Annotated in this window: 98 protein-coding genes (2 of these 98 cut by a window edge); 70 read left to right on the forward strand and 28 right to left on the reverse strand. The window is 50.4% G+C overall.

What is annotated here, in order from left to right:
- The 5 genes from AC0LWF_RS03205 to AC0LWF_RS03225 form a co-directional block, all read left to right on the forward strand.
- A protein-coding gene (locus AC0LWF_RS03205; RefSeq protein ID WP_090573086.1) for an Asp23/Gls24 family envelope stress response protein crosses the window boundary here: on the forward strand, window positions 1-305 show its 3' portion. The gene continues 55 nt to the left of window position 1, outside the view; only the last 305 of its 360 coding nucleotides appear in the window; the start codon falls outside the window, past its left edge; its stop codon occupies window positions 303-305.
- 16 nt (window positions 306-321) lie between these two features.
- Window positions 322-2,166 carry a DAK2 domain-containing protein gene (locus tag AC0LWF_RS03210; RefSeq protein WP_474650101.1) on the forward strand — a complete coding sequence of 615 codons (1,845 nt, stop codon included), beginning with the start codon at window positions 322-324 and terminating at the stop codon, window positions 2,164-2,166.
- A gap of 12 nt (window positions 2,167-2,178) precedes the next feature.
- A complete protein-coding gene (locus tag AC0LWF_RS03215; RefSeq protein ID WP_474650102.1) occupies window positions 2,179-3,039 on the forward strand; it encodes a DegV family protein in 861 nt (286 codons plus the stop codon).
- A 10-nt stretch (window positions 3,040-3,049) separates the two neighbouring features.
- Entirely contained in the window at window positions 3,050-5,098 is a 2,049-nt protein-coding gene (recG, locus tag AC0LWF_RS03220; RefSeq protein WP_474650103.1) for an ATP-dependent DNA helicase RecG, read from the forward strand.
- Window positions 5,099-5,173: 75 nt separating this feature from the next.
- Complete coding sequence (locus AC0LWF_RS03225; protein ID WP_090573090.1) at window positions 5,174-5,461, forward strand: stage VI sporulation protein F; 288 nt, start codon at window positions 5,174-5,176, stop codon at window positions 5,459-5,461.
- 41 nt (window positions 5,462-5,502) lie between these two features.
- Here the strand turns inward: AC0LWF_RS03225 and AC0LWF_RS03230 are convergent, their stop codons facing one another.
- Window positions 5,503-6,180, reverse strand: coding sequence for an SOS response-associated peptidase (locus AC0LWF_RS03230; protein WP_474650104.1), 678 nt, complete (start codon window positions 6,178-6,180; stop codon window positions 5,503-5,505).
- 123 nt (window positions 6,181-6,303) lie between these two features.
- Between AC0LWF_RS03230 and AC0LWF_RS03235 the strand changes: the two genes are divergently transcribed.
- Window positions 6,304-7,596, forward strand: a complete 1,293-nt coding sequence (locus AC0LWF_RS03235; protein WP_474650105.1) for a DUF2515 family protein — start codon at window positions 6,304-6,306, stop codon at window positions 7,594-7,596.
- A 54-nt stretch (window positions 7,597-7,650) separates the two neighbouring features.
- Here the strand turns inward: AC0LWF_RS03235 and mtnB are convergent, their stop codons facing one another.
- From mtnB to AC0LWF_RS03275, 8 genes are all read right to left on the reverse strand, one after another.
- Entirely contained in the window at window positions 7,651-8,301 is a 651-nt protein-coding gene (gene mtnB / locus AC0LWF_RS03240) for a methylthioribulose 1-phosphate dehydratase (protein ID WP_474650106.1), read from the reverse strand.
- Window positions 8,302-8,303: 2 nt separating this feature from the next.
- A complete protein-coding gene (locus AC0LWF_RS03245) occupies window positions 8,304-8,963 on the reverse strand; it encodes a 2-hydroxy-3-keto-5-methylthiopentenyl-1-phosphate phosphatase (RefSeq protein ID WP_474650107.1) in 660 nt (219 codons plus the stop codon).
- Entirely contained in the window at window positions 8,963-10,198 is a 1,236-nt protein-coding gene (locus tag AC0LWF_RS03250) for a 2,3-diketo-5-methylthiopentyl-1-phosphate enolase (RefSeq protein WP_474650108.1), read from the reverse strand. The genes AC0LWF_RS03245 and AC0LWF_RS03250 overlap by 1 nt, the downstream gene beginning before the upstream one ends.
- Entirely contained in the window at window positions 10,195-11,076 is an 882-nt protein-coding gene (proC, locus tag AC0LWF_RS03255; protein WP_474650109.1) for a pyrroline-5-carboxylate reductase, read from the reverse strand. Before proC ends, AC0LWF_RS03250 begins: the two co-directional genes overlap by 4 nt.
- 21 nt (window positions 11,077-11,097) lie before the next feature.
- Entirely contained in the window at window positions 11,098-12,345 is a 1,248-nt protein-coding gene (locus AC0LWF_RS03260; RefSeq protein WP_474650110.1) for a glutamate-5-semialdehyde dehydrogenase, read from the reverse strand.
- Window positions 12,346-12,386: 41 nt separating this feature from the next.
- Entirely contained in the window at window positions 12,387-13,502 is a 1,116-nt protein-coding gene (gene proB, locus AC0LWF_RS03265; protein WP_474650462.1) for a glutamate 5-kinase, read from the reverse strand.
- 397 nt (window positions 13,503-13,899) lie between these two features.
- On the reverse strand, window positions 13,900-15,087 hold the full coding sequence (locus tag AC0LWF_RS03270; protein ID WP_474650111.1) for a pyridoxal phosphate-dependent aminotransferase: 1,188 nt from the start codon (window positions 15,085-15,087) through the stop codon (window positions 13,900-13,902).
- A 400-nt stretch (window positions 15,088-15,487) separates the two neighbouring features.
- A complete protein-coding gene (locus AC0LWF_RS03275; protein WP_474650112.1) occupies window positions 15,488-15,943 on the reverse strand; it encodes a hypothetical protein in 456 nt (151 codons plus the stop codon).
- A 138-nt stretch (window positions 15,944-16,081) separates the two neighbouring features.
- On the opposite strand from AC0LWF_RS03275, the gene AC0LWF_RS03280 reads away from it, so the two are divergent.
- Window positions 16,082-16,879, forward strand: a complete 798-nt coding sequence (locus AC0LWF_RS03280; protein WP_474650113.1) for a carbon-nitrogen family hydrolase — start codon at window positions 16,082-16,084, stop codon at window positions 16,877-16,879.
- Window positions 16,880-16,902: 23 nt separating this feature from the next.
- On the opposite strand, the gene AC0LWF_RS03285 is transcribed toward AC0LWF_RS03280, so the two are convergent.
- Complete coding sequence (locus AC0LWF_RS03285) at window positions 16,903-17,805, reverse strand: LysR family transcriptional regulator (protein ID WP_474650114.1); 903 nt, start codon at window positions 17,803-17,805, stop codon at window positions 16,903-16,905.
- 217 nt (window positions 17,806-18,022) lie between these two features.
- On the opposite strand from AC0LWF_RS03285, the gene leuC reads away from it, so the two are divergent.
- From leuC to gyrA, 16 genes are all read left to right on the forward strand, one after another.
- Window positions 18,023-19,444, forward strand: coding sequence for a 3-isopropylmalate dehydratase large subunit (gene leuC, locus AC0LWF_RS03290; protein WP_474650115.1), 1,422 nt, complete (start codon window positions 18,023-18,025; stop codon window positions 19,442-19,444).
- A gap of 33 nt (window positions 19,445-19,477) precedes the next feature.
- Window positions 19,478-20,071: a 3-isopropylmalate dehydratase small subunit gene (leuD, locus tag AC0LWF_RS03295; RefSeq protein WP_474650116.1), complete on the forward strand. Its 594-nt coding sequence runs from the start codon at window positions 19,478-19,480 to the stop codon at window positions 20,069-20,071.
- A 154-nt stretch (window positions 20,072-20,225) separates the two neighbouring features.
- Window positions 20,226-21,752: an N-acetylmuramoyl-L-alanine amidase gene (locus tag AC0LWF_RS03300; protein ID WP_474650117.1), complete on the forward strand. Its 1,527-nt coding sequence runs from the start codon at window positions 20,226-20,228 to the stop codon at window positions 21,750-21,752.
- 11 nt (window positions 21,753-21,763) lie between these two features.
- Window positions 21,764-22,375, forward strand: a complete 612-nt coding sequence (locus AC0LWF_RS03305; protein ID WP_474650118.1) for a GerMN domain-containing protein — start codon at window positions 21,764-21,766, stop codon at window positions 22,373-22,375.
- 15 nt (window positions 22,376-22,390) lie between these two features.
- Window positions 22,391-25,096: an S-layer homology domain-containing protein gene (locus AC0LWF_RS03310; protein WP_474650119.1), complete on the forward strand. Its 2,706-nt coding sequence runs from the start codon at window positions 22,391-22,393 to the stop codon at window positions 25,094-25,096.
- Between the two features lie 188 nt (window positions 25,097-25,284).
- On the forward strand, window positions 25,285-25,932 hold the full coding sequence (nth, locus tag AC0LWF_RS03315) for an endonuclease III (RefSeq protein ID WP_474650463.1): 648 nt from the start codon (window positions 25,285-25,287) through the stop codon (window positions 25,930-25,932).
- Window positions 25,933-25,984: 52 nt separating this feature from the next.
- The gene (locus AC0LWF_RS03320; RefSeq protein ID WP_474650120.1) at window positions 25,985-26,251 is read left to right on the forward strand and encodes an NAD/NADP transhydrogenase alpha subunit; all 267 of its coding nucleotides are present in this window, start codon (window positions 25,985-25,987) and stop codon (window positions 26,249-26,251) included.
- A gap of 126 nt (window positions 26,252-26,377) precedes the next feature.
- Window positions 26,378-30,073, forward strand: a complete 3,696-nt coding sequence (locus AC0LWF_RS03325) for a dynamin family protein (RefSeq protein WP_474650121.1) — start codon at window positions 26,378-26,380, stop codon at window positions 30,071-30,073.
- 485 nt (window positions 30,074-30,558) lie between these two features.
- Complete coding sequence (locus AC0LWF_RS03330; protein WP_474650122.1) at window positions 30,559-32,337, forward strand: ABC transporter ATP-binding protein; 1,779 nt, start codon at window positions 30,559-30,561, stop codon at window positions 32,335-32,337.
- The gene (locus tag AC0LWF_RS03335; RefSeq protein WP_474650123.1) at window positions 32,334-34,169 is read left to right on the forward strand and encodes an ABC transporter ATP-binding protein; all 1,836 of its coding nucleotides are present in this window, start codon (window positions 32,334-32,336) and stop codon (window positions 34,167-34,169) included. The genes AC0LWF_RS03330 and AC0LWF_RS03335 overlap by 4 nt, the downstream gene beginning before the upstream one ends.
- A 69-nt stretch (window positions 34,170-34,238) precedes the next feature.
- Window positions 34,239-35,417 carry a formate-dependent phosphoribosylglycinamide formyltransferase gene (gene purT, locus AC0LWF_RS03340; RefSeq protein ID WP_474650124.1) on the forward strand — a complete coding sequence of 393 codons (1,179 nt, stop codon included), beginning with the start codon at window positions 34,239-34,241 and terminating at the stop codon, window positions 35,415-35,417.
- A gap of 164 nt (window positions 35,418-35,581) precedes the next feature.
- Window positions 35,582-36,412 (forward strand): GDSL-type esterase/lipase family protein, encoded by an 831-nt coding sequence (locus AC0LWF_RS03345; RefSeq protein WP_474650125.1) that lies wholly within the window; start codon window positions 35,582-35,584, stop codon window positions 36,410-36,412.
- Window positions 36,413-36,424: 12 nt separating this feature from the next.
- Window positions 36,425-37,399: an ABC transporter ATP-binding protein gene (locus tag AC0LWF_RS03350; RefSeq protein ID WP_474650126.1), complete on the forward strand. Its 975-nt coding sequence runs from the start codon at window positions 36,425-36,427 to the stop codon at window positions 37,397-37,399.
- Window positions 37,392-38,378: an ABC transporter permease gene (locus tag AC0LWF_RS03355; protein ID WP_474650127.1), complete on the forward strand. Its 987-nt coding sequence runs from the start codon at window positions 37,392-37,394 to the stop codon at window positions 38,376-38,378. Before AC0LWF_RS03350 ends, AC0LWF_RS03355 begins: the two co-directional genes overlap by 8 nt.
- A 72-nt stretch (window positions 38,379-38,450) precedes the next feature.
- The gene (gene parE, locus AC0LWF_RS03360; RefSeq protein WP_474650128.1) at window positions 38,451-40,424 is read left to right on the forward strand and encodes a DNA topoisomerase IV subunit B; all 1,974 of its coding nucleotides are present in this window, start codon (window positions 38,451-38,453) and stop codon (window positions 40,422-40,424) included.
- A 31-nt stretch (window positions 40,425-40,455) separates the two neighbouring features.
- Window positions 40,456-42,909, forward strand: coding sequence for a DNA gyrase subunit A (gene gyrA, locus AC0LWF_RS03365; protein ID WP_474650129.1), 2,454 nt, complete (start codon window positions 40,456-40,458; stop codon window positions 42,907-42,909).
- A 42-nt stretch (window positions 42,910-42,951) separates the two neighbouring features.
- On the opposite strand, the gene AC0LWF_RS03370 is transcribed toward gyrA, so the two are convergent.
- The gene (locus tag AC0LWF_RS03370; protein WP_177182478.1) at window positions 42,952-43,119 is read right to left on the reverse strand and encodes a hypothetical protein; all 168 of its coding nucleotides are present in this window, start codon (window positions 43,117-43,119) and stop codon (window positions 42,952-42,954) included.
- Window positions 43,120-43,362: 243 nt separating this feature from the next.
- Here AC0LWF_RS03370 and AC0LWF_RS03375 point away from each other — a divergent pair, with 243 nt between their 5' ends.
- Window positions 43,363-43,770 carry a MarR family winged helix-turn-helix transcriptional regulator gene (locus tag AC0LWF_RS03375; protein ID WP_474650464.1) on the forward strand — a complete coding sequence of 136 codons (408 nt, stop codon included), beginning with the start codon at window positions 43,363-43,365 and terminating at the stop codon, window positions 43,768-43,770.
- 491 nt (window positions 43,771-44,261) lie between these two features.
- Here AC0LWF_RS03375 and AC0LWF_RS03380 read toward each other — a convergent pair whose 3' ends face one another.
- The 4 genes from AC0LWF_RS03380 to AC0LWF_RS03395 are packed head-to-tail and all read right to left on the reverse strand — an operon-like array spanning window position 44,262 to window position 48,048.
- Window positions 44,262-45,692, reverse strand: coding sequence for a CapA family protein (locus tag AC0LWF_RS03380; protein WP_474650130.1), 1,431 nt, complete (start codon window positions 45,690-45,692; stop codon window positions 44,262-44,264).
- The gene (locus tag AC0LWF_RS03385) at window positions 45,689-46,465 is read right to left on the reverse strand and encodes an RluA family pseudouridine synthase (protein ID WP_474650131.1); all 777 of its coding nucleotides are present in this window, start codon (window positions 46,463-46,465) and stop codon (window positions 45,689-45,691) included. The genes AC0LWF_RS03380 and AC0LWF_RS03385 overlap by 4 nt, the downstream gene beginning before the upstream one ends.
- Before the next feature lies 1 nt (window position 46,466).
- Window positions 46,467-47,333 (reverse strand): class I SAM-dependent methyltransferase, encoded by an 867-nt coding sequence (locus AC0LWF_RS03390; protein ID WP_474650132.1) that lies wholly within the window; start codon window positions 47,331-47,333, stop codon window positions 46,467-46,469.
- Window positions 47,320-48,048, reverse strand: coding sequence for a response regulator (locus tag AC0LWF_RS03395; protein ID WP_474650133.1), 729 nt, complete (start codon window positions 48,046-48,048; stop codon window positions 47,320-47,322). The genes AC0LWF_RS03390 and AC0LWF_RS03395 overlap by 14 nt, the downstream gene beginning before the upstream one ends.
- Before the next feature lie 50 nt (window positions 48,049-48,098).
- Here AC0LWF_RS03395 and AC0LWF_RS03400 point away from each other — a divergent pair, with 50 nt between their 5' ends.
- The gene (locus AC0LWF_RS03400) at window positions 48,099-50,234 is read left to right on the forward strand and encodes a sensor histidine kinase (RefSeq protein ID WP_474650134.1); all 2,136 of its coding nucleotides are present in this window, start codon (window positions 48,099-48,101) and stop codon (window positions 50,232-50,234) included.
- On the opposite strand, the gene AC0LWF_RS03405 is transcribed toward AC0LWF_RS03400, so the two are convergent.
- Both AC0LWF_RS03405 and AC0LWF_RS03410 read right to left on the reverse strand, forming a co-directional pair.
- Window positions 50,231-50,560, reverse strand: coding sequence for a helix-turn-helix domain-containing protein (locus AC0LWF_RS03405; RefSeq protein WP_474650135.1), 330 nt, complete (start codon window positions 50,558-50,560; stop codon window positions 50,231-50,233). The genes AC0LWF_RS03400 and AC0LWF_RS03405 overlap by 4 nt on opposite strands.
- A gap of 212 nt (window positions 50,561-50,772) precedes the next feature.
- Entirely contained in the window at window positions 50,773-51,477 is a 705-nt protein-coding gene (locus AC0LWF_RS03410) for a protein-glutamine gamma-glutamyltransferase (protein ID WP_474650136.1), read from the reverse strand.
- Window positions 51,478-51,650: 173 nt separating this feature from the next.
- Here AC0LWF_RS03410 and AC0LWF_RS03415 point away from each other — a divergent pair, with 173 nt between their 5' ends.
- The 7 genes from AC0LWF_RS03415 (at window position 51,651) to AC0LWF_RS03445 (ending at window position 60,807) form a co-directional block, all read left to right on the forward strand.
- Window positions 51,651-53,198: an FAD-dependent oxidoreductase gene (locus AC0LWF_RS03415; RefSeq protein ID WP_474650137.1), complete on the forward strand. Its 1,548-nt coding sequence runs from the start codon at window positions 51,651-51,653 to the stop codon at window positions 53,196-53,198.
- Between the two features lie 158 nt (window positions 53,199-53,356).
- Entirely contained in the window at window positions 53,357-54,508 is a 1,152-nt protein-coding gene (locus tag AC0LWF_RS03420; RefSeq protein WP_474650138.1) for a type III polyketide synthase, read from the forward strand.
- Window positions 54,495-55,214 carry a methyltransferase domain-containing protein gene (locus AC0LWF_RS03425; RefSeq protein WP_474650465.1) on the forward strand — a complete coding sequence of 240 codons (720 nt, stop codon included), beginning with the start codon at window positions 54,495-54,497 and terminating at the stop codon, window positions 55,212-55,214. Before AC0LWF_RS03420 ends, AC0LWF_RS03425 begins: the two co-directional genes overlap by 14 nt.
- Window positions 55,215-55,238: 24 nt before the next feature.
- Window positions 55,239-56,384, forward strand: coding sequence for an NAD(P)/FAD-dependent oxidoreductase (locus AC0LWF_RS03430; RefSeq protein WP_474650139.1), 1,146 nt, complete (start codon window positions 55,239-55,241; stop codon window positions 56,382-56,384).
- A 31-nt stretch (window positions 56,385-56,415) separates the two neighbouring features.
- A complete protein-coding gene (locus AC0LWF_RS03435) occupies window positions 56,416-58,557 on the forward strand; it encodes an MMPL family transporter (protein WP_474650140.1) in 2,142 nt (713 codons plus the stop codon).
- A gap of 418 nt (window positions 58,558-58,975) precedes the next feature.
- The gene (locus AC0LWF_RS03440; protein ID WP_474650141.1) at window positions 58,976-59,413 is read left to right on the forward strand and encodes a hypothetical protein; all 438 of its coding nucleotides are present in this window, start codon (window positions 58,976-58,978) and stop codon (window positions 59,411-59,413) included.
- Window positions 59,414-59,655: 242 nt separating this feature from the next.
- Window positions 59,656-60,807 (forward strand): hypothetical protein, encoded by a 1,152-nt coding sequence (locus tag AC0LWF_RS03445; RefSeq protein ID WP_474650142.1) that lies wholly within the window; start codon window positions 59,656-59,658, stop codon window positions 60,805-60,807.
- 92 nt (window positions 60,808-60,899) lie between these two features.
- Here AC0LWF_RS03445 and AC0LWF_RS03450 read toward each other — a convergent pair whose 3' ends face one another.
- Entirely contained in the window at window positions 60,900-62,795 is a 1,896-nt protein-coding gene (locus tag AC0LWF_RS03450) for a terpene cyclase/mutase family protein (RefSeq protein WP_474650143.1), read from the reverse strand.
- A gap of 270 nt (window positions 62,796-63,065) precedes the next feature.
- Here AC0LWF_RS03450 and AC0LWF_RS03455 point away from each other — a divergent pair, with 270 nt between their 5' ends.
- The 3 genes from AC0LWF_RS03455 (at window position 63,066) to AC0LWF_RS03465 (ending at window position 66,455) form a co-directional block, all read left to right on the forward strand.
- Window positions 63,066-64,115, forward strand: coding sequence for a FecCD family ABC transporter permease (locus tag AC0LWF_RS03455; protein WP_474650466.1), 1,050 nt, complete (start codon window positions 63,066-63,068; stop codon window positions 64,113-64,115).
- 3 nt (window positions 64,116-64,118) lie between these two features.
- The gene (locus AC0LWF_RS03460) at window positions 64,119-65,141 is read left to right on the forward strand and encodes a FecCD family ABC transporter permease (protein ID WP_474650467.1); all 1,023 of its coding nucleotides are present in this window, start codon (window positions 64,119-64,121) and stop codon (window positions 65,139-65,141) included.
- Between the two features lie 72 nt (window positions 65,142-65,213).
- Complete coding sequence (locus tag AC0LWF_RS03465) at window positions 65,214-66,455, forward strand: aminopeptidase (RefSeq protein ID WP_474650144.1); 1,242 nt, start codon at window positions 65,214-65,216, stop codon at window positions 66,453-66,455.
- 39 nt (window positions 66,456-66,494) lie between these two features.
- On the opposite strand, the gene AC0LWF_RS03470 is transcribed toward AC0LWF_RS03465, so the two are convergent.
- The 6 genes from AC0LWF_RS03470 to asnB all read right to left on the reverse strand — a co-directional run bounded on the left by AC0LWF_RS03470 (window position 66,495) and on the right by asnB (window position 72,060).
- Window positions 66,495-67,031 (reverse strand): GNAT family N-acetyltransferase, encoded by a 537-nt coding sequence (locus tag AC0LWF_RS03470; protein ID WP_474650145.1) that lies wholly within the window; start codon window positions 67,029-67,031, stop codon window positions 66,495-66,497.
- Window positions 67,032-67,099: 68 nt separating this feature from the next.
- On the reverse strand, window positions 67,100-67,732 hold the full coding sequence (locus AC0LWF_RS03475) for a hypothetical protein (RefSeq protein WP_474650146.1): 633 nt from the start codon (window positions 67,730-67,732) through the stop codon (window positions 67,100-67,102).
- Window positions 67,733-67,748: 16 nt separating this feature from the next.
- The gene (locus tag AC0LWF_RS03480) at window positions 67,749-68,156 is read right to left on the reverse strand and encodes a permease prefix domain 1-containing protein (protein WP_474650147.1); all 408 of its coding nucleotides are present in this window, start codon (window positions 68,154-68,156) and stop codon (window positions 67,749-67,751) included.
- Between the two features lies 1 nt (window position 68,157).
- Window positions 68,158-68,484, reverse strand: a complete 327-nt coding sequence (locus AC0LWF_RS03485; protein WP_474650148.1) for a PadR family transcriptional regulator — start codon at window positions 68,482-68,484, stop codon at window positions 68,158-68,160.
- Window positions 68,485-69,114: 630 nt separating this feature from the next.
- Entirely contained in the window at window positions 69,115-70,125 is a 1,011-nt protein-coding gene (locus AC0LWF_RS03490; RefSeq protein ID WP_474650149.1) for a C39 family peptidase, read from the reverse strand.
- Between the two features lie 84 nt (window positions 70,126-70,209).
- On the reverse strand, window positions 70,210-72,060 hold the full coding sequence (gene asnB, locus AC0LWF_RS03495) for an asparagine synthase (glutamine-hydrolyzing) (RefSeq protein ID WP_474650150.1): 1,851 nt from the start codon (window positions 72,058-72,060) through the stop codon (window positions 70,210-70,212).
- A 274-nt stretch (window positions 72,061-72,334) separates the two neighbouring features.
- On the opposite strand from asnB, the gene AC0LWF_RS03500 reads away from it, so the two are divergent.
- Both AC0LWF_RS03500 and AC0LWF_RS03505 read left to right on the forward strand, forming a co-directional pair.
- A complete protein-coding gene (locus AC0LWF_RS03500) occupies window positions 72,335-72,460 on the forward strand; it encodes a hypothetical protein (protein ID WP_474650151.1) in 126 nt (41 codons plus the stop codon).
- Between the two features lie 14 nt (window positions 72,461-72,474).
- Window positions 72,475-72,720, forward strand: a complete 246-nt coding sequence (locus AC0LWF_RS03505) for a hypothetical protein (protein ID WP_474650152.1) — start codon at window positions 72,475-72,477, stop codon at window positions 72,718-72,720.
- Window positions 72,721-73,066: 346 nt separating this feature from the next.
- Here the strand turns inward: AC0LWF_RS03505 and AC0LWF_RS03510 are convergent, their stop codons facing one another.
- Window positions 73,067-73,282, reverse strand: a complete 216-nt coding sequence (locus AC0LWF_RS03510) for a hypothetical protein (RefSeq protein WP_474650479.1) — start codon at window positions 73,280-73,282, stop codon at window positions 73,067-73,069.
- Here AC0LWF_RS03510 and AC0LWF_RS03515 point away from each other — a divergent pair.
- The 24 genes from AC0LWF_RS03515 (at window position 73,230) to AC0LWF_RS03630 (ending at window position 103,250) form a co-directional block, all read left to right on the forward strand.
- On the forward strand, window positions 73,230-73,610 hold the full coding sequence (locus AC0LWF_RS03515; RefSeq protein WP_474650153.1) for an FN3 associated domain-containing protein: 381 nt from the start codon (window positions 73,230-73,232) through the stop codon (window positions 73,608-73,610). The genes AC0LWF_RS03510 and AC0LWF_RS03515 overlap by 53 nt on opposite strands.
- Window positions 73,493-73,834 (forward strand): chitobiase/beta-hexosaminidase C-terminal domain-containing protein, encoded by a 342-nt coding sequence (locus AC0LWF_RS03520; RefSeq protein ID WP_474650154.1) that lies wholly within the window; start codon window positions 73,493-73,495, stop codon window positions 73,832-73,834. Before AC0LWF_RS03515 ends, AC0LWF_RS03520 begins: the two co-directional genes overlap by 118 nt.
- A gap of 901 nt (window positions 73,835-74,735) precedes the next feature.
- Window positions 74,736-75,476 carry an ABC transporter ATP-binding protein gene (locus AC0LWF_RS03525; RefSeq protein WP_474650468.1) on the forward strand — a complete coding sequence of 247 codons (741 nt, stop codon included), beginning with the start codon at window positions 74,736-74,738 and terminating at the stop codon, window positions 75,474-75,476.
- Window positions 75,448-76,482 carry an efflux RND transporter periplasmic adaptor subunit gene (locus AC0LWF_RS03530; RefSeq protein WP_474650155.1) on the forward strand — a complete coding sequence of 345 codons (1,035 nt, stop codon included), beginning with the start codon at window positions 75,448-75,450 and terminating at the stop codon, window positions 76,480-76,482. Before AC0LWF_RS03525 ends, AC0LWF_RS03530 begins: the two co-directional genes overlap by 29 nt.
- Before the next feature lie 26 nt (window positions 76,483-76,508).
- Window positions 76,509-79,391, forward strand: coding sequence for an ABC transporter permease (locus AC0LWF_RS03535; RefSeq protein ID WP_474650156.1), 2,883 nt, complete (start codon window positions 76,509-76,511; stop codon window positions 79,389-79,391).
- Between the two features lie 3 nt (window positions 79,392-79,394).
- Complete coding sequence (locus AC0LWF_RS03540) at window positions 79,395-80,288, forward strand: ATP-binding cassette domain-containing protein (RefSeq protein ID WP_474650157.1); 894 nt, start codon at window positions 79,395-79,397, stop codon at window positions 80,286-80,288.
- Between the two features lie 57 nt (window positions 80,289-80,345).
- Complete coding sequence (locus AC0LWF_RS03545) at window positions 80,346-81,416, forward strand: LacI family DNA-binding transcriptional regulator (RefSeq protein ID WP_474650158.1); 1,071 nt, start codon at window positions 80,346-80,348, stop codon at window positions 81,414-81,416.
- Window positions 81,417-82,056: 640 nt separating this feature from the next.
- Complete coding sequence (locus tag AC0LWF_RS03550) at window positions 82,057-83,466, forward strand: ABC transporter substrate-binding protein (RefSeq protein ID WP_474650159.1); 1,410 nt, start codon at window positions 82,057-82,059, stop codon at window positions 83,464-83,466.
- Window positions 83,467-83,742: 276 nt separating this feature from the next.
- Window positions 83,743-86,646: an extracellular solute-binding protein gene (locus AC0LWF_RS03555; protein WP_474650469.1), complete on the forward strand. Its 2,904-nt coding sequence runs from the start codon at window positions 83,743-83,745 to the stop codon at window positions 86,644-86,646.
- A 96-nt stretch (window positions 86,647-86,742) separates the two neighbouring features.
- Window positions 86,743-87,630, forward strand: a complete 888-nt coding sequence (locus tag AC0LWF_RS03560) for a carbohydrate ABC transporter permease (RefSeq protein WP_474650470.1) — start codon at window positions 86,743-86,745, stop codon at window positions 87,628-87,630.
- A 3-nt stretch (window positions 87,631-87,633) separates the two neighbouring features.
- The gene (locus tag AC0LWF_RS03565; RefSeq protein WP_090573139.1) at window positions 87,634-88,500 is read left to right on the forward strand and encodes a carbohydrate ABC transporter permease; all 867 of its coding nucleotides are present in this window, start codon (window positions 87,634-87,636) and stop codon (window positions 88,498-88,500) included.
- Between the two features lie 14 nt (window positions 88,501-88,514).
- Window positions 88,515-89,984: a gluconolactonase gene (locus tag AC0LWF_RS03570; RefSeq protein WP_474650160.1), complete on the forward strand. Its 1,470-nt coding sequence runs from the start codon at window positions 88,515-88,517 to the stop codon at window positions 89,982-89,984.
- Window positions 89,965-90,585 (forward strand): Yip1 family protein, encoded by a 621-nt coding sequence (locus AC0LWF_RS03575; protein ID WP_090573141.1) that lies wholly within the window; start codon window positions 89,965-89,967, stop codon window positions 90,583-90,585. The genes AC0LWF_RS03570 and AC0LWF_RS03575 overlap by 20 nt, the downstream gene beginning before the upstream one ends.
- Before the next feature lie 14 nt (window positions 90,586-90,599).
- On the forward strand, window positions 90,600-93,179 hold the full coding sequence (locus AC0LWF_RS03580; protein WP_474650161.1) for a DUF5696 domain-containing protein: 2,580 nt from the start codon (window positions 90,600-90,602) through the stop codon (window positions 93,177-93,179).
- On the forward strand, window positions 93,176-94,081 hold the full coding sequence (locus tag AC0LWF_RS03585) for a carbohydrate ABC transporter permease (protein ID WP_474650162.1): 906 nt from the start codon (window positions 93,176-93,178) through the stop codon (window positions 94,079-94,081). Before AC0LWF_RS03580 ends, AC0LWF_RS03585 begins: the two co-directional genes overlap by 4 nt.
- A gap of 63 nt (window positions 94,082-94,144) precedes the next feature.
- Complete coding sequence (locus tag AC0LWF_RS03590; RefSeq protein WP_474650471.1) at window positions 94,145-95,101, forward strand: carbohydrate ABC transporter permease; 957 nt, start codon at window positions 94,145-94,147, stop codon at window positions 95,099-95,101.
- Between the two features lie 28 nt (window positions 95,102-95,129).
- Window positions 95,130-96,845: a DUF5060 domain-containing protein gene (locus tag AC0LWF_RS03595; protein WP_474650163.1), complete on the forward strand. Its 1,716-nt coding sequence runs from the start codon at window positions 95,130-95,132 to the stop codon at window positions 96,843-96,845.
- Window positions 96,846-96,871: 26 nt separating this feature from the next.
- Complete coding sequence (locus tag AC0LWF_RS03600; RefSeq protein WP_474650164.1) at window positions 96,872-97,906, forward strand: glycosyl hydrolase; 1,035 nt, start codon at window positions 96,872-96,874, stop codon at window positions 97,904-97,906.
- Window positions 97,907-97,986: 80 nt separating this feature from the next.
- Entirely contained in the window at window positions 97,987-98,904 is a 918-nt protein-coding gene (locus AC0LWF_RS03605; RefSeq protein WP_474650165.1) for a phytanoyl-CoA dioxygenase family protein, read from the forward strand.
- Window positions 98,905-98,949: 45 nt separating this feature from the next.
- Complete coding sequence (locus tag AC0LWF_RS03610) at window positions 98,950-99,486, forward strand: GNAT family N-acetyltransferase (protein WP_474650166.1); 537 nt, start codon at window positions 98,950-98,952, stop codon at window positions 99,484-99,486.
- Between the two features lie 25 nt (window positions 99,487-99,511).
- On the forward strand, window positions 99,512-100,783 hold the full coding sequence (locus tag AC0LWF_RS03615) for a glycoside hydrolase family 5 protein (protein ID WP_474650167.1): 1,272 nt from the start codon (window positions 99,512-99,514) through the stop codon (window positions 100,781-100,783).
- A 38-nt stretch (window positions 100,784-100,821) separates the two neighbouring features.
- The gene (locus AC0LWF_RS03620; protein ID WP_474650168.1) at window positions 100,822-101,403 is read left to right on the forward strand and encodes a hypothetical protein; all 582 of its coding nucleotides are present in this window, start codon (window positions 100,822-100,824) and stop codon (window positions 101,401-101,403) included.
- A 438-nt stretch (window positions 101,404-101,841) separates the two neighbouring features.
- Window positions 101,842-102,081: a hypothetical protein gene (locus tag AC0LWF_RS03625; protein WP_474650169.1), complete on the forward strand. Its 240-nt coding sequence runs from the start codon at window positions 101,842-101,844 to the stop codon at window positions 102,079-102,081.
- Between the two features lie 878 nt (window positions 102,082-102,959).
- The gene (locus tag AC0LWF_RS03630) at window positions 102,960-103,250 is read left to right on the forward strand and encodes a hypothetical protein (RefSeq protein ID WP_474650170.1); all 291 of its coding nucleotides are present in this window, start codon (window positions 102,960-102,962) and stop codon (window positions 103,248-103,250) included.
- Between the two features lie 151 nt (window positions 103,251-103,401).
- Here the strand turns inward: AC0LWF_RS03630 and AC0LWF_RS03635 are convergent, their stop codons facing one another.
- From AC0LWF_RS03635 to AC0LWF_RS03645, 3 genes are all read right to left on the reverse strand, one after another.
- A complete protein-coding gene (locus AC0LWF_RS03635; protein WP_474650171.1) occupies window positions 103,402-104,796 on the reverse strand; it encodes a sensor histidine kinase in 1,395 nt (464 codons plus the stop codon).
- Between the two features lie 9 nt (window positions 104,797-104,805).
- The gene (locus AC0LWF_RS03640; RefSeq protein WP_474650172.1) at window positions 104,806-105,480 is read right to left on the reverse strand and encodes a response regulator transcription factor; all 675 of its coding nucleotides are present in this window, start codon (window positions 105,478-105,480) and stop codon (window positions 104,806-104,808) included.
- Between the two features lie 85 nt (window positions 105,481-105,565).
- Window positions 105,566-105,874, reverse strand: a complete 309-nt coding sequence (locus tag AC0LWF_RS03645; RefSeq protein WP_474650173.1) for a hypothetical protein — start codon at window positions 105,872-105,874, stop codon at window positions 105,566-105,568.
- 241 nt (window positions 105,875-106,115) lie between these two features.
- Between AC0LWF_RS03645 and AC0LWF_RS03650 the strand changes: the two genes are divergently transcribed.
- From AC0LWF_RS03650 to AC0LWF_RS03690, 9 genes are all read left to right on the forward strand, one after another.
- On the forward strand, window positions 106,116-106,856 hold the full coding sequence (locus AC0LWF_RS03650) for an ABC transporter ATP-binding protein (protein WP_474650174.1): 741 nt from the start codon (window positions 106,116-106,118) through the stop codon (window positions 106,854-106,856).
- 2 nt (window positions 106,857-106,858) lie between these two features.
- Window positions 106,859-107,617, forward strand: a complete 759-nt coding sequence (locus AC0LWF_RS03655) for an ABC transporter permease (protein WP_474650175.1) — start codon at window positions 106,859-106,861, stop codon at window positions 107,615-107,617.
- 390 nt (window positions 107,618-108,007) lie between these two features.
- The gene (locus AC0LWF_RS03660; protein WP_474650176.1) at window positions 108,008-109,486 is read left to right on the forward strand and encodes a sensor histidine kinase; all 1,479 of its coding nucleotides are present in this window, start codon (window positions 108,008-108,010) and stop codon (window positions 109,484-109,486) included.
- Entirely contained in the window at window positions 109,483-110,169 is a 687-nt protein-coding gene (locus tag AC0LWF_RS03665) for a response regulator transcription factor (RefSeq protein ID WP_474650177.1), read from the forward strand. The genes AC0LWF_RS03660 and AC0LWF_RS03665 overlap by 4 nt, the downstream gene beginning before the upstream one ends.
- A gap of 574 nt (window positions 110,170-110,743) precedes the next feature.
- Window positions 110,744-111,355 (forward strand): DedA family protein, encoded by a 612-nt coding sequence (locus AC0LWF_RS03670; RefSeq protein ID WP_474650178.1) that lies wholly within the window; start codon window positions 110,744-110,746, stop codon window positions 111,353-111,355.
- Window positions 111,355-111,948, forward strand: coding sequence for a hypothetical protein (locus AC0LWF_RS03675; protein WP_474650179.1), 594 nt, complete (start codon window positions 111,355-111,357; stop codon window positions 111,946-111,948). The genes AC0LWF_RS03670 and AC0LWF_RS03675 overlap by 1 nt, the downstream gene beginning before the upstream one ends.
- Before the next feature lie 566 nt (window positions 111,949-112,514).
- Window positions 112,515-113,198 carry a response regulator transcription factor gene (locus tag AC0LWF_RS03680; protein ID WP_474650180.1) on the forward strand — a complete coding sequence of 228 codons (684 nt, stop codon included), beginning with the start codon at window positions 112,515-112,517 and terminating at the stop codon, window positions 113,196-113,198.
- Between the two features lie 5 nt (window positions 113,199-113,203).
- Window positions 113,204-114,562, forward strand: coding sequence for a sensor histidine kinase (locus AC0LWF_RS03685; RefSeq protein WP_474650181.1), 1,359 nt, complete (start codon window positions 113,204-113,206; stop codon window positions 114,560-114,562).
- A 58-nt stretch (window positions 114,563-114,620) separates the two neighbouring features.
- Window positions 114,621-115,343 carry the 5' portion of a hypothetical protein gene (locus tag AC0LWF_RS03690; RefSeq protein ID WP_474650182.1) on the forward strand. It continues 690 nt past the right edge of the window, so only the first 723 of its 1,413 coding nucleotides appear in the window; its start codon is at window positions 114,621-114,623; its stop codon lies beyond the right edge, outside the window.

The raw sequence follows: 115,343 nt of genomic DNA on the forward strand, positions 1-115,343 counted from the left end.
TCTCCGTCCTGGCCGGTTCGGCGGCTATGGATTGTTATGGACTGGTAGGTATGGCTTCAAGAAAGCAGTTGAAAGACGGCATCGCCGAGCTGCTTGGTCGAGATAACTTGTCGCGCGGTGTGGAAGTCCACCGAGAGAACGATTACTTACACATTGATTTGTACATCATCGTGAGCTACGGCACAAAAATATCCGAGGTCGCACATAACATTCAATCAAAAGTGAAATATGTGATGAATGAGGTTCTCGGCGTCAAAGTAGACGTCGTCAATATTTTTGTCCAAGGCGTACGGGTATCTCGGTAGGAAGGGGTAATTTCGTTTGACTAAACGCTTTATTAACGGCTCGGACTTTATGGGAATGGTACTGAGCGGAGCGGAAAACTTACAGAACAATGTAGAGCGCATTAACGCGCTAAATGTGTTCCCGGTTCCTGATGGCGATACCGGAACGAATATGAATTTAACGATGACCTCTGGCAAACGGGAGCTGCAAAGCAAGCCTTCTCCAGCAGTAGGCAAAGTTGCGGAAGCGCTTTCTAAAGGGTTGTTGATGGGTGCTCGGGGCAACTCGGGTGTTATTTTGTCACAGCTGTTCCGAGGCTTCTCGAAGAGCGTAGGCCAGTTGGAGCAGATTGATACGAATCAGTTTGCCGCTGCTTTGCAGAACGGTGTAGATATGGCGTACAAGGCAGTCGTGAAACCTGTTGAAGGTACGATTCTTACTGTAGCCAAAGATGCAGCGAAGCATGCAGTCTTCTACGCGAAGCGTACGAGTGACATGACAGAGCTGATGACGGAAGTGCTGGAGAAAGCGAATGAGTCGCTTGCCCGCACGCCCGACTTGCTGCCCGTGCTGAAGCAGGTAGGCGTCGTTGACTCCGGCGGTCAAGGTCTTGTGTGCATCTACGAAGGCTTCCTTCGTGCCATGAATGAGGAGCAAGGAATTAATGCCGATTATTCGATTGGAACGGAAGCGGCGTCTCCAGAGCTGTTCAAAGCAGAGAACCCGCTAGCGCCAACTGCAGCTGCACCGACGCCAAAACGTCCGGGTCATGCCAATGCTAGCGCGCAAGCGCGCCTTGAGACCGAAGATATTGAATTCCTGTACGATATGGAGTTCTTCATTAATCGCAAGCTGGGAGAACGCAGTAAACTTCGTTTCGATGAAGCGTTGTTCAAAGGTATGCTCAGCAGAGACGGCGATTCCATTCTCGTTATTGCCGATGATGATATCATTAAAGTTCATGTTCATTCCCGTAAGCCGGGAGATGTACTTAACTACGCACTTCCGTACGGCGAGCTGACGGACATTCACATCTTGAACATGCGTGAGCAGCACCGTGATCTGCTTCACGAAGAGATGGCTGAGCCCAGCAATACAGCAGCTTCCAGCGACACGCTACCTGAGACGGCGATCGTAGAGGAAGCAGCGCTTGGGTTAGCAGTATCCGAAGTGCTGACCGGGACTCAGGCAACTTCTCTCTCCGCAGAGCAAGCGCATGAGTGGGCTCCGTTCGGCATCATCGCAGTGGCGATGGGCGAGGGCATAGGCTCGATCTTCCTCGATAACAATGTTGACGTTGTGCTGTCTGGTGGACAATCCATGAACCCGTCGACAGAAGATTTCGTTAATGCGATTGATTCGCTCGCTGCAGAACATATCTTCTTGCTGCCGAACAATGGCAACATCGTTCTAGCTGCTCAGCAAGCTGCTGAATTGTCTGGTCGTAACGTGACGGTCATCGGGACGAAGACGATTCCTCAAGGTCTTGCCGCTGTGCTGGCGTTCAAGGAAGAAGATACAGCCGAGGAGAATACGGAAGCGATGAATACTGCATCCAAGCATGTCCGTTCCGGACAGGTGACAAATGCGGTTCGCAACACGGAGATTGACGACATAACGATCCAAGAAGGCGATTACATCGGCATCATGGAGAAGTCGATCGTAGCCTCTTCTGCAAGCTTGCAAGAGACATGCCAAGCGCTGCTGACTCGAATGCTTGAGGATGGCGGCGAGCTCGTCACGATTCTGACGGGCGAGCAGGCAAACGCTGCGGAGACGGCGGATTTCATCGCATGGGCGAAGGAAACGTTTGATGATGCTGAGTTTGAAGTGCATGCTGGCGGTCAACCGCTTTATCCATATCTTATTGCAGTGGAATAGGGGGCATGTAGGATGAGCGCAGTCAAAGTCAAAATCATTACGGACAGCACGGCCGATGTGCCAAAACGTGTTCGTGAGCAACTTGGTATCGAGATGGTACCTTTGAAAGTATTGTTTGGAGAAGAGTCGTTTCTTGATACGGTGACGATTACGAACAATGAATTTTATGAGCGTCTGGCAAAGTCAGAAATGCTGCCGAAGACGTCGCAGCCGTCTCCGACGGAATTTATGGAAATGTACGATCGGCAGCTTGCCCAGAAACCGGATCAATCCATTATCTCGATTCATCTATCTTCAGCGCTTAGCGGCACTTATCAGTCCGCGCTTCTGGGCTCGACGCTGCTTGAAACGGCTAATGACATCACTGTGATCGATTCCAAGTCGGCATCTTATGGCTGCGGTATGCTTGTCGTGACGGCTGCCGAGATGGCTGCTGCCGGCGAGTCGAAAGAGCGGATTCTCGCGAAGATTGATGAAATGATCAAGAATCGCAAAATATACTTCTTGCTCGATACGCTAGATTACTTGCAGAAGGGCGGCCGCATTGGCAAAGCTGCTGCATTGTTCGGCTCGATTCTGAACATTAAGCCGATTCTGACGATCGATCAGGAAGGCGAAGTGTCTGCGGTCGATAAAGTGCGAGGCACGAAGAAAGCGATGCAGCGCATTGTGGATCTGTTCAAGCAGGAATACGGCGATGATCCCGTTGAAATGACGGTTGGCTGGACGCACAAGAGCGAGCTAGCGAAGGAGCTTGCAGCTCTTGCGCAGACGCAGCTCAAAGTCGTTACGATAAGACAGACGGAGATCGGCTCCGTTATCGGAACGCATGCTGGCCCTGGCGCAGCTGCGTTATTCATTACGCGAGTGTGAGGTTTGGGAGATGAAGCTGGATGAACTTACAGTCCGGCAAATAAAAGGCGTGAGTGCTCAGAAGGAACAAGAGCTCCACGCCTTTGGCGTTCATACGATCGCTGATTTGCTGGATTACTTTCCGTTTCGGTATGAAGATTACCGCATTCGGAACATTGGGGAAACGAAAGACGGAGAAAAAGCGACGTTCGAAGGCAAGATCATGGGAAATCCGCTGCTTCAGCGCTATGGGAAGGCGAAGACGAGGCTCACTTGCAAAATTGCCATCGAGAACGTGCTTATTACGGCAGTTTGGTTTAATCGGCATTTTCTTCAGGAGCAGCTCATTCCTGGTCGTGATATCATCATAACCGGCAAATGGGAGCAGCACCGGCTGCAGATGACAGTGTCAGATTCGGAGTTTCCCGATAAAGGGAAAGCCAAGTCGGGGACGCTTCAATCGGTCTATTCGGTTGGAGGGAGCATCACGCAGCCATGGATGCGCAAAATGATTAATCAGGCGCTCTTGCAATACGGTGCGATGATTGAAGAGATGCTGCCGGTTGAGCTAATAGATAAGCATGGGCTCATGCCTCGCGTCGACGCAATAATGCACATCCACAACCCTGAGGATATCGCAATGGGGCAAGCGGCAAGGCGCAGGCTCGTGTTCGAAGAACTGTTCTTGTTCCAGCTGAAGCTGCAGGCGTACCGCACGATTAATCGTAAACGGCAGGACGGCGTCGCGCATGTCGTTGACGGAGAGTCGATTCGCGTCTTCGTGCGTACGCTGCCTTTTGAACTGACGGATTCGCAGAAGAAGGTGGTCAATGAGATTCTCATTGATATGCGCAACCCATCTTGCATGAATCGGCTGCTGCAAGGCGACGTCGGCTCGGGTAAGACGGTAGTGGCGGCGATAGCGCTGTTTGCCGCGGTGAAAGCGGGCCATCAAGGCGCTCTCATGGTGCCGACGGAGATATTAGCGGAGCAGCATTTCCGCTCGTTACAGAAGCTCCTGGGCGGCGTAGGGCTGCAGGTAGGCTTATTAACGGGCAGCCTGACAGAGAAGCGGCGGCGAGATGTGCTAGCTGGACTGCAAATGGGGCTAATTGATGTCATTGTCGGTACACAGGCCATAATTCAAGAGGGCGTTAATTTCCGCAGCCTTGGTCTCGTCGTTACCGATGAGCAGCACCGATTCGGCGTCAACCAGCGAAGCGTGCTGCGCCGCAAAGGAATGAACCCGGACGTGCTTACGATGACAGCGACGCCGATTCCGAGAACGCTCGCGATTACGGCATTCGGCGATCTGGATGTATCGACGCTGCGCGAGCGCCCGCAAGGACGCAAGGCCATCCAAACGAATTGGGTCAAGCACAATATGCTGGACCGTGTACTTGGCTTTATTCGGCGGGAGGTAGGGGCGGGGCGTCAATGCTACTTCATCTGTCCGCTCATCGAAGAGTCGGACAAGCTCGATGTCCAGAATGCGATTGACCTGCACATTCAAATTCAACAGGCGTTCCCTGATCTGCGTATCGGCTTATTGCATGGCCGACTTACAACGGCGGAGAAAGACGAGGTCATGCGAGCATTCAGCGAGAATGAAGTGCATGTGCTCGTGGCGACGACGGTGGTAGAGGTCGGCGTAGACGTGCCGAATGCGACGCTGATGGTCATTATGGATGCGGAGCGGTTCGGACTCTCGCAGCTGCACCAGCTGCGCGGGCGAGTTGGCCGCGGCTCTCATCAATCGTATTGCGTGCTCATTGCTGATCCGAAGTCGGAGAATGGCCGCGAACGGATGAAGATTATGACCGAGACCGACGATGGCTTCGAAGTATCCAGGAGGGATCTGGAGCTGCGCGGACCCGGCGATTTCTTCGGTACGAAGCAGAGCGGCGTGCCAGACTTTAAGCTGGCCGATATGGCGGCTGACTTCGGGGTGCTTGAGGACGCGCGGGATGATGCGGCAGAGCTGACCGCACGGCCGGATTTTTGGAGTGCGGCGGCATACGCGAGACTGCGCGAGGTGCTTAGGCGCGAGCAACTTTTTCAGGGAGAGCTGTTGGACTAGTTTCTTAAAAGAGCTGGGGCGGCATATAGTACATCGTATGGCTTTTAGAAGCCGGACGGAGGTGCTATATCGAAGATGAGTTACACGAAATACGGCATACGGCCGGATCTGGTCGAGCGTGTGAAAGTAAAGATGAAGAATCCTGTCATCAAGGATCGCGTGAAGATGCTGATCGATGGTGTGACCAAATACGATTTGCAAGACCGGCTCAAGGTACGCAAGCTCGTACGAGCAGCAGCCGGAGTATTGCAGGAGCCGCTCACGGAGCTTCAAGAGGAGCAGCTCATCTCGTTCGTGCTCGGTCAGAAGATCGACCCGAAAAATACGCTGCACTTAATCAAATTATGGGCAATGTTCCGCTAATCTTCGGATTGGCGGTTTTTTTTATTGTCAGGGAGTGTGTATTAGCTCGATAACGGTTCGATGCAGGAGGGGTCGTCATAGCTGACGCTGCCAACGGTCTTCGCGACGGGATAGGCATCCATCAGCTCCGAAGGGAAAGGAATGAGCAGCTTATCAAGCTCCGCACGGGTCTGAATGCGCCGATTCAGCCAGAGGGGCTCGTCCTCTTCTTGAAGGATGACAGGCATCCGATCGTGGATCGGTTCCATTAGCTCGTTCGGCGTTGTCGTCAGGATGGTGCACGTACTTAGCTTGACGCCTTCCGGTGAAACCCACGTATCATACAGCCCTGCCATGCTGAATAGTTTGCGGTCACTTCGCACAATCCGCATCGGCTGTTTACCAGCGAGCGAATCCTGCCGCCAGTCGTAGAATCCGTCTGCTGGAATGATGCAGCGCTTACGACGGATCAACTCACGGAATGCTGGCTTCTCCCAAGCCGTTTCCGCACGTGCGTTGAGCATCTTAGGACCTTTCTTCGGACTGTCTGCCCAAGAAGGGACAAGCCCCCATTTGAGCTCGCCAAGACGGTTCTGTTCCCCATCATTGATAATCGCCATGACCATCTGGCCCGGAGCTACATTGTATTTAGGCTTATGAAAAGGCACATTTGTCTGAGATATGAAATAACGTAGCATAAGCTCTTCCATCGTTATCGTTATCGTATACCGTCCGCACATACGGCTGCACCACTTTCCTCGTTATGTTCGCTTCTTTTCTTCAAGTATACTACGTGCGGCTAATTGAAGGTAGCCAAGCAGATACTACCTTTTAGGCAGATAAAAAGAAGGAGGGAGAGGGAAATGAACCGCCTGCTCAAGATGTTCAAGCTGCTCGCGCAGCTGCCTGCAAAACTGCTAGCGTATGTCGCGATGAAGCAGCGAGCCCGAATGAAGTCCAAGCAGCAATTGCTTCATGCGGAGGCACCGAAATTGCGTCACGAGCTCGTGCGCGAGCTGCGGCATTCGTGGGAATCGCAGTCTAATGAGCAAGTCAATCGCGTGCAAGAATATACGAAGGACGAAAGAGCGCTCATCCATCGAATCCTTCACGAGACGGAGAAGGCCAACCGGAACAACGTAACTCGTACGGAAGCGTACCGGGAAGTTTATTTTCGCTGTCAGGAACTCCATTGGGCGCTGCTCGCACATGTGGTTTCCCGCAATGGCGGCTGGAATATGACGGATTTGCAAGGGGATCTGCTGCCGAGGCTGCTCGATGACGGTCATCGGAAGGATACTTTTCTTCTGCTCGAGCGCGCGAATTCGCTTATTTTTCAAGATGCCTACCCGCAGCTGCTGCTCTATGAAGCGTCATGCAAGGCAGGAAGGGAGCTATTCGATCTGCTGCCTGCTTTTCAAGTATCAGCGTTCATGAAGCCGGTATGGTCGCAATTCTGGCGGCGCAAAAACTCGGCGCTCCTTACGACAGCGCTTATCGTCAATGAACAGCATGTGATAGAGGAGCCGATCATTCAAAGTCCATACTTCAAACAGCATGTGCTTGGTCAGCCTTCCTTTCTGTTTCAATCCCCTTTGCAGACGAATGCGGTGTTCATGCCTTATTGCACGCCTGGCGGTTTAGATAAGAAGCTGGCTGGTCTTATTCTGGAGGACTTCAGCAGCTTGCGTGAGCGCATTGAATTCGGTAAAGGATTGTATGCCATATTATTTGGCGTACCCGAGGTATCGGAGGGGGTTCATGCCTTCGTTCGCGCCGTACCGCACACGGGATCGCGAGCGGATTACGCGCCGCAGATGTTCACGAAGGAGCAGAATACGGCTGTATCATCAGCACCATATACGGAGAAGCTGGAGGGCTGTGGGCTGCGTGCAGGTGCATCGAAGCTAACTAGCCTGGAGCTTGCAGCAGCGTGGGAGGATGTCCCGCTCGCGGTAGCGGATCGGGAAGATTGGTTCGATCAGGTGAAGGATCGTGTGAATCCATATTTCGCCGCCGAGCTGCAATTGCCGGATGTCTTCGAGATGACCGAGGAGCATTGCTATGCGCTGAACAAAATCGAGCTTGCGGTACTAGCTGCTGAGCGGCTGCGGATCGCATTCCAAGAGAGAAGAAAAGGCGATAAAACCAGCTGACGAATGAACGTGCAGCCGGTTTTATCGCCTTTTGTGTTGTTCATTTGCTACTTGCTACGCTCTGCGTTGGAGCAGCTCCCAGCGGTAAACATACTCGAACAGGAATTCGAACGCTTCCAGATGGCGCTTCGCTTCGAATGCGTTCGCGCCCCAAGCGTAGATGCCATGCTTGCGCAGCATAATGCCAGGAATACGAGGATCAAGTCGCTCCGTTACTTCTGGCACGATACTTGGGATATGCGTGAAATTCGAAACGATCGGAATGTCGATATGCGCTTCCTCGTCCCAAATGTTGAATGCTTTGATCAGCTCCACGCCGTCAACAGGGATTGATTTGCGCTCCCAGAACAGCTCTGACACGATGCTATTGAACACGGAATGAATGTGGAAAATTGCACCGGCGCCTGTTTGCCGATAAATCTCACAGTGGATAAGCGTCTCCGCGGAAGGCTTTAACCGTGTTGTCTCGCAAGGCTTGCCCGCTTGGTCAACGAACAGGAAGTCCTCCGGTGTCGAGAGCGACTTGTCCTTACCGCTCGCCGTAATGGCGAAGTGGAATTCGTCTTGTGTGTAATCGCCGACACGAATGGAAAGATTGCCGCTCGTGCCAGGGAACCAGCCGCGGGAAGCGAAGAGGCTCTTCACTTCAGTAAGCTCTGCAAGCGCGCGCTGTTTATCTTCTGTAGCAATTCGTTCAAATGACATCGTTAAGTTGTCGCCTCCTGCAGTTTCAGTACCTGTATAACATCATGGAATGTCTCGAACGGATGGAAAGGAAGTCCGAGCTCCTTGCATTTCAGGATGAGATGAGATCGTGCGAATACAGTATCAACAAGCTTCGCGCCTTCAAAGTCCGTTACGCTGTCGCCGATAATGATGCGCTCATATCGCTCGTCCGGGAAACGGCGGATGATCGTGGGTTTGCACATGCCGCAATCGGTCTTGCATTCGCCTTTGCAAGGATGCGGCCAAGTGATCTCAATCTGTTCGCCAGAGAAATCGCTGCCGTTGCAATAGATATGCTCCTCCGGAATGCCGAATGGCGCAAGCAGTGGATAGACGAAGAAGTCGATTCCCCCGCTCGTGACGTAGAATTCGATGTCGGCAGCTTTGCAGAATTGCAGCAGCTCGGCGAAACCGGAACGAATCTTCGCATTCGAGATTGCGTAGTCCACAACTTCACGCTTCATCGAAGTAGGAAGCAGGCGGAACATTTCGCCAACCCCTTCTCGGATTGTCTTGCGCTGCGCGACGATATCGTTCACAATCGTCTCCCAGCCGGGAGGGTTGAAATGGCGGATAATCGCGACAATGTTATCGTTCTCGGTAATCGTACCGTCGAAATCACAAAAAATAACACGTTTCATTACTCTTTATACCCCCACAATTCAATCGCAGCCTTGAGCGCTTCATTGCCAGGCTGTGCTGCCGCTTCAGGCAGCGTTACGCCTGCGCTTGCCGCTTCAATGGCTTGACGGAACGCATGACCGCCGGCTGCCGTACCCATTGGATGTCCGTGGATGCCGCCGCCTGCGTTCACGACAACCTCTGTGCCGAAGTCGCGCAGGATGAGCGGGACGAGTCCGGGGTGAATCCCAGCCGAAGGGACCGGGAAGCTTGTGCGTACAGGCAATACTGCATCGATGAGCGCGGCTTGAACTGCAAGATTCTCTTCTCTTGGCATGACGACCGAGCCGTATGGTGAAGGGAAGAGGGCGAGATCCGCGCCAGCAAGGCGCATCAGCTTGCCAAGCAAGAGCGGAGCTGCAATGCCATAATGCGGCGATGGATAGAGAGCGCCAGCCATCGCAGGGTGCGCGGCAATCGGCACTGAAATTTCCGGATCGCTGCTTAGCTCATGAAGCACGTCGTAGCCGTAAGCTAAGACGTTGAAGAGCAAGGCGTTGGCGCCTGCTGCAATTGCTCGTTTCGCCTGCGAAGCCAGCTTCGATGTCGGTCCAGTCAAATTCACCGCATAGAGCAGCTTCTGGCCGGTTTCGGCTTCCGCTTGACGTGCTGCTTCCATGCAAGCTTCCACACGTTTCTCAAGCGGTGTCAGCGGGTTCTCGAATAGAATCTCGTCATCCTTGATCAGATCGACGCCGCCGAGCGCTTGCTTGTAGAACTGGTCGCGCAGGTTATGCAGGTCATGACCGATAACGGATTTGAAGATACTCATGAGCAATGGACGCTCATAAACACCAAGCAGATCGCGAATGCCGGAGATGCCGAACTTCGGTCCTGGGAAGGCGGATACGAACTCATTCGAGAAATCTAGATCAAGCAGCTTGATCTTGCCGTCCATGGACAGCTTGCCGAACACCGTTACGAGCAGGGCAGGGAGATCGCGGCTGAAGTTGACGTCAGGGTAAGCGATGCGGATATCCGCATAACGCTCGCCTGGCGCAGCATCGGCTGGTTCATGTGCTTCAACGGAAACGACTCGGCCGAGATGCTTCTCCATCTCTGCTTTGCGTGCTTCGGGAAGCTCCGTCCAACTACCGACTGTAAGTCCTACGGCAATACCAAGCGCTTTTTTCTGAAAATCTGCTTTATCGTCGTGTAGACGATAGGTTGCTATACAAACTGCACCACTACTCATGATGTCGCATTCCTTTCGATTTCTGCGCCCATTTCTGCAGCACGTTCCGCAGCGCGGGCTATTGCGCTGATTACGCCGCCGGAGAAATTGTTCGCATCCAATTTTTCAATTGCCGCATGAGTCGTTCCGTTCGGAGACGTTACTTTGCGGCGCAGTTCTGCCGGATTCTCACCTGTAGCTTTTACCATATGGGCAGCTCCTAGTACGGTTTGAATCGTCAGCTCACGAGCTGCATCCTCCGATAAGCCAAGCTCAGTTCCGGCAGCAATCATTGCTTCCATCAAATAATAGACATACGCAGGGCCGCTGCCCGAAAGTCCAGTGACTACATCTAGCTTTGGCTCCTCAACGACAGCAGTTAAGCCGACAGATTGGAACATCAGCTCCGCGAGCTCACGTTGTGATGCCGTAACAGACGAGGAGAAGCTGACGCCTGTTGCGCCAAGCCCAATCGTGCTTGAAGTGTTCGGCATGGTACGCACGATCGGCATCGGTTTGCCGACCAGAGTCTCGAGCGTCTTTATCGTCATCCCTGCAATGATCGACACGATCATTTGTCCAGGATGAAGCAGCTCGCGGATATTTGAGATCGCTTCTGCTGCGTCCTTAGGCTTCATCGCGAGGAAGACAATATCGGCTTCCCGCAGCATGTCGGCTTTCGCCTCATCATGTGCAGCCGTATGCACGCCATATCGGGAGGAGAGCTCATGAAGCCGGTCAATGTTCGAGCGATTCATCATGCTAACCTGCTGCGGCTCTGTTAAACCGCGGTCCAGCAAGCCTCTTACCATGGCTTCGGCCATTGAGCCTGCGCCGTAGAAACACATTTTGAGCGAGCTGATTTCCTGCACTGCTTCTGCATTCGAAAGTGTTGTCATTGCTTTATGCTCCTCCTATCCTTATCCGCGAATTTGTCCGTTGCCGTAAACTCGAAACTTCGTCGAAGTGAGCGCAGGCAGACCCATCGGTCCGCGTGCATGCAGCTTCTGAGTGCTGATGCCGATTTCGGCGCCATAGCCGAATTCGAATCCGTCTGTGAACCTTGTGGAAGCATTATGGTAAACGGCCGCAGCATCAACCTGCTGCAAGAATGCTGCAGCATTGTTGTCATTGTCCGTCACAATACATTCGGAGTGCATCGTGCCATATTTGCTGATATGCTGGATCGCTTCGTCCACGCTTGCAACGATTCGAATGTTCATGATGTAGTCATTGTATTCTGTGGCGTAATCGGCTTCCGTTACCGATTTGGCTTGTGGGATAAGCGCCAGTGTCCGGTCACAACCGCGAAGCTCTACGTTTGCCGAGAGGAAGCGGTTAGCCAGCTCGCTCAGATGGCGATCAGCCCATGCTTCGTGGACGAGCAGCGTTTCCATGGAGTTGCAGACGGAAGGGCGCTGCACTTTGGCATTGAAGGCGATGTCTACTGCCATTGCTGTCTGTGCGCTTTCATCCAAATAAGTATGACAAATGCCTGCACCGGTTTCAATGACAGGGACGGTCGCATTTTCAACAACATTGCGAATTAATGATGCTCCGCCGCGAGGAATGACAACATCGAGCAGGCCGTTCAGTTTCAGCATCTCATCGACCGAGGTGCGGGATGGATCTTCGATGAGCTGTAATGCATCAGGCGGTAGGGCAGTGGTTGAGAGCGCTTCGCGCAGAACCTCGACGATGCGGCGATTCGAATCAAGCGCTGCGGAGCCGCCGCGAAGCACGACTGCGTTGCCTGTCTTGAGGCATAGTCCAGCGGCGTCAACGGTCACGTTCGGACGCGCTTCGTAGATCATCCCGATGACGCCAAGCGGCACCGATATTTTCTCGACGCGAAGGCCGTTCGGACGCTCGAACGATTCGAGTGTCTTTCCAACGGGATCGGGAAGCTCCGCTACCTGGCGCAGGCCATCCGCAATATCTGCGATACGACTCTGCGTTAAAGTGAGGCGATCGAGCAGAGACTCGCTCGTGCCGTTTGCACGGCCGCGATCAATATCGATATGATTGGCTTCAATGATGGAATTCTGCTGTACGATGAGCTGGTCAGCCATCACTTGCAAAGCTTTGTTCTTCTCATTCGTTGTCAATCGGTTCATGACTGCCGCAGCTTGTTTCGCTAACGCTGCTTTTTTCCTCACTTCGCTCATAAGGCTCTCCCTTTCCATATCCGTTATCTGTTATCTGTTATCTAAGCTCTAAGTGTGACCCATTCATCGCGGTGGATAACTTCAATCCGTGATACCTCGACACGTCTGCGCACTTCTTCCGTGCTGAGGCCAGCGACTGCTTGGACCTGCCATGCCGCATAGTTGACGACGCCGCGTCCGAGCGATTGCTGATGCGCATTGAACACTTCTACGACATCGCCAGGGTGAAAGTCGCCATCGATTGCTTGAATGCCTGCCGGGAGTAAGCTCTTCCCGCCGAGCACAAGTGCCTTTTCAGCACCTTCATCCACAATAATGCGGCCTTGCGGCATCGAGTGGAAGCCGAGCCATTGCTTCTTGGTCGTCAAGTTATGTTCATTGGTGTCGAAATAAGTGCCTTTGCCGTCATCCTTCACTGCGAGCATCAGATCACCCGGTTCCATAACGCGACCGATAAAGACCGGAACGCCGCCGCGCATCGCGATTCGCGCCGCTTCGATCTTCGAGCGCATGCCGCCGGTTCCAACGGATGAGCCTGCGCCGCCCGCGATGCGAAGAATGTCATCCGTAATGTGATCGACGCGGTCGATCTTCACGGCATTCGGGTTTTTGCGCGGATCTTCTGTATACAAGCCGTCCATGTCGGTGAGAATAATAAGCCTCTTCGCTTTCACGAGATTGCCGACGAGCGCGGACAAAGTGTCATTCTCGCTGAATTTCAGCTCGTCAGTTGCGACGGTATCATTCTCGTTGACAATCGGCAGCATCCGCCGATGGAGGAGCTCTTCAATGGTCATGAGCGCATTGTTGATCCGTTTACGGTTGGAGAAGTCTGCGCGCGTCAGCAGAATCTGAGCAACGCCGATGCCTCCGTCAGTCCCATAGGAAGCGAACGCTTCTTGGTACGCTTGCATGAGCAGCGCTTGACCGACAGCCGCCGCAGCTTGCTTCTCATGAACGAGCTTGGGCCGCGAAGCGTAACCGATCTTCTTGAAGCCTGCGGCAATAGCGCCGGAAGTGACTAGAAGCACTCGATATCCGGCTTCATGCAGGGAAGCGAGCTCATTCGCGAAGAAGGCAATACGTTCCTTGTTAATGCCGCCTTCCTCGGAGGTTAAGGAGCTGCTGCCGATTTTGACTACGATGGTATCTGTCATCATTCACCTCAAGCCCTTTCTATGTAAATAAAATAAAAAAAACTTCCATCCCTTGTAGTTATACAAAGGACGAAAGTTTATGACTTCCGCGGTACCACCTTTATTAACGGCGATGTAGCTCCAATCGGTTGGAGGCATGCCGTTCCGCTTAAAGACCTGTTAACAGCAGGCCGCTGTCCGACTCATCGCCGGCCGTTCCGGGGTAGGTTTCTGCAGCAAATGCTGTAAATTCTCTCAGCTAATGAATTTACTCTCTGATCGCACCTGCGGGCTTGCATACTGAGCCCCATCAATACGTTCTCGTTATTTAATTAACGCTAAGCATACCATGCTGAGGCTTGGGCTGTAAAGCATGCAAAAACCCGTAAAGCTGAGCTCTACGGGCGGGAGTTGCCTATTAAAAAAGATTCAATTTGCCTATGCGGTGAATCGCTTCCTGAAGCCGTTCTTCCGGTGCAAGCAAGCCAAGGCGTACATACGATTCGCCATGCGTTCCGAAGCCGATGCCAGGCGCGAGTACGACATCCGCATGCTCAAGCACGTGATCGGAGAACGATGCAGATGTGTGGCCTTTCGGCACAGGCAGCCAGCAGAAGAAGGAACCGCTTGGCTTCGCGGCTTGCCAGCCGATCCCATTCATCGCTTCGAAGAGGGCATTACGGCGGCTCTCGTATGCATTGGTGAGATCTGTGACGCATTGCTGCGGGCCGGTTAAAGCTTCCGCTGCTGCGGCTTGAATGCCGCCAAACAGACTGCAATAGTAATGATCTTGAATGAGATTGATGAGCGAAATAATTTCTGGGTTCCCAAGTGCAAAGCCGACACGCCATCCAGCCATGTTATAGGTTTTGGACAACGTATAGAACTCGACGCCGACTTCCTTCGCGCCTTGTGTCTGCAAGAAACTGACCGGCTGCTTGCCGTCGAATCCAATTGCGCCGTAAGCGAAATCGCTTGCCACGACAATGCCATGCTTCGCAGCAAATTCAACCGTACGCGAGTAAAATGCAGGATCAGCCGTTGCGCCGGTCGGGTTGTTCGGATAGTTAATGAACATGAGCTTTGCCTTGTCCGCAATGTCCGGTTTTACGCGATCATAATCGGGCAGGAAAGCATTGTCTGCTGTGAGCGGCATATATTCCATGCGGCCGCCTGCAAGCGCCACTCCGGACCAGTAATCGGGGTAGCCGGGATCGGGTACGAGGCAGATGTCTCCAGGATTGAGCAGGCATTGCGAAATTTCAATTAGGCCGGTTTTGCCGCCGAACAATATGGCAACTTCCTTCTCCGGGTCAAGCTCAACACCGTAATCTTCTTTGTACCGCTGCGCGACGGCTTGCTTCAGAAACGGATAGCCGCTGAACGGAGGGTAGCGATGATACAGCGGATTCGGCGCTGCTTCTTGAAGTGCTGCGACAATATGCTCGGGAGTAGGCCGGTCTGGATTGCCTTGTCCCAAGTTGATGACATCGCGGCCTTTTGCCGTTTGGGCATTCGCTTTACGAACGAGTCCTGCAAAAAATTGTGTAGGCAAACCGGTCATCCGGTTTGCCGGGTTGATTTGAAATGTTTTTGTTACATCCATAGTCATCACTCCACCGTTAATCTAAGCCTAAATGTAGCATAGGAGAGCTCGCTGCATCAATGCGTGGGTTTCGCAACCTTTTCAGCTTCGCTTCGAAAAGGGATCCTGTTCCTACTGTCCACTACCGGCTCCGCCTCGAAATTGCGATGATTGCTAACGTTGTGCAGATCTGCTTCGCCTCGAAATTGCGATGGTTACTCCCGTGGTGCTTTGCACCAAAGTCGAAGCCATTCGCAATTTCGATTGCTGCTCCTCCTTGCACAAAAGTCGCTTTCATTCGCAATTTCGATTGCTGTGCCTCCGTGCACCTAGTCACTTTCTCCTTTTTCAAACCATCGCCTCAACTCAAATCACGCTTGATTCGCTCGTTGGTGGGAGAAAGAAAAAAGAAAAGGGAAGACTATAAATCGATTGTTTTTAGGAACGGTTTAATATTGCCTTTGAAATTGAGCAAATACGGCTTGCGGTTCTCATCGAACACGAGAAGGAGCTGCGGCTTCTTCGGGCAATAGAACAGGAATACATCTTGTGTCATCACTTGCGTGCCGCCGGCATTGACCGCTGTTGGCTCATCTAACGGGATACGGAACACATAGCCGCATTTGTCGTCGGCGGTGAGTTTGGGTGACAGGCCTGTTACGCCTTTCAGCCATGACTTGGCGTAGCCTTGATACTCGGCGCTGTTCGGAACGGACTTGACGACTTTGCCTTGTACGACGTCGAATGCTTGGACAGGACGTTGTGCTGCGCCGCCGTCATCTTGCTTTGCTGCGCCTGCTGCATTCGGAATCATTAAACATAAGAATAACGCGATAATGGCAATGAAGTGCCTGTGGTACTTTTTCATCATGTTCATCAGAATGGTCTCCTTTAAGTCGGTCATGGTGGTTTCTCAGTTACGATACCCATCTTGACAGCGAAGCATGAGACGTTATGATAAGGTAAAACTGAGCAGATAAGGTCGGTTCAGCTAGTGCTTGAGGAGGCAAAACTTATGACAGATACGAAGCTGCGCATCGCGCTTGTTCAGATGCATGTTGATGCAGGAAATCCAGATGCCAATTATGAACGGCTTAAGGTAAAGCTGGAAGAGGCGGTTCAAGGTACCGACAAACCGGATTTGATTATGCTGCCGGAGATGTGGAATACCGGCTATGCGCTGGAGCAAATCGACCAGCTTGCAGATCCGAACGGAGAACGCACGAAAGAGATGCTGTCTGCTTTCGCGCTCGAGCATCACGTTCAAATTATTGGCGGATCAATCGCGGAGAAGCGGGATAACGGCGTATACAATACGATCTACGCATTCAATGAGCAGGGGGAAGTAATCGCGGATTACTCGAAAATCCACTTGTTCCGTCTCATGGACGAGGAGAAGCATCTGCTCGCTGGCGAGAAGCTTGGGCAGCTCCAAGTGGCTGGTGCGGACGCCGGTATGATGATCTGTTACGATATCCGGTTCCCGGAGCTTGCGCGCAAGCTGGCGCTTGGCGGAGCAAAGGCGATGTTCGTGCCGGCACAGTGGCCGAATCCGAGATTGCATCACTGGCGTACGCTGCTGCTTGCAAGAGCGATTGAGAATCAAATGTTCGTCATCGCTTGCAACCGCTGCGGTACTAGCGGCACGAGCACGTTCTTCGGCCACTCGCTTATCATCGATCCGTGGGGCGAAATTATTGCGGAAGCTGGCGAGGAAGAGACAATTCTGCGTGCTGATATCGACCTCACCATGGTGGACGCGGTTCGGGCAAAGATCCCCGTATTTGAAGATCGCCGTCCATCGCTGTATTAACAGCAAACGGCTAACCGATAGCTCTAGCCGCCAAAATGCTGCTCCGTCGTCTGCTTCATCGTTTCAATGAACGCTTCGGCTGCTCTCGACAGATAGCGGCCTTTGCGGCTCGCAATGACGAGCGTACGAATCGGTGAAGGAGAGGCGAGCGGTAAGTAGACAGGGGTGAGCGCATTTACGCTTGATCTCGTAATCATCTTTGGAATGAAGGTGATGCCCATCCCGGCGGCTACGAGCGACTGAATGGTCTCGATGTTCGTGCTCTCGAAGACGATGTTCGGCTCGAAACCAGCTTTTTCGCATATTTCCAATGCATTTTGACGGAAGCCTTGTCCTTTCTTCAGAACAATGAATGGTTCGTTCCGTAAGCTTTCGATCCGAATCGGCCCAGACTGCTTCGCCAAGTGATGCTCCGGCGGTACGGCAAGTACAATTTCTTCTTCTATAATAGGGACCCATTCAAGCGATGGCTCGAACAGCGGCAGCGCGAGCAAACTGAGATCCGTTTGGCCGCTTGCAGTAAGCTGCTCAAGCTTGGAAGGAGTATCCTCGACGAGGACAATTTCAATCTCAGGATACTGCTCGGCGAAGATCGGCAGCACGATTGGAAGCACATGTGAGCCCGTTATCGAGAGGCTTCCGACAACAAGCTTCCCTTTGCGCATATGGGCGAGGTCATCAAGCTCTTGCTTCAGCTGCTCGATGTTATCGAGGATGCCTTGTGCTTTCTTAACGAAGACAGAGCCTGCATGCGTGAGTTCGACCGAGTTCGTTGTTCGGCGAAACAGAAGGACGCCAATTTCCTTCTCTAGCTTGGATAGCTGCTGGCTGAGTGATGGCTGCGCGATGTGAAGCTTCTCGGCGGCACGGGAAAAATTCTTCTCTTTGGCAATTTGTATGACATATTGGAGCTGGCGGAATTCCATATTTTCTCACTCCATAATTTATGATGAATGGTCAGGTATGCTCATTTATGCTTTAGTCGAAAGGACGGCTACAGCCGTTTTAACTTGATAGGTTAAACCTATTGCTGTTATAGATATTATATCTTAGATCAATGAAGAATGAAATGTTATGATTGCATCAACGAACACAATGAATTGATTATCGAACGAAACAAATGAACTTATGAGGTGAATTCATATGACAAAAAGAACGATGTTTGAGAAAATTTGGGATAATCATGTCATTCATTCAGAGGCTGACAAGCCAAGCGTCATTTATATCGACTTGCACCTAGTGCACGAAGTAACTTCTCCGCAAGCGTTTGAAGGTCTTCGCATGACTGGCCGTAAAGTTCGCCGTCCGGAGCTGACTTTCGCTACGATGGATCACAACGTTCCGACGAAGGATCGTTACAACATTACGGATCCAATCTCCAAGCAACAGATTGATACGCTGACGCAGAACTGTAAAGACTTCGGCGTAACTTTGTATGATCTGGACAGCCTTGATCAAGGCGTTGTTCACGTAATGGGTCCTGAGCTCGGCCTTACGCACCCAGGCAAAACTATCGTATGTGGTGACAGCCACACTTCAACACACGGCGCATTCGGTGCACTTGCATTCGGTATCGGAACTTCCGAGGTTGAACACGTAATGGCTACTCAATGCTTGCAGCAATCCAAAGCGAAGACGATGGAAATTCGTTTCATCGGCAGCCGTAAGCCAGGCGTAACGGCGAAGGATTTGATTCTTGGCGTTATCGCAAAATACGGAACAGACTTCGGTACTGGTTATGTTATGGAGTACACAGGCGAAGCAATCCGTACTTTGTCGATGGAAGAGCGTATGACCGTATGCAACATGTCCATCGAAGCCGGCGCTCGTGCTGGGCTAATCGCTCCAGACGAAACAACGTTCGAATACCTCCGCGGCCGCGAATATGCTCCGCAAGGCGAAGCGTTCGATCGTGCAGTTGCAGTTTGGAAAGATCTTCAAACGGACGAAGGCGCTGCATTCGACACTGTACTTGAATTCGATGTAGACTCCTTGATTCCACAAGTAACTTGGGGCACAAGCCCAGGCATGGGAACTGACATCACTTCAAATGTACCTGTACCAGCTGAGCTTCCAACTGAGAATGAACGTAAAGCTGCTGAGAAAGCACTTGAATACATGGGTCTTACACCAGGTACACCGATGAACGAAATCGACATCGACTATGTGTTTATCGGTTCCTGCACAAACGGTCGTATCGAAGACCTTCGCGCTGCTGCCGAAGTTGCACGCGGCTACCAAGTAAGCGATCGCGTAACGGCAATCGTCGTTCCAGGATCAGGCCGCGTTAAGATTCAAGCTGAGAAAGAAGGTCTAGATAAAATCTTCACAGAAGCAGGCTTCGAATGGCGTGACGCTGGCTGCTCCATGTGCCTTGCGATGAACCCTGACGTGCTTGAGCCAGGTCAACGCTGCGCATCGACATCCAACCGTAACTTCGAAGGCCGTCAAGGCCGCGGCGGACGCACGCATCTCGTATCTCCGGCAATGGCTGCAGCTGCTGCAATTATGGGTAAATTCACAGACGTTCGCGATTGGAAGATCAAATCCGAAGTTCTGAACTAGTATATATTTGAGATTCGAGAGGAGTTCATCAACATGGAAGCTTTCAAACAACTAACGGGTCTAGTTGCCCCGGTAGACCGTGTAAACGTAGATACAGACGCTATCATCCCGAAACAATTTCTTAAGCGCATCGAGCGCAGCGGATTCGGCCAATTCCTGTTCTTCGAATGGCGCTGGGACGAGAAGGGCAATGTCATTGACAGCTTCAGCCTGAATCAACCGCGTTATCAAGGCTCGGAAGTGCTGATCTCCCGCGCAAACTTCGGTTGCGGTTCATCGCGTGAACACGCACCATGGGCGATTTTGGACTACGGCTTCAAAGTTGTCATCGCACCTTCGTTCGCTGATATTTTCTACAATAACTGCTTCAAGAACGGTATCTTGCCGATTCGCCTGAGCGAAGAGCAAGTTGAAGACTTGTTCCAGCGCACGACGAAGACAGAAGGCTACAAGCTGAACATCGACTTGGAGAACAATACGATTACTGATGATGCGGGCCTTAACATCGCATTCGATCTCGATGAGCACCGCCGTCAATTCCTGCTGCAAGGTCTAGACGATATCGGTCTTACGCTTCAGCACGAAGACAAGATCTCTGCTTATGAAGCAAGCCGCATCGCATTCTAAATCAACGAATTTATGTGAATATCGAGAGAAACTCCGGTACCGGTGTACCGGGGTTTCTTTTTTTTTGTCTATTTCATGCTACAAATTTCCTCAAAACGCAACTTTTTCTGTCAAAATGCGTCTAATAAGCGATAAAAAGTCATCGAGGTGAAAGATGAAGAAGTTTGTAACCGCTGTACTATTGTTGTCGTTCCTCATCTCTATGTTTCCGGCTCTTGTAGGAGCAGCAGAAGCAGCGCCAAAGCTCTATCTGAATGGCAAGCAGCTGCAAAGCGGCGCAGAACCGCAAATTGTCGGCGATACCACTTTTGTGCCTATTCGCACGGTAACCGAAGGTCTTGGATTTGATGTATCCTGGACGTCGCCCGTAGTCACGATCTCGAATGGCAATACGAGCATGCTTCTAACGATTGGCGATAAAACGGCAATCGTGAATGGTCAAGAAGCGTCGCTCGAGAAGCCTGCAATCATTAACACGGGTTCGACATTAGTACCGCTTCGATTCGTAGGTGAACAGTTTGGGTTACAAGTTTATTGGGACAAGCTGTCACGTTCCGTGCACTTGTACACCGAATCCGCTCCGCCGGATGCTCCTGTTGATCAAGGTACCGGTAATGGAAGCGATAACGGCACTGAAACAGGCGAATCTGGTACTCCAGGCAGTGATCCATCAACCAATGAGCCAAATTCGACTACGGTCTTGAAAGCAATCGAGTATAATGGACTTGGCAGTATTTCACTCCCGTATGACGGAAGCTTCGGCGACGTGCGCACTGAAGTGCTGCACAGCCCTGAACGGATCGTCATTGATTTGCCGAATATGAACTTCGCACCCGATTTCACGCCTGGATTCACGAGCATTGCGGCGAAGCTCGGAGAAATTCTCGTCGATTCGCATCCGACTCTGAAGAAGATTCGCTTCTCTTATTACTCGGACAAGCCTTCGACCGTTCGTGTTGTGCTGGACTTGTCCGCGCCAACCATTTACAGCGTCGTGAAGGAAGAGCAAGCCATCCGCATTGATGTGCTGGAGCAGACGGGACCGCCACCTGTTGACACGCCGCCTGTGACCGATCCGACTCTGCCGGTAACACCTCCGGTAGTCAAGCCGGAAACACCGACGGACTCGCCATCTGGGCCGACCATTTATAAAGTCGTGCTGGATGCCGGACACGGAGGGAAGGATCCAGGTGCCTCTAGCGTTAACGGGCATAAGGAGAAAGAGTATAATCTAGCGATTACTTTGAAAGTAAAAGCGCTCCTTGACAAAGAAACAAGAATTAAGCCGTATCTGACAAGATCGAATGATACATTTATTGAGCTTGATGATCGTGCTTCTTTCGCAAACAATCTAAAAGCGAACTTATTTATTTCTTTCCATGCGAATAAAGCAGAATCTGCATCCGTTACCGGTTCAGAGACGTATTACTATCATGCGAATAGCAAAGCTTTCGCGGACATCATTCACAAGCATCTGATAGCTGGTACCACACTAAAGAATCGCAGCGTTAGAACGGCTGCATTCCGTGTCGTGAAAGCTACGACGATGCCAGCCGTCTTACTTGAAGCGGGATATCTGTCGAATAGTAACGACAGCTCGGTATTGTTTAGTGATCAGAAGCAGAACAAAATCGCAGCTGAAATCGTCAAAGGAATTAAAGAGTATTTGAAGCTTAGCTAGGAGGATGCAAGATGAAACGTCATGTCACGACTTCTTTATTTTCAGTTCTCATAGCCGCAACGATGATTGTCCCTCTTAGCGCCTGCGGAAGCCGAGCCTTGCAGGACGAGCAGCAGCAGACAACGCAAGCGGGCTCCGTGAAACAGCAGAACACGAACCAACCGATCTCTAGCGGTACGAATTCAGATCAGGCTGCCGCGAATGAAGAGAAGGATCCGCCGAAGCCGGAGGTAAAGAAGGAGCAAATATCGCTCTACTATACCGATGACGAAATGTTGGACTTGCATGAGCAGAAAGTCGAGATTGAATACACCGACAATAAACAGAAGCTGGAAGCGGCTTTCGCTGCCATGAAGAAAGATGATGCCAAGGGTGAGCCTTCTCTCTGGAAACATGCCGAGCTTCGGAGCGTGAAGCAGGAAGGCGCTGCAATTACACTTGATCTACATCTGCCTGATGAAGCGAAGCTCGGAGCTCCGGGTGAAATGCTTGCGCTAGAAGCGATCGAGAAGACGTACTTCCAATTTAATGACGTCACTTCCATTGATCTGCTTGTCGACGGTGCTTCTGTGGACAGCCTCATGGGTCATATGGATTTGGATCATCCAATTACTAAACAATAGAAGGAGCTTACAGACATGCCGCAACAGAAGAAATGGGTCAAAGCAGTATCGTCGATTATGGTGTTCTCACTGCTCACAGGTTTCACAGCAGTAGGCAGCACGCTTGCACATGCAGAAGCTTCTTCAGTCGTTACTAAATTCAGCGATGTACCATCCGGCCACTGGGCTGAGAAGCATATCGCGAAGCTCGCCATGCAAGGGATCATCAAAGGAACGAACGGCGCGTTCAAGCCAGCTGATAATGTATCGCAGCAGGAAGCAGTCGCACTTGCGATCCGATTCATCGGTAAAGAGCAAGAGGTAAAGACAGATGATGCTATCGTCTTTCCGGAAAATTTTGAAGTCAGCACTTATTTCAAACCTTATATTATTCTCGCGTTCCAGCTTGGATTACTCGACCAGACCGAAGAATTCAAGCAAGCGGCAACAGATTCTAATTCACAGTGGGGCATCAAGAAAGCGTCACGTGAATGGATTACGAAGCTGATCGTAAAAGCAATTGAGAAGCAGAAGACAGCGGATGAGCTAGCTTCATCGCCAGTTTCCTTCAAAGATGCGAGTAAAATTGACGATGGCTATGCGGGATATATCAATGCAGCCGTATCACTGGGACTCATTAAAGGAATGACGGCAGATACGTTTGATCCACAGGGCTTCATTACACGCGCATCTATCGCAACGATCTTCAGCAGAGCGGAAGTGCAATTCCCTGTGAGCTACAGTGGTCAATACACAGCGATTCTGACTAGCGCTGACGCAAGCGCTCTCCATCTGTTCGCAAACGACAAGGACTCGACGCTTGATTTGACGCCGGATACCTATGTTTATCGCTTTGATTCCGAGAAGCTGGCGACAGTTAGTCAATTAACTCCGAATACGAAGCTGCTCGTCATCGCAGACGGCACGAAGCCGCTTTACGTAGAGCAGCTGGATGATAAGGCGCAAGTGGCAACAGTGTCAGGCACTGTAGACCGTCTACTGCCGAATGATAACAAGATTTGGATTTGGTCTAACGATGAGCCGATTCCGATTACATACAATAGTGCAACGAAAGTGACAGACGGATCGGGCAATGCCATTGCGGTATCAAGCTTAACTGCTGACAGTCAGGTTGAAGTTACGCAAGATACGTACCGGGCGAAGCCAATTGCAATTGCAATTAAAGTAAAATCTGCACCAATTAATAAATCAGGACAAGGCACAATCGGCGCTATTTCGTCGTCGCAGCTTACGATTCAAGACAATGATTCTAATACGGCTTCCATGTATCAAGCAGCACCGCAAGTCGATGTCATCTGGCAAGGTCAAATTTTGGATGGCGGCCTATCGGCTCTGCGTGTTGGAGATGTCGTCACGTATGAAGTGAAGAACTCGCTTATTACGAAAGTGACTATTCTTAAAACATCTGCGAAGCTCGTTCGCGGTGAATTCTATACCGTGAGCAGCGATGGCAAAATCATTTCTTATATCAGCACAAACGGTTCTAGCAAGCCGGAAGCGAAGTTTGTTTCCGCGAGCGTTGACGTGACAATTGACGGGCTATCAGACACTACTCTTTCGGATCTCGTAAAAGGCGATGTGCTCGACATTACGCTCAATGATCAGGACGAGGTCGTTGCGATTAAAGTTGTAAACCGTAAAGTCGAAGTGCTTGGCGGAGCTACCGTAGTTAGTTATGATGCCGATTTGAAAGCTCTGTTGTTAAAATCTTCTACAGGCGCACTCGTTTCCGTGTATCTGTCAGACGAAACAAAGTTCGAAACGAACGGCACGCCGCTTACATTAAGCGCAGCCAGCACGCTGTTTGTTAAGAATAAGAAGCTGACCATTGGATACACAAACGATAAAGCGATATTTATCCAGTTCGTATACAAATACAGCGGTACAGCTACAAGCATTAATACTAGCTTGAAGCAAGTTACGCTTGCCCAGTCGAACGGTCTTACCGTGACGCTGCCAATGGATACGGTAAGCTCCGTAGAAATTAACGGCAAAGCAGCAGCTAGCTTAACGGATGTCACGGCAGGCGATACGGTTACTGCTGTCTTGAATGCGAACCAAGACAAAATCATTTTGCTGCAAGTGCATACGACGAAGCAAGCTCAGGTAACTGCTGTCGATACAGCCGGCAAGAAGCTCATATTGAAGTCAACCGACGGTACTGTATATAACATCGGTACAGCTGCGCTCGATATGACCAATGAGGCTGGAGATAAGCTGACGCTGGCAAGCTTCAAGGCCGGACAGACTGTGAACCTTAATTACGTAGGTGCTTCCATTGCTTCAGTGAAGATTGTCAATGTGACGACTGGCCGCGTTACTGCAGTTACGTCCGATCTTGTATCAGTGATTGACTACAGCGGCAATGCTGCAGACGTTCAGCTTGGCACAGGCTTCTCCGTTCTGAAGAACGGTTCGACAAACAGCAGTACATCTGTACTTGCTGTCGGTGACCGCGTTGAAGTGAAGAAGAATGTGAAGGGTAATGTAGTCGTTACCGCTTACAGCGGAGTAAGCAAAACGTTCTGGAAGTATAACGCGACAAACGGAGAATTGTCTGTTAAACGAGCGACATTGGATGATTCATACACGTATACGGTTACGGCTGCGACGAAGGTGATGCAGGCTGGTTCTGCAATCCCGATCTCGCAATTGGCGGACGGCGATTCGGTTATGCTCTATGTTTATCAGAACACAATCATTGAGATTGAGAAGCTATAATTTCGTTCAACCTTGTCCTGGCTGAGAGGCCAGGACTTCTTTTTTTCAATTCTGTGAAAACAGCCGCAAAATAGAGCTTCTTTGGCTAGTTGACGCGGGTTAGCGGTTGATTAATGCGACATTATTCGCTACACTTTAGGGCAATGGTCTAAATAGGAGTGAGTAATCGGTTGAAGGCGAAAGAGAAGATGGATCATTTTTTGCGTGTCATTGGCGAGATGTTTCCGGATGCCCATTGTGAACTCAATCACCGCAATCCGTTCGAGCTTACGATCGCTGTCCTATTGTCCGCTCAGTGTACGGATGAAACAGTCAACAAAGTAACGGTAGATCTGTTTCAGAAATATCAAACGCCGGCGGATTATTTGTCCGTGCCGCTCGAAGAGCTGCAGCATGACATAAGGCGAATAGGTCTATTCCGCAATAAAGCACTGTTTATTCAGAAGTTATGCCGGATTCTAATTGATGAGCATGACGGAGAAGTGCCAGAGAAGCATGAGCAGCTGACAAAGCTGCCTGGTGTTGGGCGCAAAACGGCTAATGTCGTTGTTTCCAATGCGTTTGGCGTACCAGCGATTGCAGTAGATACACATGTCGAGCGTGTTTCCAAGCGACTTGGATTCGCCAAGAGCGATGATAGCGTGCTTGAAGTCGAGAAGAAATTGATGAAGCTTATTCCTCGCGCACTGTGGACGGAGACGCATCATCGGCTTATTTTCTTCGGACGATATCACTGCAAAGCTCAGAATCCGCAATGCGAGGTCTGCCCAGTGGCAGAACATTGCAAAGAAGGCAAAGGACGTATGAAACTTGCCGTAAACCGAAAAGCTAAGTAGTAGCTTGCGGATCACCACAACTAACTAATTAAATGAGAAGGATGATTGAACAATGAAATGCATCTCCGTATACACGAAAGATTTTGCTCTATTCTCTGACATTTATGAGCAAATTATGGAATCACCTCCAGAAGAAAATGAAGAAATTATTGTGGAAGGCGTTACAGTAAGCGGCGCAGGCGACGTGCCTGATCAATATATTGAACGTATGAGATTGAAACCGGAATGTGTCGTCATGAAGGAGAAAGAGCGCAACATTACAATTCTCCAGCACGGTGAAGTGTTTGAAATTTGCGTGCCAGCCGTTCAATTGGTGTAAGAATAGAAGTGTAATTTAATAGGACAAAGCGAAAGGGTCACAGGGGGTTGTTCTTCTTGTGGTCCTTTTGTTCAATAATGCTGTATAATGACATGATGAATGGGAAGCAGATAGGGAGAGAGAGAAATGAGCCAAACGATTGAGAAAGCCGCTCATTCGCTAGACAGTTCACTTGCTGAGATAGCGCCGATTATGGCAGGGCAAGGGGATAAAGCGGATGCGGCAAGACTGCTGGAGCTGCGAGAAAAGCTAGGGAACGGTCAACTGACTGTCGCTTTCTGCGGACATTTCTCAGCAGGGAAATCAACACTCGTGAATCGGCTGTGCGGTACTCAGTTGCTGCCATCGAGTCCGATACCAACGAGCGCGAACGTCGTCAGCATCGTCAATGGTGATGCGAAAGCGACGATTAAGAAGCTGGTCGCGGGCGAAGAACAAACGATAGAAGTTCCGGTTGATCAAGTGAATGCTTATTGCAAGGACGGAGAAACGGTGCTATCCGTCAGCTTGTCCTATCCGATCCCGCGTCTTGGCACACATACGGTGCTGCTGGACACGCCGGGAATTGACTCAACTGACGACGCGCACCGGATGGCGACCGAATCGGCGCTCCATTTGGCAGACGTCGTTTTTTATGTGATGGATTATAATCATGTCCAATCGGAAATTAATTTCACGTTCGCGAAGCAATTGAAAGAGTGGGGAAAGCCGCTTTATTTGATCGTGAATCAAATTGACAAACATCGGGAGCGAGAGCTTTCGTTTGAAGCATACAAGCAAAGCGTTGACGAAGCGTTCAGCAATTGGCACTTGGAGCCGAGCGGCATTATTTATTTGTCCCTGCGCGAGCCAAATCATCCGCATTCGGAATTGCCCGCGCTTGAAGGCTTGTTCGAGTCGCTTGCCGCGATTCGCGGGCCACTTGCGGTTGGCAGTGTTGACGCATCAGCTCGTTATGTCGTTCGGATGCATGGAAAGTATATGGAAGAAGCCTCGGAAGCGGAGCGTGAGCGTCTGCTAGCAGAAGCAGGCGGTGAAGGCGAAGCAGATCGCCTTCGCGATGAAATTGCGGGGCTTGAAGAGGAGCTGCGCGTATTTGCTGCGGAGAGCGAAGGGCTGAAGACGAAGCTGCGGCTTGAAGTCCAGAGCATTCTTGATAATGCGAATATAACACCAGCCCCGACAAGGGACTTGGCGCACACTTTCCTGGAGAGTCGTAAGCCAGGCTTTAAAGCAGGGCTGCTATTCGCAGGCGCGAAGACAGCGGCAGAGCAGGAGCGTCGATTGAATGCGTTCTTCGAGGACATCGATGATCGCGTTCGCGCCGGGATTGAGTGGCATGTCCTTGACGTGCTTCGCAAAGCAGCAGATGCGATCGGCTGGCGTGATGAGTCGCTTGAGCAGGAGCTGAAGAGCCAGTTCAGCGGTTTGCTTACGCCAGAGGTGCTTGTGAAGCTTGTGAATACCGGAGCCGTGTTCGGCAATGAATATACGATGACTTACAGCCGCGATTTAGCCGCGGAAGTGAAAGGGCTCTTCCGCAAGCGCGCGCTCGAATGGATCGACGCGTTTGGCAAACGTGCTGCAGAGGTTGGCGAAGCTGCCGCTGCACCGCTGCGCGCGCGGCTTGCTGAGCTTGCGCAGCAAGCCGGCGCGCTCGCGCAGCTGGCCGCGCTCGAACAGCGCGCGGCTGCGCATCTCGCGCGGCTGGCGGCGCTGCTGCCTCCGGCGCCGCCACGCCCTGAGCTGCCGAAGCCGCAGACAGCGGCTCTCGGCAGCGGGGCGCTTCGCGCCCCTGGCGCCGCGCCAGCGGCGGACGGCGAAGCCGCCGCTGGCACTGGCGCAGCCGCGCTCGCGGGCGGCGATGCGCTCGCCCGCGAAGCGGCAGTGGCGCCAGCGGCGGCGAACCTCGCCGCCGGCGCTGGCGCTGAGGCGCCGCACGCGCTAGCGCCGCAGCGGCAAGCCGCGGAACGGCTAACGCGCGCCGCCGAGCTGCTGGCGGCGCAGCCATCGCTTGCCTCGACAGTTGCCGGCATGCGCGAAAAAGCTGAGCGGCTGCGCAGCAGCCGCTTCACGATCGCGCTGTTCGGCGCGTTCAGCGCGGGCAAATCGTCGCTCGCGAATGCGCTGCTTGGCGATTCCGTGCTGCCCGTGTCGCCGAACCCGACGACGGCGGCGGTTAACCGAATTGTGCCGCCTACAGAGGCACATCCGCATGGCACGGCAACCGTTCTTATGAAATCGCGCCAAGCGATGCTCGATGATCTGCGTTATTCGCTCGAGCTGCTTGGCGAAGATGCACAATCCCTTAGCGATGCTGCTCTGCTGCAAGCAATTGTCAAGCTGACGCCGGATGGCGTGCACGCTGGCGGCAGACCCCATTACAGCTTCCTGAAGGCGGCTGCCAAGGGCTGGGCTGCTCATGAAGCGCTCCTCGGTCAGCAGCTAGCGGTTAGCGGAGAAGAGTATCGCAGCTATGTAGCCGATGAGTCGCGCTCCTGCTACGTCAGCGAGATTGAGCTTCATCACCGCAATCCGCTCACCGCGCAAGGCATTGTCCTTGTTGATACGCCGGGGGCGGATTCGGTCAATGCCCGGCATACAGGCGTTGCGTTCAACTACATTAAGAATGCGGACGCGATTCTGTTCGTGACTTACTATAACCATGCGTTCTCCCAAGCGGACCGCCAGTTCCTTATGCAGCTGGGCCGTGTGAAGGACCAATTCGAGCTTGATAAAATGTTCTTTATCGTCAATGCGGCTGACCTCGCAGCAAGCGAGCAGGAGCGCGACGATGTGCTTGCGCACGTAGAGCGCAACCTGCAGCAGCATGGCATTCGCTTCCCGCGGATGTTCCCCGTTTCCAGCCTGGAGGCGCTGGATGGCAAGCAGAGCGGCAATGCCGCGCTCGTTGCAACATCGGGCATTAGCGCATTTGAAGAATCATTCCTCAGCTTCACGCAGAATGATCTCGGTGCGCTTGCGGTTAGCTCAGCCGAGCAGGAGCTTGAGCGCGCTCGCCGTACAATTGCGAACTGGCTTGAAGCTGCTTCCGGCGATGCTCTCTCCCGTGAGCAGGCGCGTGCAGCGCTGCAAGCAAGCGCAGACGAAGCCCGCGCATTGGCAGTGGCAATTACGGAATCGCCGAACAACCAGCAGCTGCAGCAGGAGCTGAAAGAACTTCTCTTCTACGTGCTGCAGCGTGTGCAGCTTCGCTTCGGCGATCATTACAACTTTGCCTTCAACCCATCCGTCCTGCAAGACGATGGCCGGGATTTGAAGAAAGCGATGCTCACTTGCTGGCTTGAGCTTCAGCGTCTGCTGCAAATTGAGCTTGCGCAGGAGCTTGAAGCGACTTCGCTTCGTCTCGATAATGCGCTGAATAAGCTTGCTGCTAAGAAAGCTGCGGATACGGCGGAAGAATCGGCAAAGCTGCTTCCTGGCTTCTCGTCTTCCGGCTACAAGCCGCTTGAGATTGCGACGCCTGAGGAGCGCACGGCTTGGCAGGCAAAGAACATCGACATGAAGCTGCTCTGGAGCAAGTTCAAGTCGCCGCGCCATTTCTTCGAAGGGGAAGGCAAGGCAGCGCTCCGTTCCTTGCTAGAGAACGAGCTTGCGGCGCCACTGCAAAGCTGGATTAGCGAAGCAGAAGCTGACTGGAGCGAACGATATGCGCAGCTGTGGCAGCAGGCAATGAATAACTCTGGGTCTGCGCTGCAGCAAGACATTAGCTCCTTTAGCGAAGGCAAGCTGAGCTCGATGTCAGACAATGCGAACCTGGAAGAGCTGCGCAGCGTCTATGCTGAATTGCTTGCAATATAATGTTTTTAATTCTTTGCAGCATTTAGCCAGAGCGGCTTGCGATATAAATTCTCAATTGTTCGTTACTGTTCGTTACTGTTCTTTACTGTTTTTACTTGTTCTTAACAGTTCTTAACTGTTCTTAACAGCTATTAACATTTATTAACTGTTTTTAGCTCTTCACAACTGTTCTCAATTGTATAAATAAACAAAAAGAAGCTTATACGCGAAGATGCATCTTTCGTGTATAAGCTTCTTTATTTTTATACGATGAGATCGTGCAAAAAAAGCGGGTAAATGTGCAAAAACGGAGCATTACGGACCTTTGTAGGGTGATTTCAGACGATTTAGGAGAATACCCCCTTCCTTTTGATCGAGATGGAAGAGAAAGCGAAAATTGTCAACTATATGCCCCTGCACTCTGTTTGCCGTACCGGACTCATGCTGTTAATATTCACTCATATTCATAAAAAAAGACAAAAACGCTGTAGGGAGTGGGTTACCCATTGGACGTCTTTAGGCAACTAAAAGAGTTTTATTGGGTCGAGCGGAAGAACCTGTTTGCTTCAATCTTCTGTTTGATCTGTGCCACCGCGCTGGGGCTTGTGTATCCGAACTTGCTCAGAATTCTGATCGACGACGTCATCAAGCCAAGAGATTTTGATCTCGTACCAGCACTTTCACTAACCGTAGTAGGGGTCGTAACACTGAAAGGAAGTCTACAATTTTTGAGCGGTCTCTTCGGAGGACGGCTCGGCAACCGGGTCGCGTTCCGTCTGCGCAACGCATGTTACACGAAGTTGCAATCGCTATCTTTCCAGTACTATGACACGGCGAAGACCGGTGACCTGATGTCCCGTCTTACAGCTGATCTGGAAGCAGTCCGCAACTTCATCGGCTTCGGCTTTGCGCAAATTTTCAACATGGTACTCATGGTTGTCTTCGGAGCATCAATGATGTTCTCGATTCATTGGCAGCTAACGCTCATCACGCTAGTCACGATGCCGGCTCTCGTGCTTGTCGCATTGAAGTTCGAGAAGCTCATTCACCCGGCATTCCGCGAAATGCGTCAAGCGATGAGCCATCTGACGACGGCTGTGCAGGAGAACATTACTGGCGTTCGTACCGTAAAGTCTTTCGCCCGTGAATCGTTCGAGATGGATAAGTTTTCGTCTCGCAGCGACTCGTACAAACAGAATCAGATCGCTGCTTCGGGACTATGGGGCAAATATTTTCCGGTCATGGAGCTGCTCTCGTCGCTGTGTGCGGTCATCCTGCTCGTAGCAGGCGGTACGCTCGTTATTCGGGAATCCATTACGCTTGGGCAAATGGTCGCGTTTTTCAGCATGTTGTGGTACATCATCGGTCCGATGTGGTCCATGGGCTTCCTCATCAACAACTTTACGCAATCCAAAGCATCCGGCGAACGTCTTGTTGAGCTGTTGAACGAGTATGTACATGTGAAAGATGTCGAATCGGCTATCGTGCTTGACGACAAGAACGTGAGAGGACATGTCGAATTTCGTGACGTTACATTCAACTTCGCGGATAAAGCGCCAGCAATTACGAACGTCAACCTGGATGCGAAGCCGGGCATGGTTATCGGTCTGCTTGGAGCTACAGGCTCAGGCAAATCGACCATTATTCAGCTGCTTATGCGCGCTTATAATGTGAAGACTGGCTCGATTACGCTGGATGGCACGGATATCCGCGATATCTCAATTGAAAGCTTGCGTTCACAGATCGCGACTGTTTTTCAAGAGACATTCTTGTTCTCTTGCTCCATCAGGGACAACATCGCATATGCGATGAAGAGTGTCAGCATGGACGACATCATCAAAGCATCGAAGCTTGCGAAAGCGCATGACTTTATTATGGAATTGCCTGAAGGCTACGACACGATTGTCGGCGAACGGGGAATGGGACTCTCAGGCGGTCAGAAGCAGCGGATCGCGATTGCCCGCGCTCTGATCAAAAACCCGCGCATCCTCATTCTCGATGATGCGACAAGCGCTGTTGATATGGAGACGGAGCATGAGATTCAAGCCGGCTTTAGTGAGCTTATGGCGGGACGCACAACGTTCATTATTGCGCATCGGATCTCATCGCTGCGTCATGCAGACGAAATTATCGTCCTTGATAAAGGAAATGTTGTTCAGCGAGGCCAGCATGAGCAGCTAATCGCTCAAGAAGGACCGTATCTGGATACGTACAACATTCAATATGCAGATCGTCCCAGCACGGCTAATTCGAATTTGCAAGCAGAAAGAAGGGTCGCACAGTGAGTGAGCAGCAGAAAGGGCAGCCGCGCGCGAGCCATGAACGGTTCATCTACAAGGATGACGATGCGATTGAGAAACCGTTTAACTGGGCTCAAGTAGCAAGGCTGTTCACCTATATGAAGCCATACCGCAAGCAATTGCTGCCGGTCATCATCATTACGATGGTGCTCGGCACGCTAACGCGGCTCGCAATTCCAGCCATTATTATTATGGCGATCGATCATGCGATTCAGCCGAAGAACGGCGCGGATGCAAGTCTTTCGAAGCTGTATCTGTACGCTGGATTGATGCTTGCTCTCTATGTTATTCAATGGGCAGCTAACACGTACCGGATTAAGTATACGAATATTATCGGACAGCAGGTCATCTATGATCTGCGGGCAGATTTGTTCAAACATATTCAGAAGCTTTCGTTCCGTTTCTTCGATAAACGTCCGGCAGGCTCCGTTCTCGTACGTGTAACCAACGATGTCAACGCGCTGCAGGATCTGTTCACGAACGGTGTCGTCAACTTGCTGATGGATTGTATTCAACTAGTCGGTATCGTCATCATTCTGCTTCTTTGGAACTGGAAGCTTGGCCTTGCGATTATGGTTACCGTTCCACTCATGTTCGTCATCTCGACTAAACTGCGCAAACGGATTCGTTTCGCTTGGCAGGACGTTCGGATGAAGCAGTCTCGTATTAACGCTCACTTGAACGAGAGTATCCAAGGGATGCGAGTAACACAAGCGTATACGCAGGAGAAAGCGAACTTCAGCTTCTTCACGAGCGTTAATGGCACGAATATAAAAGCGTGGAACAAAGCTTCGGCGATGAACCAAATGTTCGGTCCAATTATTGAGATTACGTCAGCTTTTGGCACGCTCATTCTATTCTGGTATGGAGCACATCTCATCCAAGCCGACGAGATTACAGTCGGTGTACTGGTCGGTTTTGCGAACTATGTGGGCAACTTCTGGGACCCGATAAACCGTTTGGGCCAAATGTACGCCCAGCTGCTCATTGCGATGGCATCCTCCGAGCGGATCTTTGAATTTATTGATGAGGAGCCAACGGTTGGCGAGCTTGAAGACGCGGCAGAGCTTCCGCGCATTCGCGGGGATGTCTCCTTCGATTCGATCATCTTCGAGTATGAGAAGGGGCGACCGGCGCTTCGCGGCATCAGTCTTGATGTGCAGGCAGGCCAGACAATCGCGCTTGTCGGCCATACCGGCTCTGGCAAGAGTACGATTATGAACCTGCTCTGCCGGTTCTACGATCCGGTTCAAGGTGCAGTACGCATCGACGGTATCGATATCCGTAATGTAAGCATCGAGAGCTTGCGCTCACAGGTAGGCGTCGTGCTGCAGGATACGTTTATTTTCTCCGGTACGATACGTGAAAACATCCGGTTCGGGCGGCTTGGCGCAACGGATGATGAAATCGTGAAAGCAGCAACGGCCGTCGATGCTCATGATTTCATAATGAGCTTGCCAGACGGCTACGACACCGAGGTGCAGGAGCGCGGCAACAGCCTCTCGATGGGGCAGCGTCAGCTGTTATCCTTTGCACGCGCACTGCTTGCAGATCCTCGTGTACTCATACTTGACGAAGCGACAGCGAGTATCGATACGGAGACGGAGCTGAAGATCCAGGAGGCGCTGAAGAAGCTGTTGAAGGGCCGCACGTCCTTCATTGTGGCACATCGTCTATCCACGATCCGTAATGCAGACCGCATCGTCGTGCTCGATCACGGACAAATTGTTGAGCAAGGCAGCCATGATGAGCTGATTCGCCAGCAGGGCACCTATAATGGACTTATCGAAGCGCAGTACCGCTTTTTATCGGCATAATTCTTGATTTTTCGCGAGAGAACCTCCACAATGGAAGAAAACATTTCTTCCAGGAGGTTCTTTCTTTTTATGTATGGATCACCGCTATCTTCAAACGCTCGCAAAATTATGCTGCTTGGTTCCGGCGAGCTCGGCAAGGAAGTCATTATTGAAGCACAGCGCCTCGGCATCGAGACAATCGCTGTCGACCGTTACGGCAATGCACCAGCGATGCAGGTTGCACACCGTTCTTATGTCATTGATATGCTTGATCCAGCTGCGCTCCGCGAGCTCATTGAGAAGGAGAAACCGGATTTTATCGTTCCAGAGATCGAAGCGATTGCAACTAGTGCGCTTGTTGAGTTGGAGCAGGAAGGCTTCCGCGTTATTCCAACTGCACGTGCTGCACTGCTAACGATGGACCGCGAAGGCATTCGCCGACTCGCTGCTGAGACGCTGCAGCTGCCGACAGCTCCATACCGTTTCGCAGATACGCTTGAGGAGCTTAAGGCTGCTGTTGCAGAGCTAGGCACGCCTTGCGTCATTAAGCCGATTATGAGCTCGTCGGGTAAAGGGCAGAGCGTCTGCAAGACTGAGGCTGATACAGAGAGCTGCTGGCAATATGCGATGGATGGCGGACGCGCCAAGAAACAACGCGTAATCGTCGAGGGCTTCATTCATTTTGAGTCGGAAATTACGCTGTTGACCGTTCGCTCATCATCCGGCACGACGTTCTGTGCGCCGATTGGACATGTACAGAAGGACGGCGATTACATCGAATCGTGGCAGCCGCATGAGATGACGCACCAGCAAATCGAAGAAGCGCAGCATATTGCTCGCGCTGTAACGGACGAGCTAGGCGGTTATGGTATCTATGGCGTAGAGCTGTTCCTGACGAAGGACGGCGTACTGTTTAGTGAAGTATCGCCGCGTCCGCATGATACGGGCATGGTTACGATGGTAACGCAGGATCTATCTGAATTTGCTCTGCACGCGCGTGCGATTCTAGGCTTCCCAGTACCGACAATTCGCCTGCTGACGCCTGGCGCGACGTATACGCTCAAGGCAGACCGCGATTCCGAGAGCTTCCGTATTGGCGGTTTGAACGAGGCGCTTGCGCTGCCGAACACGCAAGTGCGCGTCTTCGGCAAGCCGGTGACGAAGCCTGGCCGCCGAATGGCGGTAGCGATGAGCTCTGCGGATTCCTGCGATGAAGCACGTAAGCTAGCGAAGCAAGCGGCTGAGCAGCTGAGCATTTCATACGAATAATGGCTTGTAGAGGGCTGGCGCTCATGCGCTGGCTCTTTTTTCTGCTCTTAGGACTTTCGTTGCTGTTTCTTTGGAGAAATTTGCAAATTGATCCCGAAAGCATTACTTTAAAAAGAAAACGTGTTTTTAACATTTGCATGAAAGAGAGAGGAGATGCTGCCGCGATGACAAGGTCAACATCGAATGTGCTATGGCGGTCCATTGGCATAAGTGCTTTGGTATCGACTGTCGTGCTGCTTGCCGGCTTCGGCTATGCCGTCAAGGATATGATTGCGCCAGAAGCATCTACATACGAAGGTAAACAAGCTGCCGAGCCTGCTCCGAGCAAGCAATCCCCGTTAAGTCAAAGTAAACAGATCACAGTTGCTGCAATTGGCGACTCCTTGACGAAAGGGACGGGCGATTCAACAGGGCAGGGGTACGTGAAGCAGGTGGTCGGTTTGTTGAAGGCCAAATATCCGACAATACCTGTCAAGCTCGGCAACAACTTGGCTCTGAACGGGCTTCGCGCGGATCAGCTAGCGCATTTGCTTAATACAGACAAAGGCTATCGCTATGCGCTGCAGCAAGCGAATCTAATCGTCTTCACAATTGGCGGCAATGACTTGTTCCAAATTGCGTCCGGTCAATCCTCGAATCAAGCGACTGGCGATATTAGCCTTGATCAGGTGAAAGCTGAGCTGCCGAAAGGGATTGAACGATTTACGAAAGTAGTGGGTCTGCTGCACGACATTAATCCGAACGCGCAAGTCGTCTATGCCGGCCTTTATAATCCGTTCTTCGATCTTCAAGGGTTGCGCGATGGCAGCCTGCAAGTGCAGAAGTGGAATGAGGAAGCGTATGCCATTATGCATCAATATCCGAATATGACGATGGTTCCGACGTTTGATCTATTCGAGCGGACGATCGGCACCTATTTATCGAATGATCATTTTCATCCCAACCATGACGGTTATGGGCAAATCGCGGAGCGAATCGTACAATCGCTAGAGTAGGAGTGCAAGCCAATGCGCACAAGTGCATCAGCAACTGATGAAGTCGTGCTTTCCGTGAAGGATGTAAAGAAGCGGATTAGCGGCAAAATGATTATTAAAAATGTTTCTTTCGACGTCAGACAAGGTGAGATCTTCGGCTTCCTCGGCCCGAATGGCTCGGGAAAAACAACGACGATCCGCATGCTCGTAGATCTTATTAAACCGACCTCCGGCGTCATTCGCATATGCGGTCATGATGTGCAGCGAGACCCCGAACAGGCGCTTAGAAATATTGGCTGTATCGTAGAAAATCCCGAAGTTTACAGCTATATGACCGGATGGGAGAACCTGGAGCATTTTGCCCGGATGCAAAAGGGGATTGACGAGAAGCGAATTGCTGAAGTCGTCAGCATCGTCAGCATGCAGCAGCGCATTCACGATAAAGTGAAGACGTACTCGCTGGGCATGCGACAGCGCCTCGGCATTGCGCAGGCACTGCTCGGGCGTCCGAAGCTGCTCATTCTCGATGAACCGACGAACGGGCTCGATCCGAAGGGAATTAAGGAGCTGCGCGAGTTCGTGCGGATGCTGGCGGATCAAGGGATGAGCTTGTTCATCTCGAGCCATCTGCTAAGCGAAATCCAGCTCATGTGCGACCGGGTTGCGATCATTAGCCATGGCGAGGTGCTGGCAGTCGGCACAGTCGACGAGCTGGTAGGTCAGGCGGGCAATTACGTGCTTTGGCAGTTCGATCAGCCGGAAGCCGGCAGACAGCTGCTGACCGGCGAGCCAGGCTTGAAGATAATCGGCCATGACGAGCACCACATTGATGAGAGCATTCTTGCAGGCATGTCGGATCCTATTATTACAACGATGAATATAGACCTGATCGCTGCGATTGTGGAGAAGGCAGTCCACTCTGGCATCGGTGTCCTGTCGGTGCAGAGGGTCGCACCAACGCTGGAAGAGTTATTTTTGCAAATGACGGAGGGTGAAAGCATTGGATAGTCTGCTCCCGCTCATTCAGAATGAGACGCTCAAGGTATGGAAGAAGAAGCGGTTTTTCGTAGTGGTGCTCGTGCTTCTCGTTCTTATTCCGATTTTTACGTATGCACAAATGAAGATTGCGGAAACGAATAAGAAGAACTTCAACGATTGGCGCAATCAGCTCGTCCAACAAATTAATGAGTATCAGAACATGCTCTCAAGCGACCGGATTCCGGAGGAGTGGAAACGTCAACGCCGAATTGCGGTTCAGCAGCTTCAATACTATCTGGATCATGATGTCAATCCGAATTCTCCGAATGGCGTTACGTTCACGCGCAGCTTCATGTCGAATGCGGTAACATTGTTCTACCCACTGCTCGTTCTTGCCGTTGCATCGGACCTTGTCTCGGGCGAACGATCTACCGGTACGATCAAAATGTTGCTGACAAGACCTGTCCGAAGATGGAAGATCTTGTTTAGCAAGCTCATCGCGCTCACCTTTTATGTTTCTTTAACCGTTGTAGCGAGCGCCATTCTCTGTTATCTTATATCAGGCGCAGTATTTGGCTATGGCGGCTGGCAGATGCCAGTCTTCACTGGCTTCGTAATTAACGGCTCGAGCGTAGAAAGCACTTATGTGCATGCCGTGCCGCAATGGCTCTTCGTGCTTATGGAAGGAGGACTCATCTGGGTATCGTCGATGACAGTCGCGATTCTGGCGCTGATGGTGTCCGTGCTCGTTCGAAGCACAGCCGCAAGCATTGTAACGATGATGGCAGCGATTATCGCAGGGACGATTTTGTCGAGTATGTCGTCCTCTTGGGAGAGCGCTAAATATATTTTTGCGGTCAATTTGCAGCTTACCGACTATTTGGCAGGCTCTCCGCCGCCGATACAAGGGATGACGCTTTCTTTTTCACTGCTGATCCTTGCGATTTGGGCGGCTGCGGGACTGTTCGTCTCATTTCGAGTCTTTACGAAACAGGACATCATGAATTAGAATTGCTTGAAGTGAAGAGCGAATGCGCGTAAGGCGTTAGAAGATAGCATGAAGAGTATAGAGGAGGAGCCTATGACTGAGCAGATCAATCTGTTTACGGGCGAAGCGAATTCGGCTGCTGGCCATTATGATGCAGACGACATTCAAGTGCTGGAGGGACTGACCGCAGTCCGCAAACGCCCCGGTATGTATATCGGCAGCACGAGCACATCCGGCCTGCATCATCTCGTCTGGGAGATTGTCGATAACGCGGTGGACGAGCATCTTGCGAAGTTCTGTTCCGCGATTGATGTGACGATACATAAAGACGGTTCAATTACCGTTCGCGATAACGGACGTGGAATTCCGACGGGGATGCATAAAACCGGCATTCCGACGCCGCAGGTTGTGTTTACGATGCTGCATGCCGGCGGTAAATTTGGCGGCAGCGGATACAAGAAGTCCGGCGGACTTCACGGCGTTGGCGCTTCGGTAACGAACGCGCTGTCCGAGTGGCTGGAAGTAGAAATTTACCGAGATGGCAAAATCCATAAGCAGCGCTTCGAATATTGGGTTGATGATAACGGCAAGGAGCACGTCGGCGAGCCGGTGACCGGTCTTGAAGTCATCGGCAATACGAACCGTACGGGTACGAAGGTGACGTTCAAGCCGGACGTGCGCGTGTTCCACGGCAACATATCGATCAACTATGATACTTTGTCCGAGCGCTTGCAAGAGATTGCTTTTCTAAACTCGGGCCTTAAAGTGACGGTGAACGACAGCCGCAGCGGCAAAGAGGATCAATTCCACTATGAAGGCGGCGCGAGCCAATTTGTCCAGTTTCTGAACGAAGACAAAACGGTGCTTCACGATGTCATTCATTTTATTGGCGAGAAGGATGAAATTGAGCTGGAGGTTGCGCTTCAATATAACGATGGTTATACGGAAACGATGGCTTCCTTCGTTAACTCGATTCCAACTCGTGGCGGCGGTACGCATGAAACAGGCTTCAAGACGGCTTACACAAGAGTCATGAACGATTACGCTCGTAAGAACAGCCTCTTGAAGGAGAAAGAGAAGAATCTTGACGGCAACGATCTGCGCGAAGGCATGATGGCGGTTATCAACGTTAAGATGGGTGAGGTTGAGTTCGTCGGACAGACGAAGGACCAGCTCGGCAGCGCTTCTGCACGAAGCGTAGTGGATGCGATTGTTTCGGACAAAATGCAGGTGTTCCTTGAGGAGAACCCGCAAGTGGCGCAGATGCTGCTGAAGAAAGCCGTGCAGGCTTCGAAAGCTCGCGAAGCGGCGCGTAAAGCCCGCGATGAAATTCGCAGCGGCAGGAAGAAGAGCGAGAGCTCCAATCTCGGCGGTAAGCTGACGCCCGCGCAGTCGAAGGACGTTACGCGCACGGAGCTGTTTATTGTTGAGGGTGACTCTGCAGGCGGTTCGGCGAAGCAAGGCCGCGATTCGAAGTATCAGGCGATTCTGCCGCTAAAGGGCAAGCCGATGAATCCGGAGAAGGCGAAGCTGCTTGATATATTGAAAAACGATGAATATAAGGCGGTTATCGCAGCGATCGGCGCTGGGATTGGCCCGGAATTCGATGCGGAATCGTGTAACTATAGCAAAATCATCATTATGACTGACGCGGATACCGACGGTGCTCATATTCAAGTGCTGCTTCTGACTTTCTTCTACCGCTACATGAAGCCGCTGATCGATCTTGGACGTGTCTTCATCGCACAGCCGCCGCTTTATAAGATTACGCGTAAATCCGGCAAGCTGGAAACGGTACGTTATGCTTGGACTGATGAGCAGCTGCAGAACTACTTGAAGGAGTTCGGCAAAAACTTCGAGCTGCAGCGGTACAAAGGACTTGGCGAGATGAATCCGGAGCAGCTGTGGGAGACGACGATGAACTCGGAGTCGCGTACGCTGCTGCAGGTTCAGATTGAAGATGCCGCGAAGGCGGAACGCCGCGTATCGACGCTTATGGGCGATAAGGTTGACCCACGTAAGCGTTGGATCGTGGAGAACGTTGATTTTACTGAATATGTAGAGTAGATTCACAAAAACTTTTTAGGAGAGTAAGGGCATGAGTATGTTAGAACAGTTTTTGCCCGCGTTTCTGGAAGAGGTTGTTGGCGACCGCTTCGGGCGCTATTCCAAATATATTATTCAAGACCGCGCCATTCCCGACGTTCGCGACGGGCTGAAACCGGTGCAGCGCCGAATTCTATACGCCATGTATGATGCTGGCAACACGCCTGATAAAGGCTACCGCAAATCCGCGAAGACTGTCGGCGACGTTATGGGTAACTACCATCCGCACGGCGATTCTTCGATCTACGAGGGCATGGTGCGGATGGCGCAGCCTTGGAAATTGGCGCATATGCTCATTGACGGCCACGGCAACTGGGGGTCGATCGATGACGATCCGGCAGCAGCAATGCGTTATACGGAAGCGCGCTTGTCGCCGATTGCGATGGAGCTGCTTCGCGATATTGAGAAGAGAACGGTCTTATTCAAAGACAATTTCGATAATACAACGAAGGAACCGGTCGTACTGCCATCCCGTTATCCTAACCTGCTTGTGAACGGGGTAAGCGGGATCTCGTCCGGTTTCGCAACGGAAATTCCGCCTCATAACTTGCGAGAAGTTATTGATGCTTGTAACGCGATGATGGAGAACCCGGACATTGAGCTTGCACAGCTGATGTCCATTGTGAAAGGGCCGGACTTCCCGACAGGCGGCCTCATTATGGGTGAAGAAGGCATTCGGGATGCGTACATGAGCGGTAAAGGGCGGATCTACCACCGTTCTAAATCGACGATCGAAGATTTGAAGGGCGGACGCCAGCAAATCGTCATTACGGAGATTCCGTTCCAGGTCGTCAAGTCGCGTCTCGTTACCGCAATGGAGAACATCCGTATTGAGAAGAAGGTCGAAGGCATCGCTGAGGTGCGCGATGAGAGCGGTCGTAACGGTCTGCGCATCGTCGTAGAGCTGAAGAAGGATGCGGATGCAACGGGGATCTTAGCGTTTCTGCTGAAGAAAACCGACCTTCAAGTGGCCTATAGCTTCAACATGGTTGCGATTGTCAATAAGACGCCGAAGCAGCTCGGTTTGAAAGAAATGCTGAGCGCTTATATCGCGCATCAGCGGGAAGTGGTGACACACCGCTCCCAATATGAGCTTGAGAAGGCAGAAGATCGTGCGCATGTGCTGGAAGGGCTTGCGAAGGCTCTTAATTTGCTGGATGAAGTCATTGCGACCATTAAAGCTTCCAAAAATCGCCAAGATGCGCAAAATAACCTGGTAGCAAAGTTCACGTTCACCGAGCGTCAAGCCGATGCGATTCTAACACTCCAATTGTACCGTCTGACGAATCTGGAAATTACTTCGATTGAGAAGGAATTGAAGGATATCCAGAAGAAGATCGCTTATCTCAACTCCATACTTGGAAGCGATAAGAAGCTGACAGGCGTTATTCGGGAAGAGCTTCTTGAAATCCGCGAGAAATTCGGCATTGACCGCCGCTCCGATATTCAAGGCGAGATTGAAGAGCTGAAGGTAAACCTTGAAGTGATGGTTCCAGCTGAAGATGTGTTCGTGACGCTGAGCCAAGAAGGCTACATCAAGCGGACTTCGAAGCTGTCCTTCACGCGTTCCGGCGGTGAGCTTGATAACGCTGGCGTTAAAGAAGGCGACGTCATTCGCACGCTGCTCGATGTGAACACCATTGACCAGCTGCTGCTCTTTACACGCAAAGGCATGTATTATCAGCTGCCTGTTCACCAGATTCCAGAGTTCAAGTGGAAGGATACAGGTACAGCCGTCGTCAACGTGGTGCCGCTGCCTAAAGATGACAGCATTATAAGCGTCATCACGGTGAAGGATTTCGAAGCGATGAATCAATCGCTCGTGTTCGTCACGCGTCGCGGGCAGGTGAAACGTACGGAGCTGAAGGAATATAAATCGACGCGTTCAACTGCAATCGCAGCCGTGAAAGTTGCGGACGGCGACGAGGTATTGCGTGTTCTGACGAGTGACAATAGTATGGAATTGCTGCTCATTACGAAGAACGGCCTCAGCATTCGTTTCCCTGAGAATGAAGTGAATCCGATGGGACGTGTTGCGGCAGGCGTTCGAGGCATCGTTCTGAAAGATGGCGACGAGCTAGTCGCCGCAGAACGTGTTCAGGGCGATGAAGGAGAAGTGCTAGTCATAAGCGAGCTTGGCTTTGCGAAGCGGTCGCTTCTGCTGGATTATCCGATCCAAGGACGCGGCGGTAAAGGAGTTGCAACGTTCGAGTTCAAAGTTGGCAAAGGCGTTCGGACGAACGGCAATGAGCTGATTGGCGGGTTACACTGCAAGGAAGCTCGCGAGCTTGTCCTTATTTCTTCGTCGGGGACGAATACGATCGTATCTACGGAGAAAGCGCCGATTGATGATCGCAAGTCAACAGGACGTGCGCTCGCACCAGTAGATAAGAAAGATGTGCTTATTTCATTGTTCGTTCGCGCTGAGTTGACGCGGGAAGGTTAAGATAAGTACAGTAAAGATACGTAAAGCTAATTTTAATTTAGCTTAGTCGAATGGCAGATGTGGTGGTTCCTTCCGTTCTACCATCTGCATAATAAGATCAAGCACGACCCATAATGGCGCAGGTTCATCTAGTCGATCCAGCCATCTTGGGTCTTTTTTTATGCCGAGATCCGCTAATTTACGTACGAGTTCAGCTTTGCGCTCATCCATAATTGGTCACGCTCCTTTAACGTACTGCTTAAACAAGAAAACAGGTTTTATCAGGTCATGCAGGTGTGGCTTAATTCGAGCCGGTACAACAGCCTATAGCACCAATGTATGTCTAAAGCTGTCAAATGGTTCTCTTTTGAGGCGATTAATGAGACAAAATATTAACCGGGTTAACCTTATATTCGACAATATCGCATGCTATAATAAAGCTAAGAATACTCGGACAGAAAGCAGGTGGAGACAATCGTTTCTACGGAATTTGCCCGGTTGTGGATGAAGATGACGAAGGAATGGAAGTCGCATCTCGAGGAAGCGCTGGCGCCGAATTTAACGGAAGGTCAGCTCAGCGTGCTGGAGTTGCTCAAGCAGCATCAACCGATGAAACCGTCTGATTTGCTAGTGTATTTGGAGACGACACCTGCCGCGATTACGACACTGCTGGACCGTATGGAGCGGGGCGGACTCGTCGTGCGCAATCGCGATGAGAGCGACCGCCGTATCGTATGGGTAACGACGACCGAGAAGGGACAAGCCGAGACCGTGCGCGGCGTAGCAATCCGCGACGCCTACATTAGCGAGGCGCTGGATCGGATCTCGTCGCACAATCAGCAATTGCTGGTGTATTTGCTTGGGAAAGTAGCTAATTCATAAATATAGGGTATGGCAGCAGCGCAGGAGTGATCTTGCGCTGCTGTTTTTGTGTTGAGCGGGTAGCTCTGGGTTGAGGCTGAGTGAGAGAACCTATATGCGCTCACAGCATCAAAAACACTTCGAGAGTAAGCTGAGAGAACCTATATGCGCTCTCACCACCAAAATCCAACCATGTAACCAACAATCGGCTTCTGAGAGATCACATGAGTGCTCTCGGCAAGGAATAAGCGTTAGTTTGGTGCTGAGAGTACATATACGTGCTCTCGTGGTTGCGAGAAGGATCGAGCCTGAACTATCATGACCAATGATCCAAGAGCCTGCAATTTACATTCAGCATGTGGAGAGCGATTAGTGGAGCCGAGAGCGGGAAAAGCCTCTCTCGTAGCGGAACGACTGCTGAGAAAGGCTAAGGTTGGATGCAGGATCTATAACAAAGAAACCTCCAGCTCAACAATAAGCTGGAGGCTTTGCAAATCTCATTGACCAAAACGTTACCCGGCAGCGGGCAGTTTGAGCAGCTTGCCTGACATTGCGTGGATGCGCTTGGTCAGTTGGCTGTACATGCTGGATAAGCTACTGTAATCGGCAGAGGTCAAGTCTTTGAGCGACTTGGAGTCTATGGTTTGTTTCAGCGGAACGACCGAGAATTTGCTTGTGCCACGCGTAGTTACGCGGTGGACCCAGGTCGGGATCGCTTCAACATCTTTGATCGTCGTTATGTTGGACGGGCCGTCTTTGTGAATATGAACCTTGTAGATGACGCCATAGTCCTTCGACTTGCCTTGCTGACTGGAAATGAAATTTCCCATCGAATAAATAATGAGTCCCTTGTGCACGGTGCCGTCCGGCTGAGCGGCTTCGACCATCTCATAGGGCTGGACAACGTGCGGATGAGAACCTGCAATAATATCGGCGCCTGCGGCGATTAGCTTGCGTGCCAAATTCTTCTGCGTATCATTCGGCGCTGTTTGGTACTCGATGCCGAAGTGGAGGACCACCGTGATGAAATCTGCTCCTGCAGCACGGATCTTCTTTATGTCCTGCAGCATCTTCGCTTCGTCAATTAGCGAGACGGCGTAGGGCTGATCCTTCGGAAGAGGAATCCCATTCGTCCCGTACGTGTATGCGAGCAGCCCCATCTTAATGCCTTTGCGCTCCACGATGGTAATCCGTTCGGATTCCGCTTTCGAACGAGCGGTGCCTTTAATATCAAAGCCGAGCTTCTCAAGCTTCGCCAGCGTCAGCGAAATGCCTTTGGCGCCACGGTCGAGCGCATGGTTGTTTGCATTCGTGACCGTTGTGAAGCCGGCATATTTGAGCGCATCACCGAGCTCGGTCGGGGCGTTGAATCTCGGATAGCCGGAGTAGCCTAGCGACTTGCCGCCAATCGGCGTCTCCAAGTTCGCCAAGGACCAATCTCCCTGTTCCAAAATCGGCTTAACCGCCGTGAAAAACGAATTGAAATTATACGTCTTCGTCTTCTCGTTATACGCGCCAGGAAGCTGAGGCATGTGCATCATAATATCGCCAACGGCTACCCATGTCGCATCGGCTGAAGGCTCCGGCTCAGGAGGAGGGGGAGTGTCGGTGTTCGCCGATCCTTCGCTTGACGACGAATCCGGCTCAGCCGTGCCATCCCCAGTTCCATCATCACCAGTTCCTCCATCGCCGTTCTGCGACGATGTATCATTCGACGACGGATTCGGCGCAGCTGAACCATCCGCAGTTCCACCGTCCCCATTCGCAGAAGGATCGTTATCGTCAGATGGCGTTACCGAATCCTTCCCTTGGTTATCCACCGTGTTAGTAACACCGGAATCAGGTTTATTCGACTGTCCATTATTAACCGACGGTTCCTTGCCGCAGCTGCAGAGCAGCAAGATGAGCAGCGGCAGCCATAACCATCGAGCTTGCTTGGTCATGAGCCGTCAGTTCCTTTCTGCGGCAGTATTGTTCGCGCTCGTGCGTAATCCTCATCGCTGAATCGGCTCCATGGCTCCGTCTTCGGCGGGGCAGCGTGCAACGTCAGCCACTCCTTCGTAACAGGGTGAGCCACGCCGACCATCGCGGACCATAAGGCAATGTCCTGTTCGCCCTGCACCGCAGGAGCGCCGTACTTGCGGTCGTAAACGAGCGGACAGCCAATCGCCGACATTTGGGCGCGTATCTGATGCGAGCGCCCCGTCAGCAGCTTTACGGCAACGAGAGAGTAGGCGCCGTGCCTCGCGACAACCGCGTAGTCGAGAATCGCTTCTTTGGCATCCTGGACCTGCTTCGTATGAACAGTGACGATATTACGTCCCGCATCTTTACGAAGAAAATGCCGTAAACGCCCTGACGAAGCTTCAGGCGCCCCATGCACAACAGCAATGTACAGTTTGTCGAAAGAACGGCTGCGAACCGACTCTGACAAGCGTCCTGCTGCCTTCGACGTCTTCGCAAACAGCATTGCGCCGCCAACCGGCCTATCCAAGCGATGTACCAGACCGACAAAGACATTTCCAGGCTTCTGATAACGCGCTTTCAGATCATCTTTCAATAAAGTTACCATATCCATCTCGCCGGTATCGTCGGCTTGCGATAGTATCCCAGGCGGCTTAATGACGGCGAGCAAATGGTTATCTTCGTAGAGAACTGGCAGGAGCGGTTCAGCGCCTTGCTCCAGGCCTGTTCCCGCTTCCTTGTCCATTGTCATCTTACTTGCCCTCCCAGCGGCCAAGGATGCCGCATGGCAGTGTTAGACCGGATTCCGTAATCGGCAGTCCAATCTCCCCGCAATGAATCGAGCCTTCAAACTTGCGGCCAACCGTCATATGCAGCATGTTATGCAGCACAGTAGGGGAGAGACCAGTCGTATAAGAGTTAACCAGGACAAACAACGGGTCTTCCGACAGAATCGTCGTACAGAAATCCAAGAACGGGAAGAGGTTCGTCTCCAGCTTCCACATTTCGCCGTTTGGTCCGCGTCCGTATGAAGGCGGGTCCATAATGATGGCATCATATTTCTTGCCGCGGCGCTCTTCGCGCTGGACGAATTTGAACACATCATCCGTAATGTAACGAATTGGAGCAGATGCAAGGCCTGACAGTTCAGCGTTTTCTTTTGCCCACTGGACCATACCTTTAGCCGCATCGACGTGACATACCTCAGCTCCAGCTGCAGCGGCAGCGACAGTTGCGCCGCCCGTGTACGCGAACAGATTCAACACCCGGATCGGACGACCTGCATTCCGTATCTTGTCCATCATCCACGACCAGTTCACTGCTTGCTCAGGGAACAAGCCTGTGTGCTTAAAGCTTGTCGGTTTAATGTGAAATTTCAGTTCACCGTATTCAACAGTCCAACGTTCCGGCATTTTCGTGCGGAATTCCCATTCGCCGCCGCCTGAGGAGCTGCGATGATAATGGCCGTCAGCCGTCTTCCATTGCTCCGTCTCATTGGCAATCGGCCAGATAACTTGCGGGTCCGGTCTGCGCAGGACGTAGCGGCCCCATCGTTCTAATTTTTCTCCGTTCCCCGTATCGAGAAGCTCGTAGTCTTTCCATAGATCAGCGTTGTACATGAAGATTTCCTTCCTTGACGTTAAATTTGTAGCCTACACCCCGAACAGTTACAATGTAGATCGGGTTTGCAGGATCAGGCTCGATTTTTTTGCGGAGATTGCTGATATGCACCATCAGAGTGCGTGTATCACCCATACTGTCATGGCCCCAAACGATCGTATACAGATCATCGAGTGCAAAAGCGCGATTCGGCGTCTTAGCGAGTCGGACGAGAAGCTCAAACTCCTTAGCGGAGAGGAACACTTCCTTTTCCCTCACATGAACCGTTCGTGCCGGCAGGTCGATCACAAGCCCATCAAGCTGAAGCACTTCTCCGGTCATGCGCTCGATGGAACGTTGCTCGTTAACCGATTGGCGGCGCAGATGCGCTTTCACGCGCGCGACGAGCTGGCTAGGACTGAACGGCTTGGTCATATAATCGTCGCCGCCTACCGTAAGACCATGTATAATGTCAGTATCGTCGCTCATGCAGCTGATAAACAATATGGGAACGTTGGAAACGGTACGTATTTGCTTACAAACCTCGTACCCATCCAAATGCTTGAGCGAAATATCGAGCAATATCATGTCCGGAGAGATAGATTCCGCCATGTGGACGGCATCTTCACCGTTGTCTGTTGTATGTACAGCGTAGCCTTCGCGTTCCATATAAAGCGTTATGAGCTCGGTAATGTCAGCTTCATCGTCTACAACTAATATTTTGCTCCCACTCATCTTCGTTTCTTCCCCCTCTTCCTAGGCTATTATAACGAAAGGAGACAGGGGTGGGCAATCCGCGTTTCCAGGAGGTTAGCACAATTCGGCGTCATTTATGTTATTTTCTACTTCTCGTGATACCGCTTCTTGGATTAACTAGCTGCTCCGTCGAGAGCGAGCAAGTCGAGCCTGCAGCAAAGCAAGGGATTATTGACCTGCGCAGCTGGCAGTTTGAAACAGACGGTCAAGTTGAACTGTCGGGACAGTGGGCGTTCTTTGCAGGTAAGCTGCTTCAGCCGGGCGATCCTGTTCTAGAGCAGCGCACGGCGACCGTGCGTGTGCCCCGGTCGTGGAACAGCTATCGGAACGTTCAAGGCATTGACGAAGGCCAAGGCTACGCGACGTATAAGCTGACAGCGCTTATACAGCCAACGGATCATGTGCTTGCGATGCGTCTGCCGAATATTTTTAGCAGCTATAAGCTTTGGGTGAATGGCCAAGAGCTCGCAGAACTCGGGCATGTCGGTACAAGCCGGAGCGCCTCGAAGGCAGAGCAGTTTCCGAAGATCGTCTCGTTCAACACGAATGCAGACAAGCTTGAAATCGTCATCCAAGTATCCAATTTCCAGCATCGAAAAGGCGGTATTTGGGTTCCGATTCAGCTCGGCGACAGCGACTCGATTGTTGATGCGCAGATGAAAACGACCGCCAAGGAGATGCTGATCCTCGGCAGCCTTATTATTATTGGCGTCTATCACATTGGTCTGTATGCTTTTCGGCGACAGGAGCAGTTTACCCTGCATTTTGGATTGCTCTGTCTGTTCGTTGCAGCAAGGGCAAGCGTGACAGGGGAGAACTACCTGCTGAGGCTATTCCCGATTTCGTGGGAAGCAGGACTTAAGATCGAATACATCGCTTTCGCGCTTAGCGCGGTAACGGGTTTTCTCTATGTGTACAAGCTATTTCCGCTGGACGCCTCGAAGCGAGTCATTCCGTTTGTAACTGGAATTGGGCTATCTTTATGCATGTTTGTGCTACTAAGTCCTGCGATCACATTCTCAAAGCAGCTCGCGCTTTTTCAGCTATTCGTCGTCATTGTAGCGATCTATTCGCTTGCAGTACTCATTACCGCTCGTATACGGCGAAGAATCGGCTCTACATTCGTCCTCACGGGACTTGCTGTCTTCGTCGTGACCGTGCTGAATGACATGCTGTTCTTCAATGAATGGCTCGTCTACGCACAGCTGGTTCCATTAGGCTTATTCTTCTTTATGCTGATGCAATCATTTATTATCTCAAGGCGCTTCTCGAACGCGATGGTGCGAGTGGAGCATGTATCGAAGGAGCTTCGCGAGCTGAATACCCATCTGGAAGAGCGAATTGAGGAGCGCACGGTCGCACTCAGTGAAGCGAACGCAACGCTGGCACAGACTAATCGGGAACTGCAACGGTCAGAGATGTCCCGGAGACATCTGATGACGAACATCTCGCATGATTTGCGAACGCCGATTACGCTGCTGCAAGGGTACTTGGAAGCTTTCCAAGATGGATTAGTACAGACGGAGGAGCAGCAGCAGCGTTACATTCGGATGATGCTCGGCAAAGTAGGCGGGCTCAACCGGCTCATCCGCGATCTGTTTGAGCTGACGAAGCTGGAGGCGGGTCAGACGCGGTTTGATTTTGCGAAGGTGCCGCTTGGACAATGGATCCAACAGCTGCATGACATGTACGAGATCGACGTCATTAGCAGCGGTTTGCGATTCAGCTGCGACTTCCACAGCGTCAGCTCCACAGAAGATGGCCATGCGCATGAGATGGAGCAGCAGAACCGCATTCTGCTTAGCCTCGACCTGGCAAGAATGGATCAAGTGCTGGCGAACGTCGTGTACAATGCGATCAAGCATACGCCAAGAGGCGGCGAAATAACGCTCTCCTTCTTCTTCGAAGAGCATACCAGCCGAGTAATCGTAACCGTGAGCGATACAGGCAGCGGGATTGCGGATGAACATTTGCCATACATATTCGATCGGTTCTACAAGAAAGACGTGTCACGTAATTCTGCGGATGGTGGAAGCGGACTTGGACTTGCAATTGCAAAAGAAATTGTGGAGGCGCATGACGGCGCGATAGGTGCGGTGAGTACGGTGGATAAGGGGACGATGATCTGGTTCATGCTCCCGGCGGAAGTGCGTATGGTGGGCTAATCGACTTGTTTGATAACGGCCATCATGCGGTCAATGGATGCCTTGCGCTTCTCCTGATCCATAGTGCTCAGCAACCTAAAAATTTCCATCGTCTCAGGTGTTAGTGTTGGCGTTTCTCGTCTTGATGACTCTCCGCCGATAATATAATCGAGTGAAACGCCGAACAAGGTGGCAAGCTTCCGCAATGTGTCATAAACAGGCTGTCTATTGTTAATCTCATAATGGCTGTAGGCGGACCGGGTAATTCCGATCTGCCTTGCCACCTCATCTTGCGAGTAATTGTGGCGCAGCCGCAGTTCTCGCAATCGATCTCCCATCGTCATCATCGAAAACTCCTTACCTCTTGTTAATTTATCTAATTGGATACAGAATGTCCTATTATGTAATTTATGATACAAAGTGTATCGTTGTCAAGTTATTTCCTCTACAGGTGATTCTAATTGGTAAAAGTTTGCAAAACAGTGAAACGAGAAGAGAAGGACCGGACGCCGTTGACTCTCTATTGTCAGTAGGCATTCAGTCCTTTTGTACATGCATATTAATGCAAAATATATCTTCGTGCACCGATGCTCGCATTCACCGTACCACTCTCAAGTCTTATTGGGATTATGCGGCTTGGTCGAATGTCTGAGGGGGCGTACTTCGATAATGTAGAGAAGTCCGGGTAGATGAACTGATCCTCCAGATAGGCAGATTCTGTAGCGTCAGGTGCTCGGTGCTTGTTTAGCGCACGGATAATGCCTTCACCACTCTCCATGCCGATTCCATGCCCGAAATAATGATCATCTCCCATCTTGATCACGTTCTCGCCTTGCCAGATTCGTTCCTCCGGATTAACCTCCGGATTCTTGAAGTAAAGGACGTCGCCGGGCTTAGAGTTCGAGCTAGGCGCATCTTCTCTTGTTAAACCGAGATTGTTATCGAATTGCCATGAGTGCAAATATAGCTTCGGAAAGAGCCGGTTGAACGTGTCTTCGCCGAGCGTCTCTAAGACCGCTTTGTATTCAATGATCATAACGGCGGTCGCACACTCAAATCCATATTTACTCGCGCTCTCGAAGATGTCTCGGATCCCATCCGACGCTGCGACGTTCCGTTTCAACTCGAAGCCGCCCTCGCTAGTCAAATTCCAATATTCCGAATTACAGTACGACGTCCGAAACGTCGCGAAACCCACTTCGCTATTGCGCATGGCTCTGGCCGCAGCCAATATATTCGACCGTAATACAGGTTCGAAATTCATCTTATTTCCGCCTTTCTTGTGCAGCTCGCACGCCTATTCCAACATTGTATGGGCAAAGGATAATGCCTGTGCATTTAGTAAACCCTGTAAAGGTTGAAAGTCAAGTTTTCTACCATCTGTACTCGTTTGAAAAACCGGTTATATTATGTCGAAAATGAAAGAAGGGAAGCGCGATGGATAAGAATCAATCACCAGGAGTAATCCTTCCTCAATATCCGGAATCTTTATGGATTGCTTCTTCAAGCATTCCGAGTTTTCCTAAGCTGACAACTGATATCCAAGTAGATGTAGCAATCGTTGGTGCCGGAATCTCTGGTATAACAACCGCATATTTGCTTTCAAAGCAGGGACTTAAGGTCGCATTACTTGATGCCGGACGAATTCTTAACGGAACTACAGGACATACGACGGCAAAGATTACTGCACAGCATGATCTGATCTATGACGAGTTCATTTCGCATTTTGGCAAAGAACAAGCGAAACTATATTACTTAGCCAACCATGAGGCCTTGCATTTCATTAAGAAAACCGTTCAGGAGCATCAGATATCGTGCGATTTTACGGAGGAAGATGCTTATGTTTATACGAATTCAGTCGATTTCAAGAAAAAAATAGCCGATGAATTCTCGGCATATGAGGCATTGGGTATACCCGGTGCTTATGTAGAACAAACACCTTTGCCTTTTCAAACCAAAGCCGCTGTTGTCATGAAAGATCAGGCCCAGTTTAGCCCAATCCCGTATTTAACGCATTTAGTAAATCATGCGGCGCAACAACAAGGATGCCAAGTTTATGAGCAAACGACAGCCGTAAGGATTGAAAAAGGAAATCCTGCAACAGTGATTACGAATGAGGAACATCGGATTACCTGTAATTTTGCCATATCGTGCTCGCATTTTCCGTTTTATGACGGAGGTGGATTTTATTTTGCTAAAATGCACGCAAAAAGAGCATACATTCTGGCAGTGAAAACCGCCAAAGAATTCCCAAGAGGCATGTTTATCAGCGCTGAGGAGCCCAAACGATCCCTTAGGTCAACGACGGTTAATGGAGAAACGATGGTTTTGATCGCCGGCGAAAGCCACAAGACGGGACAGGGAATCTGTACGTTTAAACATTATGAAGCTTTGCAAATGTTCGGAGAAAAACAATTGGGCATTCAAGAAATCTATTACCGATGGTCAGCGCAAGACCTGGTTACTCTGGACAAGCTTCCGTATATCGGACAGACCAATTCGGATTATCCTAATATTCTCGTTGCCACCGGATATAAAAAATGGGGGATGACATCTGGAACAGCAGCGGCGTTACTGCTCGAAAAGCTGGTCACAGGAAGAGAAAGTCCTTACCAAGAGCTCTTTAAACCCGGAAGATTTCACGCGGATCCGAGCCTGAAAACATTCATCGTGCAAAATGCCGATGTCGTTAACCGTTTTGTTTCCGGAAAGCTAGAAATGATCTTCAAGAAACCGGAGGAATTACAGAATGACGAAGGAGCTGTGGTAAAAGCAAACGGAAAAAGAGCCGGTGCCTATCGGGATCAACAAGGTCAATTATATATCGTAGATACAACATGCACGCATATGGGATGCGAAGTCGAGTGGAACCATGGAGAACGAACTTGGGACTGCCCATGCCATGGTTCAAGATTTTCATTCAAGGGGGAAGTGCTTGAAGGGCCGGCAAAAATTCCTTTAAAACCAGTAGAACTACCTACATAATTAGCTTCACTTTGCCAAAGGCAGCTCTAAATCAGGAGCTGCTTTTTGCTATGACTTTATGGTTTCCTTCATAACGATCTGAAAAACGAATACATATGATTAAAGCAAGGTGCATGTCCGACCATTATATGAATTGCGCGAAGGGATGAAGATAGAAGATGAAACAAGCAGATTCAGTCATTGCAATTCTGGGAATTGGCACGGCTGTGCCGGAATACCGCCTCGATCAAGCTGATACATCGCAGAGATTAGCTCAGGCATTAAGCGAGATTCCCGATACTGCACGCTGGGTAAAAAGAATATTCAAGCAGTGCGGGGTAGAAACCCGCTACACCTGTGAGCCGAATCTGCTGGAATCCGCCGAAGATTGCCGTTATTTTTCACAGCGGTCAAATCGAGTCATCCCTTCAACCGCCGAGCGAATGGAAACTTATAAGAGAGAGTCCGTTCCGCTCGGATGGAGTGCTGCGAGAGAAGCGCTAATAGATGGGAAAGTGGAAGCATCTGACATTACGCATCTGATCACAGTTAGCTGCACAGGGCAGTTTCTCCCGGGTTTGGATGCTGAATTGGTTGGGCAGCTGGGACTAGCTGCCACTGTTAATCGGATTCCGTTAAACTTTCTAGGGTGCGCAGCTGGATTAAAGGCTGTTTGCTTATCACGGCAAATCGTATCAAGTAATCCCTCCGCAAAAGTATTAATTGTGTGTGTTGAGTTATGCACGCTTCACATTCAGCCCTCTAGCCAGCGCGAGGACTTATTCGGTGCATCTTTTTTCGGTGATGGGTCCTCGGCGTGTATTGTAGGTTTATCCGGCCCTAACCATCTTGGCATTTTCCAATTAGGGAACGAACACTCCATTCTCCTGCCGGACTCTGCCGAAGAGATGGTATGGGAGGTTGGTAATTACGGGTTTGATCTTTATCTGTCGACGAACATACCTAAACTGATCGGCAGATTTATTCCAGAACAAATCGAGCATCTGATCAGCGGAAGTCAAAAACCTGATTTATGGGCAATCCATCCTGGAGGCAAAGGCATCATAGACACGCTGGAAGAGTTGTACGAACTCACCCAAGAACAAGCCCGGCCCAGTCGCAATGTATTGCGCAATTATGGAAACATGTCCTCTGCAACAATATTGTTCGTACTAAATGAAATGAGGAAGGAACTTATAGGCCGAGACTCCGGACCGGCTAATGGTGTAGCTGTGGCTTTCGGGCCAGGCCTCACCTGCGAGATGATTCAAATTGCTTACCTCCCATCCGTCATTACTCAGGAGCAGCTTGTAGATGATGTCCGTGTTTAGAAGGTTCAAGCAGCGAGCTATCGAACATGAGTTGATGGATGACCTTTCGACAGGAGGACCAGAACTTAGGGAAGCCTTGCGGCATCTTCGCATTCTTAATCGGGTCTTCAGTGCTGCTGCTCCTACGCTTTACGGCGTACAGCGAATATGGAAGGAAGCGGGGAAACCTAGCCGCTTTTCGATCTTGGATATTGGTTCAGGATCTGGGGATGTGAATCGCCACATCCTGCGGTGGGCAGATGCGAACCGGATCAATCTAAGAATCACTTTGGTAGACATTACGGAAGAGGCTTATGAAGAGGCAAGAATGCTTTATCTGAATGAACCTCGGGTACAAGTGATGCGAAATGATTTGTTTAAACTTCAAGAAGACGCCGTGGATGTGATTACCGGTACGCAATTTGTTCATCATTTTGCAACAAACGAACTACCCAAGGTTGTAGAAAGTATGCTTAAGGCATCTCGATTCGGTGTTGTAATCAATGACATCCACCGGCACTGGATTCCTTGGGCCGCGGTGTGGCTTACGACGCGAATCGTCTCCAAAAACCGGTATATCGTTAATGATGGGCCTCTTTCCGTGGCTAAAGGTTTTCGTTCGGAGGATTGGAATAATCTTAGGAAAGTCTTGGGTGCACCCAAGATGTTCTTTGCCTGGAGACCCTTGTTTCGGTATGTGGTCATTATTTGGAAAAGCAAGGTCTAATTCGAGGCCTCGGAGTTGAATGTTATGAATCGAATCCAGGATGTAGCGGTTCTTGGAGCAGGAATCGCTGGCAGCAGTTTGGCTAAGTCTTTAGCGGATCGGGGCTACGAGACTGTTCTGATTGACCGTAACCATTTCCCGCGGCATAAAGTCTGCGGAGAGTTCCTTTCCCCTGAATCCCGGAGCATGCTGAATACACTCGGATTGCATGGCCTTGTAGAATCGCTGCAGCCTAGCTTGATTAATCGGACACGTCTGATCATCAGTTCTGGAGATAAGCTAGAAATTCCATTGCCGAGTGCCGCTCTTGGGGTGAGCCGATTTCTGCTTGATTCCACTCTGCATCGCGCAGCCTCGAGCTCGGGAGTTCAGGTACAAACCGCAACAACGGTAACGTCCGTCTTACAAAGCGACAGAGGATACATCATTCATGCGAAACAGGGAGAAGTAAGTCAAACCTATCAAGCTCGAGCCGTTATTGCTGCGTGGGGCGCTAATTGTCGTTCTGGTCTTCCAGGTCATCAAACTAGTGCAGGCGTAAAGAATGCATATATTGGCGTGAAATCCCATTTTAGCGGGTTAGACATGGAACCCGTTGTAGAGCTCTATTTTTTTAAAGGCGGATATTTAGGCATTTCACCAATTGAAGGCGGACTAGTTAACGTTGCGGCGCTGTTGAATCGGGAAGCTTTCCGTAATGCTGAAAAATCGATCTTAGGCCTGATTGAGGCTGCTTGTGACCGGAACCCTAGCCTTTATCGAAAGCTAAGAAATGCCGTTCCTGTCCACAGCACGCAAACAGCAGTTGCCCCGGTTAATTTAAATCGAAAGCCGTTGACATGGGATATTGTCCCGAACGTAGGAGACGCCGCTATAATGATACCGCCGCTATGTGGAGACGGGATGTCAATGGCGCTTCGGTCGGCCTTATTGTGCTCGCCTCTTGCAGACCAGTATTTGCGTGGCGTGATTTCTCTTTCTAAGTGGAAACAAGATTACTCGCAGTCCATTCGGCGGGAATTCAAGGGTCCCATGCAATGGGGGCGTCGTCTACAGTGGCTGTTCGGCATACCGATCCTACCACGAATCCTGCTTAACGCAGCACAACTTGCGCCGGGATTGGCATTTGGATTGGTAAAAGCGACAAGGTTAAAAGAAAGCGATGTATAGGCAACGAATAGGTACATAAAGGAGCAAGACCATGGGTTTTCAAAAGCTTACGGCAATCACCTATCGATACCCAATCGTAATTATCCTGTTTTGGATTTTATTTTGGGTCATTTTTGGCTTTTATGCGCCTAAGTTACCCTCGGTATTAAAAGATCACGGCTTATTGCCAAATGGGGAATATGTTAAGGTGGAGCATATATTATCATCCGAGTTTCACGTCCCCGAGGCACCTGTTATTCTTGTGTTTGAAAAAAAGGAGAAAGTCTCCCTCAAACAATTTCAATATTTCATCCAGAAAACGTTGTTTCTGCTGCGGAGTGTTGATGGTCTAAGCGAAATGGTTTCGCCGCTGGATATGGAGGGGATGCTCAAAGGGAACTTCGCCTATGCGCTGCTTTCCTTTAAGAACAATTCCTACGAAATGGAGCCGGTGCTCGGAGAAATACAAAGAAGTCTACCGAAAAATCGTTATATCTCGGTGACAATGACAGGTAAATCGGTGGTTCAAGCCGATGTGAATCGAGCAAGCCGTGATGATTTGAAAAAAGCAGAAAGAATAGGACTACCAGTTGCCTTCTTCATTCTTTGGTTTGCGTTTGGTGGAATCGTGCCTGCTTTGATTCCTATCGCAATAGGGATGATTGGGGTTTCCAGTACCATGGGAATCATGTTTTTGGTAGGGACGCAAATCGAGTTGTCTAACTTTGTATTGAATGTCATACCCATGGTAGGGCTAGCTCTTAGCATTGATTTTGCTTTACTGCTAGTCAGCCGGTTTAAAGAGGAGTTAAGGAAAGAATCGGTAGAGCTAGCATTGAACAAGACAATGAAGACTGCAGGAAGAGCCGTTTTTTTCTCAGCAGTTTGTATTTTCTTAGGCTTAATGGGGATCTTATTCATTCCGCTTCCTATGTTTTCTACGATTGCGTTAGGAGCGATGACGGTACTGACGGTTTCTGTATTGTTAACCTTAACATTAGTTCCTGCTCTATTAGCTTTCTTGTGGCCAGCCATTAAAGCAGGGAGCAATCCATTGCATCCCAGTGGAAGGAATCTCTGGTACCAAATATCGCTCTTTGTAATGAAAAGGCCTGTCCGAATGGCGCTGTTGGCTTCCTTTATGTTAATGGGGTGGTTGCTGCCTTTAAACCATATGAAAGTAGCCATTCCGGATGCAGCTTCCTTACCGCAAAGGTATGCTTCCCGTATGGCCTTCGAGGCCTATCAAACCCATTTCGTTTCATGGAAGAGTTCCAATGTGTATATTATTGCTCAAGGAGAAACAACCAAATTGAAAAAAGAGGATTGGTTGAACGCATATATGCTTATTCATAAATTGGCGATCGATCCTAACGTACAGAGAGTGGATTCCTTGTTTTCGAGCTTGCGAATGCCGCCCGAACAGCTGTACCTCTTAGCTCAAAAACCTCTGTTAAAAGCATCATATGAGCCGGTCATTCAGCAATTTGTTCATAAAAACAGAATGCTTATACAGGTTACTTTAAAGGGCGAGCCTTCTTCCAAACATGTAATGAGTTGGCTTAGGCTTCGGGAACTTGAAGGGAAGTCCTCAGATATCCATTATTTGTTAGGGGGAGAAGCGAAGTACCAGCAGGAAGTGTTTGATGCCATATTTCACAACATCAAGTTTGTGTTTCTATTTATCCTAATATCCAATTACTTATTGTTGTTCATCGCTTTTCGATCCATTCTTATCCCCTTAAAAACGATTGCGATGAATCTCTTAAGCCTAGGGGCGTCGTTTGGAATACTGGTATGGATTTTTGAAGAGGGACATTTCGGAATGGAACCGAACAGCATTGCCATCATGATTCCTGTATTCATCTTCGGACTGGCTTTTGGTATCAGCATGGATTACGGGGTGTTCCTGGTATCGCGAATATTCGAGGCCTATCAGCAAACGCAAGATAATCGTCAAGCGGTACTGGCAGGATTAGCCTCGATCAGCAGGATCATTAATTCAGCTGCCGCCATCATGATTGCGGTTACGTTGCCGTTTGCATTCGGAGAAGTTGTCGGGGTGAAACAATTGGGGATTGGCATCGCTGCAGCGATTTTTATTGATGCAACGGTCATAAGAATGGTTTTGGTTCCATCAATAATGAGAATGCTTGGCAAATGGAACTGGTGGGTGCCGAGATGGCTGAAATAAATATAGATAAATCGTACACTCGTAAAATGCCTAGATATGATGCCACTAAGATACGGTTGTTGGAGTCAACCAACGTCGTAGAAAATGAATTACGGTCCCTGTTCCGTACGACAAGTTTGAATTTAATCAACTATTGCCTAGTAGGGTACAAGCCGTCTATGCCCTGATGAACCTGTCGCGGCATGCGGCGTATCCATTCAGAAAGGGTGACTCCGATGAATGACAACCTGAGCATCGCAACCGCTACGATACGGAGGGCGACGTTAGCGTAACCCTCCTTGCACGCTAACTATTGCTGGGCCAGTCTCAACGATATCGAGGGAGGTCATCAAAATATGCAGCGCCCCCACTACCCCAGCGCTATAGGACGATATTTGCCTGCGGGGTGATTGGTCTCGGTGGAGAGCATCGTCTGACTATGCAGGCCATGCAGCGCTGCCATGAGCATCTACGTTCAGGCGGCACGTTCGCATTCAACTATGCGGTGCGGTGGAACGATCCGCCCGCTTGGCTGTCGAGGTTGCCTGAGTACAGGCAGGCTGAACCCCAGGGATGGCCCGCATCAAGTGAGCGCCAGCGCCTGGCCGACGGCATGGAGCTGGAAATGGCCGCCAGGTCACTTGAGACAGATCCTTTGGAGAACGTCGCCACCCGTCAGATGCGAGTCCGGCTGTGGCACGAAGGAGTCCTTATCAAGGAGGAAGTTCAAACGCAAAGGTTGGATGACTATTCGAAGAACGAGTTGGTGTTGATGCTCGAGCGCGCAGGCTTCAGCGACATACAGATCTTTGGAGATTTCAGCGACGAACCGGCTGCCGCAGACCATAAGGAACTGATCTTTATCTGCCGAAAGTAAAATCGCATCCCAGCCGGAACTCTTATATCGTAATCGCTAAGCTAAAGCCTGCCGGCATTGCCGGCAGGCTTTTTCTACGTACGAAAAGAATTATCTATGACGATTCAACCCAATCTTCCTTGCAGTCAGCAATGATTAATTACGACTCATAACGGAATTGCGGAAGAATATTCCACATCATGCGCGGAAACACTATGCCCACGTTAAGAAAGAGACAAGTTGAAGAGTGGTGGAGGAATGTCATGCGCAAAGTAATGTGCATCTTGCAAGCCGTCTGTCTCCTTGGGATCGGCATCATGCTCAGCTGCCAGCGCATCGAAGCGGGAGATGTAGGGGCAAAGCTGCGCGTGGCCGCGAGTCCGGAATCGGTCAGAACGACGGAGCTTACAATCGGAAGCGATGATGCGATATCGAAAATGTTAAGCAATGGCGTACGCGTCCGACTTTATGCGATTCCTGTCACGGACACATATATGACGCTCAAGAAAGGGAGCGAAGATCGCTCTCTTCCAGTCGATCGATACGGTGTCGTATACGACACTGTTTCGGATGAGAAGGTGATCCTGCAAGAATCGGATCGGAGACTTCTCTCGCAACGGGTTCGTGAGCTTCGAGGGGTGTACTATGGCCGATTGCTGCCTTGGGAGGAAGCGAAGGTTTATGTTCCGAACATGTCGAGCTTCTCGCTCACTGATCTGGAAACCGGCTTAACCTTCAATGTACAGCGGCGGGCTGGCAGCAGTCATGCCGATGTTCAGCCTCTGACGCGTGAGGATACCGAAATTATGAAACGCATCTATAATGGCAAATGGAGCTGGAAGCGGCGAGCGATTCTCGTTCAGGCAGACGGCGAGGTGCTCGCAGCATCGATGCACGGAAAGCCGCACGGAGGAGATGGAATTCCGGACAATGATTTTCCCGGCCACTTCTGTGTGCATTTCCTAGGGAGCACGACGCATAAGACTCAAACCGTCGATCCGGAGCATCAGCTTATGGTGTTCAAGGCTGCTGGCAAGCTGCCTGAGTATGTTGGTGCGATGAACCCGGACAAGATCGTCGCGACCTTCTTCAAAGCCTTTAATCTGAAGGAAATCCAAGCTGCTCGAATGCTGTTCGAAGACCCTTATAACGACAAGCTTGAACGTCTAATTGCGCACGTGGAACGGATCGCTGCCGAACAGAAGAAAGAGATCGCGGTGAACGCGCCGGAAGACGAGCTAATAGCGGATCTCTCGCAAAATGTTAGGATGCTAGCTGAGAACAAGAAGGTGCTGAAGCTGAAGCTGGGGCTGATTCTCGTTCGGGAATCGCCGGCAGAGCCGTGGAAGATCGAGTCAATTGCCGCGATAGACAGTAAAGGCAGAGATGTGCTTGATGCGGTTAAAAAAGAATAATAGGCTTTTGTCAACACCTTGCGAATTGAAAGACGCGCCTGTTTAAAGGGAGTCTGCACGCAAGGTGTTTGCTGTTTCGTTCTTCGATTCGTTCATTCGCTATATTTGTTCCGATAATGGGCAAGCGCGAGCAGCGGCCAGATGAGCGGATAGCTCTCGTAGCAAGTATAGATATAACCGGGTAGGCCGGCGCCATGCGGGTAGCGCGAAGCAAGCGACTGCTGCTGCATATGCTCGCCAGGCAGCTCGCGGAGCAAGTAGGTGCAGGCACGCTGCATCGCTTCGGTTGGCGTCTCATGGACGGCAATGAGTGCGTCGAGCGCCCAGGCGGTATGCACGAGAGTGGAAGCGGGGAGAGGGACGAACCTCTTCACCTCGTCGCTCCCGCAAGATTCGCCGAAACCGCCGTCATCGTGTTGAATGCCGTGCAGCCAATTGACTGCGCGCCGGATTCGCGGATGCTGCGGCGACTCGTTGACGGAGGCGAGTCCGGTCAGCGCTGCCCATGTACCGTAGATATAACAGACGCCCCAGCGCCCGTACCAGGATCCGTCAAGTTCCTGATGGCTGTAGAGCCAGTTCGCCGCGCGCCTGATGAAATGGTGCTCGGTCGTTAGTTTGGCGAAGCGGCCGAGATATTCGAGCGTTCTGCCGGTCAAATCCGGTGTTGACGGGTCCGTTGCTGCGTCTTCCGCGCCGTCGAGCGGCACCCAGCTGATCAGCTTGTTATCTTGGTTGCGTTCGAACGCCGCCCAGCCGCCGTCGCTGTTCTGCATCGCGAGCAGCCACTTAAGTCCTCTCTCACGAGAGGTAGCAGAGGCAGCTCCGGTTAAGGAATAAATAGCTCGCAAAGCAGCCGTCGTGTCATCATTGTCGGGATTGATCGTATTGATGTTCGAGAAGCCCCAGCCGCCCGCAGCCGGATCAACGACATTGCGCTCCCAGTCGCCTAGCTTCGTATGCTGCCGCGAAAGCAAGAACTGCCCTGCGCGCAAGATAGAAGGATGTGAGGGGGAGAAGCCGGCAGCTTGCAGCGCGTGGCTGATTAGCGCAGTGTCCCAGACGGTGGACGTCGTATTTTGGAGTGTTGCGGCTCTGCTGTGCAGCGTCCAATCTGGCGCAAGGAATGTCTCAAGCCCTTGGAGCGCTCCGGCAATAAGCGAATGCTCCGCTTTGAAGCCAAGTGAACGGAGCGCATGAACCATCAGAATGGTCGCTGTCGCATAGCTATACAGCGTGCCGTCGGCTTCGATACGCGCTTGCATGAACGAGACAGCGCGATCGGTTGCTTGCTGATGCAGCTTTTGGCGATCATCGTCAAGCTGCCGCAGTTTATAATGAAAATGTCGTTGCCAGCTGCCCTGCTGCAGCCTTAGCTCCTCGTCGACGCTGCGCGTCGGCTGGAGCGGGACGATCGATGGCAGCGTGAATGACGGCTTGCGGTCGCCCAGAATGAGCATCGGCGCAATATGTACGCGCGCGTAGCCGGAGAATTGATAGAAGTGAAGCGGCGCTGATTTCGGCAGCAGCATCAAGGTGAGTGGCACAGGAAACCAGCGCGGCCAACGATATTGCCCGACAGCGGCGAGCAGAAACTTCGTTAATAAGCTGTCGATGCGGGATAGGCCGCCGAGCGCTTGCAGCGCTTCACGAGCTCTCTTCATATGCGGCTCATTCGGGGTTCTGCCGGCGAACTGCAGGGCGAAGTAGCACTCCGCTGTAGCTGCTGCACGTCCAGACGCTTCGTTCGGGTAGATGCGCCAAGCGCCGTCGGAGCTTTGCATGGCTTCGATGCGATCCCTCAATGCAGCAACCAGCTTAGGCTTCGGCACTTGCATGCTCTGCAGCAACATGATCGCTGCCGCATCTGTGGACGTCCCGGAATCAATGAAGCCTAGCCGCCAGCTGCCATCGACGCTTTGTCTTGGCAGCAGCCGATTGACGAGCAAATTGATGCCAGCTTGAATCTGGTTCAGATCTGGCTGCAAAGCGGCACCTCCTTCCGGGCTTGCATCATGCATTTGTAGTCACTACGATGCTGCCCTTCGGGTATAAGTGTATGACGCTAACGCCTTCATTCATGAGGAGTTTGGCACAAAAAAGTAACAAATCCAGCAGAACTGGCGCGCAAATAAGGAAAAGATTCGGGTAATGGATGGACAACTTGTCTGGAACTCTTTATTATGAAAATAATTCTCAATTGAAATCGAACTAGCCTTCCAGAGCTACAAGATGTACATAAGTAAAGGTGGTTTATCATTGTGCAGTCCCATTCAATCTCTAGAGCAGAACAGCCGGACGTAACGATTCAATCGCGTCCGCTCGCCGCTATTATCCTTCTCGTCGTCGGGAGCGCACTGCTCTTGCTCAGCGCGGCGCTGTCCATCGCTGTTGGCGCGGCAGACATCTCGCTTGATACGGTATGGGAGTCGCTCGTTCATTTCAATCCGGATCTGACTTCCCATCAGGTCATTCATCAGCTGCGGATTCCGCGTGTTATTGCTGGAGCGCTAACCGGTGCGGCGTTCGCAACGGCAGGCGCGCTTATGCAGGGGATGACCCGCAACCCGATTGCGGATTCAGGATTGCTGGGCATTAATGCAGGCTCGGGCCTATTGCTCTCCGTTTGCTTTGCTTTCTTCCCAGGCATGTCCTTTGTCAATTTGCTGTTCTTCTCGTTCATTGGAGCTGCATTCGCGGCTATTATCGTATTCGGTGCTGGTTCAATGGTAAAAGGTGGGCTTACGCCGGTTCGGCTTGTGCTTGCAGGGGCGGCAGTATCTGCTCTCATGCTTGCCATTAGCGAAGCGATTGCGATTCATTACAATGTAGGCCAAGAGCTCGCATTCTGGTATGCAGGCGGTATGCAAGGCGTACAGTGGGCACAGGTGAAAATCATTGCTCCTTGGATACTTGGCAGTATCGCTGCTGCTATTCTGATGTCCCGCTCCATTACACTATTAAGCCTTGGCGAAGATATCGCAACAGGTCTCGGCCAGCGCACAGGTCTTGTCAAGGCGATCGGGGCATTACTCATTCTCATCTTGGCAGGCGCTTCGGTCTCTATCGTCGGCGCAGTTGGCTTCGTCGGCTTGATTATTCCGCATGTCGCGCGATATCTGGTTGGCGTTGATTATCGCTGGATTTTACCATGCTCTGCGGTGCTCGGCTCGCTGCTCGTCGTACTCGCTGATATCGGCGCAAGGATGTTCAACCCATTCGCTGAAACGCCGCTTGGTGCACTCATCGCGATCATTGGCGTACCGTTCTTCCTCTATCTTGCTATGAACGAGAGGAGGGAGCTGTAGATGATGTCAACTTCCATGGTCGCTTCTGCGGAGGCAGCTCGCCGCAAAAGGGCTTTTTCCATTATGACGCTATTACTCGTTCTCATCGTAATTGTCTTCATCATTAGTATGGATACCGGCCAATTAAAGCTGACACCGCATGAGGTGCTGCGTACCTTAATTGGCAAAGGCGATGCGAAGCAGGAGCTGATTCTGTTCCAGTTCCGGCTACCTCGCATGGTTATGTCGCTGCTAATTGGAGCTGCTTTTGCCGTGTCGGGCTGCATCCTGCAAGGGGTTACGCGCAATGCGCTCGCAGAGCCGGGCATTCTCGGCATTAATGCCGGTGCAGGGCTCGTCGTCATCCTGTTCATCAGCGTCGTGCCGGTCAGCAGCACGGTCTTCCTGCTGCCGCTGCTCGCGCTGCTTGGTGCGGGAGGAACAGCAGCGCTCATCTTCACGCTGTCTTACCGGCGCAATGATGGGATCTCCACGATCCGAATGCTGCTTGTCGGTATTGCAGTTGCCGCGGGAATATCTGCAGCGATGCTTGTGCTGACGCTTCGACTCAATCCAGAGCAGTTCAAATTCGTGCAGGTCTGGCTAGCAGGCAGCATCTTAGGCACAGATTGGCGCTTCGTGCTCGCACTAGTCCCTTGGCTTGTCGTGCTGTTGCCGATCGTATTCTTCAAAGCGAGAGTGCTCGACGTTATGAACCTCGGCGATCTCACTGCAAGCGGACTTGGCGCTTCGCTTAGTCGTGAGCGGCTTATCATGTTTGCTTCTGCTGTCGGATTAGCCGGTGCCGCAGTCGCAGTCGGTGGTGCCATCGGCTTTGTTGGGTTGATTGGCCCTCACCTAGCGAGACGGCTAGTCGGTCCCCAGCATCCGTATTTGCTGCCTGCATCGGCGCTTGCCGGAGCGCTGCTTCTCATCATTTCTGATACAATCGCACGGCTATACAATATACCGACAGGTATTGTCGTTGCTGTGATCGGAGCGCCGTATTTTCTTTATTTGCTGATGCGGACCAAAGGCTCCAGCTAGCTTTTTTGCATCCGTCCGTATCGCACTGGTATAATATTTTGCTGAAGCTGCAACTTTAGAGGAGTGAAAATAATGAACTCATTCGAGAATCGTTTAGCCCAATATGCAGCGCTGGCAGTCGAGGTTGGCGTCAACATTCAGCCAGGACAGAAGCTGTGCATCATAACCCAAGTGGAGGCGGCGCCTTTCGTCCGCCTCGTCGCGAAGCACGCGTATGAGATCGGCGCAAGCTATGTTCACGTGGAATGGACGGATGAGCAGATCATCCGTACTCGTCTGGAGAAGTCGCCAGAGGAAGGGCTATCGTTCTACCCAGAGTGGATCGTCGATGGACGAGTTAAACTGGCAGAAGAGGGAGCAGCGTTCTTGTGGATTACGGCCGAAAATCCGGATCTGCTGAACGGCATCGAAGCGTCGCGCATCAGTGCAGTGACGAAGCCAGCTCAGACTGCGCTTCAACCTTTCCGCCAATATACGCTTAGCAATGATTGTGCTTGGTCCATCGTGGCAGTTCCAACGCCAGAGTGGGCTGAGAAGGTGTTCCCGGATCTTGGATCATCGGCTGAGCAAGTAGATGCATTGTGGGAAGCGATCTTCGCTGCGACCCGCGTGGATGCGACCAATCCGGTAGCGGCATGGCGCGAACATGCAGATGGGCTTCGCAGCAAAGCGGAACGCCTGAACGTAAGCAGATTCAAAGAGCTGCGTTACCGCTCGGCATCATCGGGTACGGATGTGTCGATCGGCTTGCCGGAAGGGCATCTCTGGGTCAGCGCTGGTACGAAGAATAAGCAAGGCAGTGTATTTATCCCGAACATGCCGACAGAGGAAGTGTTCACTTCGCCGCATAAAGGCAGCGTGAACGGCACTGTATACAGCAGTAAGCCGCTTAGCTATAACGGGAACTTGATTGACAACTTCTCGATTACATTCACGGATGGCCGCATTACGTCATATGAAGCTGAGCAGGGCTATGAAGCGCTCAAAGGGCTTGTGGAGACGGACGAAGGTTCGCACTATCTCGGCGAGATCGCGCTTGTTCCGTTCCACTCCCCCATTTCGAATACGAACTTGACGTTCTACAACACCTTGTTCGATGAGAATGCAGCATGCCATCTGGCAATTGGGTTTGCCTTCCCGTTCTGTATCGAAGGCGGGCTTAAGCTGAGCAAGGAAGAGCTGGCTGAGCGCGGCTTGAACAATAGCTTGACGCATGTTGATTTCATGATCGGCAACGCAGATCTCGATATTGATGGCGTGCGTGAGGATGGTTCGGTTGAACCGCTGTTCCGCGGCGGCAATTGGGCATTCTAATTGAAAAAAAACGGACCGAGATCATCTCGGCCCGTTTTTTTATTTTAACAGTTTCTCGTATAAGCAGAAGCCGCTTGGCGAAGTGCCTTTGTACGTATAACCAATCCCGCTGTAGAACTTGTTCAAGGTCTCATTGTTTGCAATGCAATCGAGGCGAATGCGGTCTTTGCCTGGGAAGAAAACCCCTTCCTCTGCCCATCTCACGATGTCGGTGCCAAGCCCTTGCTTAGCGTAATCACGATTAATCGCGAGGCGATGCAGGTAAACGATAGACTCATGTCCATCTGGTCCCCATAGGCTATGATCCCACTCGCCGGGCACTTGCATAAGCAAGACGATGCCAGCGAGCGTGTCGCCGTCCTTGAACATGAAGAGCTCGCCTTTCTCGATATGTCCGGTCACGTTATGGTGATCTTCGCCGCTCAGAAGTGCGCTCCATTGAGTGGAGCCTTTGCTCTGCAGCCAACGTGCTGTGCCTACAAGTAGGTTCATCACGTCTGCGGCGTCCGAGGGTTTAGCTTGTACGACGCGGATGCGGTCGTTTGCGTATTCTTGTTTCATAGTGAATGCTAGCATAGATGAGTTCTCCAATTAGATAGTGTAGTGCAGCTCTGATCTATTGTAGCATCCAACGCTTACGGCGATCAAACTTGCGGACGTTTGGCATAGTAGTGCATGCTGAGCGGCCACCAAATAACGGCGAAGATCGGATAGATTGCCCATATTTCGTCGGGTGATGAGATTGCGTTCACTGTAATGAAGAGTGCGCTTGTGAGTAGAGAGGCGCATAGCGAGAAGTCGAACCATCTGCGCGAACGTGTGAAGTAGATGGACATCGGCCACCACAAGATTGTATACGCCACGAAAATAATCCAAGGGTATTCAGGCGAGAGGAACAAATTGAGTGCGCCATACGATCCGATGATTAAAATGCTGCTTATAATCGCCATGCCAAGTGTAGCGGCGTAACGACCGGCGTACATGATGATTGGCCACCAGATGACAGCTAATGCCGGGTACAAGAACCAAGGATGGCCTGCGCCTTGTATAATATTTTCCCAGATGAGATAAATGATAAGCAGCAGTGTCGAAACGAGCGAGTAAAGCTTGATTCGTCCTGTCGCTGCAAAATACATCGCGATCGGCCACTGGATGAGAGCGAAGGCAGGGTGGACGAACCATAAGTAATCTGGCGATGTAATGATGTTCACGATCACAAGGAAGACGATGGACATGATGCTTCCGGTCACGGCAAAGTTTGCTCGATGGTTTTTCATAATGGCGCCTCCTCGATTACCAGCCTAGCCACTTGTAGAACATGACAAGCGGCCACCAAGCGACTACGAATGCTGGGTACACGAACCAGATTGTGTTTGGCGTGTAGTACATGTTTATGAATAGGAAGAAGGCGATTATGAGGCATGTCCCCCAAATCGAGAAGCCTAAGTGCAAGCCGAATCGCTTGCGTGTATCGATTACAGGCTTGGTGCGGATGACGCCGAGTTCCTGCTTGATGTCCGAAATGTCGCCGAACTCGACGATCGCTTTGTTCGTCGCATCTTCTTCGCTCTTGCCGGCACGCATAAGGTCGTACACTTTTTCTTCGAGATTTTGCGTAATTTCCTCTTGAATTATTTGTTTCTGCTCGTTGTCTGGTATATCGCGGAACCATTCCTCAACATGTGTGCTAATCTTCTTCATTCTATAATCCCTCCATGAAAATATTGACAATCTCTTTAATTTCGTTCCATTCCTCAACGGTTTCTTTCAGGTACGCGCGGCCAAGCTTCGTAATCTTGTAGTAGCGGCGCTTGCTGCCATGTGATATGTCGCCGATATACGATTCGATCAACTCTTTGCGCTCAAGCCGTTGAAAGACGGCATACAGCGTTGCTTCCTTGATTTGGAAACGGTCATCCGTCCGCACACTGATTTCCTTGGAAATCTCATAACCATAGCGGTCTTCTTCGTAAATAAGCCGCAGGATGATCGCATCGAGATGTCCGCGAATGATGTCACTTCGAATCATGCCAGGTCCTCCTGTAAATCATAATCCTAAGCCTGTCGTTCGTGACGATGATTTACTCTGTCACATAGTGCTCTATCAGGCATAGTTCTATCTGATGGAGTAAATTTAACATAGATTACTCTATGTGTCAAAGTAATCGTTAGAACTTTTTTTGAGAGCATGAAAAAAAATGTGTGGTGTCAGAATTAGTGAGGAGAGAATCAGAATTATTGAGACAAGGCAGTCATAATTGATGAGAAAATGAACTAACCTGCATGAATATGCATGCGGATGCATATAGAGTGGCGCGCTTAAGTATTTCGAGGCTTATGTAGAACGGAGATATTTGATGAAGTGGATCTTGATAATATTGAACCAAGCAGGAGAGGTTAAAACAACACGACAAAAAAAGACAATCGGCCATCCAAATTAAGTGGCCGCCTCGAAAGGAAGTCAGATCGACTTCAAGGTCGTAGGCCAACTAAACGACAGTCTGATAAGACGCTGACCGAATTCGTACAAAGCCTCAAATAATGTAATCGACCACAGACTAGCAGAAGATATTTTGTGCGTCACTGGTGCTCTTATTTGTATTCGTTATTATAGAGATAGAAAAAAGCTGCTCCGACTGGAACAGCTTTCATGATACAGTTAGCTTTGAATGATAAGTGCATGGCTTCCGATTTCCTCATAGCTCTTAAAAAAATCATCCGCATCATAAGTAACCTGACCTTCCAACGGATTCATGACGTAGACAAGATCGTCCTTATCCTCGTAGCCGTCTAGCACGACGCAGTGCAGGTTAACCGGGGCAGGAAAGTATTTTCCGGTGTCGTTCAGATACCATGCCGCCGACATATGGGGTTCGGACAGATCAAGCGTTGTCCAGATGATGATCGGAATTCCTTCGTCCAGATACTTCATGATTTGTTCTCTGGAGTCCCCGCTAATATCCGATATTCTATTACTTTGTCCTATCGATTTCAGATAGGATTTAGCCGCTGCAGCAATAGGAGGCGCATAGCTAAAAAAGGCTCCCTTGTTATCTCGGGGATTACCGACGTATGCTTTATTGGGATCAGGTCCGAATAATTTATCGTCCTTTATGGTAAACGGCTCCTTGGGCAAAAATTTATCCGCCATTTCGGTCTTCGAAACCTGAAACCCATAGTAATTTAACACGGCCGTTAATGAAACAATTTCACAGCCATTTGGAAGCTCGGGCCGTTGCAGAAGAGGGTCCATGTCCATGAACACTTTTTCAATTTCGATTTGTCCGTCCGCCATTCGCTGAACCTTCTTCACATATTCAAGCAAGCGGTTCGTCTTTTCCAGCTTCATTAGAGGCGCTTCAACTTGAACGTGAATTTCATTATTGTTGTCGTCGTAAGGAAACTGCGTCTTCTTCTCTTTGACCACGATTTTGGTCCCATAATCAATTAATGCCGAAGTTGCTTTACCTTCGGCATCTGTCTTGACGGTGTCGATCATACTGCCAGTAGCCTCATCCGAGATCGTGTATTCGGTATTTTTGATGGGGAGGCGGGTATCGGTATCTGTATCGAAGATCGTGATAGACCCTCGCATAATTTCGGACTTTGCTTGAGTATCGGCGTTCATGTTCATAACCGCTACTGCCTTTTGCGTGAGTTCGGGCTTCATCGTAAAACAACAACCTACGACGGACGCACACAGTACGGCTGCAAATAAAGCGGTTCTTATTTTCATTTCGCTTACCTCTCAAAGTTAGTATTGTTCCTCGAAGAACGTTTTATGCCACAAGAGAAATACGTAGACGGTCCAAATATACCTCGCATAATTTTGTTTGCCTTCATAATGCGAATCCAAATAACGCAGAAGCTCATCTACGTGAAAAAATTGCTTAGCTCGTTCGGATTGGAACATATCCTTAACGAGTGTATAATACTTTGCTTCTCTTAACCAGCTCTTAATCGGTACGGGGAAACCCACTTTCGGTCTGTTAGCCCATTCATCTGGCAACACATCGTTGGCGGCTTTTCGAAGCGCGAATTTCGTGTTCTTCGGATGAACTCGATATTTGGATGGAATCTTTGAGGCCAAGTCCATAACCTTCCGATCCAGAAATGGTACTCGAAGCTCGATGGAATGGGCGAGACTCATTTTATCCGCCTTAAGCAGAATATCGCCAGGAAGCCACAGCTTCAAATCAAGATACTGCATTTTCGTTACATCGTCTTTGCCCTTTACCTTGTTATAGATCTCATTCGTAATGCTTTGAACGGATGGCCCATTCTTATAGTCATCCTTCAGTACGTTCATTGCATCCGCCTCGTCAAACACTTTGGCCTGTCCGATAAAGTGGTCCTCAACCCGTTGTCCGCCCCTAACCAAGAAGGAGGTGATGCGATTGTGAGGCAATTTCTTGGATAAGAAGCGGATTGAGCGTCTAATGGCTTGCGGAATCTTCTTATATTTCCTCATTGCAGGTGAAGTCTCATACCAAGCATAACCGCCGAACAACTCATCCGCGCCTTCTCCAGATAGAACGACAGTCACGTGTTTGCTCGCCATCTCGGCTAGAAAATACAACGGGACAGAGGATAGGTTCGAGTGCGGCTCATCCATATGATATTGAATCGTAGGTAGCTTATCGAAACATTCATCTGCGCTGATCATACGCTTATGGTTATCGATTTCGAGCAAATCCGACAGATCTTTAGCCAGATTCGTCTCGTTGAAGATGCCGTCATGACCCTCGAATCCGACCGAAAACGTTTTTTTCGGCTTTAATAGTGTGGTGATATAACTGGAGTCAATGCCTCCGGACAAAAATGAGCCGACGTTCACATCGCTAATTTGGTGGTAATCGACGGATTCGCTAAGCGTGTCCTTAATAGCTTCTACATAATAGTCTAAACTGTTCCGTTCTTCAATGTAATTTGGTTCCCAGTACGGCTTAATCTCGATTGCGCCTTTCTTGAAGCTCATGTAATGCGCCGGCTTCAGCTTATACACGCCTTTAAAGAAGGTTTCATCCAATACGGAGTATTGGAAGGTCAGATAAGGCTTTAATGCATCCTTATTGAGTTCCTTCTTAAATGAAGGATGCTTCAGAAACGATTTGATTTCCGAGCCGAAAATAAGTGATTTGTCAAGTGTATTGAGCGTATAGTATAGCGGCTTTATCCCGAAAGGATCTCTTGCCAAGAATAAGGATTGATCTCGGCTATCCCATATAGCGAAGGCGAACATTCCTCTTAAATGTTGTACGATATCGACGCCGTATTCTTCATATCCGTGGATAATAATTTCGCTGTCCGTGCTGCTTACGAAGGTATGACCTTTCGCGATCAGCTCTTGCCGCAGCTCTTGATAGTTGTAGACTTCGCCGTTAAAGGTAAGCGCACAGCTCCTGTCCTCATTGAACATCGGCTGGCTTGCCGTTTCGGACATGTCGATAATTTTGAGACGTCTAAATCCAAGCGTAATGTGTTCATCCGAGTAAACGCCGCCGCTATCGGGGCCTCTGTGCACGATTGTATTGATCATGTCATGCATGGTTTTCGCCTGATCAATGCCTAAACGAGTTCCTGTAAACCCTACAAAACCGCACATGAATGGCACCTTCCATCATTATATTGCTAATTGAACTAGTCTGAAGCCGGCTGTTTCAGCCTTCATCCGAGAGAATAGCACCAAATCATTAAATTTTAATAAACTCCAAATTCCCACCTATATTAACCTGCAGTCAACCGTGTTATTCAACTCAGAAACAGGCTAATATAACCTGCTTCCTATCCGTAATCGAAGGTGTACGAAGAGATCATAGACAAATTGCGCTTTTATGTGCTTTGTTAAAGTTAACATCCATTTATTGGGGGAATCGATAATGTCGATGAAGAAATCGGTCCTCACGCTCCGCGGTGCAGCTCGATGGCTTGTCACGACCTGTATCACGTTTGCATCCGCGGCAGGTGCAACCGTACATCCGGACATGTCGTCCGATTCGTATTAAAGACGGGAGAAACGATGTATTATACTACGGACGGAACGACCCCGACGACAGGGAGCACGAAAGGAACAATGGTCATCATTCCAGACAAGCCGAATTCGCAAGCAACGATCAAAGTGCTCGTGACAGCTCCCCATTTAACCAGCGGTGTATTGATTTATAAGTATCCGGTTGACGACCTGACGCTTGCTCCGACCGCATCGGTGCCGACTAACTCCCTTTTCGCCCCCAACTCCGTTGTCACTTTCAAAACCGCCACGTGAGGTGCTAGGATCTTTTACTATTCGAACGATGTAGGCGGCGTTAAAAGCATCAATTCGATTCAGTTCCCTGATAAGCCGGGCCAAAAATACCTTCTGTACGTCTAAGCGGAAAAAGACGGCTATAAAAGGTCAGAAACCGACTACACCTATCAAGTGCGTATGAAAGCACCCAAAGGGCTGCCTGCAAGCGGTTCGGCCGTCGCTCCAGGAAGTAAAATCAATCTGTATAAAACGCCTCTGGATATGAACTAATTGCCTATATATGAAGCGGCGGTGACCCACTATACGACGGATGGTTCGACGCCCAAGGCGAGCAGCCCCTCAGGCGATACCGTTACCGTACCGTTTAATTACATAACGGCGCCACGTTTACAGTAAAAACCTTAATAGTAAATCCAAGGGGCGACTTTCCGGACAGCCTTGTCACCACCTTAACGTATGCGGTACAAGGCGCCTCATCGCCGGACCAGCCTGCAGCGCCTACAGCGTACCCGCCAAGCGGTTCGAAAGTGCCGCTAAACGTCACGATTGCGTTGAACACCGCGACGTCGGGTTCCACCATTCACTACACGACCGACGGCAATACTCCGACCGCGATAAGGGCGAGCGGCCAAGGCGTTCTCGTAAAAGGGGTGCCGGGTCAAACGCTAACCGTCAAAGCGATCACGATGGTGGCGGGCAAACCTTCGAGCGCGGTTTCAACCTTTACGTACACGATCGTTAAAGCGACGACGGTTCCCACACCAAAGGGACGCCAGGTGTCTATGCAGTCGTGCCGAGCGGCCAGATCGTCAATTTTACCGGCGCCTCGACTCATACGACCACCTATTATACGACAGACGGTACAACGCCCGTTCCGATCAGCGAAAACAAGCACGGCAACTCGGTAACCATTACTGGTGCGCCTGATGATACGGTAACCGTCAAAGCCATTACTGTCGATAACGGCGTATCTCGCCCGATGGCGACGTTCATTTACAAAATACGCAGCATGGTCAAGGCACCTGCGGCACTGCCGTCAAGAGGGGCGCTCATCACGAGCGACTCGACGGTCACGCCGTCCTCATTGTCAAATCGAGCGCGGGAGGCAACACATACTCGAGCTCCGTTATGACTTACACGTATACGATCAAACTCGCGACGACGAAAAAAATGGGATAACTTTTAGAGGGACAAAAAACGGTGCATCCGAATGTGGATTGGGATGCACCGTTTTTTCTTTGACGGAGTTCTTATTACATGGGCGCCCGTCTGCGGAGCCAAGAGATGACCATAAAAGAAAAGCCCAATATTAAAAGTTTATGAGGCGAGCATTACATAGAAATGCGTTCATTCGTAGTCATTTTCAAGACTGAATATAACCATAGAAATACAACCAAATTTTAGGGTAAAATAACCCCCGATAGACGATTGGGGGTTATTATGTATTTTTGGTACATGGGCTTAATTTCTATGTATTCATTTCATGTATAAATATACAGATGACCACTTTGAAGAAATTGTCATTAATTATGAAAATCATTGCTCTTTCGATCTGCTACCCTTTAAAGTTTATCAGTAATTATGAAAACGCCCCTTGATAAATCAAACTTTTCCGCTGCTGTTTTCTCAGTAATTTTGACGTCACACAAAAAAGCTTATGTCATTAATAGCTGTAAGTGTTTCATAATAGGCTGTAGTTACTGTTTCATAAATATGGCCGATCACTGTAGTGATTATTTATACAAACTCACGACGATGCACATCGCAAACGAAATTTGGAACAGACTGAGGATCGTTTAGGAACCCGAATAATGAGATCCAATCGATCAAGCACACAGGCCCGGGATGAAATTCCTGGGCTTTTAGTATGTGAGCAGAAGGCCAGCTTTGCTTTATTGATAAGGGTCTAAGCGATTATTAGGATAACACTAAAATTATTAATAACAAAACAACTAAAATTTTCAAAACGGATATACTAATTTTTTACTGTTTGCTATAGTAGAGGTGTGGAAATGAAATCGCTTACCGAAACAATGCCGCTTGACGGAGGGGGATTGGTTTTGCGTGAATTAGAGGCTTCACGGACTCCGATAGTGGATGTCCAAAACGTGACGCGCGTTTTCGGAAGAGGGGAAACACAAGTTTTTGCATTAAGAGGTGCCACACTCAGTGTCGGCACGGGTTCATTGATTGCATTGAAGGGGCGATCCGGCTCAGGCAAGACGACCTTGCTTAATATTATGGGCGCTTTGGATGCTCCGAACGAAGGCTCGATCTTCTACGGCGACAGGGACGGAAGCCGAATGAGCGAACAACAGAAAAACGAGATGAGAAAAAAAGAAATCGGGCTGATTTTTCAATCGTTTGCTTTGGTGCCGTACTTGAGCGCCTTTGAGAACGTCGAACTGGGACTTCGGATAGCCGGCGTGCCGGCTTCCGACCGCAAAAGGCTGGCCGAGGAAGCGCTTAGCTTCGTCGGGCTGGCGCAGCGTATGCACCATCGCCCGCAGGAGATGTCCGGCGGCGAGCAACAGCGGACAGCGATTGCCAGGGCAATCGCCCACAAGCCAAAGCTGATTTTGGCGGATGAGCCGACGGCCGAATTGGATTCCCGCATGGGCAAACAAATCATTGAGGTATTCCGTGAACTGGTAGGCACCTTAGGCGTTAGCGTCGTGCTCACAACCCACGACCCGCACATCATGGATCTTGTCGATCAGGTTCATGCACTGGAGGATGGACGAATTGGTTCGGAAATCATCAAGCATGTATAAATCCCAGGCGCTTGCGCTCGGCGTGCTGCTCATCGCGAGTTTAGCGTCGACAGGCTGCAGCCTGCTGCCGAAAGAGCAATCGCCGTTAAAGCCTCCGCTAGTCAAGCCGGCGCAGGCCGAGGTTCGGACGATCGACGCCAAGAGCGGAAGCATCGTGAAGCAGGTTGCGGGCTCCGCGATCTTCATGCCAACGAAGATTGAATACTACCAACAGCAGGGCGCCGGCGTTATTCATTCGGTGGACGTCAGGGCCGGCAGCGCCGTGAAGAAAGGCGACGTGCTCGTAACCCTTGAGAATAACGGGTCCGACATCGAACTGCTGGAGCGCCAAATCGAGTACGAACGCAAGAAACAGGCGTATAACGATGCTGTCAAAGCTGGAGACGCGGAGAGCGAGCGTATCGCCAAACTTGATTTCAAACTTTCCGAGATGCTGTACAACAAGGCGAAGTCGAAGGCTGACAGCAGCGTCATACGCGCCAAAACGGACGGCGTCATCTCCTATTCGACTGATTTGAAGCCAGGCGATCATTTCGACGCTGAGCGGGTGCTGGCGGCGGTCGCACAGCCAAGCGGAATGCGGTTAGCTCTCGAGGTGACCGCTAATCCGGCGCTTGCCGATATTAAGATCGGAATGGAAGCGGACGTCACCTATAAGGATAAAACCTACAAAGGCAAGGTGACGCAGACGCCGGCCTCCGCTCCGGAAACGGCGGATGAACGGCTGCGCGATGAATACGGTAAGACCGTCTACATTGAGCTAGACAAGCTACCCGAAGGTGCCTCATTCGGTTCACATGCGGAAGTGACAATCGTCGCAGCCCGTCGTGATAACGTCATCGTGCTTCCGAAGAGCGCGATCCGCGCTTATTTCGGTCGTACGTTCATTCAGGTGCTGGAAGGTGAGCGGCGCAAGGAGATCGATATCGAAACAGGTCTCACAACCGCGACGGAATACGAGATCGTGAAAGGCGTTCAGGAAGGAATGAAGATCATACTTCCATAAAGCCACCGGGGGGAATCGAGGGAATTATGTCCGTTCTCATCATGCTTCTGCGAAAGATGGCCAGAAACTATTGGCTCGTCATCTGCTTGTTCAGCGGTATGCTCTTATGCATCGCGCTGACGTCAAGCATGCCGATATATAAGAACGCCGTGCTTCATCATATGCTTGTACAGGACTTGGAGCGGAGCTACGAACTAACCGGGGATCACCCAGGCATGATCGCCGCGCAGTTCACCATGCAGACCGACAACGCTAAGGTGCAGGCGAACGTTTTGAATCGGTTTGACGCTTATTGGTCCTCGCATATCTCCGGCAGCCCGCTGCTCCATGTTACGCAGGATCAAAGGCTGGTGGAGACGGTTCGGTTCAAGCTTACGCCAGTCGATCCTTCACGCGTTGATCCGAAAGTGAAACGCAACGCCAAGCTGGCCATGCGCTCCGGCATCGAAGACCATGTTCGGCTGATTGATGGCAAACTACCTACGGTGGCGAGGACGAATGGCGTCTACGAGGTCATGGTCACAGACAGCGCACTCGGACAGCTAGGCATGCTGCTTGGGCAGGAATACGTCATTAAGGATCCGAAGGTGAAGGATCAAGCGATCCGCATCAAGCCGGTAGCGGTCATCGTGGAGAAGGATCTGAACGATCCGTTCTGGGGCATGCAGAATTTGAAGAACGACCAGAACACACTCTTCCTGCCTGATCGGCTGTTCGAACAGGATTTCATCGCGAAGCATCCGATCATCATCGGCAAGCTCGGCGGGACGGCGATCGGGGATTATTCCCAATTCGACTTAGATACGGCTGCTTACGTCCTGCAGCTGAAGACGAACTTAGCGCCGGACATGATGGGGGCGTACAACTATTCGGTCAGCTCTTCCGTCACCGTGCCGGGCAGCGAGGCGATGACGGCATACAACGAACGGGAGAAGACGCTGCGCACGCTGCTCTGGTCGCTTAACGTGCCACTGTTTATACTCATCACTTTCTATTTTTACATGGTGACGAGCATGCTTGTCGAGCGCCAGCAGTCGGAGATATCCGTGCTTCGCAGCCGCGGCGCATCGCGATTCCATCTCGTCTTGATGTATGCGGCCGAATTCGGACTGCTCGCCATCGCGGCCTTCGCCATTGGTCCCTGGCTCGGTGTCTCCTTTACTCGCATTCTCGGATCGACGAGCACGTTCCTGAACTTCGTCGACCGCGGATCGATGAAGGTGCAAATGGATGCCGAGAGTTGGAAATACGCGGCAGGCGCGGTGATCGCCGCCTGGGTGCTCAATCTGGTTCCGGTCTTCATCGCAACGAAAAATTCGATCGTCGACCAAAAGCGAGCGAAGGCACGCGAAGGCAAACGGCCCATTTGGCAGCTCTTCGGCGTCGACATCGTGCTGATTTCCGTAGCGTTGTACGGCCATTACATGTTCCGCCAGCGGATGTCGGACCTCGTCAAGCTGGGGCTTGACGGTAAATCGCTGTCCGCCGATCCGCTGCTCTATACGATCCCGACGCTGTTCATTCTCGGCTTCGGCCTTCTGATGATACGGCTATATCCGTTGTTCGTGGCACTCTTCTACCGGATGGGACGCAGACTGTGGGCGCCGCAATATTACACGACGCTGCTGCTGGTCATTCGCCGGAACCGCATCTATCACGGACTCATGCTGTTTCTGATTCTGACCGTCGGCACGGGTATTTATAATGCCAATACGGCGCGTACGCTGAATGTGAACATGGAAGACCAAATCTGGTATGCCGCAGGCAGCGACATCGTGCTTCGCCAGTACTGGGAGAGCGATGCGCCTGCGAACGCCTCGCCGATTCCGCAGGCGACTCAGCCGGTGCAGTCGGCGCCGCCGCCTGACATCATCCACTACTTGGAACCGCCGTTCGAATTGATCGAATCGCTGCCGGGCGTCGATACAGCCGCGAGGGTGTTTACGAAGGATGAAGGGGAAGCTTGGCTTGGCACGAAGAGCGGCAAGGTTAAGTTGGTTGGCATTGATACGGACGCATTCGGCAATGCCGCGTGGATGAAGGACAGTCTGACGCCGTACCCGTTCTATGAATATATGAATTTGATCGCCTCGGATACGCATGCGGTGCTGCTCTCGAAAACCGCGGCCGATTATTACGGCGCCAAAGTCGGCGATACACTGGATGTCGGTTGGGAAGGGATTCGTCCGACGCGCCTCATCGTGTATGGGATCGTACCGTATTTTCCGGCATTCAACCCAAATCCGGTCGCTGGGCCTAAGGAAGGCGACGATAAGCTTCAGAATCCCATGCTGATTGTCGGCCACCTGGACACGATCCAGAACGAGCTCGGCATGGAGCCGTACGACGTTTGGCTGAAGCTGAAGCCCGGCGCGAACAGACAGGCACTGCTTAACGAGATAGGCAAGCGCCAGATCAAGCTCGAGAAGTTCGATGATACGATCGGCAAAATTTCCGAGAGCCGCATGGACCCGTTCCGAATGGCGATCAACGGCGTCATGACGCTCGGTTTCATCATTTCGCTTGCGATCAGCTTCCTTGGTTTCATGCTCTTCTGGCTGCTCTCGCTCCAGGGACGCATGCTGCAGTTCGGCATTTATCGCGCGATGGGAATTTCCTTCAAGCAGCTTCTCGGCATGATGACGCTGGAGCAGCTGCTGACGACAGGGGCTGGCTTCTTCATCGGCATTGCGACCGGTTTCGCTGCTGGGCAAATTTACGTTCCGTTGTTCCAGCTTTCCTTCGATCCAGGCCGGATCGTGCCGCCGTTCCAAGTCATTTCCGACCACGCGGACGTCTTCAGGCTCGGCATCTCAACCTGTTTCATGCTTGCCGCCGCGCTTGTCATACTGATCTGGCTGCTAAAACGGATGAATATTCACCAAGCGGTCAAGCTCGGGGAGGATTAACTATTGATTACATGCGAAAATCTAGTTAAAATCTATAAAACTGCCGAAGTCGAGGTTGTTGCACTACAAGGATTGAACCTGCAGCTGAACCAAGGCGAAATGGTTGCTGTCATCGGCAATTCGGGCAGCGGCAAATCAACCCTTCTGAACATGCTTGGCGGCTTGGACCGCCCTTCGGCAGGCCGATTGACGATCGCCGGCAAGGATATGCTGAAGCTGACCGACAAGGAGCAGAACGTCTATAAACGTGAAACAGTCGGGTTTATTTGGCAAAATAAATCGCGTAATCTCGTACCTTACTTGACCGCGCGAGAGAATGTCGAAATTCCGATGCTGCTGCATGATCGGAAGAAGAAACGGCTCCGGGCGATCGAGCTGCTCGAAGCGGTTGGGCTCGGTTCACGGACCGGCCACAAGCTTCAGCAACTTTCGGGTGGCGAACAGCAGCGCGTGGCCATCGCTATCGCGCTAGCCAACCGACCGAAGTTGCTGCTTGCCGATGAGCCGACAGGGGCACTGGATACCCAGACGTCGGACCAAATCATGGCGTTGCTCCGCAAACTGAATGCGGAGATGGGCCTCACCATCGTCATCGTGACGCATGATTTGGATCTGGCCAAGCAGGTGCAGCGGGTCGTACTCATCCGGGACGGCCGGACTTCTTCAGAGATGATCCTGCGAACGGACGAGCGCGAGACGGAGTACGCGTCAGGCGAAGAGACGGAGCTCGATACCCATATTGAATATGCCGTCATGGATCGTTCTGGCCGGATTCAAGTGCCCGAGCGTTACTTGGAAGCCGTTGGCGCCAAAGACGCGGACAAGGTACTGCTGCGGCTGGAAGAGGATCATATCGTTTTACGGCCAATTGCGCCGGCGGGCAAAACGGGGGGCTGAACGCTTAAACGAAACGACGGCTAATCTAAAAATAAACAGAGAAACGGACGGGTCATCATGAGAGCAAAAGTGAGAATTCAAGAAATCGCCGATTTAGCAGGTGTATCCAAGTTCGCTGTTTCTCGAGCATTGGCTGGGAAGAGCGGCGTGAGCGCCCAAACGCGGGAGAAAATTCTGCGCGTCGCCGGCCAGCTGGGTTACTTCAAGAACAACGAGCAGCAGCAGCAGCAGCGTTTCACGGGCGAGCTGCAAGAATTCGAAGAAGTCAAATGGGCCGGCACGATCGTGGTCATGTTTCCGAACTTGCGGTATCAGAACCGGGAACACATTTACTGGGGCCCTGTATTTGAAGGTGTGTCCTCACGCCTTCGCCAGCGTGGGCTCGATATTATTACGATAACGGAGCCTTCTGACGATAACGTATTCAAATTGCTGAATCCGGAGGCGATTCAGGGCATAATTACGATCGGGACCGTCTCAACGCAAATTTTACTCAAAATCAAGCAAATGGACATTCCGGTCGTTATGGTCGATCATAGCGATCCCGTCTTTGCGTGCGATACGATCTTCACGGATAATTTCAATAGCATGCAGCAGATGATGATGAAGCTGATCAGCAAAGGCTACCGCAAATTTCAGTTTGTCGGGAACATCAAGGATGCCCAGAGCTATTTCGACCGTTGGCTTGCGTTCCGTTCCACACTCGAGAGCTGCCAGATCGAACTTCAGCAAGACCCTATGCTGATTGGTTCCGAAGCGCACGATATCTTTCTCTTGTTCAAGCAGTATCGACCGGTCGATCTGCCGGAAGTTTACGTATGCGCACATGACGTTAATGCGAAGTTCTTCATCGAGCATCTGGGATACCTGGGAATCGAAGTGCCATCGCGCTGCGCAGTAACCGGCTTCGACAACACCTGCCATTCCCATCCGATTCTTGCGACAGTGAACGTTAACAAAGAACTGCTCGGCATGCGAGCCGTGGATCAGATGCTATGGCGCATTCAAAACCCGGGAACCGCGCACGAGAAAAAACTTATTTATGCAGACGTTATTCTGCGGGAGAACTACGCCTACCTGTTGAATGGTGAAGTCGAGCGAGAAGAAGCCGGCACGGAAGCTCAATAGCAAACGACTGCCGACCTAAATTTTTTCTAAAATTTTGTTGTTTTTCTTCCTGTTTGTTCTTGTTTAGGTGCATCGCAAGACAGAATAACACGTCGATTTTTTCTCTGCCAGCTAATATTTGACTTTCATACTGCGTAAGCTGCTCTTTATCCACGCAACGTAGACGCTCCATATCATTACGCATTGCCCTAAACAACAAGAGTAATACTCGGTATGCACACGGTTAGATAGATCGATGGTATAGATCAGATCCAACACAGATTGTTCCTGGAGTCTCCGCCTCTCCGTTTAGTTTGTAAGCGCTACAAACTAATGCGAAGAAGCCGGGGGCTCTTTTTGTGCGCGGAAAAGGACTGTCGATTTACCTTAATAGAATAACAAAATGAAAACAAATTAGTAATAACGTTGCATAAATGTTGTTAAAGTTGCAAAAATTTTATTGACTATTTTTGGCTACCGATGCTATTATTGGCATGTAAGTCATCAAACACTTCGCAAACCGGTGGTGATGGGGGTACGGTAAAACTAAGAATGTAAACGGTTACGAAGAAGAGATACTAAAAAAAACATCTCGGAAACCGGTGGACCTTGCCGGAGCAAACAGGTATTGCTCACTAAATAGCGGGAGGTTGTTTTGCAAATGAGAAAAATGAAAGCACTTACAATTTTGCTTGCAGCAACGATGCTTACGTTAACGGCTTGTGGAAGTGGCAGTAACAACTCAAATGGCAACGCTGCCAATAATAAGCCTGCCAACGACGCGGCAACAAACACGACAACGGGCAATGACGCGGCAGCGAACACCGGCAACGACGCCTCAGGCAATAACTCGGCAGCGACGAACGATGCCGCTATCGCGCCAATTGACCTTGGCGGGCGCGAAATCCATATCTCCGCATGGTGGGACGGAACGCCAAAGGGCGACACGGCCGATTCCAAGAAAGCGCTTGATAAACTCCACGAAGTCGAGAAGAAGTACAACGTCAAGATCAAATACGACAACATCCCGTTCGACAAATACATGGATAAGTTCACGACGGCCGCGCTCTCCGGAACGCCTATGGCTGACATCTCCATCTTAGAGTTCAAGCGCGCGCTTGCCCCGATCAAACAAGGCCTGATCCTTCCTCTCAGCGAGTACACACAAGCAACTAGCGATATCAACAACGAACAAGAACACACGGTTAAGCTTCCACAGCTCCTTGGAGAAGAATACTTCTTCGGCGGCAAAGGCGTATCGACTGTAGGCATGTTCTACAACCGCGATCTGTTCAAGAAACTGGGCTTGCCAGATCCGCAAGAGCTGTACACAAATGGTGAATGGACATGGGATAAATTCCTCGAAATTGCGAAGCAAGCGACGACGGATACGAATAACGACGGCAAGCCGGATACATGGGGCTTCGCGGACTGGGCACCAGGCGCGGCTCGCGACTTCGGCGTAACGAACGGAGCGGTGTTCGTCAACGACGACCTAACCGTCGGCTTCACGGATCCGAAAATGATCGAAACGTTGGAGTTCATCAACCGGCTGTACAACAAAGAAAACGTCGTGAAAGTCAAAAAAGGCGACAAAAACAGCTGGGATGAAACGTCCACGTTCAAAGACGGCGACGTCGCTATGTCCTCGAACTTCGACTGGAACGTCGGTGGTCTGCCGTTCGAAGTCGGCGTCGTACCGAACCCGCAAGGTCCAAGTGGTGATGGTAAATACACTTACGCGAACACCGCTCAGAACGGCTGGGTCATTCCGAAGGGCGTAAAAGAACCGCAAATGGTTTACCAAATCTATGAAGAGCTGCAAGATTTGCCTTCTACGGAAGAGTACCTAGGCCAAAACGGACTGGAAGCGCTCTTCAAAAACCAAGGGGACATCGATATGGCGCTGCAGCACATCAACAATACCGGCCGTATCTCGCTTGAAGAAGGCGTTGCCGACTACCCTTGGTTCTCGGTCTTGGACGACATCATCAAGAAGAACCAATCCGTTACCGCTACAGTTGAGAAGTACAAAGCACCTGCACAAGCCGCACTTGATAAATTGAAATAATTTATTGACACTTGCTGGCATTGAAGGGAGGGGAGGCCGGATGTGCCGGTACGACCCTCCTTTTCTATGCAAAAGAAGCCTAACAATCAGCAAAAAAGTAGATAACAAATATCAAACAATATGAAATTTTGTTTGGTGTAAATATAGTTTTGTTATGTGCCAATAGGACGATGGTACGCGAGTGCGCTTTCGTCAGCGGGATGCGTGATCCGCAGATCAAGTCGCCGCCTAGGAGGGCTGACATTGAAAGGGAGAAAACTGCTTAAGAAATGGGGAATGACGGCGGCATGCGTCATTATCGCGCTTGCACTGCTCGTCGTATGGACAAGGCCGGGCAATGACGGCACGGCAGCCGCGGGAAGCCAATCGGCATTCGCCGAAGGCACCTGGTCGATGCTTCAGGATGGCCGAGGTGATTACGCGGAATATCTGTCAAAGCATGAGAAGATCGGCTTCGCCGATCAGGAGATTGTCCTAGATGCCGCTAGCTACTCCAAGACGGAGGGGGATGGCTTCGAGAAGCTGGTCGATTATGAAGGCCAGACCGGAGCGTCCCTCAAGACCGGCGAGCAAGGAAGCGTATCCTGGGATATCGATGTGACGCAAGAGGGCTTCTACAACATTAAACTCCAATACTACCCGATCGCGGGCAAGAGCTCGAACATCGAGCGTTCTCTGCAAATTGACGGCGTCGTTCCATTCACGGAAGCGTCATATCTCCAATTCGATCGCGTGTGGGACAACGAGCTGGTTCAAATGAAGCAGGACAATCTGGGCAACGACCTGCGTCCGGAGCAAATCGAGAAGCCGGCGTGGCGTGAAGCGCTGCTCGAGGATTCGGACGGCTACTACGCCGATCCGTTCAAGTTTTACTTGAGCGCCGGCCATCATACGCTCACGTTCGTCTCGCAGCGGGAGCCGATGGTCATTCATCAACTGAAGCTGTATAAGCAGCAACAGCCTGCTGCTTATGAAGCAACGCTCAAGCAGTACGAGAAGGACGGACTGAAGAAGGCGGACAGTCAGCTGATTACCGTTCAAGGCGAATCGGCTGTCGCGAAGTCGTCGCCAACGCTATATCCGCAGACGGAACGTTCCACCTCCTCGGTTACGCCTTATAGTCCGAAGCTCATTCGGGTCAATACGATCGGAGGCTATAACTGGCGTCTGCCGGGGCAGTGGATCGAGTGGGAAGTCGACGTGCCGGAAGCCGGCCTCTATAAAATCGCTATGAAATCCAAGCAGGAATTCGTTCGCGGCTTGTACTCGACGCGCCGTGTGCTGATTAACGGCGAGATTCCGTTCAAGGAAGCGGAACAAATCCCGTTCCGTTACAAGAACGGTTACCGTATCGATGTCATGGGCGGCGACGAGCCGTACCTGTTCAAGCTCGTTAAAGGGAAGAACATCATTCGCATGGAAGATACGCTCGGCGAATTCGCTCCGCTAATCCGCGAAGTGAAAGAGAGCCTATACAATCTCAATGCTATGTATCGCAAAATCATCATGATTACCGGCGCATCGCCAGATAAATACCGCGATTACCGCTTGGACAAGCAAGTGCCGAAGATGCTGGAAACTTTCCAATCCGAGAGCGAACGGCTGACCGCTGTCAGCACCGAGCTGAAACGGCTGTCGGGTGGAAGCAGCGATTCCGAGGCGCTTCTGAAGACGATGGCGCTGCAGCTGAAAGAATTAGTGAAGGATCCCGATACGATTCCGCGCCGCCTTGCCGCATTCAAGAGCAACGCCGGCGGACTCGGTACTTGGCTGCAGAAGGCGATCGAAATGCCGCTGCAGCTCGACGAAATTTACATCGCTTCGCCGGACAAGAAATTACCTTCATCCGGAGAGGGCTTCTTCTCGAAGCTGAAGCATGAGCTGTCGACGTTCGCATATTCCTTCGTGATCGATTACAACCAAATCGGCAACGATTCTGACAAGAAGAACCAGAAGTCGATAACCGTCTGGATCGGCAGCGGCCGCGACCAGGCGAACACCTTGAAGGCGATGATTGACGAAACGTTCACGCCGCAGACGGGCATCAACGTGAATTTGAAGCTCGTGCAGATGGGCACTTTACTGCCGGCAACCTTGGCCGGCCGCGGTCCGGACGTCGCGATGCAGATCAGCAACGACATTCCCGTCAACTATGCGATGCGCGATGCGGCCGCCGACTTGACGCAATTCTCCGATTATCAGGAAGTGGCGAAGCGGTTCCGTGACAGCGCGCTTGTTCCGTACACGTACGAGAAGGGTGTATATGCGCTGCCGGAGACGCAAACCTTCAACATGCTCTTCTACCGGAAGGACGTGTTGGCAGAGCTGGGTCTGGAAGTACCACAAACCTGGGACGACGTGTATAAGCTGCTCACCGTCCTGAGCAAGAACCGGATGCAGTTCGGCATGCCGATCACGGTTCCGCAGACATCGGTGCCGGTGCCTGGACAGAACATCCCGCCGAACTCGATCTACGGCTCGCTGCTGATGCAGAATGGCGGTCAATTCTACCGCAATGACGGCAAAGAGTCCGATCTGGATTCGAAGATCGGCGTAGAAACGTTCAAGACATGGACGGACCTGTACAGCGACTACAAGCTGGAGCGCGAATTCGACTTCGCGAATCGGTTCCGTACAGGTGAAATGCCGATCGGGATCGTGGATTACACCACGTACAATCAGCTCACCGTATTCGCCCCGGAAATCCGCGGCATGTGGGGCTTTGCGCCGATTCCGGGCACGAAGCAGCAGGACGGTACCGTGCGCAGAGATACACCGAGCACGGGTAACGGTACGCTGATGATGGGCAGCGCGAAGGACAAAGACTCCTCCTGGGAATTCATGAAATGGTGGACCAGCGAGAAAACCCAAACGAATTTCGGCCGGGAGATGGAAGCGCTGATGGGAGCATCCGCGCGTTATCCGACGGCGAACATCAAAGCGCTCGACAGTTTGCCTTGGCCGGTCGCCGATTACGATAACCTTAAAGCACAGTTCGAATACGTTAGAGGCGTTCCCGAGGTGCCTGGCGGCTACTTCACCGGACGTCATCTGCAGAACGCGTTCTTGAAAGTGGTTGTCGAGAAGAATACGGAAGCACGCGAATCGATTATGGATTATACCCAATACATTCAAGACGAAATCAAAGCGAAGCGCAAAGAATTCGGCCTGCCGGAATAAGGAGGAATCCACGTGTCAACGATCGGTACACCGAGTCAAACTTCAGTGACTGTAGTCGCCGGGAAGCCAGCCGTAGAAACGACAAGCTGGTGGGCGATCAAATGGAAGGAAATAAAGGCGAGGAAGCATTCCTATATTCTGATGTCACCCTATATGCTGCTGTTTGCCGTCTTCACCGTGCTGCCTGTAATAATGTCGGTCATCATCAGCTTTACGTACTTCAACATGCTTGAATTCCCGCGCTTCATCGGGTGGCAGAACTACTCCCGCCTGTTCCTGGAAGACGATGTGTTCTTAATCGCAATTAAGAACACCATCCTCTTCGCGGTCATTACCGGACCGCTCAGCTATATGGCTTGTTTCGTCTTCGCCTGGATCATCAACGATCTTCGCCCGAAGCTGCGCGCGTTCATGACGCTGATCTTCTATGCGCCTTCCATCTCGGGGAACGTCTACTTCCTCTGGCAGATGATCTTCTCGGGAGACCGTTACGGCATCGCGAACGGTTTCCTGATCAAGATGGGCGTTCTGCTCGACCCGATTCAGTGGCTGAAGACGGAGCAATACATCATGCCAATCATCATCCTCGTGCAGCTCTGGCTCAGTCTTGGAACAGGCTTCCTCGCCTTCATCGCGGGTCTCCAAACCGTGGACAAAACGCTGTATGAAGCTGGCGCGGTCGACGGCATCAAGAACCGTTGGCAGGAGCTCTGGTACATTACGCTTCCTTCGATGAAGCCGCAATTGATGTTCGGCGCCGTCATCCAGATCACCTCGTCTTTGGCGATCGCGGACGTGTCCATCTACCTAGCCGGCTTCCCTAGCGTCAACTACGCGGCCGAAACCATCGTAACGCACTTGATCGACTTCGGAACGATCCGATTTGAGATGGGCTACGCATCCGCGATCGCGACCGTGTTGTTCACCTTGATGGTTGGAACGAACCTGGTCGTGCAGCGACTTCTCAGGAGAGTGGGGGAATAGACGATGAGGTTAGCGCTTCCTATTCGCAAAAAACGAGTGAACCGATCTTTCACCGGAACGTTCTGGATGTTCGTGTTTCTGGCTGCTGTCGCCGCTTTCATGGCGCTGCCGCTCGTATATGCAATCAACGCGGCGTTCAAGCCGCTCGACGAAATCTTCCTGTTCCCGCCGACTCTCTTCGTTCGGCATCCGACGACGAGCAACTTCATCGATCTCATGACGCTACTCGGACAATCGTGGGTTCCGTTCTCCCGTTACATTTTCAACACCTTCTTCATTACCGGGATGGGCGTGGTCGGTCACGTGCTGCTGGCTTCGGCCGCGGCATATCCGCTCGCGAAACACAAGTTTCCCGGATCGAAGTTCATCTTCACCGTCGTCGTGCTCTCACTAATGTTCACGCCTCAGGTAACAGCGATTCCGAACTACATGGTCATGTCCTGGATCGGCCTCATTGATACGTACTGGGCCGTTATCGTGCCAGCATTCGCGTTCTCGCTGGGACTGTACCTGATGAAACAATTCATGGAGCAAATTCCCGACGCGCTTCTGGAGTCGGCCAAGATCGACGGTGCCAGCGAATACCGGATCTTCTGGCAAATCGTCATGCCGAACGTGAAGCCGGCTTGGCTGACCTTGGTCATCCTTCTCTTCCAGATGCTCTGGGGAACGGACGGCAACGGCTTCATCTATAGTGAGCAGCTGAAGACGCTTCACTATGCTTCGAATCAGATCATATTCGGCGGCATTGCGCGCGCCGGCGTCGGCTCGGCCGTCGCGCTAATTCTGATGAGCGTGCCGATCGCCTTGTTCGTCTTCTCGCAAAGTCGCATTATCGAAACGATGACTACATCCGGCATGAAGGACTAGGGGGAGGTGGAAGCGTGCAATTGAAGAGAGTTTTGCTGCTGGTCGCCATTATATCGCTGGTCGCTTCGATCGGCATTCCGGCTGCGTCCGCAGCTACGCCATACGAAGCCTACACATACGATTACTACGGTGATTCATCGCCGCTGCCAGCTCCATACGTGCCGGATGCCGCAATTACGGGCGAAAGCTTGGGGGTCGGCGACTTCAAAGAGCCGAGCGACATGTACGTTGCACCGGACAATACCACGTATATCCTGGACAGCGGCAACGCGCGGATCATCGTGCTGGATTCCGACATGCACGTGAGCCGCGTCATCGAGACGTTCACGAACAACGGCAAGAAGGACGGCTTCGCCACGCCGCAGGGGCTGTTCGTCTCTGGCAAGAACGAATTATACGTGGCGGACACCGACCATGGCCGCGTCGTCGTGCTGTCGGAGAAAGGCGATCTGATCCGCATTATCGACAATCCGAAATCGGATATACTGCCGGCAGCTTTCAAGTTCGTGCCGTTAAAAGTAACGGTCGATGCGGCGGATCGCGTATTCGTCATCGCGCGCGGCGTATTCGAAGGCATTATGCAGTTCGACGACAAGAACAATTTCATGGGCTATGTCGGCACAATCAACGTCTCGCCTTCTATCTGGGACCGGCTGTGGAAGTCGTTGTCCACCAAGGCACAGAAGGCGCAGATGCAGCTGTTCATCCCGACTGAATTCTCGAACGTCGACATCGACAACAAAGGCTTCGTGTATGCGACCGCTATAGACATCACGTCGGACACTCCGATCAAGCGGCTGAATCCGTCCGGCGACGACGTCCTGAAGCGGCTCGGCTACTGGGCGGTCAGGGGTGATATCCGCTTCCGGATGTTCGGCAACAATTCGGGACCGTCCAAGTTCACCGACATCAAGGTGCTCGGCGGTGGCATGTACGTCGCGCTCGACTCCAACCGCGCACGGCTGTTCACGTACAACGATGAAGGCGATTTGCTGTACGCCTTCGGCGGCCGGGGGAACCAGCTCGGGGTCTTCAATACGCCTGTAGCCGTCGAGCAAATCGGCGATAAGCTTGCGGTACTGGACAGTGGTAAGAAAAACCTCGTCATCTTCCGTCCGACGAGGTTCGGAGCCCTTGTTCGGCAAGCCACGACAGAGCACTATAACGGCAACGACGATGTCGCAGTCAAGATATGGAGCGACGTGCTTCGCTTGAATACAAACTATGAAATCGCTTACCTCGGTATCGGTAAATCGCTCCTAATGCAGAAGAACAACGAGAAGGCGATGGAATATTTTAAGCTGGGCATGAGTCGCAAGAACTACTCGGTCGCTTACAAGCGCTATCGCCGGGAAGTGCTCAAGGAACAGTTCGGCACGTTCATGACCGTCGTGCTTACCCTCATTATTGCGTTCATCGCTTATCGCTTTGCAAGACTAGTCATCAGAAGGAGGGCTGTGAAACATGAAGCAGGACTTTCTTAAATTTCCGCTCCATCTTATCGTGCGTCCGTTCGACGGATTCTGGGACATGAAGTACGAGGGCAAGGGCAAATTGAAGGTTGCGCTGCTGATCTTGCTCGCGCTTATCCTGACGACGATTTTGCAAAAGCAATTTGCCGGTTTTCTCGTCAACATGGTCGATCCGCGCTCGTTGAACAGCCTGGACGATCTGGAATTCACGATTCTTCCTTTCTTGTTATTCTGCATCGCGAACTGGTCGATCACTACGCTCATGGAAGGGGAAGGGAAGTTCAAAGAGATCGTGATGGCGACCGGGTACGCGCTGCTGCCTATCGTGCTCATCAACCTGCCGATGACCTTCATCAGCCGATTCATGACGCAGGAGGAGACGGCGTTCTATTATCTCTTGAACAGCATCTCCAGCATATGGTTCGTCGTGCTGCTATTCGTAGGGATTATGACCGTCCACCAATACACACCTGCCAAGACGGTGCTGACGATGGTGCTGACCGTCGTTGCCATGGGGTTCGTTGTCTTTATCGCCACCTTGGCGTTCAGTCTAGGTTCCCAGCTCTACTGGTTCATCTACGACGTTTACCGTGAAATCATATTCCGGACCTAAAGGAGGCCGCACCCTTGAAAAGACGAACAAAATGGTATGCGGCGCTGGTCTGTATCGGGATTGTCGGCGTGGGGGCATTCGCCTATAGCTTGTATACGAAAGGCGCTCCTTCCGCCGACATAGCTGCTTTCGCACGATCGGACATAAAGCCTGCTGCGGCGACCGAACTGAAATATATGGCGGACCGCAGTAAAGCCGTCCCAGGCATGAAGCTCATCGCGCAGACGGATGCGCTTGCGCTCTACATGAATACGGAAACGACAGAAATCGCCGTCCTTAACATGGCGAGCGGCAAGGTGTGGCACAGCAATCCGGGGGATATTGGTTCGGATGCCAAAGCATCGCCATTCGAGAAGGACCGCTTGGCCGCGCAAGTGACGTTGAACTACCGCGATTCAATCGGGACGCTAGACGCAATCACCAATTTCACGGACAGCATCAAGCGGAAGCAGTTTAAGACGGAGGGGATCGAGAACGGTGTGCGGATTACGTATACGATCGGGGATACGTCTCTCGGGATCGATGCGCTGCCGAAGAGGATCAGCAAGAAACGGTTCGAGGAGAAGGTGCTGAGCAAGCTGGACGAGAAGACGGCCGCTTACGTATCGAACCGGTATTATCCACTGGACAACAATCCGGATGTACTGGAGCGGCTTGATACAGAAGTGTCGAGAGCGCTCGTGCTGAAGCGGGTGCTCGATGCCTTCGCCAAAGCCGGGTACACGGCGGAGGATTTGAAGGCGGACAATGACGAGAACGGCATGTCCGGCGGAAGCGCTTCGACGAAGCCGAACTTCACGATTCCGATCGAATATCAGCTTTCCGGAGATTCTCTTCTCGTGCATGTTCCGGTGAAAGACATCCAGGAGAGCAAAGGCTACCAGATCCGTTCCGTCGAGCTGCTCGACTTCTTCGGGGCGGCAAGCCAGGATGAGCGAGGCTACATGCTCGTTCCCGACGGTTCCGGCAGCTTGATCAACCTGAATAACGGTAAAGTGAGCGAAGAGGTCTACGTGCAGCGGGTGTACGGCGACGACGAGAACGACAATTCGAAGCGGCGCGGGCAGATCGCCGAGGCTGCACGTCTGCCGGTGTTCGGTATGAAAACGGGCGACGATGCGTGGTTCGCCACGATCGAGAAGGGCGAGGGCATCGCCAGCATTAATGCAGACATTAGCGGACGTAAAAATTCCTACAACAACGCATTTGCCAGCTTCACCATTCGCGGCGAAGACGAGCTCGAGCTGTACAAAGGCAACAAGGTGGACGAATTCCAGCTGCTTACAGACGATCGCTTCACGGGCGACATTCAGCTTCGGTACAACTTCCTTTCCGGCGATCAGGCATCGTACTCGGGCATGGCGGCACTTTACCGGAACAATCTTGTGAAGGAACATGTGCTCCAGCCGCTGAAAGCGCAAGGGCAGCTGCCTTTCTATGTCGACCTGCTCGGCGCGGTGGACAAACGCAAATCGTTCCTCGGCATGCCCTATAAAGGTCTAATGACGATGACGACGATCGACCAAGCGAGCCAAATCGCCAAGGAAATCAAGAATGCTGGCGTGTCCAACGTACAGATGCGCTACGTAGGGTGGTTCAACGAAGGGATCGACCACAAGATTCCGGAGACCGTCAAGCTCGACAGCCAGCTGGGAAGCAAATCGGACCTGTCCAAGCTGGCGGCCCAGCTGAAGGACATGGGCGGCAACTTGTATCCCGACGTCGCGTTCCAGCATGTGCTGCGCGAGAGCCATGACTTCAAGCCGGCTTCGGACGCGGCCCGCTTCGTCACGAGAGAACAAGCACTGCTGCAGCCATTCGACCGCGCACTGAACGCGATGAACACCGAATGGGGTTCCTTCTACTTATTGTCCCCGGCGAAACTGCCGTACTTCGTGGACCAATTTGTCGATAGCTATAAGAAGTACAAGATGGATTCGGTCGCGCTGCGCGATATGGGCGATACGTTGACTGCCGATTATCGCGTCAACCGGGTCGTGTTCAGGGACGTCGCCAAGAATATCGTGACCGATCAGCTCGGCATAATCCAAAAGAGTTATCCGAACGTGATGATGACCGGAGGCAACCAATACGCATTGAAGTACGCCGACCAGCTGGTGAACGTGCCGATGGCCTCCAGCGCATTCAGCATTGAGGACGAGGTCGTTCCGTTCTACGAGATGGTCGTCCACGGCTACAAGGATTATGCCGGCGCGCCGATCAACCTGGACGACGAGCAGGACCTGTCGTACCATCTGCTCCATTCGCTGGAATACGGCGCTGCGCCGCATTTCTTCTGGTCATACGAGTCGTCTTCCAAGCTCAAGCTGACAACTTACGAGTCGTTGTTCTCGACACATTACTCGGAATGGCTGGGGGATGCGGCAGCTTTGTACAGCAAGCTTAACAAAGTGCTTGCCGGGCTGCAGAGCGAGACGATCATGGAGCATGCGCAGCTGAAGCCTGGCGTCGTCAAGGTAAGTTACAGCAACGGAACGTCGATTTATGTGAACTATACGGATCAACCGGTCACCGTGCAAAACGTGCAAATCGGTGCGAAAAATTATTTTACTGTGGGTGGTGACAAACAGTGAACGTAAAACGATTAACTTTGACGCAGAAACGCGCGCTGCTCGGTATCTTGTTCATCCTGCCCTGGCTGCTTGGCTTCGTGTTTTTGTTCGCGACGCCACTGTTTCAATCGATTCATTTCAGCTTCAGCAATATGAAGATTGCCCCGGGAGGCGGGTATACGCTTGACTTCATCGGATGGGATAACTTCAAGAATGCGTTGTCGATCGATCCGAATTTCAACCGTATTCTGACTCAGTCCTTGAGCGAGATGGCATGGAACGTGCCGATGATCTTATTCTTCAGCTTGTTTACGGCGACGATGCTGAACACCAAGTTCGTCGGACGCCCGTTCGCGCGTGCGATCTTCTTCCTGCCGGTCATTCTCGCATCCGGCGCTATTGCCGCAGCCCAGTCGTCGGGTCTCATTCAATTGACCGGCAGCTCGGAGATGGCAAAGGAGCTGGGGCAGCAGCAGAACGGCTTCGACCCGCTGTCGCTCGCCTTCATGTTATCCGACGCGGGACTTCCAATGTGGTTTATTGAATACATCATCAGCGCCGTTCAGCGAATCTATGAAATCATCAAGAGCTCCGGCGTGCAGATTCTGATCTTCCTGGCCGCACTCCAATCGGTTCCCGTCTCCATGTATGAGGTAGCCAAGATGGAAGGCGCGACGGCTTACGAGACGTTCTGGAAGATTACATTCCCGATGGTCAGCCCGTTAATCTTGACGAACATCATTTATACGATCATCGACTCGTTCACGAACAGCCAAGTGACGACGACGATCTACAACACGGCGTTCCAGGCACAGAACTTCGGGCTCAGCGCCGCGATGTCCTGGATTTATACCGCGGTTATCAGCGTTGTGCTCATCATCGTCGGCATTCTCGTATCTAGAAAAGTGTTCTACTACAATTGACGGGATAGGAGGGCGAAGGCATTGAAACTACCCGATTTGCAAAACGAAGCCGTCGTCATACAAATGCAAAAGGCGCGCAACAAGACGGTATCACTGCTGTGGCTTATTTTCCGGTACATTCTGATCATCGGGATTTCTTTTATCATTCTCTACCCGATCCTGCAGCAGCTGTCGGTCGCCTTTAAGGATAAGACGGATATCTACAATCCGACGATCTACATGATTCCGGTGCATTTCACGATGGAGAATGTGCGTTATGCGATGGCCGTGCTGGATTACTGGCCGCTGCTGAAGAACACGCTCATCTTCGCGGCATCTACGACGCTTCTCCAGGCTGCTTCATGCTCGCTGGCGGGCTACGGCTTTGCACGGTTTGATTTCCCAGGGAAAAACATTCTGTTCACGCTCGTCGTACTGACCATCTTGATTCCGTCGAGCACGCTGATGGTGCCGATGTACATTCATTTCCGCTCGTTCGATTTGCTCGGTGTCATCCATCTGATCACCGGCAAAGAAGGCATCAACATGCTTAACACATACAGTCCATCGCTGATTACGGCCGCTTTCGCAAACGGCTTGAAGTCCGGCTTGTTCATTTATATTTTCCGGCAGTTCTTCCGCAGCATGCCAGGCGAAATCGAAGAGGCGGCGCTCATCGACGGCGCGGGCGGCATCCGCACCTTCTTCACGATCATGCTGCCGAATGCGGTTCCGCCGCTCATTACCGTCATCCTGTTCTCATTCGTCTGGCAGTACAACGACATCTTCTACGCCTCGCTGTTCAACAGCGCGAGCGACTTGATGTCAATCAAGGTATCCTCGCTGCCTGCCGACGTGAACCAGTACTTGCCGGGCATCATGGGCATCGGCACCGGAACGAACGTCAAGGTGGATCCGAACCAAGTGTCCATGATCGTCGACACTGGGATTCTGCTCGCGATTTCCCCGTTAATCGCGATGTACCTCTTCGTACAGCGTTTCTTCGTCGAGAGCGTTGAGCGTTCGGGCGTCGTCGGCTAAGCGCGAGGCAGCGGAAGGGGAGTACGGTATGAACAAACGAATGCTTACCTTCGTCTCCATTGGAGGACTCCTGCTAGTTGCTGCGGCGCTTCTGCTATTCATCCCGGCTATTAATGGCCGTAACGAGTCTCCCCGGTCTGAGCTTGACGCTCAGGCAGGGGAGGCTTTAACAACAGCAGGAAAAGCGCCGCTCGTTCGCAACGTGAAAGCGAATACAGCTGATGTCGGCCTCTACGAGAAATTTGAGCTTGCTTTCGAAGTGGATGGCGAGTACAACAATCCTTACGATCCCGATCAGATTGACTTAGCAATGGCGCTCACCTCGCCTTCGGGCAAGATGTGGAATATTAACGGCTTTTATGACGCGTCGGAAGCGAAGTGGAAGTTTCGATTCGCGCCCGACGAGAAGGGAATGTGGCGTTACCGGTTCTACGCCGCCGGTCATGGCGGCGCAGACCAAAGCAGTGCGGTCGAAGGCGAATTCGAAGCAGTCGCATCGGGCAGCCGGGGCTGGATTCAGCTGTCGCAGACGAACAAGCGGTACATGGAATACCGCGACGGCTCGAGTTTCTACGGCATCGGCCTTGCGTATCCGTGGAATATCACGGACGCGAACTTGGACAAAATCGCGGCAAACGGCGGCAATCTGATCACATACTGGAACGGCAATTACGACGGCGAAGGTAATGGCGGCGGGAGGAATCAACTGCAATCGTACGAAGCCGGCGTCGACAGGATCGATCCGCTGAAAGCCCAGCGGGTGGACGATCTGCTCGCAGCGTTCGAGCAGCGCGGACTGCATATGAGCTTCGTCATCTGGCCGCACGACTCTCTGACCGAACTATTGGAGGGCTGGCCCAATACATGGTCGCAAAACGGTTATTCGGCGCTTGGCCCGGCGAAGGATTTCTATGCGAGCGACAAGATGTGGCGCTATCAGGAACGGCTGTACCGGTACATCATCGCGCGCTGGGGGTACAGCTCGGCGCTTGGCATCTGGGACTTGGTCGACGAGATCAACGGCACGGACGGATGGGCGCAAAATCCAACCGATGTGACGGATTCCTGGGTGAATAAGGTGCACGATTACTTCAAGGCACATGATCCGTACGGTCATCCGACAATGGGCTCAATGGCCGGCAACCGGCAGGACTACTGGGATTACGCCTATCGCACGCTCGATATCGCCGACCGTGAAAACTACTATAATTTCGGCTACGACGCGTATGTTCGCGACATACGAAAACGTTGGGACAGCTACGAGAAGCCGCTGATGATCGGCGAAACCGGCAACATTACCGATACGGATAAATACCATCAGGCGATCTGGGTGTCGCTGACGAACGGTCTTGCGTCGATCCCGGTCTGGTGGGATTTCGATCATGTCAGCGACGATATGTTTCGGCAGATGAAGCATTTGGCAGCGTTCGCGGCGAAGATTGATTTCCACGAACCTCGCCTTCCCGTTAGCGTCAGCGTTGATCAATCCTCGAAGTCGCAAGCTTGGGTCATGCAGGGTAAGCGAACATCATTCGGCTGGCTCATGACCGAGAAGGGCGGAGCGGGCGGAAGGGCGGTAAAGTTGGCGGACTTTGCAGACGGTTCCTATGCCGTCTCGTGGTACGATCCATGGACAGGTACGACAATCGGCGAAGGGGTTGCGGAAGCGTCGAGCGGCTCGCTCTCCTTGGAGCCGCCTGTATCGAAGAAGCCGGATCTATCCTTTACGATTACGCGAAAATAACGATGGCGACAAGGAGAGGAAGCAGGATGAACGTCGAGTGGGCGCAGCGGATGAACGTTGAACCGAAACTGATTAACCCGCAGGCTGACGATTGCGCGAGGCGGCTAATGGCTTATCTGTGCGATACGTACGGCAAACGGATGCTGACCGGACAACAGATCGGCGTCCACGCAACACCGGAGATGGACGTGATTTTCCGCGAGACGGGGCACTATCCGGCTGTCGGCGGCTTCGATTTCATGAACGATTCGCCGTCACGCACGGAGCGCGGCTCCGTCGGTACCGATACGGCGCTCGCCTTGCAATGGTGGCAGGCAGGCGGGATCGTCACCTTCTGCTGGCATTGGAACGCGCCGAAGGATATGGTCGATCGGCAGCCCGACAACGGCTGGCACCGCGGCTTCTACACCTCAGCCACGACGTTCGATCTAGCCAGAGCGATGGACGATCCGTCGTCGGAGGAATACGTCTTGCTGCTTCGCGATATTGACGTTATCTCCGGCTTGCTCGTGCAGCTCCGCGAAGCCGGCGTCCCCGTCCTGTGGCGGCCGCTCCACGAAGCGTCCGGCGGCTGGTTCTGGTGGGGCGCCAAGGGATCGGAGCCGTGCATCCGGCTCTGGAAGCTGATGTACGACCGGATGACGCAGCTGCACGGCCTGCACAACCTGATCTGGGTGTGGAATGGGCAGCATAAGGACTGGTATCCGGGCGATGCGTACGTGGACATCATCGGCGAAGACGTGTATTCGCCCGCACAAAATTATCAATCAAATGTCGACCGCTTCCGGCAAGCGCTGAGCTATACGGATGCCGCGAAGATTATCGCGCTGTCTGAGAACGGACCGATTCCGGATCCCGACCTGATGATCGAGGACGGCGCGCTTTGGCTGTGGAATTGTACGTGGTATGGTAATTTCCTTCATAAACAGGAGGAAGGCGAGACGGTCGTTTCGAATCAATACACCGAAGTGGAGATGCTGAAGAAAGTTTATCGGCATCCCTTTACGGTGACGCGTGACGAGCTGCCCGATCTCGTCCATTACCCCCTGTCTCATCCCTAACAGACAGCGAACCGATTCGTACTGAGACCGACGTTCTTATTACGAGAGATTCCAATTCTAGCATAGGAGCTGATAGAAACATGAGTAGTTTGCGAGTACTGACGGCAGAACAAATTGAACAGTTCATCGACAAAGGCTATGTGCATATTAAAGGCGCCTTCTCGCGGGAAGCGGCTCTGGAGGCGCAGTCGTTCTTGTGGGGCAAGCTGGAAGAGAAGGTCGGCGTCGTGCGCGAGGATCCCTCGACTTGGCAGGAGCCGATGGTCAGCATTCGTGAGAATTACCGCCACTCCGCTTTCGACGTCTGCAATACGGCACTGTTCGCCGACGCCGTCGAGGATTTGACGGGCGCGGATCGCACAATCCATCGCTTCGTCGCCGGCGAGACGCCGGGCGACAAGCTCCCCGGCTGGGGCTGGTGGCCGGTCAACTTCTTCGTCGGCCGCGACGAGCCTTGGTTCGTGCCGACGAACGGCTGGCATTGGGACGGCATTCATTTCCGGCATTACGTCGATTCGCCGGAGCAGGGGCTGCTATGCCTGTGCCTCTTCTCGGATATCGCGCCACACGGAGGTGGCACGCTGATTGTCCAAGGCTCACATAAGACGGTCGCGCGTCACTTGGCCAAGTTTCCGGAAGGCGTCGAGCTGGGGGAAGGCATTCGCGCTCTGCATGCTGAGCACCCGTATTTCGCCAAGCTTACGGAGCGGGATGGCGAACAGCTCAGCGCAGAGGAACGGAATGCTTATTTCATGGATCAGGCATACATCGAAGAAGACGGCACGCAGCTGCAGGTCGTGGAAACGACAGGGGAGGCCGGGGATGTCATTCTGTGCCATCCGTTCCTCGTGCATGCCGCATCGCCGAACCACAGCGGGAAGGTCCGATTCATGTGCAATCGAACGTCGCCGCTGAAGGAAAGACTGACGCTGCAACGAGAAGAATATGGCGATTACTCACCGCTCGAGCGAAGCATCCGGGCATCCGTCCATAGCTAAAATGCGTGGACTGAAATCGTATTTTTATATACGGAGGGTTGTCTGGTGGAGAAAGAGATCAGATTTATTAAGGAAATGGATTATGAACAAGCGCACGCATTTCAGTGTGAGTATTTGGACAGAGAGACCTATGAGGATTTTTTGCAACGGGTGAAGAGTGATCCTGACTTGTATTTCGTAACGGTGGATGGTAGTGAAGTGGTTGGTGTTTGCTATGGAAGTCCATCTAAGAAAAATGAGGCAGTCATTAATTTGAATGGGATCGCGGTTAATCTGGATCATACAAAAAATTATGCTAGAGTTGGGCTTGGAACAAACATGCTGCTTATTTTCGAAAAAGCCGTGAAGCTAAGGGGATACAATAAAATTGGTGTAGGCTCAGCTGATGACCCCAAAGTAGAAGCTTTTTATTTGAAAAATGGATTTAAACCAACGGAATTGGTAGTCATAGGTTCAAACCATGAGGAAATGGATAGAATCCGAGTCAATGACTTTGAAAGCGGGATTTTACGAAGAGAAGAGCTAAGACTTAGTTACAATCCAAGAGAAGTCATCTTCATTTTAGAAAAATATATTGAATGAGTTTACTTCAAGGGAGTCGTGACACATGAAAAGATGGAGCATTGCGCTCGCTGCCACGCTGCTCGTGTTTGTTGTGGCAACGGGGTGTAAGGACGGCTCGCAAAACCTAGGAGAGAAGGTATCAAACAAGGCGGAGAATGTCACGCCGGCAGCGAATAAAGTGGAGAAGAATACGCCGTCTGCGGATCCGACTCCGACTGCTTTGCCCGAGACTACTCCGGACCCGAAGTTACCGAAGCGCGATCCACAGTCGGGGCCGCTTGACGTATTTCAACAGGCGAAACAGCTCGGGAGAGGCATCAATCTTGGCAACGCGCTTGAGGCACCCATAGAAGGGGAATGGGGAGTTACTTTACAGGAAAGCTATTTCAAGACGATCAAGGATGCAGGCTTCGAAACAGTTCGGGTTCCGATCAAGTGGTCGGCGCACGCGGGTATGAATGCTCCTTACACGATTGAAGCCAAGTTCTTCGAACGGATTGATTGGGTCGTCGACCAGTCGCTGAAGCAAGGGCTTAACATCGTTCTTGACATGCACAATTACGATGAAATCTATCAGAATCCAGATGAGCAAGAGGCTCGGTATCTGGCGCTATGGAAGCAAATCTCGGCACGGTACAAGGAGCTTCCCGGCAATGTGTATTTCGAACTGCTCAATGAACCAAATAGTTCTCTGACGTGGTCGAAATGGAATCGAATGCTGAAGAAAGCACTCGATGCGATTCGGAGCGAAGATCAATGGCATTCGGTCATTATCGGTTCAGTCAGCTGGAGCAATTACGCTGAACTTGTGTCGCTCGACATTCCGGATGACGAACGCAACGTCATCGTTACGTTCCATTATTACGATCCTTTTCCCTTCACCCACCAAGGGGCAGAATGGGCAGGGCCGGAGATTGGAACCACTGGTATCGTTTGGCCAGGTCCCCCGGCACAGAAGGTGGAGCCGATCGCTGGCGCCAAGCAGGTGCAGTGGGTGGACGATTGGTTCCGCGATTACAATACGAACCCGGCAGAAACGAATCCGGCAGGTCCCAATTCGATTGTGGAAGCATTTGATAAGGTGGCAAATTGGGCAAAGGAGAACAACCGACCGGTCTATCTTGGAGAATTCGGCGCGTACAGCAAAGCTGATATGCCTTCACGAGCACGCTGGACGACCTTTGTGCGAGAGGAAGCGGAGAAGCGCGGCTTCAGCTGGGCTTACTGGGAATTTTGCTCAGGCTTCGGCGTATATGACCCAGTAGCCAATCAGTATCGAAAGGAATTGTTGGAAGCGCTTATTCCTCCTAATTAGCAAAAGTTAGTGATAAGATTTATTCGGGAGTGGATGCTATGTACACGCAAGTTCCTGTTCCTGTTCCTGTTCCAGTGCTAAATATCATTGGCCCTGTTGGCATCGGAAAGTCGAGTACCGCAGATGCCATATCAGAATTTCTGGAATATGACCATGCTCTTCCGCATGCGGTAGTCGATCTTGATCATGTGAGGCGTGGATTTCCTCCGCCCGAAGATGATCCTTTCAACAAGGTGCTTGGATTTAATAATCTAGCGGCCGTCTGGAATAACTATCGTTCGTTTGGAGCCAGGTGTCTGATTATTCCTAGTGTCATGGAAAGCGATGAGGATCTGAACAAGATTCGACTATCAGTACCCGGAGCTGATCTATTCCTAGTTCGCCTAGTAGCATCACTTGACGTCAACCATGCTCGGATTCGTGGCAGGGAAAAGACCGTCGATTCATTGAATTGGCATCTAAAACGCTCGACCCAACTCGCTGATGAACTCGCCGTCAAGAAATTGGAGCATGTAGTTGTAGATACGGAGAATAAGTCTCCGTCCGAAATAGCCCGAGAAATTATCCGCAAATGGGGAATCGTTGAATGGCACGATTCAACGGTTGAACGAGGAAATTAAACATTAGAATAGTAAACCATCAAATGTCCTCAGGTTCTGACAATCATAGGAAGAATTCGAAATCCTAATCATCGGATTTGACAACGAGAACTTCGTTGCTCCCTTGGAATTACAAACGAAACCAACAATAAGGATAACTTGAGGACTTCATTGGAATTACAAAGGTAAATGGTTAAGCTAACGGAGAACATATAGCTGAACGAATAAGGAGCAGTTTGCCGATCGCAGCTGCTCCTTATTCGTTGAAGTAACATGCGGTTTAATGGGAATAATCAACCGTTGAATGAGGCTCGTTTTTGCATGTGAAATTTACTATTAGAATATTTACGTATCCTAGTTAACGACTTTCTCAAACAAATGAACATTAGTACAAGCTCAGTTTGTTCATTATCATTTAATGATTTGTTATGTATTCAATCTGCGGGATCTAAGTCAAGGATGACAATAGAATACAGAACACCAATTGAAAACGGATTTAGGCATTTTGTAATTGGCGTGAAAAGACTTATCAAGACAAATACAAAGGTTGCTTACAGCGGTGGGGAAATAGAAGTGAAGACCAATGAAATCTTAAACTATAAGCAGGCAGTAGAGCTATTTAAAGCTTTTAAAAATGAAAAAACAATACCGAACGAATACATCTTAAGAGAAACAACAGAGATGTTTAAAGAAGGATAGGCATATGATGAATACACTATGCTAAACTTATTAACAATGGGACACGATAGTTCAACGCATCTTGGAGCAGTTGCCGGCGGCAGCTGCTCCATTTTTTCGTTACGCTAACGAGCAGATTGCGTTATATGGAAGGCAAAATAGCCTGTAAATTATATTTGGTGGTACTAGAAAAAGATAGTAGTCACTTAGCAAAACGAAATAATTTATATTAGTTATGTCGATATACTGGATTATACTGCATAGGTTAAGAGCGTGGCGATGATTTCCGGCATATTGTTGTGCACACCTTTCTTGAAAAATTTGAGTAGGACTAAGGGGTGTTCTTTATGCTAATTTGGCCGAACCATTTTCGAATCATTCATTATGCAATTTCAAAAGTCTCAGGTGCAGGACTAATTTACGTCTTGATTGCAATCTTTTCACTACTCGGTCGATCTTTTAGTCACAAAACATTTCGTAAAGACTGGATATATATTTGCCATCGTTATTTCGCTTTCACTGCTGCTTTCCATGATCGATTGCACCGTGAAAAAACATTGGGTTGAAACAAAAGCCGAGACATCTTATGACGTCTCATTTGAATTGTTTAACGGGAAACACAATTGAAGCCGAACATAAGAACAACCAAAGTTATAATATGAAGATTTACGATGAAGAGGGACATGAGGTTCAGATGTCAAACAATCTCCATGAAGCTAAGTATGAAAGTGAATTCTGGACTGAATTTCCAATTGAGAAAGACGGGACGGTCAAGCTAATCATGTATGGCTCCCACTTCAGTGGCAGCTTTCATATAGAGTGGAGCTTTAATAGATCGCTAATACCAAGACTTAATTAGTACTTGTTGTACTATTGGACAGTTATCCGGAACATTGAGCTTGACGGGCACGAGCTACACAAATTGGACGTTCTACGGAGTTACAAACACACCGCTGTTTGACACTGAAACGAAAAAGCTCTCGCCGAATGCCAAGAAAGCTTTCGAGACGATTATTGGCACGGATAATGTGTCCACGAGCAATTATTTGGCTAAGTTGAAGAAATTTATGGATGTGCTGAAGAAAAACGGTTATAAGCTTACGAAGGAAGTCGATATGTTCCTGAAAGAAAACGTTAAGAACAGCCCGCATCCTTATGGATACGGGCTCTATTTACTTTATGATAAGTAACCAATTAAGAGAAAGTTAAGAATCATTTTATGGCTCGTTTAGAATTTAGGACTACACTGAGCCATGACCAACAAAATTATCGACGATCCGGTTTCACATACACCACTAGTCGTACCGTAAGGCAGGGAGAGATAAATGGATTAAGCCACCTTCAATTAGGTGGCTTTTCTTGTGTTTCCATTTTGCTTGGGAAAGATATAGTAACGGTCGTTCCTTTACCGGTTTCGCTGCATAGCATTATTGTTCCGAGGTACGCCTCCGTTATTCGCTTAGCAATGGCAAGACCAAGGCCGGTTCCTCCGCGTTTCCTTTCACGCGATGTGTCTACGCGATAGAACCGTTCGAATAGAAAAGGAAGGCTTTCCTGCGGAATACCCATACCGTGGTCTTCCACTTGAATAACAATCGAATTTACAGTGGCATGCAAGTCTAAGCGGACAAGTTTCTTCTGTTCTGAATAATGAATGGCATTGTCCATTAGTATAATTAAGATTTGCTCCAAATGGTGAGGATCCATCCTTAAAGCTAGCCCTTCAACTAATGTAGTTTCGAAGATGAAATCCGTATATAGGAACCGATAATTTCGCACTAATGTTTGTAGCACTATACTCGGATCAATTAGATTGGTTTCATTTATAGGTTCAACTTTAGGATCGCCGGACAGATCTAAGAGCTGATTAGCAAGCTTTCGCAGGCGAATTGTTTCTTGCAGTGCGGCGGCGATTGATTCCTCGCGGACACTAGGGTCATCCTTGCCCCAGCGGTCTAGAAGTTTCAAGTGACCTTCAATAATTGCAATCGGTGTTCGGAACTCGTGAGACGCATCCTCCACGAATTGGCTCTGCCGTCGAAAAGAACGTTCAAGCTCATCCATCATTTCGTTAAAAATAGCCGATAAGCGCGACAGTTCATCGCCGTTGTTATGATATACAACACGTTCGCTAAGCCCGTTCTTCTGAATCGCCGTCATCGTAACAGCCAATCGGTTCAGCGGCCGGAGTAACCGCCATGCCACGATAAACCCGCCTATTGCACTAACAGCAATACCAACTACACCAAGAGAGAGCATAAGTTGTTTCAACCGATACTTCATAGCGTCGATATTTTCCAGATTATTTGCGAATTCTATGTACCCAGTGAATGCTTCCGTTGTAACGGGGGCACGAATGACGAGTAAATGATCTTGACCATGTACGTAACTTGAGAGTGACTCATCGTTTGAAATGCGGGTAGGTACCCATTCTGCCGGAAGTCCGTTTGAAAGCACAATGACAATATTACCGCTTTTATCGAGAAGCCTGAACATCTGATTTGATTGTACAAATCGTTCCATGAATCGTTTACTTTCTTCGAGGCGCTCGGTATCGAGCGGTTCTTCCTGTTCGGCAAAATAGGCTGTGATTTGAACAGCTGTCTTCCGCATCGTATCTTTCTGAGCATCCATCATCCAACCGGAAACTACATTGTACTGTACTAGGCTGAATCCAATGAACAGTGCTAAGATCAATAAAGAGGTGAGTGTGGCCAGCTTATACTTGACATGCATGCGTTATAATCATCCCTTCATGATATAGCCTACCCCTCGAACAGTCTGTATGTATTTGTCCCCGTCTCCGAGTTTTTGCCTGACGTAGCGGATATAGACATCGACGATATTCGTTTCAACTCCGGTTTCGAATCCCCAAACAAGGTCGAGCAATTGGTCACGGGATAGAACGTTGTTGGCGTTACGAATAAGGACGAGAAGCAGATCAAACTCTCGTTTGGTGAGGGGGATTTCAACTCCGTCACGGAATACGGTCCGGGAGGGTAGGTCTACTTGAAGGTCTTGTAACCGGACTATATCATCAGTCATTTCCTCAGCTTCATCTATACGACGAAAAATCGCCCTCATGCGGGCTAGAAGTTCTTCTATCTCGAATGGCTTAGACAAATAATCATCAGCGCCGCTATCTAGACCAGTGACTCTGTCCATGACACTATTACGTGCGGTGAGCATAATAATTGGGGTTTTATTCTTCTGGCTGCGCAGTCTTCTACTTATTTCAATTCCGCTTAAGCCTGGCAGCATTAAATCAAGAAGCAGCATGTCCCATTCGCGTTCAGTGGCAAACTCAAAGCCTTTTCTACCGTCATGGCAAACCGTAACGCCGAAACCTTCATGTTTCAGCTCCAGTTCAATAAAACGAGCAAAGTTCGGTTCATCTTCAATAAGCAGAATTTGACGCAACGATCATATCCCTCCCGGTTCAAATCCAAAAAGGCAAGAACCCTTCAAGTAGTAGGATTCCTGCCCCCATGGCATTTATTCTTACTTAGTCATCATTTGTCTCTGTATCGTTATCTTCAGCATTGCTGCTGCCGTTGTCAACTTGTTGTTGATCGTCAGCTTGTTCGCCGTCACCATCTGACGGCTCTTGATCATCGGCGTATTCGCCATCACCGTCGGATTGTTCTTGATCATCAGCATACTCGCCATCACCATCTGAAGCTTCCTTGTCACTTGTTATTGCCGAATTCGTCGTCGTTGCATTATTAGTCGCAGCGTACGCGTGCAGCCAAGTTCCCGTTCCTGCAGCTATAAAGGCGAGCAGAGCAGCAGCTATTAGCCATTTTCTATTCATCACATATTCCTCCTAATTGGTTTCTTTCTCGAAGACACTTTTACTATAGCATCTGCACATGAGAAGGTTTTGTGAGGAAGATTAGAATTTGATGAGAGAAAATCTATAAGACGGCTGCGGAACAATTCGAAAATCCATGTCATGCTATTATTTATGTAAATAATCGTATACCATGTGATCATACATAATAAATCTTAATAGATAGCTCAGTTGGTTACTGATAACCTGAAGGGAAGTTGCTATGCTCGAAATCAAACAAGTTGCTAAGCGGTCGTTTCATATGAAGGACGCTAGTGCTCCATACCTTTTATCGAACATTAGCGCAACCGTAGATAAAGGAGAACGCATCTCTTTACTAGGCGCTTCCGGCCAAGGTAAGAGCACCTTACTGCGTTTACTTTCTATCCTACATACGCCGGACGAAGGTGATATTTGTTTAGACGGAGTGTCATTCCGCAATTTCAGTCCAAGCTTATGGCGAAGACAAGTATGCTATGTGGCACAGCAAGCTGTTATGCTTCCAGGAAGTGTTGAGGATAATCTTAAAGTGCCATCACAATTGCATCAGCTCCCATATGACCTGAAGTTAGCTGAACGATTATTAGAAGCAGCAAGGCTTTCGGACCTCGATCTGAAGAAAGATGCTCGTGAGCTTTCAGGCGGAGAGATGCAGCGGATCGCACTAATACGTTCTTTGCTCTTGCGCTCGGATATTATTTTGCTTGATGAAGTTACATCGTCTTTAGATGCGCCGAATACGCTTGCAGTTGAGCACTTGCTCGATGAATGGCATCGCTGTGAAGGTGCGATTATGATTGGGGTTACACATGAACTTAAGCAAGCAGAAAGATTGAGCTCGAGAATATGGTTCATGGCAGGCGGGACGATAGCGGAAGATACTTCGACTGAACAATTTTTTGAAAATCCAAGTACCGAAACCGCGAGGCAATTTATCGGGAGAGGGCAGACTGAGGTGCATTAGATATGTCACTTTTTTCGCTAAGTTTCACATTGCTTTTTGTATTTGCAACGATGCTCATTTCCTATTGGCAGAAGCTTGGGCTTGAGAAAGAAATCGCAATAGGAACGGTTAGATCAGCCTTACAGCTATTGTTTATCGGATATGTACTCCAATATATTTTTAAAACTGAAAATTTTCTTTTATTGGTACTCATCATAATCGTAATGATTGGGGTTGCCTCATGGAACGCAGCTAAACGAGGCGATGGCATGAGGGGAATCGTCTGGAGAATTGCATTCTCAATCTCTGTTATGGAGTTAATAATGATGGGTATGCTAATTGGGCTTCATCTCATAAAATCAAATCCGCAGTATATTATCCCGCTCAGTGGAATGACAATTGGTAATGCGATGATTGTTTCAGGTTTGTTTGTGAATCAGCTAAAACGAGAAGCCCAATCTACAAGAGGAGAAATTGAAGCGCTATTATCGTTAGGAGCTACTGCCAAACAAGCTTTACACCAAGTCAGGAAGCGTGCGGTGAAATTCAGCATGATTCCGACGATCGACGGAATGAAAACGGTTGGTCTTGTTCAACTGCCCGGTATGATGACTGGTATGATCATAGCTGGAGCAGAGCCAGTGGAAGCTGTACGTTATCAAATCTTAATTGTATTTTCGTTTACAGGTTCCGCGGCGATAACGAGTATTCTACTAAGCATGCTATGCTACAAGCTTGTGTTTTCAAATGATCTCCAATTGAAAGTGTTTCCTAATAATTAAATAAGGTAGTATAGTCACATTACCAACCGTAGATATTCGTGACAGGTTTTTACGCCAGCGGCTTATGTGGACCAAAACTAACGCAATTCGCAAACATGCAGCTATCGATGCCCATGTTCTGGCAGTTTTAAGAAACATCCAGATCCTCAGGTGTTTAAAACCATCATGAGATATGCGCGAAAATACCTTAAAAAGCAAGTAAAAGTGAAGGTAGCCGGATGGGTGCCTTTTTTTATTTAGATCAACTACTATTAGATAACGGATTATTATCGTCAAGAAGTGAAATCGACTAGTTAAGATTAATTTAAGAAATAGTTCACCATTCTTTTACAAGCTGCTTTTATGATGGGATGGAGAGCTGAGCGCAACAAAACGGAGGAGATTTCCTGCATGTCCATTAGAATGAAATTGCTCTTGTCCTATGCGGCGATGCTTATCATCCCGCTTATCTCCATCATCTTGATTTCTGTCCTAATGGTCGTCTTTTATCAGGGGGATCTGCAGAATATAAAGGGTCTATATGAATCAACCGAGGATAGTTTCGACCATGGAGATGTAGAACATATCGCAAAAGAAATTAGAAGGTCGGTCGAGCGCGAGCCGAATCTGTTAAAGGACCGCGACTATCTGAACGAAATGACGACTGAGCTTAAGGAAAAGGACGCAGGGTTGGTCGTTCGACTCGGAGATACGATTATTTATCGTTCGGCTAGTATCCAGCAATTACCGCAATTGTCAGAAGGACTTCCACCTTTCAAAAAGCCTGAAACATTTAGTAAATATCCAGTGATGAAGATTGCCAATGCGGACTATTTCTTCTTGCAATTTGATTTTGACTATCCCAACTTCGATAAGGGTACTGTCTTCATGATCTCGAAGATCGATCCTATGACGTTCTTCATTCGAAAATATTTCCCTTCGTTATTTATCGCTTTGCTATGCGTGCTTATATTAACGCATATTTTGCTGACTACTTTTATGTCTACACGCATTATCCGGCCATTACAGGTGCTGCGAAAAGCAGCTCGAGAAATCAAGGAAGGTAATTTGGATTTCCAGGTTGATGTCATCGGTAAAGATGAAATCGGCCAATTAGGTGTTGCTTTCGAGGAAATGCGATTAAGATTGCAGAATTCCATCGAGGTGCAAGCGCTATATGAGGCGAACCGTAAAGAATTAATTTCCAATATCTCGCATGATTTGAAGACACCTCTCACCGCAATCAAAGGGTACGTGGATGGCATTATGGAAGGGGTCGCAGACACGCCTGAGAAGTACACGAAATATATGCAGACAATCGCTATCAAGGCAGATGAATTGGATTACCTAATCAACGAATTGTTTCTATACTCTAAGTTAGACTTGAACCGAGAGCCATTTCGTTTCGAAACTGTACAACTAGAGCCTTACCTAAGTGACTGGTCAGAAGAATTGCAGTTTGAATTGGAGAAGCTGCGGGTCAGTTATTCTGCCGATATTACAATTGACTCCGAGACGGATGTTTTACTTGATTGGGATCACTTCAAACGAGTACTCAACAATATTATTCAAAACAGTGTGCGTTATACGGATAAGGACGAACCCGTAATTAGTTTAAAGGCTTATTGCGAGGAAGAGAAAGCAATTATCCGCATCTCTGATAATGGCATTGGCATAGAACCAGAGGCGCTCGAGCATATTTTTGAACGGTTCTACCGAGCAGAAGAGTCGAGAAATTCGAATACGGGCGGAAGCGGGCTAGGCCTTGCAATCGCCAAGCAGATTATGGAAGGACATGGCGGAACGATCTCCGCAATTAGCGAAACTAACATCGGTACAACGATAACGCTTCAAATTCCGATATGGAAAGGGTCGAATGTGCAATCATGAAAACCATACTGATCATCGAGGATGATATTTCGATCTCGGAGCTGCAGCGCGATTATCTTGAAATCAATGGATTTCATGTAGAGATTGCTTCGGATGGTGAATCCGGTTTGAGTATGAGCCTATCGGGAAATTACGATTTGGTTATTCTGGATTTGATGCTCCCGAAAATGAATGGGTTCGAGGTTTGCAAGGGGATTCGCGAGAAGAAAGATATTCCCATTCTTATGGTCACTTCACGCAGAGAGGATATCGATGTTATTCGGGGTCTCGGACTTGGAGCGGATGATTATATCACGAAACCATTCAAGCCAGCCGAGTTAGTTGCTAGAGTTAAGGCACATCTGGCGCGTTATGACCGTTTAATCGGGAATATGACTGCGAAGAACGATGTTCAGATCCGCGGTATATACATGGATCCAGATACACGGAAAGTGTACGTGAATGAAGTGGAAGTCATGCTGACGACCAAAGAGTTCGATCTGCTCTACTTTCTCGCGAGACATCCAGGCCGAGTATTTTCCAAAGATCATCTGTTTGAACGAATCTGGGACATCGACGCGAAAGGTGATTTACAAACAGTTACCGTTCACATCCGTAAGCTCCGTGAAAAAATCGAGAAAGATCCTGCAAATCCTAGCTATATCGAAACGGTTTGGGGGACTGGATATCGATTTAAAGACTGATGGCCACTAAACGCAGGAGGTTTAGACATGAAAAGGTTGGATAGTTTCATTACGAGGTGGTCTCACTAAGAGATTACCTCGTTTTTATGTTTAAAGTACATCCCAATACTCCTGGCCTTCAAGCGTCGCATAGAAATTTAATCTGACTTAAGAAAATGTTAAGACAAGTTTCATGATTGCTTGATGTTATCGAACTACAGTAGTAATTGCCTATATAAGGACGACAAACTAGGTAGGGAGAGTGTGTCAATCTTCTCCATGTTATTTTGGCTTGTTTTCCGGCCATGCTGCTCAGATTGATCCTGCACTCAGTTATGAAGAATTATTTATTTTCTCCTACGGTACTTGCTGGTCTAGTTCTTGGCGGTATCTTCATGCTCTTTGGTCAGAAGAAACAAGTACCCGTAGAAGCGGAGGGTATCGATCAAATTGTGCCAATGCCTCGCCCTATGGCCGGGCTTCTCCAGATATTCGCATAGTACCGGTTCGTTCTTGCTATCGTTTTCCTAGCTTACATGTTGATGACAGCATGAGAAGCATATAAGAGATCAATCAAAGGAGGGGAGAGAATAACATGCATCAGATCGTTGAATGGATATCCAATACGGCCGTTCACTGGATCAGTGTGCTTGGACTTGCTGGCGTATTTATCACCATGGTGCTCGAGAGTGCTTGTATACCGATACCAAGCGAAGTGATTTTGTTAAGCGGAGGGGCTGCAGTAGCAAGCGGCTCCATGTCATATGCAGGTGTTGTGGCGGCAGGCGTTCTTGGTAATGTCGTCGGTTCTGTTATCGCTTATTTCATAGGTTCAAAGGGTGGAAGAAAGCTGCTTGAGCGATATGGGAAGTACGTTCTGTTTAATCAAGCACACCTTGATCAGGCTCAGCGCTGGTTTGATAGGCACGGAGAAAGCACCGTATTCTTCTCAAGAAATTTACCTTTTGTGCGAACATTCATTTCACTACCTGCAGGGATTGCGGGGATGAACTTCCGAAGGTTCGCTTGGTTTACCTTTGTAGGTTGCATTCCTTGGAATATGGCATTAACTTACGCCGGCTACAAATTAGGTTCTAACATGGATGTCGTCGAAAAATACCTGCATCCGTTAAGTTATGGACTTGCCGGGCTTGCATGTTTACTGCTTCTGTACTGGCTCTTACGCAAGAGAAGGAAGACAGCATAATGCCGGTTCTAGTCGTTGTACCTGTTGCAGCCACGGCGGTAATGTCAGATCTTGTAATTGAACGCTATGATTACGTCTTTGACGAAGCGGGTCAGCCGATTATCAAACTGACGGTTCAGAATCCAGACGCTAAAGCACTGTACGGCGATATCGGCATTAACGTAAGTCAAGCTATTGAATCTGCTCAAAACGAATATGTCTACAAAAATGTATCGAAAACAAAAGGACCACGTAACATTGGGTTTCTGCCTGGCAAAGAACAAATCATATTTATCCGCAAAGGGCCATTACTAGAGCCAGGTATGTATGAGGCCGAGATTAGATTGAAAGGACATGACGAATTTAAATCTCAGCGCTATGATTTCCAAGTCTCAAAGGCAGCTTATGAACAAGCTATGGCGAGAAGGGGAGCTAAGAGAAGCGATTCTCTCCCTAAAGAACCGCAGTATATAGCCGTTCGCGATATCTCGTTCATCGTATTATCTGGATTAATTGTTCTCGTCGGAATCAAAAATTTATGGAAGGCTGTGCTAGAGAAGAAGCGGCGCCGCAGCAGTCACAAGAATCAGAAACTTGACAGTAGACATGAATAAGTCTCCGTGGCCAATTGAAGTAATCGCAGGGGCAGTGCTCGGAATCATAATCAGCCTATTGCTTTGGCTTGCTTGCGCCTGAAGAAACGGTGGCGCGTATTTAAAATCGAGTCGGTGAAGACGTAATAAAACATAATGGGGACAAATCCAATTTTTATTGCCCCATCATACGTTTCATTGATAATGAGTAGCTATATCGGTCAAAACATTTTGGAATCTTAATTCGAAGATCAACTTCGCAATAGAAATAACCCCAGTCAAGTGTGATCGCATTTGATTAGGGGTTATTTTTGTGATTAATCAAGGTCGTGAAAGGTTTTGATAGGATCAGTACTTAAATAGATTGTAGTTCCATTTAAATTTGTAATGTGAACAACATTTTCATCCATTTGAACGATTTTACCAACATTGAATACTGGGGCCCCGTGATTTAAAATGGCGACTTTGATTTCTACGAGTTTGTCCTTCAAGTGCTCGTAAGATTTACTTCATTTTTTCATGTTTATTTCAGAATTGATTGGTACATTTTTTATCTATGACGTCTTTTGCAAGGGGGATAGTTAATTATGCGAATATTACTGGCTGAGGACGATGAGACGCTAGGTGAGCTAACCGAGCATCAGTTGAAACGGCAATATCATGTTGTCGATTGGATGAAGGATGGCCACCAGGCGAAGGAAGCAATAGCTACTGGTCGCTATGACGTATATGTACTAGATTGGATGTTGCCTGAGCTGACCGGTTTAGAACTCGTAAGGGAGATCCGCAGGAAGGAAGATCATACTCCGATTCTGCTATTGACGGCTCGAGATGCAGTTCAAGATCGAGTGGAGGGGTTACGCGCAGGGGCAGATGACTACATGATTAAGCCTTTTGCATTTGAGGAACTGGAAGCAAGGTTATTCGCCTTGTTCAGGCGGCAGGATCGGGGCTACCATTCATCGGATACACTTAGCTTAGGAGATATAACGGCAAATATGAGCCGATTCGGAGTCACCCGTAGAGGAACTGCAATTATATTGACAAGGCGCGAATTCCAATTGCTCGTCTGTTTGATGCGCCATGCTGGACAAGTCCTTTCACGAGAGCAACTGCTTGATCAGGTATGGGGGCTTGCGTCGGATGTGACGCTTAACGTCGTTGACGCTACAATTAGATTGCTCCGAAAGAAAGTGGACGGACCCTATGAAACAAAATGCATTCAAAGCGTTTATGGCGCTGGATACCGGTTTATGAAAGGTGGGGAATGAGATCAATGTTTAAACGGACACGAACCCGGCTAACGCGAGAGTTCTCGCTTACGATTGGTATTATTCTGATGATATCCGCCATTTTCTCTTTATGGATGGTACAGCAAATGTTGACAACGACAGAAGACAATCAACTTAAATCTTTAAGCAATCAGTATGAAGCTGAGCTTCAGAAGCTAATCGAGTCTCCAAAAGGAAATGCGTTGTTCGATTCTTCGTTGGATAGGGAGAAGGTGAACTCATTTTACGAACCAGGAGGCTTACAGCTTAACCAAATGGCATGGTTGCTCGATCCGAACGGTGAGATGATCTTTCAATCCTCGCCATCTAACAAGAACTCATCTGGGGTGAATTTTCCGCTTGCGGCGCTCCAACCAAGCCTCCACGCGGAACCGGATAATGTTTACCGAAATGTAAGCGCGAATGGAAGAACCTTTCGAATCGGAGGCACGATACTTTCACATAGTAAACTCACGGATTATAGAATAATTGTTGCACAGGAAGTCACGAGTGATACCGATCTTTTAACGCAGCTACGATGGGCATTTGCAGGTTTCGCCTTGCTTATGTTAGCCGCCGGAGGGGCTGCCGGTTATATATTGGCGGGGCGCGCAATGGGACCGATTTCACAAGCGTTCCACCGACAGGAACAATTCACTTCCGATGCGTCGCATGAGCTTCGGACACCGCTTAGCATTTTGAAATCTGCATACGAGGTACTAGACGAGGAGAGCGATAAACTGCCTGATTTCCATCGTAGTGTATTCATGAAGACGGGGCGGGAAATTCATCATATGAGCCGGTTAGTCGATAATTTGCTCGTGCTTGCGCGTAGTGATAGCGGTCGGCTTGAGCTGGTTTTATCACGATTTTCTATGCGTCACGCAATCCGCCAAGTCATGGAACAATTAGAACCCATTGCGACTTCTAAGCATGTGAAGTTGATATGGGAAAATCGCCAAAGTGGATCTGGCGCGGAAGAAGCGATGATTCAAGCCGATGAGGTACGGATTCGTCAGCTTATCTTAATCGTCATCGAGAATGCGATTCAGTACAACAGGGAAGGCGGCAGTGTTACCGTCTCCTTGGAAACGAACCCTCAGAAGGTATCCTTTATTGTCAGTGATACGGGGATAGGCATTGAGAACGAGCATCTGCCTCGTATTTTCGAACGATTTTATCGAATGGATAAAGCCCGGACTCGCCGATCGGAAGGAACTGGCCTCGGACTTGCGATTGCGAAACAAATTGTTGATGCACATCGGGCAAAGATAGAGGTGTGGAGTACGCCTCAGGTCGGTACGACGTTTCGTGTATCTCTTCCGAGTATTTCAGATTCTTTTCAGAATGTTTCTATAACTTAAAGCATGTAGCCTCCCCATTATATGGATGGCAAATTCAAAACGAAGAAGGGATAAAACAATGAAGAAAAATTGGAAGCTCGCTGGCGCAGCGCTGCTAATCGCGATCGCAGTGCCGGTAACCGCTTATGCGGCAGACAACCTAAATGGCAAATCACAGGATGACAAGAAGGCAAGCTATGCAGATGCTCAGAAGACAAAGCCAGCTGGTAAGAAAGGAGAGAAACCAAGTCCTGGCAAAGACGATAAGTTGAAATTGGATTTGGAAACAATCGCTAAATCAAAGCTCGGCCTGGATCAAGAGGCTTTCGAACAAGCCAAGAAAGCAGGTAAATCTCTTGCAGATATCGCGAAAGCAAAAGGAAAAGCGCTTCAGCCGCTTATTGATGAGCTAACGAAGGAGATTAGTGATGCGATATTAGCGCATCTCGATCCTAAGGATCTTACAGCTCAGGAGAAAGAGAATGTGAAGAAGAAGGCATCCATGGAAGCAGAACGCATCTTCACAGAACCGCTCAACAAGGAGAGCACCAAGCAAGAAGGCAGCGACTGGAATCTAGCAGCAGCTCTAAAATTAATCGGAATCGACAAGGCTACTTTCGCTGATAAGGTCCATGCGGGTCAATCATTCGTCGATATTGCGAAGGATCACGGTGCGACACGTCAGCAGCTAATCGATGCGCTAGTGTCAGATGTGAATGCAAAAATCGATGAAGGTAAGACAAACGGTGATATTACTCAAGAACAAGCGGATGAGAAGAAGCAGGCAGTACTTAAAGAAGTT

The organism is Paenibacillus sp. sgz302114, from assembly GCF_056120345.1.

Excerpts from the sequence above, each read along its gene's own strand:
- AC0LWF_RS03215 (WP_474650102.1), top strand. The coding sequence starts at position 2,179 with ATGAGCGCAGTCAAAGTCAAAATCATTACGGACAGCACGGCCGATGTG.
- recG (WP_474650103.1), top strand. The coding sequence starts at position 3,050 with ATGAAGCTGGATGAACTTACAGTCCGGCAAATAAAAGGCGTGAGTGCT.
- AC0LWF_RS03225 (WP_090573090.1), top strand. The coding sequence starts at position 5,174 with ATGAGTTACACGAAATACGGCATACGGCCGGATCTGGTCGAGCGTGTG.
- AC0LWF_RS03230 (WP_474650104.1), bottom strand. The coding sequence starts at position 6,180 with ATGTGCGGACGGTATACGATAACGATAACGATGGAAGAGCTTATGCTA.
- AC0LWF_RS03235 (WP_474650105.1), top strand. The coding sequence starts at position 6,304 with ATGAACCGCCTGCTCAAGATGTTCAAGCTGCTCGCGCAGCTGCCTGCA.
- mtnB (WP_474650106.1), bottom strand. The coding sequence starts at position 8,301 with ATGTCATTTGAACGAATTGCTACAGAAGATAAACAGCGCGCGCTTGCA.
- AC0LWF_RS03245 (WP_474650107.1), bottom strand. The coding sequence starts at position 8,963 with ATGAAACGTGTTATTTTTTGTGATTTCGACGGTACGATTACCGAGAAC.
- AC0LWF_RS03250 (WP_474650108.1), bottom strand. The coding sequence starts at position 10,198 with ATGAGTAGTGGTGCAGTTTGTATAGCAACCTATCGTCTACACGACGAT.
- proC (WP_474650109.1), bottom strand. The coding sequence starts at position 11,076 with ATGACAACACTTTCGAATGCAGAAGCAGTGCAGGAAATCAGCTCGCTC.
- AC0LWF_RS03260 (WP_474650110.1), bottom strand. The coding sequence starts at position 12,345 with ATGAGCGAAGTGAGGAAAAAAGCAGCGTTAGCGAAACAAGCTGCGGCA.
- proB (WP_474650462.1), bottom strand. The coding sequence starts at position 13,502 with ATGACAGATACCATCGTAGTCAAAATCGGCAGCAGCTCCTTAACCTCC.
- AC0LWF_RS03270 (WP_474650111.1), bottom strand. The coding sequence starts at position 15,087 with ATGGATGTAACAAAAACATTTCAAATCAACCCGGCAAACCGGATGACC.
- AC0LWF_RS03275 (WP_474650112.1), bottom strand. The coding sequence starts at position 15,943 with ATGAACATGATGAAAAAGTACCACAGGCACTTCATTGCCATTATCGCG.
- AC0LWF_RS03280 (WP_474650113.1), top strand. The coding sequence starts at position 16,082 with ATGACAGATACGAAGCTGCGCATCGCGCTTGTTCAGATGCATGTTGAT.
- AC0LWF_RS03285 (WP_474650114.1), bottom strand. The coding sequence starts at position 17,805 with ATGGAATTCCGCCAGCTCCAATATGTCATACAAATTGCCAAAGAGAAG.
- leuC (WP_474650115.1), top strand. The coding sequence starts at position 18,023 with ATGACAAAAAGAACGATGTTTGAGAAAATTTGGGATAATCATGTCATT.
- leuD (WP_474650116.1), top strand. The coding sequence starts at position 19,478 with ATGGAAGCTTTCAAACAACTAACGGGTCTAGTTGCCCCGGTAGACCGT.
- AC0LWF_RS03300 (WP_474650117.1), top strand. The coding sequence starts at position 20,226 with ATGAAGAAGTTTGTAACCGCTGTACTATTGTTGTCGTTCCTCATCTCT.
- AC0LWF_RS03305 (WP_474650118.1), top strand. The coding sequence starts at position 21,764 with ATGAAACGTCATGTCACGACTTCTTTATTTTCAGTTCTCATAGCCGCA.
- AC0LWF_RS03310 (WP_474650119.1), top strand. The coding sequence starts at position 22,391 with ATGCCGCAACAGAAGAAATGGGTCAAAGCAGTATCGTCGATTATGGTG.
- nth (WP_474650463.1), top strand. The coding sequence starts at position 25,285 with ATGGATCATTTTTTGCGTGTCATTGGCGAGATGTTTCCGGATGCCCAT.
- AC0LWF_RS03320 (WP_474650120.1), top strand. The coding sequence starts at position 25,985 with ATGAAATGCATCTCCGTATACACGAAAGATTTTGCTCTATTCTCTGAC.
- AC0LWF_RS03325 (WP_474650121.1), top strand. The coding sequence starts at position 26,378 with ATGAGCCAAACGATTGAGAAAGCCGCTCATTCGCTAGACAGTTCACTT.
- purT (WP_474650124.1), top strand. The coding sequence starts at position 34,239 with ATGTATGGATCACCGCTATCTTCAAACGCTCGCAAAATTATGCTGCTT.
- AC0LWF_RS03345 (WP_474650125.1), top strand. The coding sequence starts at position 35,582 with ATGACAAGGTCAACATCGAATGTGCTATGGCGGTCCATTGGCATAAGT.
- AC0LWF_RS03350 (WP_474650126.1), top strand. The coding sequence starts at position 36,425 with ATGCGCACAAGTGCATCAGCAACTGATGAAGTCGTGCTTTCCGTGAAG.
- parE (WP_474650128.1), top strand. The coding sequence starts at position 38,451 with ATGACTGAGCAGATCAATCTGTTTACGGGCGAAGCGAATTCGGCTGCT.
- gyrA (WP_474650129.1), top strand. The coding sequence starts at position 40,456 with ATGAGTATGTTAGAACAGTTTTTGCCCGCGTTTCTGGAAGAGGTTGTT.
- AC0LWF_RS03370 (WP_177182478.1), bottom strand. The coding sequence starts at position 43,119 with ATGGATGAGCGCAAAGCTGAACTCGTACGTAAATTAGCGGATCTCGGC.
- AC0LWF_RS03380 (WP_474650130.1), bottom strand. The coding sequence starts at position 45,692 with ATGACCAAGCAAGCTCGATGGTTATGGCTGCCGCTGCTCATCTTGCTG.
- AC0LWF_RS03385 (WP_474650131.1), bottom strand. The coding sequence starts at position 46,465 with ATGACAATGGACAAGGAAGCGGGAACAGGCCTGGAGCAAGGCGCTGAA.
- AC0LWF_RS03390 (WP_474650132.1), bottom strand. The coding sequence starts at position 47,333 with ATGTACAACGCTGATCTATGGAAAGACTACGAGCTTCTCGATACGGGG.
- AC0LWF_RS03395 (WP_474650133.1), bottom strand. The coding sequence starts at position 48,048 with ATGAGTGGGAGCAAAATATTAGTTGTAGACGATGAAGCTGACATTACC.
- AC0LWF_RS03405 (WP_474650135.1), bottom strand. The coding sequence starts at position 50,560 with ATGATGACGATGGGAGATCGATTGCGAGAACTGCGGCTGCGCCACAAT.
- AC0LWF_RS03410 (WP_474650136.1), bottom strand. The coding sequence starts at position 51,477 with ATGAATTTCGAACCTGTATTACGGTCGAATATATTGGCTGCGGCCAGA.
- AC0LWF_RS03415 (WP_474650137.1), top strand. The coding sequence starts at position 51,651 with ATGGATAAGAATCAATCACCAGGAGTAATCCTTCCTCAATATCCGGAA.
- AC0LWF_RS03420 (WP_474650138.1), top strand. The coding sequence starts at position 53,357 with ATGAAACAAGCAGATTCAGTCATTGCAATTCTGGGAATTGGCACGGCT.
- AC0LWF_RS03425 (WP_474650465.1), top strand. The coding sequence starts at position 54,495 with ATGTCCGTGTTTAGAAGGTTCAAGCAGCGAGCTATCGAACATGAGTTG.
- AC0LWF_RS03430 (WP_474650139.1), top strand. The coding sequence starts at position 55,239 with ATGAATCGAATCCAGGATGTAGCGGTTCTTGGAGCAGGAATCGCTGGC.
- AC0LWF_RS03435 (WP_474650140.1), top strand. The coding sequence starts at position 56,416 with ATGGGTTTTCAAAAGCTTACGGCAATCACCTATCGATACCCAATCGTA.
- AC0LWF_RS03440 (WP_474650141.1), top strand. The coding sequence starts at position 58,976 with ATGCAGGCCATGCAGCGCTGCCATGAGCATCTACGTTCAGGCGGCACG.
- AC0LWF_RS03445 (WP_474650142.1), top strand. The coding sequence starts at position 59,656 with ATGCGCAAAGTAATGTGCATCTTGCAAGCCGTCTGTCTCCTTGGGATC.
- AC0LWF_RS03460 (WP_474650467.1), top strand. The coding sequence starts at position 64,119 with ATGTCAACTTCCATGGTCGCTTCTGCGGAGGCAGCTCGCCGCAAAAGG.
- AC0LWF_RS03465 (WP_474650144.1), top strand. The coding sequence starts at position 65,214 with ATGAACTCATTCGAGAATCGTTTAGCCCAATATGCAGCGCTGGCAGTC.
- AC0LWF_RS03470 (WP_474650145.1), bottom strand. The coding sequence starts at position 67,031 with ATGCTAGCATTCACTATGAAACAAGAATACGCAAACGACCGCATCCGC.
- AC0LWF_RS03475 (WP_474650146.1), bottom strand. The coding sequence starts at position 67,732 with ATGAAAAACCATCGAGCAAACTTTGCCGTGACCGGAAGCATCATGTCC.
- AC0LWF_RS03480 (WP_474650147.1), bottom strand. The coding sequence starts at position 68,156 with ATGAAGAAGATTAGCACACATGTTGAGGAATGGTTCCGCGATATACCA.
- AC0LWF_RS03485 (WP_474650148.1), bottom strand. The coding sequence starts at position 68,484 with ATGATTCGAAGTGACATCATTCGCGGACATCTCGATGCGATCATCCTG.
- AC0LWF_RS03490 (WP_474650149.1), bottom strand. The coding sequence starts at position 70,125 with ATGAAGCCCGAACTCACGCAAAAGGCAGTAGCGGTTATGAACATGAAC.
- asnB (WP_474650150.1), bottom strand. The coding sequence starts at position 72,060 with ATGTGCGGTTTTGTAGGGTTTACAGGAACTCGTTTAGGCATTGATCAG.
- AC0LWF_RS03500 (WP_474650151.1), top strand. The coding sequence starts at position 72,335 with ATGTCGATGAAGAAATCGGTCCTCACGCTCCGCGGTGCAGCTCGATGG.
- AC0LWF_RS03505 (WP_474650152.1), top strand. The coding sequence starts at position 72,475 with ATGTATTATACTACGGACGGAACGACCCCGACGACAGGGAGCACGAAA.
- AC0LWF_RS03510 (WP_474650479.1), bottom strand. The coding sequence starts at position 73,282 with ATGGTGGAACCCGACGTCGCGGTGTTCAACGCAATCGTGACGTTTAGC.
- AC0LWF_RS03525 (WP_474650468.1), top strand. The coding sequence starts at position 74,736 with ATGCCGCTTGACGGAGGGGGATTGGTTTTGCGTGAATTAGAGGCTTCA.
- AC0LWF_RS03535 (WP_474650156.1), top strand. The coding sequence starts at position 76,509 with ATGTCCGTTCTCATCATGCTTCTGCGAAAGATGGCCAGAAACTATTGG.
- AC0LWF_RS03545 (WP_474650158.1), top strand. The coding sequence starts at position 80,346 with ATGAGAGCAAAAGTGAGAATTCAAGAAATCGCCGATTTAGCAGGTGTA.
- AC0LWF_RS03550 (WP_474650159.1), top strand. The coding sequence starts at position 82,057 with ATGAGAAAAATGAAAGCACTTACAATTTTGCTTGCAGCAACGATGCTT.
- AC0LWF_RS03555 (WP_474650469.1), top strand. The coding sequence starts at position 83,743 with ATGACGGCGGCATGCGTCATTATCGCGCTTGCACTGCTCGTCGTATGG.
- AC0LWF_RS03565 (WP_090573139.1), top strand. The coding sequence starts at position 87,634 with ATGAGGTTAGCGCTTCCTATTCGCAAAAAACGAGTGAACCGATCTTTC.
- AC0LWF_RS03575 (WP_090573141.1), top strand. The coding sequence starts at position 89,965 with ATGAAGCAGGACTTTCTTAAATTTCCGCTCCATCTTATCGTGCGTCCG.
- AC0LWF_RS03590 (WP_474650471.1), top strand. The coding sequence starts at position 94,145 with ATGCAAAAGGCGCGCAACAAGACGGTATCACTGCTGTGGCTTATTTTC.
- AC0LWF_RS03595 (WP_474650163.1), top strand. The coding sequence starts at position 95,130 with ATGAACAAACGAATGCTTACCTTCGTCTCCATTGGAGGACTCCTGCTA.
- AC0LWF_RS03600 (WP_474650164.1), top strand. The coding sequence starts at position 96,872 with ATGAACGTCGAGTGGGCGCAGCGGATGAACGTTGAACCGAAACTGATT.
- AC0LWF_RS03605 (WP_474650165.1), top strand. The coding sequence starts at position 97,987 with ATGAGTAGTTTGCGAGTACTGACGGCAGAACAAATTGAACAGTTCATC.
- AC0LWF_RS03615 (WP_474650167.1), top strand. The coding sequence starts at position 99,512 with ATGAAAAGATGGAGCATTGCGCTCGCTGCCACGCTGCTCGTGTTTGTT.
- AC0LWF_RS03620 (WP_474650168.1), top strand. The coding sequence starts at position 100,822 with ATGTACACGCAAGTTCCTGTTCCTGTTCCTGTTCCAGTGCTAAATATC.
- AC0LWF_RS03625 (WP_474650169.1), top strand. The coding sequence starts at position 101,842 with ATGACAATAGAATACAGAACACCAATTGAAAACGGATTTAGGCATTTT.
- AC0LWF_RS03635 (WP_474650171.1), bottom strand. The coding sequence starts at position 104,796 with ATGCATGTCAAGTATAAGCTGGCCACACTCACCTCTTTATTGATCTTA.
- AC0LWF_RS03645 (WP_474650173.1), bottom strand. The coding sequence starts at position 105,874 with ATGAATAGAAAATGGCTAATAGCTGCTGCTCTGCTCGCCTTTATAGCT.
- AC0LWF_RS03650 (WP_474650174.1), top strand. The coding sequence starts at position 106,116 with ATGCTCGAAATCAAACAAGTTGCTAAGCGGTCGTTTCATATGAAGGAC.
- AC0LWF_RS03655 (WP_474650175.1), top strand. The coding sequence starts at position 106,859 with ATGTCACTTTTTTCGCTAAGTTTCACATTGCTTTTTGTATTTGCAACG.
- AC0LWF_RS03660 (WP_474650176.1), top strand. The coding sequence starts at position 108,008 with ATGTCCATTAGAATGAAATTGCTCTTGTCCTATGCGGCGATGCTTATC.
- AC0LWF_RS03665 (WP_474650177.1), top strand. The coding sequence starts at position 109,483 with ATGAAAACCATACTGATCATCGAGGATGATATTTCGATCTCGGAGCTG.
- AC0LWF_RS03670 (WP_474650178.1), top strand. The coding sequence starts at position 110,744 with ATGCATCAGATCGTTGAATGGATATCCAATACGGCCGTTCACTGGATC.
- AC0LWF_RS03675 (WP_474650179.1), top strand. The coding sequence starts at position 111,355 with ATGCCGGTTCTAGTCGTTGTACCTGTTGCAGCCACGGCGGTAATGTCA.
- AC0LWF_RS03680 (WP_474650180.1), top strand. The coding sequence starts at position 112,515 with ATGCGAATATTACTGGCTGAGGACGATGAGACGCTAGGTGAGCTAACC.
- AC0LWF_RS03685 (WP_474650181.1), top strand. The coding sequence starts at position 113,204 with ATGTTTAAACGGACACGAACCCGGCTAACGCGAGAGTTCTCGCTTACG.